The sequence below is a fragment of the Amycolatopsis coloradensis genome, from assembly GCF_001953865.1.
GTDB classification, from domain to species: domain Bacteria; phylum Actinomycetota; class Actinomycetes; order Mycobacteriales; family Pseudonocardiaceae; genus Amycolatopsis; species Amycolatopsis coloradensis.
Window position 1 is genome coordinate 737883 of the sequence record NZ_MQUQ01000005.1, and the last position, 106743, is coordinate 844625.

Sequence of the window (106743 nt, forward strand, 5' to 3'; positions counted from 1 at the left end):
CGAGAACAGGTGTGCTTCCTGTGGCACCACGCCCATTCGCGCGCGCAGCGCGGCCAGGTCGTACTCGCGGATGTCGGTTCCGTCGATCCGGACCACGCCGCCTGTCGCGTCGTAGAAGCGCGCGACGAGCTTCACCGCTGTCGACTTCCCGGCGCCCGTCGCGCCGACCAATGCGACGGTCTCCCCGGCCGGGACCTCCAGTGAAAGCTGGGTCAGGGCGGGCTCGTCCGTTGCGGTGTAAGCGAAATCGACATCCTTGAACGAGACCTCGCCTCGCAGCCGCTCCGGGACCGCGACCGGTTTCTCCGCCTCGGGAACGGAAGTCGGCGTGCGCAACAGTTCGCCGATGCGGACCAGGCCGACCCGCGCCTGCTGATAACCGTCGAAAACCGAAGACAGTTGCTGGATCGGCGAGAAGAACTGGCCAAGGTACAACAGGAACGCCACCAGCACGCCCGCCGACAAGGTGCCAGCCGCGACCCGGTTCGCGCCGACGATCAGCACGACCACCTCGGCCAGCCCCGAAAGCATCGCCGCGAAAGGGAAGTACGTGGCGACGAGCCGTTGCGCGCGCAAGCGTGAACGCCGGTACTCGTCGCTGCGGGAAGCGAACTTCTCCGCCGTCCGCTCTTCACGCGTGTACGCCTGCGCGACCCGCAGCCCGTTCACGTTCTCCTGCATGTCCGCGTTGACGACGCTGACCCGTTCCCGCGCTTCGGTGTACGCCTTGGACGAGGCGCGGCGGAAGATCACCGTCGCCACGACGAGGATCGGCAGTACCGCGAGCGCGTACGCCGCCAGCCCGATGTCGGTGATCATCAGCGCCGCCGCGATCCCGACCAGTGTCAGCGCGCTCACCACGGCCTGCGCGACACCGGTTTGCAGGAACGTCGAGAGCGCGTCGACGTCGGTCGTCATCCGGGTCATGATCTTCCCGGACAGTTCGCGTTCGTAGAAGTCGAGCCCGAGCCGTTGCAGATGCGCGTAACTGCGGACGCGCAGCGAATACAGCACCGTCTCGCCGACCCGCGCCGTCATCTTGGTCTGGAGATAGATCGCGAGCCAGTCCGCGACGATCACCAGCGCGCCGATCCCGGCGGCCAGCCAGATCACCGCTTCCAGCCCGGTGCGCACGCCGTTGTCGATGCCGTACTGATACAGCGCGGGCATCGCGATGGTGGCCATCGCGTCCGCCGCGACCAGGCCGATCACCACGGCGAGCGGGCCACGCACGGGTTTCAGCAGGCGGCCGAGGCGGAAGTTCGGTTCGGCCGCGGTGATGTCCGTGCCCGGGAGCTTCGGCGTGTCCGTGGCGGGCGGCAGTTTCCGGACGCCTTCGAGAAGTTCCCCGGTCGGCGGCAGATCGACGTCCCATTCGCCGCCGGAGCCCTTGCGCTCGCTCGCCAGCTCGTCGGCGTCGTCCTGCTCCGGCCAGAGGGCGGGGGTGATTCCGGCGGGCCCGCAGTCGAGGCCCTCGCAGCGGTGCGGTTCCTCGACGTCGTCACCCGGTCCCGCGACGAGTTCGCGGAACAGCGGGCAGCGTGCCAGCAGTTCCTCCTCGGTGCCGATGTCGACGACTCGCCCCTTGTCCAGCACGGCGATCCGGTCGGCGAGGGCGAGGGTGGAGCGGCGGTGCGCGATCAGCAGGGTCGTCCGGCTCGCGGTGACCGAGCGCAGCGTGTCGTGGATCGCGGCCTCGGTGACCGTGTCGATGGCGGACGTCGCGTCGTCGAGGACCAGCACCCGCGGGTCGGTCATCAGTGCCCTGGCCAGGCCGAGCCGTTGCCGCTGGCCGCCTGACAACGTGAGGCCTCGTTCGCCGACGAGCGTGTCGTAGCCGTCGGGAAGGCGCTGGATGAACTCGTCCGCTTCCGCCGCACTCGCCGCCGCGCGGATCTCCTCGTCGCTCGCGTCCGGCCTGCCGTAGGCGATGTTGTCGCGCACCGACGAGGAGAACAGGAACGCTTCCTCGAAGACGACGCCGATCGTGCTGCGCAGGTCGTGCTGCCGGACGTCGCGGACGTCGAGGTCGCCGACCTGGACCGAACCACTGTGGACGTCGTAGAACCGGGGCAGCAGCAAGGAGATCGTCGACTTGCCGGAGCCGGCGGTGCCGACCAGGGCGAGTGTTTCCCCTGGCCTGGCGTCGAGGGTGAGCCCGTCGAGGACCGGATCCGACCGCGTGTACCCGAAGGAGACGTCCTCCAGCCGGACGCCGAGCGGTCCTTCGGGCAGCGGCCGCGCGTCCGGGCTGTCGACGACGTCCGGCTGCGCGTCGATCAGCTCGTTGACCCGTTCCGCGCCCGCGCGGGTCAGCTGGGCCTGCACGACGAGGCTCGAGATCATCCTCGCCGGACCGATCAGGATGGACAGATAGGTGGCGAAGGCCAGGAAGGTGCCCAGGCTGATTTCGCCCTTCAGCGCGAGCACACCGCCGACCGCCAGCACCGCCACCTGACCGGCCGCGGGCAGCGCCGCCGTCGTGGCCGTGGGCAACGAGGACAAGCGGGCCGCGCGCATACGTTCGGCGAAGAGCTTCTTCGCCGTCTTCTCCAGCTTCGCGACTTCGCGCGCCTCCTGGCCGAAGCCCTTCACGACGCGTACGCCGGTGACGGTCTCCTCGACCTGCTGCGCGACGTCGGCCGCGCGCTGCTGCGCCGCCCAGGTCGCGGGGAAGAGCCGCTTCCGGCTCACGGCCATGATGATCGCGATCGCCGGGGCGACCACCATCGCGATCAGGGTCAGCGTCGGCGACATCCACAGCATCGCGCCGAGGGACAGCAGCGCGAAGATCACCGAGCCCGCCGATAGGGGCACCTGCATCAGGACCGACGTGACCAGCTGGAGATCCGAGATCGCGCGCGAGGCGACCTGCCCGGTGCGCAGCGCGTCCTGCTTGCCGCCGTCGAGCCGGGAGACCGCGTTGAACACCTGCCTGCGCAGGTCGTGCTGGACGTCGAGGGCCAGCCGCCCGCCGACGTACCGGCGGGCGAACGCGTTCCCGAAGGTCAGCACCTGGAGCACCGCCATCACGGCGGCGAGCACGCCGAGGCGGGAGGTGTCGCCGGCGACGGCGCCGTCGAGCGCCTCGCGGATCAGCAGCGGACCGGCGGCCTGGAGCCCGACGCCGATGATCGCCGCGCCCAGCGACAGCACGACCAGCCAGGGGTGTTTCCAGCACGAAGCGGCCAGACGGCGGATCCAGCCTCCGGTGGGTGCGGGGGTGGTCTCACGTGCCGGACTGGCTTGACGCGGACGAGGTGGAGCAGTAGTCACCCCGCCAGCCTATGCGGCCCCACCGACAGGACCGGCCGGTTCGCGGAGGGCCGAACGAGGTGAACGGGACTTTCATGGCGGAATTTGCCATGAAAGCCCCGTTCATCGCACGCTGGACGTGACTTACGTGATGTCCTTCTTCTGGTTCACGGCCCAGCCGGCGAGGAAGAAGATCATCGTCCAGCCGAAGAAGATGAGCGCGGAGGCCCACCACGAGAAGGCGCCGGGGGCACCGGCCGCGTACTGCAGCGCCCACGCCGTCTCGTCCTCCAGCGTCGGCACCTTCACACCGGCGGCGCCGAACGCCTCCGCGCCGATGGCGCCCACGATCCCGTTGACCGTGCCGTTCGGCAGGACGCCACCCAGCCAGGTGATGTCCGCCGCACCGAACATGACGAACACCAATACGTTCTCGACGACGAGCATCCAGATGGTCAGCGTGATGATGCTGCCGACCACACTGCGCCAGACCGCGCCGACACCGATGCCGAACAGGGTCGCCAGGATCGTCGCGAGCACACCAGCCCCGAGCACGCCCAGCCACTGGCCCGCCGTCGGCAGGCGCGCGCTGTCGACCGTGATCACGGTGCCGAGGCTCGCCGCGGCCACGATGATCACGCCGTAGATGGCGCCCCACGCGATGTAGGTGATCATCTTCGCGCTCAGCGCCGAAACCCGGTTCGGGGCGGTGAGGAACGTCGTGGTGATCGTCTTCTTCGTGTACTCGCCGGCGAGGGCGAAGACACCGAAGATGATCGGGATCATCGTGCCGATGTTGATGCCGTGCCCGAGGGCGAGCAGGCCGACGGGCAGCTCACCGGTCGAGATGCCGAGCGCTTCGGTCAGCTCACGGGTGTCCGAACGGCCGAGGAAGTCGCTGAAGTCGTTGGTGATCATGCCCCAGAACAGGGCGAACGCGAAAGCGAAGACCACCGCGGGGATCATCAGCGCCCACCACGCCTTGAGCGTGAGCGTTTTGCGGAACTCCGCCTTGATCAGGTTGCCCATCAGCCCTGGCCTCCCCAGCCCTCGTTCTGGCCCTGCTGCTGCGCCTGCTGCTGAGGCGGCGCCTGCTGGTACTGCTGTTGCTGCGGCGGCTGGTGCTGGAACTGCTGCTGCGGCGGCGCGAACCCGGGCGGCGGCGTGTTCTGCGGGGCATAGACGGGAGGCTGCCCCTGGTACCCGGGCGGCGGGCCCTGATAACCCGGGGGCGGACCCTGGTAGCCGGGCGGCGGACCCTGCTGGAAACCGGGCTGCGGCGCCGCGTACTGACCCTGGGTCAGCTGGAAGAACATCCGCTCCAGATCCGCGGTCTCCTCCTGCATGCCGTAGACCGCGATGCTCGCCTTGGCGGAGATGTCACCGATCTGCTGCACCGTCGCACCGGACACCGCGACCCGGCCGTCCGGCATCGGCGAGACCTGCGTGATACCCGCCTCCTGCAACGCGGAGACGAGACCGTTCGCGTCGGCGGACTGCACCAGCACCCGCGACTGGTTGCTCTTGCGCAACTGGTCCAGCGAGCCGTTGTAGCGCGTCATGCCCTGGCTGATGATGATGACCTGGTCGATCGTCTGCTCCACCTCGTTCAGGAGGTGGCTCGAGACCAGCACCGTGCGCCCCTCACGCGCGTACGCGCGCAGGAAGTTCCGAAGCCACAGGATGCCTTCGGGGTCGAGACCGTTCGTCGGCTCGTCCAGCACCAGCACCTGCGGATCCCCCAGCAACGCCGTCGCCAGCGCCAGCCGCTGCCGCATACCGAGCGAGAACCCGCCCGCCTTGCGGTCCGCCGCCGACGAAAGGCCGACCAGGCCGAGCACCTCGCCCACCCGCTGATCCGGCATCCCGATCGCCGCCGAGTACACGCGCAGGTGATTCCGCGCCGTACGTCCCGGGTGGAAGCCCTCGTTCTCCAGCACCGAACCGACGACCCTCGCCGGATTCCCCAGCTGGTCGTGCGGGCGCCCGTTGATGGTCGCCGTGCCGTTCGTGGGCGTCACCAGCCCGAGCAGCATCCGGAGCGTCGTGGTCTTCCCCGCCCCGTTGGGCCCGAGGAACCCGGTCACCGAACCCGGCTCCACCGTGAAACTCAGATTCTGGACCGCGTTGACCGCACCGAATTGCTTGCTCAGATTCTGCACCGCGATGCGGCCACTGCCGTCGTGCATACCGTCCCCTTTTGTTGACGAAGGCCGATCCTGCGACATCCTGCCTCACCGGGTGAGCCCGCACCCACGGAAGGGGTGAATCCGCCGAAAGCGACCTTCGTCACGTTCAGTGCGGTGACGGTTCCGTCCCCCAGCGCAGCCGTCACTGGGCCGAATGGCCGCTGACTACCGGATATGCGACGTAGAGCGCGGAAAATAACCGACCGCGAAGGAAGTCTGTGAAGAAATATTTCCGAAGACATGGCAACCCCATGCAGCGCGACGGCAACTTATTACCTACGATGTAGGAGGCGGCCCGCTCCCAGTGACCCCCAGGCTGGTCGAGCGGGCCGCCCTCAGCCCCTTTGCCCCACCCTGGTCGGTGCTTGCGCACCTTCCCAGTGGTGGGCTTCGTCGTATCACCCGGGGGCCGAGCCCCCGGAGCCCCGACGGTCCGTTCGGCGCCGGTTGGTCGTCGGGGTCCTACGCGCGGGCCTGGCGGCCCGGCGTGGACGGAGGCGAGTGGGTCCCGTCGTTCTTCGAAGTACGTGAAGGCCCCCTTCCGGTACCTAGGCGCAAGGAAGGGGGCCTTCACGTACTTCGGTGTAAAGGAGCGAGGGACCTTTGCACTGGGGTGACAAAGGTCCCTCGCGTGGGAGTGTGGCTTGGGGTCAGGCCAGGACTTCGGCCAGGTCCGTGGCGGGCAGGCCGTGCGCGGCCGCGACAGGGGCGTTCGTGAGAGCGCCGGCGTGCGTGTTGAGGCCCTTCGCGAGTGAAGCGTCCGCCTGCAGTGCCTTCTTCCAGCCGAACTCCGCGAGCTGGACGGCGTACGGCAGCGTCACGTTGGTCAGGCCGTAGGTCGAGGTACGCGGGACAGCGCCCGGCATGTTCGCGACGCAGTAGAACACCGACTCGTGGACCTTGTAGGTCGGCTCGTCGTGCGTGGTCGGCCGCGAGTCGGCGAAGCAACCGCCCTGGTCGATCGCGATGTCCACCAGCACGCTGCCCGGGCGCATCCGCGAAACGAGGTCGTTCGAGACCAGCTTCGGCGCCTTCGCGCCGGGCACGAGCACCGCGCCGATGACCATGTCGGCCTCCAGCACGGACTGCTCGACCGACAGCGCGTTCGAGGTCACCGTGCGGATGCGGCCACCGAAGTCGTTGTCGATCTGGCGGAGGCGGTCGACGTTGGTGTCGAGGATCTCGACGTCCGAGCCGAGGCCGAGCGCGACCCGCGCGGCGTTGAGACCGGCGACACCGCCACCGATCACGACCACGCGCGCCGGGTGGACACCGGGGATGCCGCCGGGCAGCACCCCGCGGCCACCGCTCGGCTTCATCAGGGAGTACGCGCCCACCTGCGGCGCCAGCCTGCCCGCGACCTCGGACATCGGCGCGAGCAGCGGCAGCGCGCGGTTCGGGGTCTGCACCGTCTCGTACGCGATCGCGGTGGTGCCCGCGGCCAGCAGCGCGTCGGTCAGCGGCCGGTCCGCGGCGATGTGCAGGTAGGTGAACAGCACCTGGTCGGCGCGCAGCCGCGGGTACTCCTCGGCGATCGGCTCCTTGACCTTGAGCACGAGTTCACCCTCGGACCAGGTCTCGTCCGCCGTCGCGAGGATCTTCGCGCCCGCGGCGAGGTACTCGTCGTCGGTGATGGACGAGCCGAGGCCGGCGCCGGTCTCGACGAAGACGTCGTGGCCGCGCCCGGTCAGTTCGTGCACGCCCGCCGGGGTGAGCGCCACCCGGTATTCGTGCCTCTTGATTTCACGGGGGACGGCGATACGCACGGAGTGCCTCCTGCGGCGGGTCTACGACAAAGGTGCTGCCACTCACGGTGAGCCACCCGGACGGCGGTGTCATCGTCCGCTCACGACAGGCTTAAGAGCCGATCATGGTCCCCACAGCACAACGGCTTGACCTCCAGTCAACTTGAGCTTGCACCTTGGGACACATGAGAGCCGTGTGGTTGAAAGAGTTCGGCGGGCCCGAAGTGCTCGTCGCGGGCGACGCCCCCGATCCGGTGCCCGCCGCCGGGCAGGCCCTGATCGAGGTGGCGTTCGCCAACATCACGTTCGTCGAGACCCAGTTCCGCGCGGGCGGCGGCGGGCCGTTCCGCGCCGAACTGCCGATGATCCCCGGCAACGGCGTCGGCGGCGTGATCAGCGCGGTCGGCGAAGGGGTCGACCTCGCCCTGGTCGGAAAGCGGGTCGTGACCTCCACCGGCGGGTCCGGGGGGTACGCGCAGCGGGTCGCGGTCGACGCCGGCTCCGTCTTCGAGGTGCCGGACGCGCTGGCCCTCGACGCCGCGGTGGCGATTCTCGCCGACGGCCGCACGGCGACGGCGCTGGTGACCGCCGCGCGCCTCCAGCCGGGAGAACGGGTGCTGGTCGAGGCCGCGGCGGGCGGTGTCGGTGGCCTGGTCGTCCAGCTCGCCAAGGCCGCGGGCGCGGAGGTCGTCGGCGCGGCGGGCGGCCCGGCGAAGGTCGAACACGTCCGGGTGCACGGCGCCGATCTGGCGGTCGACTACCGCGAACCGGACTGGGCGGCGAAGGCGGGCGAGGTCGACGTCGTCTTCGACGGGGTCGGCGGCGAGATCGGGACGACGTCGTTCGGGCTGCTGAAGCCCGGCGGCCGGATGCTGATCTACGGGCTGTCGAGTGGCTCGTGGACAGAGGTGTCCGAAGAGGACGCCGCCGCGCGCGGGGTCACGGTGATCCAGAACCTCGGCGGGCAGGCGGAGATGCGGGCGTTCACCGAGTCCGCCCTCGCCGAAGCCGCCGCCGGACGGCTGGAACCCGTGGTGGGCCAACGATTCCCCCTCGAACGCGCGGCGGACGCGCACGCGGTCATGCAGTCGCGTGGCGCGCTCGGCAAGACGCTGCTCGAGGTCTGATGTTCGACGTCGACGAGTTCCTCGCCGGTCCGCTCACGGCCAGGGTCGCCGCGGCCGGGCCGACCGTGCGCCCGACCTGGTACCTCTGGGAGCAGCGGGCCTTCTGGATCCTCACCGGACCTTGGGCGAGGCTGGCCGGTCTCGTCCGCGAATCGCCCTCGATCGCGGTGACCGTCGACGTCTGTGACGTCGGCACCGGCCTGGTGAGACAGGTGCTCGCGCGAGGTGAGGCGGAGATACTCCCGTTCGACGTCCCCCGTGGACGGCGGCTGCTGAGCCGGTATCTCGGGACGGCAGAGATGAAATGGGATGCGCGATTTCGTTCGTACCTGCACGATGATCCCGAGGTGAAAGGGACCGTCTGGGTCCGGATGGTGCCGAAGCGCTTCGTCGCCGAAGACCTCGGTTATCGGGTATGACGCACGGCCGCGTTCGCTGGGGGTGAGCGCGGCCGTGCAACCTGCGAATCGGTAAATGCAGCACGATCGAGTCAAGATGTTGATCTTACTGGCCGGTAAGCTGCCATTCTGTTCGGCATGACAAATCAGGACTGGCGGCGGGAGCGGCGTGTCCGCACCGTCGACACCGAGGGCAATCCGGCCGATGTCATCGTCGGCCTGGTCGAAACTCCGGGGCACGGCTACGAAGCCGCGCTGCGGGTCGATGGTGGTCCCGGTGTGCTTCTGCCGCTTTACCCCGGCGCCGATCTGCTCGCCGCGGTACGGCAGACCATTGAGGACGGATATCGCGCCAGCGCGCACTAGCCCGCTGGACGTCGTGAAAGGGTCTTTCAAGATGGAAACGTCTTGAAAGACCCTTTCATGACGTCTGTGTGCGGTTTTGTCGCACGACAAAGTGTTCGTTGTCGAACAGAATGAAGTGGAACCCCGGTCAGCTCCACCGCAGGGAAACGAGTTGGGTGATCAACGCCAGCCGGACATCCGGATCGTCGAGATCCAGCGGGACGAGATCGAGCAGCCGCCGCATGCGGTACCGCAGGGTGTTGGGATGAATCCGGAGTTCCTTCGCGGCGGCGCGCGGGTCTCCGGGATGTCGGAGCCATTGGTAGAGCGTGTCGACGTAGCCGCTCTCGTGGGCTTCGTCGTGCGCGCCCAGCAAACCGAGTGGGCCGAGTTCGGCCACCTTCGCGGTACTCGCGGCCGTTGCCCCGCGATGCAGTGAAAGCGCGGTCCACGCTTCGTCGAAGACCACGACACGGCCGGGGACGAGCTTGGCGCGAAGCAGGCCCAACGCCTCGTCGGCCTGGGCCCGTGACGTCGCGAGTTCCCCGATCTCGCGGGCCGAACCCGCGGCCGCCCGCGGCGTGCCGCCCCGCCTCGGCGTCGGCAGGGCTTCGAGCGCGGCCCGGAGTTCGTCCCAGCCGTCGCCGTCCGGGACGACCGCGTAGAGCAAGCCACCCAATTCGGTGGCCACCGGCCGTCTGCCGACGCCTTGCGAGATCCGTTCGAGGAGGGCGAGCCGCAGCCCCTCGTCATCACGGCCGTCACCGCCGGAGACCTCGATGACGACGACGCGATGCGGCTCCTGCGACAGGTCGAGTTCCGCGATCGCCTTGCGCGGGCTGGCCTTCCCTTCGAGCACGGCACGCAGGAGTTCGGCCGAGACACGGCGCTGGGAGTCGGTGTGCGCGCGGCGGCGCAGCAGGTGCAGCGCGACGACGGGTGCCGCGTCGGCGAACGCGGCCGCGCGTTCGTCGGAGACCGGGCCCGCGACGACCGCCCACATCGAACCGAGCAGTTCGCCGCCCATCCGGATCGGCACGATGAGCCGAGGCAGGGTGCCGTCGCGTTGCGCGGGCACGAAGATCGTTTGCCGCCCACGGGAAAGCTCACGGAACACGCCTCGCGAACGGAACCGCGCGAGCACGTCGTCGGGGATGCGACGGCCCATGATCGTGGACACGCGTGCCGAGTCGGTCAGGTCCTGCCGGGCCGAGTAGGCGAGCACCCGCGAGTTGGTGTCCTCGATGGTGACGGGCGCGTCGACGACCGAAGCGACCGCGTCGGCGAGCCGGAAGAGATCGCCGGAACCGGGCCCGCCGCCGTCCTCCAGCGCGTCGGACTCGTCGGCGAGCGCGTCGAGGACGGTCCTGAGCAGCCAGACGAGCTGTGCCCACGACGTCGCCGAGCGTACTTCGATCAACGCGATGCCCGCCGACTTCGCCGCCCGCTTCACCGACGGTTTGGCCGCGAGCGGCGGCTTCAGCAGGATGGCGGCCGCGCCTTGCGACGCGCCGGCCTTGACCAGTTCCGCGGCGTCCGACGTCTCGGTGATGGCCACGCCGAGCACGAGATCTCCCGCGGCGAGGGTGGTGCCGGGTTCGGCGATGACGACGTCGCCGACGGCCGAGGACTCTTCGGGCACCTGGAGGGCGTGCAACAGCGTCGGACCGACCCGGTCGACGACGCTGCGCACGGAAACCATGGTGCGATTGTCCAGCAGGTGGGAGCCCGGCACACGTCAGACCTCGGGTGGCGTCCTGGCGTCGATGTCTTCCGGGGTGAACCGCTCGCGTTTGGTCGTCAGCGCCCACCGGTGCCCGTCGGGGTCGACGATCCGGCCGTACCGCTCGCCGAAGAACATCTCCTCGACCGGCGCCTCCACCCGCGCGCCCGCGAACACCGCGCGCCGCGCGAGGTCGTCGGGGTCCTCGGTCTCCAGGGTCAGCAGCATCGGCGTGCCGCCGAGGGTCGCGGGCGCGAGCGCGTCCAGTCGCGGGATCTCCTCGCTCACCAGCAGCCGCGCGTCGCCGACGGCGAGTTCCACGAACAGCACGACCCCGTTCGGCAGCACGTTGCGGAACAGCTCCACCGCCCCGAACACCTTGCGGTAGAACGAAAGCGACGTGCTCACGTCCTTGACGAACAGATGCGGGACGAGCCCGAGCGCCCGGCTCACGCCGACTCCGACCGCTTCAGCAGCCCCGCCTGACCGGCCACGGCGACCAGCCTGCTCAGGAACTCCGCTTCGCGCGCGGCGACGTCCCGGCCGGCGCGGGTCAGCCGGTAGTAGCGGCGTCGCGAGTCGTGCGGCTGGTCTTCGCGCGCGTCGGGAGCCTCCTCGACCAGGCCGTCGGCGGCGAGCCTGGCCAGCGTCCGGTACAGCGTGCCCGGCCCGAGCCGGTCGGCCCCGCCGCTCACCTCGTCGACGAAACCCATGATCGCGTATCCGTGTGCGCGGCCACCCTTGCCGCTCGCGAGCGCCAGCAGGGTCTGGAACGCCGCGGGGGTGAGCTGGGGGTTGCCGTCGGCCATCCGGAAAGCATACGCTCCGGTTCAGTTATATCCATGATGGATACAAAGGAGCCGGACGTGGCGATTCAGGGAGTCAACAAGATCGTCGTCGGGGTGTGGGACCAGGAACGAGCGAAGCGGTTCTGGTCGGAGGTCGTCGGATTCGAGATCACCACCGACGCGCCCTACGACGACAAGGGGAATCGGTGGGTCGAGGTCACCACCGCCGACGGCGAGACGGCACTCGTCCTGAGCACTTCGCCGGAGGACCTCAAACGCTTCGAGGTACGAGACGAGATCCCGACGGCCAATTTCTTCTTCTACGCCGACGACATCGAAAAGACCTACGAGGAGCTCTCGGCGAAGGGTGTCGAGTTTCCGGCTCGTCCGGAAAAGCAGCCGTGGGGCTGGTGGGCGATGTTCGTCGACTCCGAGGGCAACAGGTTCGCTCTTCAAGAAAAGCATCCCACCTCCTGAGAGTGGTTGGGTGCTCCGTTCGGCGGAGCTAGCTTCGGTGGCAACAGGCCGAACCCCTTGAACCGCTAGGAGAATCGCGATGAGCGCGGACGGATGGTCGTTCGAGACCAAGCAGATCCACGCGGGTGCGGCGCCGGACACCGCCACCGGCGCGCGGGCCACCCCGATCTACCAGACCACCTCGTACGTGTTCCGTGACAGCCAGCACGGCGCCGACCTGTTCAGCCTCGCCGAGCCCGGCAACATCTACACGCGGATCAACAACCCCACGCAGGACGTCCTGGAGCAGCGTCTCGCCGCGCTCGAAGGCGGCGTCGCGGCGCTGGCGTTCGCCTCCGGGACCGCGGCCACGACGGCGGCCATCCTCAACCTGGCCAACGCGGGCGACCACTTCGTCTCCAGCCCGTCGCTCTACGGCGGCACTTACAACCTTTTCCACTACACGCTGCCGAAGCTGGGCATCGAGGTCTCGTTCGTCGAGAACCAGGACGACATCGAGCAGTGGAAGGCCGCTGTCCGGCCCAACACCAAGCTGTTCTTCGCCGAGACGCTGGCCAACCCGGGCAGCAACGTCCTCGACATCCGCGCGGTCGCCGACGCCGCGCACGAGTCCGGTGTCCCGCTGGTCGTGGACAACACCGTGCCGACCCCGTATCTCGTCCGCCCGATCGAGCACGGCGCCGACATCGTGGTCCATTCCGCGACCAAGTACCTCGGCGGCCACGGCACCACGGTCGCCGGGGTGCTGGTCGACGGCGGCACCTTCGACTTCGGCAAGGACCCGGCGCGTTTCCCCGGCTTCACCGAGGCGGACCCGAGCTACCACGGTCTCAAGTACTGGGAGGCCCTCGGCCCGGGCGCGTACGCCGCCAAGGCCCGCGTCCAGATCCTGCGCGACACCGGTGCGGCGATCGCGCCGCTGAACAGTTTCTTGATTCTGCAAGGGATCGAGACACTTTCGCTGCGTTTGGAGCGGCATGTGTCGAACGCGCAGGCGCTGGCCGAATGGCTGGAACAGCGCGACGAGGTCGAGAAGGTGTACTACGCCGGGCTGCCGTCGAGCCCGTACCACGAGGCCGCGAAGAAGTATCTGCCGAAGGGCGCGGGCGCGGTCCTTTCGTTCGACCTGCGTGGCGGTGTCGACGCCGGGCGGGCCTTTGTGGACGGTACGGAACTGCACAGCCAGCTGGTCAACATCGGCGACGTGCGCAGCCTGATCGTGCACCCCGCCTCGACCACGCACAGCCAGCTCGCGCCGGAGGAGCAGGTCTCCAGCGGTGTCACGCCGGGGCTCGTGCGGCTCGCCGTCGGGCTGGAAGGCCTCGAGGACCTCAAGGCCGACCTCGAGGCGGGATTCCGGGCGGCCAAGGCGACTCTGTGACCCAGGCTCCAGATCTCCCTCCCGGCACCGGTGCGTGGCGGGAGGGAGATCCGCCTGGGCGGCGCCGGTTCGTCACCGGCGCCCAGGTGCTCGAAACCGGGCAGGAGTTGCCTTTCAAGCTGGCTTACGAGACTTGGGGGACGCTGAATCCCAGCGCTTCCAACGCCGTCCTCGTCGAGCACGCGCTGACCGGCGACAGTCACGCCGTCGGCCCGGCCGAGGAAGGTCACGTCAGCCCTGGCTGGTGGGACGGCCTGATCGGCCCGGGCAAGGCGATCGACACGGACGCGTTCTTCGTCGTGGTCCCGAACGTACTCGGCGGCTGCCAGGGGTCGACCGGTCCGTCGTCCCCGCATCCGGACGGAAGCCCCTGGGGCAGCAGGTTTCCCGCTGTCACCGTACGGGACCAGGTGGCCGCCGAGGTCACGCTCGCCGACGTGTTGGGCGTCGACCGCTGGGCCGCGGTGCTCGGTGGGTCCATGGGCGGGATGCGTGCACTGGAATGGGCGGTGACCGAGCCGGACAGGGTCGCGGCGCTGCTCGTCCTCGCGTCGACGGCGCAGGCGTCGGCCGAACAGATCGCCTGGGCCGCACCGCAACTGCACGCCATCCGGTCCGATCCCGGCTGGCACGGCGGCGACTACCACGACGTCCCCGGCGGTGGCCCCCACGCCGGTCTCGGCATCGCGCGCCGGATCGCGCACGTCACCTATCGCAGCGAAGGTGAACTGTCACAACGGTTCGGCCGCCGGTATCAGGATGGCGAGGACCCGTTGCGCGGCGGCCGGTTCGCCATCGAGTCCTATTTGGACCATCACGCCGGGAAGCTGTCACGCCGGTTCGACGCCGGCAGTTACGTGGTGCTCACCGAATCGATGAACACCCACGACGTCGGCCGCGGCCGGGGCGGTGTCGCGAACGCGCTCGGCCGGATCACCGCCCGCACGGTCGCCGCCGGAGTGGACAGTGACCGGCTCTACCCGCTGTACCAGTCGCAGGCGATCGCGGACGGGGTTCCTGGCGCGGAATTCGCCGTCATCGGCTCGCCGTACGGGCACGACTCGTTCCTGATCGAGACTGAGCAGATCGCGAAACTCGCCCGGCTGCTGCTCGGCTAGCGCCGCGACACGCGAGTTCGCAGCCCGAGCACGCGAATCCCGCAACCATGATCCAGGGACGTTGAGTATCCCGGTTTCCACACAGTCTCTCCGGATCCGGTGGTCACCGGGACTCCTCGCGTGCGGACTGTGTGGATTTCCGGCCTCGCGAAAGACCTCTGGTCGTCGCGTAGCCACGCGTGCTTGGATGGCGATCACGTGTGCTTGAAGGCGAAACTCGCGTGCGTGGAAGCGGAACATCCGGCCACGGGCGAGTTCGATTGGGGCCCACCTGGCCATGAATTGGGGGCGGCTCGCTGAGGTCGTCGCGCTGATCAAGTGTCCATAAAGGACTCAAAGCTGGGCAAGATGTCCACTTGACCCGTGATGTCCGGTTTCTTAAGGTCGTGAAGGCCTCCTTCACTACCCTCAAGGTAGGGAAGGAGGCCTTCACGGCTTCTCGAAATCGACACGGTGAGGGCCGCGGTCTCTGGTCGAGGGCTAGTCCGCGACGGCGTCCGAGATCCAGGGCGCCACCGGCAGGTCCCGGTCGAGGCATTCCGCCGACAGCCGGATCGTCCAGCGCAGGGCCTGCAACACCAGACTGTCGACCTCGTCCGGCGCGGCGTTGGCGAGCGCGATCTCGACCTGCTCCTGCGCGGCCTCGCTGTTGCCGTGCACCTCGGCAAGCAGCGTGCGCACGGCTGTCCGCACGGGTGGATCCGCCTGGTCGATGGAGACCTCTTCACCGTCCTCGTCGAACACCTGGACCTTGACCGGCGCGCTGCCGCCGTCACCCAAAGTCGACACCATGGCGCTGCATTCGCCGAAGAGCATCATCACGAGTTCTTTGGTCTCTTCGGAGCGGGCCAGTGGCTCGGCGGCGGTCGGCGTGAGCTCGTCGAGCGCCTCGGCGTCCTCCCCGAGGCTGATCGCCACGAGCGCACGCTGCGCCTTTTCGACGAGCCTCCGCTCGTACTCGCTCCTGTCGGGCTCCACGTGCCTATCAAACACCAGAGGACGGAAAAGTGGCGATAGGCCGAAACCCGGACGTGGTCACTTCGCGGCGCGCAGTGCACCCAGCGCGAGGCGGCAGAGCATTTCGGCGAGTTCGCTGTCACCGAGATGGCGGTTGTACGGCGTCGAGTTGATCAACCCGAAGACCGCGTGCGCCGCCGACCGCGCCTGCCGCTCGCCGATCCCGGGGACGGCGTCGCTGATCGCGCGCACCCAGACCTCGACGTACTGCCGCTGCAGGGCCCGGACCTGCTTGCGGTCACTGTCGGTGAGATTGGCGAGGTTGCGTTCCTGGACGGTGATCAGCGCGGGATGCGCGAGCGCGAAGTCCACGTGAAAATCAACCAATGCTTCGAGAACCTCGCCCGGCTCGTCCCGCTGGCTCGCCCTCGCCGTCCCGCCGTCGAGGAGGTAGCGGCTGATCGAGTTCAACATCTCGCCGAGGATGGCGTCCTTGCTGCGGAAATGCCGGTACAGCGCCGGGCCGGAGATGCCGACGGCCGCGCCGATGTCGTCGATGCCGACGCCGTGGAAACCGTGGTGGGCGAAGAGTTCGGCGGCCGCGGACATGATCTGTTCGCGCCTGTTCGCCTTCTCGCCGTTCACGAGTGGGGTGGGGTTCGCCGGCATCTGGCCATATTAAGGCCGCGTGTTAGCGAGCGCTAACACGCGGCCGTACTTCCAGCCTGGGCCAAGCGGGTTACCTGCGGAAATGGCCCTTTTGTGTAGAGCTACCACCTGGTAATGCTGTGTCTCGTTAACTTGTCACGAAGGAGTGACCATGGCCGTCCCTGCTCGGATCAAAGCTCTTTCCTTCACTCGTTTAGGTGCGGCCCTGGGGGTCGCCGTCCTTGCCACGTTCGGGCTCGCCGGCACCGCTCAAGCGGCGACCGACTACGTGGCGCTCGGTGACTCGTACTCGTCCGGCGTCGGTGCCGGCAGCTACGGGAACTCGGGCGACTGCATGCGCAGCGCCAACGCCTATCCCCAGCTGTGGGCCAACGCCCACGCCGGGACCTCGTTCAAGTTCGTCGCGTGCTCGGGGGCGCGCACCGGCGACGTACTGAACCAAGCCGCGAACGTCACCTCCAGCACCACGCTGGTCACGGTGTCGGTCGGCGGCAACGACGCCGGATTCGCCGACGTCATGACCACCTGCACCACCGGCAGCGACCAGACCTGTGTCAACCGGGTCAACACCGCGAAGAACTACGTCAACAGCACGCTGCCCGGGTTGCTGAACAACGTCTACAGCACGATCAAGTCGAAGGCGCCGGGCGCGAAGCTGGTCGTCCTCGGCTACCCGCGCTTCTACACGGTGCCGGGTTCGTGCTCGGTCGGCCTGTCCGACACCAAGCGGTCCGCGATCAACTCGGGCTCCGACACGCTTGCCTCGGTGCTCTCGGCCCGCGCGTCCGCGCACGGCGCCAAGTTCGTCGACGTGCGCGGTGCCTTCACCGGGCACAACATCTGCTCGTCGGCCAACGACTACCTGCACAGCCTCACCTGGCCGATCGTGAACTCGTACCACCCGACGGTCGCCGGTCAGCGCGGTGGCTACTACCACCCGCTGGTCTCGGCCATCGGCTGACCTCTCGAGCCGAAGGGGACTTTCGCCGCATGTCACGCGGTGAAAGTCCCCTTCGCCGCGTCGGACGGCGCGGCAAGACGAGTCCGACTTCCTGTGTCGTCCGGCCAAGCACGGGTGTCGTCCGGTGGTGAGTGGGGAGCGGTGGACAAGTGAGGTTAGTGGCCGTTAACCTGAGAGGGTGAGTTAACGACGGCTAACTTGGCGACGAGGAGCCATGGACACACCCGTATTGAGTACTTCGGCCGACCCGGGCAGCGACGAGTACGCCCGCGGCGTCACCTCCCATGCCGAGCTGGTCGAGGATCTGCGCGAGCGGCTCGCCGCGGCCCGGCTCGGCGGGCCGGAGAAATCCCGGATCCGCCACGTCGAACGGGGCAAACTCCTGCCACGCGACCGGGTCGACACCCTCCTCGACCCGGGTTCGCCGTTCCTGGAGCTGTCCCCGCTGGCCGCCACCGGACTGTACGACGACGAAGCGCCGTCGGCCGGGATCATCACCGGAATCGGGCGGGTCTCCGGCCGCGAATGCGTGATCGTCGCCAACGACGCGACGGTCAAGGGCGGCACCTACTACCCGATGACCGTCAAGAAGCATCTGCGCGCGCAAGAGGTCGCGCTGCACAACAACCTGCCGTGCGTCTACCTGGTGGACTCCGGCGGCGCCTTCCTGCCGAGGCAGGACGAGGTCTTCCCGGATCGTGAGCACTTCGGCCGGATCTTCTTCAACCAGGCGACCATGTCCGCGCGCGGCATCCCGCAGATCGCCGCCGTGCTCGGTTCCTGCACCGCCGGTGGCGCGTACGTCCCGGCGATGAGCGACGAAGCCGTCATCGTGCGCGATCAGGGCACGATCTTCCTCGGCGGCCCGCCGTTGGTGAAGGCCGCGACCGGCGAGGTCGTCACGGCCGAGGAACTCGGCGGCGGGGACGTCCACTCGCGCCAGTCCGGCGTCACCGACCACCTGGCCGAAGACGACGCCGACGCGCTCCGCATCGTTCGCTCGATCGTGTCGACTTTGGGGCCGCGCACGCCACGCCCGTGGGACGTCCTCCCGACCGAGGCGCCCGTCGCCGACCCGGACGAGTTGTACGGCGTCGTCCCGACCGACCCGCGCGTGCCCTACGACGTCCGCGAGGTCATCGCCCGGATCGTCGACGGCAGCCGGTTCGGGGAGTTCAAGAAGGAGTACGGCTCGACGCTGGTCACCGGGTTCGCCCGGATCCACGGCCACCCGGTCGGGATCATCGCGAACAACGGCGTGCTGTTCGCCGAGTCCGCGATGAAGGGCGCGCATTTCATCGAACTGTGCGACAAACGCTCGATCCCGCTGCTGTTCCTGCAGAACATCACCGGTTTCATGGTCGGCAAGGCCTACGAGGCCGGTGGCATCGCCAAGCACGGCGCGAAGATGGTCACCGCGGTGGCCTGCGCGCGGGTGCCGAAGCTGACCGTCGTCATCGGCGGCTCGTTCGGCGCGGGCAACTATTCGATGTGCGGCCGCGCGTACTCGCCGAGGTTCCTGTGGATGTGGCCGAACGCGCGGATCTCGGTGATGGGCGGTGAGCAGGCGGCGTCGGTGCTCTCGACGGTCCGCCGCGACGCCATCGAGGCCCGCGGCGGCGAATGGTCCACTGAGGACGAAGAGACGTTCAAGGATCCGATCCGCGAGCAGTACGAGGCGCAGGGAAGCCCGTACTACTCGACGGCGCGGCTCTGGGACGACGGCGTGATCGACCCGGCGGACACCCGCACGGTGCTCGGCCTCGCGCTGTCCGCGGCGGCCAACGCGCCCCTTTCCGATGTCAACTACGGCGTTTTCCGGATGTGAGCGCGACGATGCAGAGGATCGCCCGACTCGGCCGAAGCCGGCGCGCTGTGTACGACTCGAACCCGCGCGCCGCCGGAAAACACAGGATGTGAGCATGTTCGACACGGTTCTGGTCGCCAATCGCGGGGAGATCGCCGTCCGCGTGATCCGTTCGCTGCACGGGCTCGGTATCCGTTCGGTCGCGGTGTACAGCGACGCGGACGCCGACGCCCGGCACGTCCGCGAGGCGCATACGGCGGTCCGCATCGGCCCGGCTGAGGCGGCGAAAAGCTATCTGTCCATCCCGGCGATCGTCCAGGCGGCGCTCGACACGGGTGCGCAGGCGGTGCACCCCGGCTACGGCTTCCTCGCGGAGAACGCGGAATTCGCCCGTGCCTGCGCCGAGGCGGGGCTGGTCTTCATCGGCCCGCCGGTCGAGGCCATCGACGCCATGGGCGACAAGATCCGCGCCAAGGCGACGGTGTCCAAGGCCGGTGTCCCCGTCGTGCCGGGTGCGTCCGATGTGGACATTCCCGAGGGTGGTTTCACCGCCGCCGCGGAAAAGGTCGGCTATCCGCTGCTGATCAAGCCGTCCGCCGGTGGGGGTGGCAAGGGTATGCGGCTGGTGACCGCGACGTCCGAATTGGCCGCCGCCGTGGAGTCCGCTCGCCGTGAGGCCAAGGGTTCCTTCGGCGACGACACGCTGCTGATCGAGCGGTTCGTCACCACGCCGCGGCATATCGAGATCCAGGTGCTCGCCGACACCCACGGCAACGTGATCCACCTCGGCGAACGCGAGTGCAGTCTGCAACGGCGGCATCAGAAGATCATCGAAGAGGCGCCGTCGGTCCTGCTCGATGAAGCCACGCGCGCGAAGATGGGGGCGTCCGCCGTCGAGGCCGCCCGGTCGGTCGGGTACGTCGGCGCGGGAACGGTCGAGTTCATCGTGTCGGCCACCGCGCCCGACGAGTTCTTCTTCATGGAGATGAACACGCGCCTCCAGGTCGAGCATCCGGTGACCGAACTGGTGACCGGACTCGATCTCGTGGAGTGGCAGGTCAAGATCGCCGCCGGCGACGTGCTCACCGTGTCACAGGACGACGTCCGGCTGGACGGTCACGCCGTCGAAGCCCGCGTCTACGCCGAAGATCCCGCGCGCGGGTTCATTCCCACGGGCGGGACCGTGCTCGCCGTCCACGAGCCGTCCGGCGAAGGCGTGCGCGTCGACTCGTGGATGAGCGAGGGCGCGGTCATCGGCTCGAACTACGACCCGATGCTGGCCAAGGTCATCGCCTGGGGGCCGGACCGCGCGGCCGCGCTGCACCGCCTCGACCTCGCGCTCGCCGACACGGTGTTGCTCGGCCTCGGCACGAACGTCGCGTTCCTGCGCGGGCTGCTGGCGGACACCGATGTCCGGAACGGCAAGCTCGACACCGGACTCGTCGACCGGCAACTGTCCACTTTGGTCTCGGAAGAGGTGCCGCCGGAGTTCTTCGTGGCGGCGGCGCTCGATCGGCTGCTTTCCTTGCAGCCTCAGGGATCGGTCGTCGATCCGTGGGACGTTCCCGACGGCTGGCGGCTCGGCGCTTCCGGCGGGATCGATTTCGCGCTGAAGTCCGGGAGTTCCGAAGCGGTCGTGCGAGTACAGGGCACCCCGGCGGACGCGCTCGTCAGTGTCGACGGCGGCGTCCTCGCACGGGTCTCCGCGCGGCGCGAGGGTGATCTGCTGGAAATCCGGCACCCCAGCGGATTCCATCGTTACCGGCATGCCGCCGGGAACGGGAAGACCGTATGGCTCGCGCGGGACGGCCACAGCTTCGCGATCGGTGAGCGCGAGCGGCTGCGGTCGGCCGCCGGTGCCGCGGGTGGCGCGGGACCGGTCACCAGCCCGATGCCCGGCACCGTGCTCGTGGTCAAGGTCGCCGCGGGCGACGTGGTGAGCGCCGGGACGCCCCTCGTGGTCGTCGAGGCGATGAAGATGGAGCACACGATCACCGCGCCGATCGACGGCGTGGTCAGCGAACTCCCCGTCCGGGCGGGCCAACAGGTCGCGCTGGACGAAACCGTAGCCGTTGTGACACCCCAAAAGGATGGCCAATGATCGACTTTCGGCTGGATGACGAATACGAGGCGCTGCGCAAGACGGTCGAGGAATTCGCGCGCTCCGAGGTCGCCCCGGTCATCGGCGACCTCTACGAGCGGGAAGAGTTCCCGTACGAGATCGTCGCGAAGATGGCCGAGATGGGCCTGTTCGGCCTGCCCTTCCCCGAGGAATACGGCGGCATGGGCGGCGACTACTTCGCGCTGTGCCTGACGCTGGAGGAACTCGCGCGGGTCGACTCGTCGGTCGCGATCACCGTCGAGGCCGGGGTTTCCCTCGGCGCCATGCCGATCCACCGGTTCGGCACCCAGGAGCAGAAGGAAAAGTGGCTCCCCGAGTTGTGCGCCGGGACCGCGCTCGGCGCTTTCGGGCTCACCGAACCGGGCGGCGGCTCGGACGCGGGCGCCACCCGCACGCGGGCGAAACTCGACGGCGACACCTGGGTGATCAACGGCAGCAAGTCGTTCATCACCAACTCCGGCACCGACATCACGAAACTGGTCACGGTCACCGCCGTCACCGACGTGAAGGAGAACGGTCGCAAGGAGATCTCGGCGATCATCGTCCCGTCCGGCACCCCGGGGTTCGCGGTGGCGCCGAAGTACTCCAAGGTCGGCTGGAACTGCTCGGACACCCACGAACTGTCGTTCGACGACGTCCGCGTCCCGGCCGAGAACCTCGTCGGCGAACGCGGCCGCGGGTACGCCCAGTTCCTGTCCATTTTGGACGAAGGCCGGGTCGCGATCGCCGCGCTCAGCGTCGGGCTCGCGCAGGGCTGTGTCGACGAATGCCTGAAGTACGTCAAGGAGCGCGAGGCGTTCGGGCACAAGATCGGCGAGTACCAGGCGATCCAGTTCAAGATCGCCGACATGGAGGTGCGCACGCACACCGCGCGGCTGGCGTACTACGCGGCGGCGTCGAAGATGCTGCGCGGCGAGCCGTTCAAGAAGGAGGCGTCGATCGCGAAGCTCGTCGCGTCGAACGCCGCGATGGACAACGCTCGCGAGGCGACGCAGATCTTCGGCGGGTACGGCTTCATGAACGAGTTCCCGGTGAGCAGGTTCTACCGGGACGCGAAGATCCTGGAGATCGGGGAAGGGACTTCGGAGGTGCAGCGGATGCTGATCGCGCGGCACCTCGGCGTCGCTTGACGCCTGCGATAACTATACCGGTATAGTTATCGTCATGGTCGAGTTGAAATCCGCCGCCGAGCTGGACGCCCTGCGTGAGTCCGGCCGTGTCGTGGCACAGACGTTGCAAGCGGTGAAAGAGGCGTCGGCGATCGGCGTCAGCTTGAAGGAGCTGGACGAGATCGCCGCGCAGGTGATCAGGGACGCCGGCGCCAAACCGTCGTTCCTGCACTACCAGCCCCCTTCCGCCCCGACGCCGTTTCCCGCCGTGATCTGCGCGAGCGTCAACGACGCCGTGGTCCACGGCATCCCGTCGGACTACCGGCTCCGTGACGGTGACCTGGTCAGCATCGACTCCGGCGCCCACATCGACGGCTGGCACGGCGACTCGGCGATCAGCTACGTCGTCGGCGAGGCCGATCCGGCCGACCTCGAACTCATCGCGGCCACCGAACGCGCACTGGCCGCCGGTATCGCGGCCGCGATACCGGGCAACAAGATGGGCGACATCTCCCATGCCGTCGGCACCGTCGGCCGCGAGGCCGGGTACGGCCTGCTCGACGGCCACGGCGGTCACGGCATCGGCCGGGCGATGCACGAGGACCCGCATCTGCCGAACGAGGGCAGGCCGGGCCGCGGCATGCGGCTCAAGCCGGGGCTGGTGCTCGCGATCGAGCCGATGCTCATCGCCGACGGCGCCGACGACTACCGGATCGGCGAGGACGGCTGGACGCTGCACAGCATCAGCGGCTGCCGGGCCGCACACGTCGAACACACGGTCGCGATCACGACAGAAGGACCGCGTGTCCTCACCATGTTGTAGAACGGAAGGATGAGCGATTTCGTCATCCGACCGGGTGGTTCTGGGGACTTTCAAGCGTTGCTGGACATGTTCGACGAGGCCGTCGCCTGGCTGGTCGGACGCGGCAGTGAAGGCCAGTGGGGGACCGAGCCGTGGTCCACGATCCCCCAGCGGATCGAGCGGGTGCGCGAGATGGCCGACGGGCCGGGGCTGTACCTCGGCGAGGTGGGCGGCGAGGCGGCCGGGGCGATCATCCTCGGCGACCGGTTCCCGCACGTTCCGCCGGTCGAGGAGCCCGAAATCTACCTCGGCCTGTTGCTGACCTCGCGCAGGTTCTCCGGGCACCGGGTCGGCTCGCGGCTGATCGAGTTCGCGCTGGCCGAGGCGCGTGAACGCGGTATCGGGCTGGTGCGGGTCGATTGCTGGGCGGGCGGCGACGGCGACCTGCAGCGTTACTACGAGAGCCAGGGCTTCAAGCCGACCGAGCGCTTCGACGTCAAAGGCTGGATCGGGCAGGTGTTCGAGCAGCGGCCCTGGATTTAGGCTGGGGAGCGCAGCTCCTCCGTTGAGGGTGGTGGCGGGGGCATGGATGGATGGCGTTCTCGCGGCTTCGGGTGCACCATAGTTGACACATCGCCAACAGTGCCCCAGGCAGCGAAGTCGCAGAGGAGCCCCATGGTCAAGCGTGAACGTTCCCTGGCAGGCAAGGTCGTCGTGATCACCGGAGCGGCCCAGGGCATCGGAGCCGCCACCGCGACGGCCTTGTCCCGGCTCGGCGCCAAGGTGGTCATCGGCGACCTGGACCAGGTCCTCGCGGAGAAGACCGCGGCCGGACTGGGCGCGGAGGCGTTGCCGCTCGACGTCACCGACACCCAGGGCTTCACCGATTTCCTCGACGAGGTCGAGCGGCGTGTCGGCCCGATCGACGTGCTGATCAACAACGCGGGCATCATGCCGCTCGCGCCGCTCGACGAAGAGGACGACGCCGCGACCCGGCGCCTGCTCGAGATCAACCTGCACGCGGTCATCCACGGCACCAGGGAAGCCGTGAAACGGATGCGCCCGCGAGGCACCGGGCACATCGTCAACATCGCGTCGATGGCCGGAAAGGCCGGATTCCCCGGTGCCGCCACCTACTGCGCCACGAAACACGCCGTCGTCGGGTTGTCGGAATCGGTGCATCTGGAACTGCACGGAACGGGCGTGCTGGTCTCGTGCGTGATGCCCGCCGTCGTGCGCACGGAGCTGGCCAGCGGGCTCGGCGAGGCGAAGTTCTTCAAGTCGGTGCAGCCGGAAGATGTGGCGCAGGCCATTGTCGATGCGTTACGCCGTCCCAAATTCGACGTCTTCGTACCCGCGTCGCTGGACGCCATGGGCAGGATCACACGGCTGCTCCCCCGGCGCCTCGGCGAAGGGCTCCTCCGGGCACTCGGCGGTGACAAGATCTTGTCCTCCGCAACGCGTTCCAGCGCTCGCGCGGAGTACGAATCGCGTGCCGCGCGAAGTGCTCCGGCGGCGGAGAAAAACGCCGATTCCTGACTCGGACGGCCTAGCCACTGTCCGAAGTGGACGGCCTGTGCCGGTGACGGTGTTGAGTCGTGCGCCCGCACGCGGCAAGATTACCTCTCACCGCGTCGATTCCTCTGGAGGCACCTCATGGCAACACCCCCGGCACGGCTCGCCGCCGCCGCGTCGAACGTCGTCGGGAAGGTGCTGCACGGTGGTGTCGCCGATCTCCGCCCGGTGCCGCGGGTCCTGATCGACCAGGGCCCCAACCGTTCGGTGTACCGGCTGACGAACGGCAAGGACCCGGTGCCCGGCCCGCCGGTGCTGCTGGTGCCGCCGCTGGCCGCGCCCACGCTGTGCTTCGACCTGCGCCGCGGCTGCAGTCTCGCCGAGCACCTGGTCGACGGCGGCCGCAACACCTACCTGGTCGACTACGGGAACGTCGCCTTCTCCGACCGGCGCCTCGGCATCGAGCACTGGATCGACGAGGTGCTCCCGCGCGCGATCCGCAAGGTCAGCGAGGACTCCGGCGGCCAGGGCGTGCACGTCATCGCCTGGTGCCTCGGTGGCATCTTCTCCCTGCTGACCGCCGCCGACCAGCCTGATCTGCCGATCGAGTCGATCGCGACCATCGCGTCGCCGTTCGATTTCACCGCCATCCCGCTGATCGCCCCGTTCCGCCCGCTCGTGGACCTCACCGGAGGCCACCTGCTGACCCCGATCTACCGGGTGCTCGGCGGCGCACCGTCCTATTTGGTCAGCCGGGTCTTTCGCGTGACCGGGATCAGCAAGGAGATCACCAAACCTCTCGCGATCCTGAAGAATCTCGACGACCGGGACTACCTCGCGCAGATCGAGGCCGTCGACCACTTCATGGACAACATGATCGCCTACCCCGGGCGCACGTTCGGCCAGATCTACCACCGGTTCTTCCGCGCCAACGACCTGGCCGAGGGCACGGTGGACCTCAACGGCCGCATCATCGCGCTGTCCGGGGTCAAGGTGCCGACCCTGGTCATCGCCGGGCAGAACGACACGATCGCCCCGCGCGCGGCCGTCGAACGGCTCACCGATCTGCTGGACAACTCGCCGTCGGTGACCTTCGAGACCGCGCCCGGCGGGCATCTGGGCGTCCTCACCGGCCGGAAGGCACGCGGGACCACGTGGCGCTACCTCGACCGTTTCCTCGACGAGCAGGTCGCCTGAGGTCCAGTCGGCGAGTCAGTCGTCCTTGCGCTGGGTCATGGCACTGCGCAACGACTGGCGTGGCGCGATCATGTCGACCATTTCGGTGATCTGGAGCCAGGCTTCGGTGATCTCGGCGGTCGCGCGGTCGCGTTGCAGGACGATCGTGGACAGCACCAGTGCCGTCATCCCGACAGTGACGTCGAAGCCCTGTACGTGCAGCATGCGGGGGACAAGCTCGTAGGAACCGTAGGGGCCGTGCCCGCGTACGGCGGCGAAGATCGTGAGAGTGCAGACGCACAAGGAACACAGCAGAGCCCCCGCCTGCCGGAAGCGCAGCGCCGCCCAGACGAGCACCGGGAAGACCACGAACAGCTTGGCGGGCGCGGTGGACGCGAGGAGCGCCGCGCCGGTGCCTGCGATCGCCAGCGCGATCGCTTCGGCCCAGCGTGCGGGGGAGACGCGAGTCGGCAGTCGGAACCTTGGCGTCAGGAGCAGCAAAGGGGCGACGGTCAGAACGCCTATCGCGTCGCCGGTCCACCACACGAGCGCCGTCGGCCAGAAGTCCCCGGCGCCCAGTGCGCCGTCGAGGACCAGCACGCCGGTGCCCAGTCCGGCGCTGACGGCCGTGCCCCCGATCGCCCCGATCGTCACCAGGAGGACGGCGTCGGGAAGCCGGTCGAACTGGTTGCGGAAACCCAGCCGCCGCATCACCGCGTAGGCCAGCATCGGTCCGATCACGTTGCCCGCGGAGAGCATCGAGACGGTGGCCAGCGAGGGGCCGATCGCGATATTCGTGAGGAGGGCGCCGAGGAAGATCCCCGGCCAGAACCGAGGACCGAGCAGCATCGGCGCCGCCAGCGCGACCCCGGCCGCCGGCCACAGTGGCGAGATCTGCTCCCGCACGAGCGCCCACTGGATTCCGATCTGGCCGGTCGCGAAATAGCAGACCGTCACGGCGAGGACGACCAGACACCAGCGTGCGACGGGGGAGAGCTGTCGAGCGGCGAGCCTCATCGCGACTCCGGGCTTCGCGGACAGGGGAAGGTTCGAGAGTACCGCTGCCCGGTCGTCGCGGTGGTTCACTTGATGGTGTTGTCGTGATGGCGGAGTTTGTTGGGAATAAACAAGAAAGGGGCCCGTGCAGCTGCACGGGCCCCTTCACGGCACTTCGGACGCTACTTCAGCTCCGCGCTCGTCTTGCCCAGGATCCGGCGAGCCACGATCAGCTGCTGGATCTGCTGTGTACCCTCGAAAATGTCCAGGATCTTCGCGTCCCGGCTCCACTTCTCCAGCAGCGATTCCTCGGTGTAGCCCAAGGTTCCGGCCAGCTCGACACACTTCAGCGTGATCTCGACGACCGAGCGGCCCGCTTTCGCCTTGGCCATCGAGGCCTGCAACGAGTTCGGCTTGCGGTTGTCGGCCATCCACGCCGATTCCATGGTCAGCAGGTACGCCGACTCGTAGTCGGCCTCGAGCTGAAGGAACGTCGCGGCCGCGGCGTGCTGGCTGTGGACGGGCTTGTCGTAATCGATGGTCACGCCGGCGTCGGCGAGGATCTTCCTGGTCTCCTCCAGCGCCGCGCGGGCGACACCGATGGCCATGGCGGCGACCAGCGGACGGGTGTTGTCGAAGGTCTGCATGACCCCGGCGAAACCCTTGGCGGTGTCGATCTCCGGAGTGCCGAGGAGGTTTTCCTTGGGCACACGGACGTTTTCGAAACGCAGCACGGCGGTGTCGGAGGCGCGGATGCCGAGTTTGTGCTCGACGCGCACCACCTCGAAGCCGGGCGTGCCCTTCTCGACGACGAACGACTTGATCGCCGCGCGGCCCTTCGTCTTGTCCAGAGTGGCCCAGACGACGACGGCGTCGGCACGCTCGCCCGCGGTCACGAAGATCTTCTCGCCGTTGATCACGTACTCGTCGCCGTCGAGGCGCGCGGTCGCGGTGATCGCGGCCGAATCCGAGCCGCAGTCCGGTTCGGTGATCGCCATCGCGGCCCACAGCCCGGAGAACTTCTTGAGCTGCTCGTCGGTCGCGACCGAGCCGATGGCGGCGTTGCCGAGGCCCTGACGCGGCATCGACAGCAGCAGCCCCACGTCGCCCCAGCACATCTCGATCGTGCCGAGCACGATGTTGAGGTTGGAACCGTTGCGGTTGCCCGGTTTCTCGTTCTTCTCGGACCGGCGGACCCCCGCCGCGCCCGCGCCGCCCTCGCCGGAGGAGTTCAGGCCGTCCAGGAGCGCGGCGAACATGTCCAGTTCGGCCGGATAGGTGTGCTCGGCGCGGTCGTACTTGCGCGAGATCGGCCGGAACACCTCGGCCGCGGCCTGGTACGCCTGGTTGATCAGGGTGCCGGCCTTCTTCGGAACCTCAAGGTTGATCATGATTGCCTTTCGAAAGTCCTAGAGGAGGACGGCGCCTTCCATCACGCCGATCGCGCGGAGATCGCGGTACCAGCGCTCGACCGGGTGTTCCTTGACGAAGCCGTGCCCGCCGAGCAGCTGCACCCCGGCGCTGCCGATCTGCATTCCCTTGTCGGCGGCCAGTTTCCGGGCCAGCGCGACCTCGCGGGCGTACGGCTTGCCCTGTTCGGCGCGGGCGGCGGCGCGCAACGCGACCAGCCGCAGTCCTTCCAGCTCGATGGCGATGTCGGCCACCGAGAACGCGACAGCCTGCCGGTGACTCACCGGTTCGCCGAACGCCTTGCGCTCATTGACATACGGCACCACGTAGTCGAGGACGGCCTTCGCGGTACCGGCGGCGAGTGCGGCCCAGCCGAGCCGCGAGAGCCGGACGACCTCGGTGAAGACCTCGGCCTTGCCACCGCCGAGCAGTGCTCCGGCGGGCAGGGCGACCTTCTCCAGGTGCAGTTTCCCGGTCGCCGCGCCGCGCAGGCCCATCGCCGGTTCGGTCTCGATGGTGACGCCCGCGTTGGACGATTCCACGAGGAACAGCGCGGGACCGCGGCCTTCGAGGTCGGCCGAGACGATGAACAGTTCCGCGTCCGCGGCGCGGGGGACCAGCGACTTGACGCCGTCGAGCTGGTAGCCCTTCGGCGTGCGGCGGGCCTTGGTGGCCGGCTTGAACGGGTCGAACAACGCCGTGCGCTCCTGAAGCGCCAGCGCCGCGGCCGGGACGTTCTCGCCGACGAACGCGGGCAGGTAGTCCGCCTGCTGCTGCTCGTCGCCGTAGGCCACCAGCGCCGTGCTGACCGCGGACGGCGCGAGCACCGCGACCGCCAGGCCGAGGTCGCCGTGTGCGAGGGCCTCGGCGACCAGCGCGTTCGTGACGACCGACCGTTCGGTGCCGACGCCGCCCAGCTCCTCGGGGATGCCGACGAGCGTGATGCCGAGTTCGGCGGCGCGGCTCAGCAGACCCTCGGGCGCCTTGAGCTTCGCGTCGGCGTCGGCCGCCGCGGGCCGCAGCTGTTCGGCCGCGAACTCCGTCACGGTTTCGACGATGAGCTGCTGATCCTCGCTCGGGGTGAGGTCGAACAGCCCCGTGTCCTCGGCGGGCGCGAGCCGCGCCGGCTTGCCGGGCTTCGTGGCGGATTTGAAGGTCCGTCCCGCCGCGCCCGCGACCCGGAAGCCGTTGCGCGTTCCGGCACTGACCAGGTTCTGCACGGGCTTCCGAAGTCCGGCCCGGTCAATGACCTTGCTCCCGGCCAGCCGGGTGAGCGCGGACAGGCCGAAGCCCATCGCGTCTCGTTTCCTAGGCGCACCCACGGTGAGTCTCCCTGCCTCGCTTACCTACTCGCGAGTAGGTTAACCCTCCTCGGGCGGATGCGCTACTACGGGGGCGGCGAACGTCACGCTCATGAGTGATTCGGATGGTCCAGCGACCCGGATTACTCACGAGCCACCAGCTTTTCGCCGCGACCGTGGGCAGGGCCGGTCGCTCCGCCGAGCCGAGCGTGTCGCGAAAGCCACTTTCGGGACATCTGATGTCCCGAAAGTGGCTTTCGCGACACCGTCGACACCCTGGACGCGCGGACGCCGGACGCCGGACGGCAGTCTGCCAGGGTTACGGCGTCCCGCTCATCTCCCGCAGCATCCGAGCCGCTCCCGCCCGCTCGAACAGGACCAGCCCCGCCGCCGCCATCGCCACGACACCGACGAGCACGATCGCCGGCACCAGTTCCAGCAACGGCGTCGCGGCCGGCAGGGCGACCGCGAGCACCAGCCGCCGCACGTTCCACGCACCGAGGTTCCGCCGCCGCAGCCCGCTCAACGCGATCAGGTACAGCGCGAGCCCGCCGGTGAGTGCCCAGATCGGCGTCCCGTGCAGGCCGTCGGCGAGGCTGTGGTGTTCGGTGTCGGACACATACAGCAGCGACTTCTTCAGCCCCAGCGCCACGAGCACGATCCCGGCGATCAGCGGAAGGTGCAGGAACGTGTAGGTGTCCGTTCCGATTTGGACGCGCTCCACGCCGTCCGCACGCTTCAGGTTGCGCTCGGAAACGTGCGCGACGACGGCGAAGTACATCCACCACATCGCCGAAGCCAGCGTGAGCCCGAAGACGGCGGCCACGGTGATCGGCCACGACATCGGATACGAGCTGATCCCGATGCCGATCGCCACGATCGACTCGCCGAGCGCGATGATCACGATCAGCCCGAACCGCTCGGCGAAGTGGCCCGGTTGGTGCAGGCGCCAGTCCGAGGAGCGCGTCCGGAAGACGTTGAGGTAGTCGGCCAGCATCGCGACGGCCCAGATGCCGAGTTGCGCCCAGCCGGAGAAGAAGGCCGCGACGGTCAGCAACGCGACACTCGGCAGCAGGCCGACGAACATCTTCTGGATGACCTTGCGCAGATCCGGATCCGCTCGCGCGGCGCCGAAGTAGGCGATCAGGTGCAGCAGCCGGACGAGGAAGTAGCAGCCGACGAACATCAGTGGCGCGTACAGGCCGCCGGGCAGGTCGGTGAACGCCTCCGGGATGGTCAGCGACACCAGGAACATCGTCCCCATCGCGGCGAACATCGCCAGCCGTGCGATGCCCCGGTCGACGTGCAGGGTGTTGGCCAGCCAGACATAGCCGCACCAGCACCACCACAGTACGGCGATGATCGCCATCCCCTGTCCGATGCCGAGCGGGCTGAGGTGATCGGCCATCAGCTGGGTGGTCTGGGTGATGGCGTAGACGAAGACGAGGTCGAAGAAGAGCTCCAGCGGGGAGACCTTGTGGTCTTCGTCCCGGGTCACCAGATGCATGGGCACGCGCACATCGTGCCCTTCACTCCTTTGTGGCACACGCGAGTTTGCTCAAAGCTGACTTTCAGACGCCGAGCACCGCGTGCATCAGCGCCGTCAGCTCGGCCTCGATGTCCGGTCGGCCGTTCACCCGCCGGGTGCGCGCGAGGTCGTTCGCGATGGTCAGTGCCGCGTGGACGGTGATCTTCACTTCGCGCAGGCTCAGCTCCGGGCGGACTTCCGAAGCCAGCGCGATCCAGCGCGCGACGTAGTCCCGCTGGACCCGGATCAGGTCCGCCTTGTCACGTTCCGGCAGTTCCATCGGACTGCCGGAGAACGACACCAGCAGTTCGGGCGTGTGCAGCAGGGTGTGCACATAGGACGCCGCCAGCCTGCGCAGCGCGTCCCGCTCGTCGTCGGTCCGCAACGCGCGTTCCGCGGCGAGGGCCAGCCTGTCCGCCGCGCGGTGCCCGATCGCCACCATCAGCGCGGCCTTGCTGGGAAAGTGCCGGTACACGCTGGGTCCGGCGATCCCGGCGGCGGCGCCGATCTCCTCCATGCTCACCGCGCGGAACCCGCGTTGTCCGAACAGCTCGGTCGCGGCCGCGAGGATCTGCTCTCGCCGGGACGGCTCGCCGAGCGCGATCGACGGCGTCTCGGGGGACGGCTCGACGGGCTCGGGCAGTGTGACATGCAGCACCGACTCCGCCAGCTGCACCAGGATCTGCGCGAAGCGTTTCTTCGCCACGGACGTGTGATGGACGGACACGCTGCCGAAGACGCTCAGGCCCGCCCAGCACAGCAGCTCGGCGTCGTCGGCGGTCAGTTCGGGACGCAGCGCGAGCAAGGCCTTGGACCACGCGGCGAGCACCGCGCCCGACCGGCGGCGGATCTCCCGGCGGCCCTCCCGTGGCAGGTGCCTGCCCTCCCAGCGCCACAGCGCGGCGACCTCGCGCCGCTCCACGGCCTGCGCGGCGAGCGTGCCCAACAGGGCGTTGACCTGGGCGGGGACCGGTGTGTCGAGGTCGGCGAGCGTTTCGAGGGTCGCCGTCTCCATGTCGTCGATGCCGGACAACACGACGTAGGACAGCACCGCCTGCTTGTCCGCGAAATGCCGGTACAGCGCGGGCCCGGTGATCCCGGCCGCGGCGGCGATGTCGTTGATGCCGACCCCGTGGAACCCGCGGGCACGGAACAGCTCCGCGGCGAGGCCTGCCAGCTGGGCCTTGCGGTCGCGCGGTCGGGCTGCACGCTCGGTCGGATGATCCATAGGTGAACACACGATAGCGCCGGTTGCGTGCATCGCAACCCATTGACACCATGGGGTTATCGCGGTTTATGTTAATCGGCATTAGCATGGCTACTGGCCGGTACTTTTCATCCTGATACAGCGCCGTACGCGGAGGAGTTTTTTCTGTGAGTAGCGAGGCCTACATCTACGAGGCGATCCGTACGCCTCGCGGCAAGAACAAGGGCGGTGCCCTCCACGGCACCAAGCCGGTCGATCTCGTGGTCGGCCTCATCGAGGAGCTGAAGGCCCGGCACCCGAACCTCGACGCGAGCGTCATCGACGACATCATCCTCGGCGTGGTGTCCCCGGTCGGTGAGCAGGGCGCCGTGATCGCGCGCACCGCCGCGCTGAACGCGGGCCTTCCCGAAACGGTCGCCGGCGTACAGCTGAACCGCTTCTGTGCCTCCGGCCTCGAAGCCACCAACACCGCCGCGCAGAAGGTGCGCTCCGGCTGGGACCAGCTGATCATCGCGGGCGGCGTCGAATCGATGTCGCGGGTGCCGATGGGCTCCGACGGCGGCGCGCTGTTCATGGACCCCGCCACCGCGTACGACAACTACATCGTCCCGCAGGGCACCGGCGCCGACCTGATCGCGACCATCGAGGGCTTCTCCCGCGAAGACGTCGACGCGTGGGCCGTGCGCTCGCAGGAGAAGGCCGAAGCGGCCTGGTCCGGCGGCTACTTCGCGAAGTCCGTCGTCCCGGTGAAGGACATCAACGGCGTCACGATCCTCGACCACGACGAGCACCGTCGTCCCGGCAGCACCGTCGAGGGCCTCGGCAAGCTCAAGCCCGCCTTCGCCGGCATCGGTGAGCTGGGCGGCTTCGACGCCGTCGCGCTGCAGAAGTACCACTCGGTCGAGCGCATCAACCACGTGCACACCGGCGGCAACTCGTCCGGCATCGTGGACGGCGCCGCCGTCGTCCTGGTCGGCAACGAGCAGATCGGCAAGGACTTCGGCCTGACCCCGCGCGCCCGCATCGTGGCGACCGCGACCGTCGGCTCCGAGCCCACGATCATGCTCACCGGCCCGACCCCGGCCACCGAGAAGGTCCTCAAGATCGCCGGTCTCACCCCGGACGACATCGACCTGTGGGAGCTGAACGAGGCCTTCGCCTCGGTCGTCCTCAAGTGGATCAAGGACCTGCGCCTCGACGAGGAGAAGGTCAACGTCAACGGCGGCGCCATCGCGATGGGGCACCCGCTGGGCGCCACCGGCGCGATGCTGGTCGGCACCGTCGTCGACGAGCTGGAGCGTCGTCAGGCGCGCCGCGCCCTGGTCACCCTGTGCATCGGCGGCGGCATGGGCGTCGCGACCATCATCGAGCGGGTCTGAGGAAGAGACAATGACTGAAGCGAAGACCATCCGCTGGGAGCAGGACGCCGACGGCATCGTCGTGCTCACCCTGGACGACCCGAAGCAGTCCGCCAACACGATGAACGCCGACTTCCGCGAGTCGCTCGGCGTGGTCGTGGACCGCCTGGAGGCGGAGAAGGACAGCATCACCGGTGTCGTCCTCACCTCGGCCAAGAAGACCTTCTTCGCCGGTGGTGACCTCAACGACCTGATCAAGGCCAAGCCGGAGAACGCGGCCGAGATCACCGAGAGCAGCGCCTTGATGAAGGGCCAGATGCGTCGGCTCGAGCAGCTGGGCAAGCCGGTCGTGGCCGCCATCAACGGCGCCGCGCTCGGCGGCGGCCTCGAAATCGCGCTCGCGACGCACCACCGCATCGCGGCCGACGTCAAGGGCAGCCAGATCGGCCTCCCCGAGGTCACCCTCGGCCTGCTCCCCGGCGGCGGTGGCGTGGTCCGCACCGTTCGCCTGCTCGGTATCCAGAGCGCGCTGCTGAACGTGCTGCTGCAAGGCCAGCGGCACCGCCCGGCCAAGGCGAAGGAACTCGGCCTCGTGCACGAGCTCGTCGGCACGGTCGAGGAACTGGTCCCGGCCGCGAAGGCGTGGATCAAGGCCAACCCCGAGGGCGGCGTGCAGCCGTGGGACGTCAAGGGCTACAAGATCCCGGGCGGCACCCCGTCGAACCCGAGCTTCGCGGCGAACCTGCCCGCGTTCCCGGCGAACCTGCGCAAGCAGATCAAGGGCGCGAACATGCCGGCCCCGCGGGCGATCCTGGCCGCGGCCATCGAGGGTTCGACGGTCGACTTCGACACCGCGATCACCGTCGAGACGCGTTACTTCATCAGCCTCGCCACCGGCCAGGTCTCGAAGAACATGACGAAGGCGTTCTTCTTCGACCTGCAGAGCATCAACTCCGGCGGCTCGCGGCCGGACGGCTTCGAGAAGTACACCGCCAAGAAGGTCGGCGTCGTCGGCGCGGGCATGATGGGCGCCGCGATCGCGTACGTCTCGGCGAAGGCCGGTATCGACGTCGTGCTCAAGGACGTCACGCTCGAAGGCGCCGAAAAGGGCAAGGGCTACGCGGTCAAGCTCGAAGAGAAGGCCCTCTCCCGCGGCAAGACCACGCAGGAGAAGTCCGACGCGCTGCTCGCCAAGATCAAGCCGACCGACAAGGCGGAGGACTTCGCCGGTGTCGACTTCGTGATCGAGGCCGTGTTCGAGAGCGTCGAGCTGAAGCACAAGGTGTTCCAGGAGATCGAGGGCTTCGTCAACCCGGACGCCGTGCTCGGCTCCAACACCTCGACCCTGCCGATCACCGCGCTCGCCGAGGGCGTGCAGCGGAGCGAGGACTTCATCGGGATCCACTTCTTCTCGCCGGTGGACAAGATGCCGCTGGTCGAGATCATCTGCGGTGAGAAGACCTCGCCCGCCACGCTGGCGAAGGTCTTCGACTACACGCTGCAGATCAAGAAGACCCCGATCGTCGTCAACGACAGCCGCGGCTTCTTCACCTCGCGTGTCATCGGCACGTTCCTCAACGAGGCCGTCGCCGCGCTGGGCGAGGGTGTCGAGCCCGCGTCGATCGAGCAGGCCGGTTCGCAGGCCGGCTACCCGGCCCCGCCGCTCCAGCTGATGGACGAGCTGACCCTGACGCTGCCGCGCAAGATCCGCAAGGAAACCCGCGAAGCGATCGAGGCCGCCGGCGGCACCTGGAACGCGCACGCGTCCGAGGGCGTCATCGACCGGATGGTGGAGGAATTCGACCGCAAGGGCCGTTCCACCGGCTCGGGCTTCTACGACTACGACGAGGCGGGCAAGCGGACCGGTCTCTGGCCGGGCCTGCGTGACGCTTTCACAGTGCCTGGCGGGACACCCGCACCCGGGCTTGGCAGCGCCGAGGTTCCCTTCGAGGACCTCAAGGAGCGCATGCTGTTCGCCGAGGCGCTCGAGACCGTGAAGTGCTTCGACGAAGGTGTGCTGACCACCGTCGCCGACGCCAACATCGGCTCGATCTTCGGCATCGGCTTCCCGGCGTGGACCGGTGGTGTCATCCAGTACATCAACCAGTACGAGGGTGGCCTGCAGGGCTTTGTCGACCGTTCGCGCCAGCTGGCCGAGCGCTACGGCGACCACTTCACCCCGCCCGCTTCGCTGGTCGAGAAGGCCGCGAAGGGCGAGATCTACGAATAAGCGCGTGACAGGAAAGGCCCCTTTTCGCAATGAAGGGGCCTTTCCTGTCGTCCAGGGTCAGCGGGACGAAGGTTCCAGCGCCACGTGCGGCAGCCGCCGATCCAGCCAGCGCGGCAGCCACCAGGCGCGTGCCCCGAGCAGCCGCATCACCGCGGGCACCACGAGACAGCGGATGACGAACGCGTCCACCAGGACCGCCACCGCGAGCCCGAGGCCGAACTGCGCCAGCATCCGATCCGGGTTGAGCAGGAAGGCCCCGAACACCAGGATCATGATCACCGCCGCGGCCGTGATCACCCCACCGGTGGAGGCGAGCCCCTCACGGACGGCGTGGCGCGCGTCGCCGGTGCGCCGCCATTCCTCGTGCATCCGGGACACCAGGAACACCTCGTAGTCCATGGAAAGCCCGAACACGATCGCGAAGATCAGCACCGGCACGAACGCCTCGATCGGTCCCGGCTGCGTTCCGAACAGGCCGTCGCCGAACACGGCCGTCATCACGCCGAGCGCGGCGCCGATGCTCAGCAGGTTCAGCACGGCCGCCTTGAGCGGGATCAGGATCGAGCGGAACACCACCATCAGCAGCAAGGCCGACAGTCCGACGACCACCAGGACGAACAGCGGCAACCGGTCGCCGACGGCGTCCGCGAAGTCCACGGCCGCCGCGACACTCCCGCCGACCAGGTACTCGCCGGGCAGACTCGGCAGCACCTCGGTCCGCAGCCGCTCGACCAGTTCACCGGTCACCTCGTCCTGTGGCGAAGACGCGGGGAACGCGAGCACCGTCGTGACGCCCTGCCCGATCGGCGGTGTCACTCCGGCGATGCCCGGCGTGTCTTCGAGTTTCCGTTGCAGCGCAACGCCGTCACCGTTCTCCGTGACCACGATCAACGGCTCGCTGAAGCCGGGGCCGAAGCCTTCCGACATCAGGTCGTAGGCCTTCCGGGTGGTCGACGTCCCCGGATCCGTGCCGGCGTCCGCGAAGCCGAGGCGCATGCCGAGGGCCGGGAGGGCGAGTCCGATGAGGACGATCAGGCCGATGGCGAGCGGGACCAGCGGCCGCCGCTGCACCGCGTCACCGAGGTTGCCCCAGACCTTGCCGTGTTCGCGCTTCTCGGCGTGTTCGCGGATGCCCTTCTCCAGGCGGCGGCCGAAAAGGGAGAGCAACGCGGGCAGCAGGGTGATCGACGCGAGCATCGTCACCAGAACGGTCAGCGCCACCGCGAGGGCGACGCCGCGCAGCGAGCCGAGACCGAGCGCGAGCAGGCCCAGCAGCGCGATGATCACCGTGCCACCGGCGAACAACACCGAACGCCCCGCGGTGTCGAGAGCGCGCCGCGCCGCCTGTTCACGGTCGAGCCCACCCAGGATCTCACCGCGATAGCGGGAAAAGATGAGCAGCGCGTAGTCAACGCCGACACCGAACCCGACCAGCATCATCAGCGGCGCGGTGTAGCTCGCGATGTCGACGAACCTGCTGACGAGCACGATCACGCCGAGCGTGCTGCCCACGGCGAAGATCGCCGCGATCACCGGGAGCCCCGCGGCGAGGACCGAGCGGAACAGGAACACGAGCACCACCAACGCGGCCAGCAACCCGATGCCCTCTGACGGCCCACCGCCTCCGCCGGTCCGCTTGATCGGCTCACCGCCGAGTTCGACCTGGAGCCCGGCTGCTTCCGCCTTCTTCGCGGTGTCGACGACACGCACGATGTCGTCGTACGGCAGGTCCTTCGACTCCTGGTCGAAAGCGATCGCGGCGTAACCGATCGTGCCTTCGCGCGAGACGGCCGACGGGTCGTCGAACGGACTCGTCACCGTCTTGACGTGCGGTTGGTTCCGGACTTCGGAGAGCATCGAGTCGATCGGCCCGCGTGCGGTCGTGAGCCCGTTTTCGGTCTTGAAGACGATCTCGGCGGTCGCCCCGGTCTGCGCGGGAGCCTGTGCCTTGAACAGGTCCATGATCTGCTGGGATTCGGTACCTGGCAGGGAATGATCGTCGTGGTAGGCGCTGCCCGCCAGCTGTGAACCGACGGTGACGCCGACAAGGGTGAGCAGCCAGAGCGAAACAGCGAGCCAGCGGTGGCGCTGCGACCAGCCTGCCAGCCGCGAAAGGCCGCCCCCAGGCCGCCTTTCGGAGCGCGTGATGGTGTCCATGGCGGAAAGCATCGGCTTTTCCCGCCCGCATGTCGTCGGGCTCCGGCTGGCACTCCGGCCACAACTTCTGGGTACCCCTAAGGCGCTTCCCGTACTACCGGGGTTGTGGTCACGGGGTCAACCAGCGAGGGGTGACCATGCCCGATTCATAGGCCAGCACGACGAGTTGCGCTCGGTCGCGGACGTCCACTTTGGTCATGATCCGGCTGACATGCGTCTTCGCCGTCGCCGGGCTGAGCACGAGTTCCTTCGCGATCTCGTTGTTGGACAGCCCGGCCGCGACCAGGCTCATCACCTCACGTTCCCGTTCGGTGAGCCGGTTCAGCACCGGCGAGGGGCCGGGACGGGCCACCCGGCCGGCGAATTCGGAGATCAGGCGGCGGGTGATCGACGGCGCGAGCAGCGCGTCGCCCCTCGCGACCACGCGGACGCCGTGGATCAGTTCCTCCGGTTCGGTGTCCTTGACCAGGAATCCGCTGGCGCCCGCGCGCAGCGCACCGTAGACCTCCTCGTCGAGGTCGAAAGTGGTGAGGATGACGACTTTGAGGCCGGTCAGCGCCGGGTCTTCGAGCAGATGCCGGGTCGCGGTGAGCCCGTCCATCCCCGGCATGCGGATGTCCATCAGGACCACGTCGGGCTGGTGTTCGTGCGCGGCTTCGAGGGACTCGTGCCCGTCGGCGGCCTCCGCGACGACCGTGATGTCGTCCTCACTGTCCAAAATGGATTTGAACCCGGCACGGACCAGCCGCTGGTCATCGACGAGCAGGACCCTGATCATTTCGCCGCCCGTGAAGGAAGCCGGGCGCGCACGCGGAATCCGCCGTCCTCGCGAGCGGACGCGGTCAGTTCGCCGCCGAGCGCCTCGGCGCGTTCGGTCATCCCGCGGATCCCGTTGCCGGGTTTCGCCGCGCCGCCCCGGCCGTCGTCGTCGATCTGCACGGACACATCATGGTCGGTGTAGCCGATCCGCACCACGACGGTGTTCGCGGCGGCGTGGCGGGCGACGTTGGTCAACGCCTCCTGGACGACGCGGAAGGCTGCGTGCTCCACGTCCGGTGGCAGATCCCTTGCCGTGCCGTCGATCTCGGTCCGGACGGTGAGCCCGTGCGCGCTCGCCGACCCGGTCAGTGCGGTGACCCCGGCCAGGCTCGGCGTATCGGCTTGCCGCAGCATGCCCAAGGTGGCGCGGAGTTCCCGCAACGCGTCCTTGCTCGTCTGCTTGATCGTGGTGAGCGCCTCTTCGGACTTGGCCGGATCCTTACCGTGCAGAGCGGCGCCCGCCTGGACGTTGATGAGCGCGAGATTGTGCCCGAGGACGTCGTGCAGCTCGCGGGCGATCCGAAGCCGTTCGTCGGCCGCCCGGCGCTGTGCTTCGGCTTCTTTGGTGTGCTCGGCTTCGCGGCGGTAGTACGTCACGGCTCCGACCGCGACCAGCGCGACGAACCAGCCCGCCATCAGCAGGAACGCGAAGTCGTCCACCTGTCGTGCGGCGCCCGTCCGCGTTTCACCGATCGCGACACCGCCCATCGACGCCGCCGCCACGGCCGTCGCGCTGCGGATCCGTCCCGTCGACGCGTTGTTGTACAGCGCGAAGGCGAACGCGAGCAGCACGAACCCATCGGGATCGGTTCGCGGGTAGTAGATCGCGCAGCAAGCCGCGGTGAAGATGGTGACGGGGAGCGGATAGCGGCGGCGCAGGAACAATGCGGCGCAGGCGAGCACCGCGCAGGCCCAGCCGACGACCGCGTTGCGCGGTGGCTCGTCGCTGCCGCCGAGGGAGACCACGGCGGACCCCGCGAGCACCGCCAGGGTGACCGCGAGTTCCGCTGTGTACCGCCGCAGGAACGCCACACGACGAGAGTAGCGCGATCCAGCCTGATTGACAAAATAGATTTTTACGTTCAAACTTGTTTTTGTGATCGAGGTGGCGCTGTGAAAGACGTGACGCGGTGAAGGACGTGGAGTACCTGGAGCGGCTCGAGCAGGCGGAGGCGTTGCTGAAGCCGCAGCGGGTGGACATCCTGCGGCAACTGGCGGAGCCGCGTTCCTGCACCGAGGTGGCGGCGGTGCTGGAACAGACTCCGCAACGGGTCTATTACCACGTGAAACGGCTGGTGGAGGCCGGTCTCGTCACCCAGGTGTCGGAACGCAGGGTGCGCGGCATCAGTGAGGGCGTGTATCAGGCGAGCGCGCGTTCGTATTGGTTGTCGCCGGGGCTGGTCGGCCGGATCGGCCCGCGGGTGGCGCGGGACGAACTGAGCCTCGGCTATTTGGTGGACCTCATGGAGGAGGTCCAGTCGGATGTCGCCGCGCTCGACCGGGCCGCGCCGGAACTGCCGTCGATCGGCGTCTCCGGCGAGATCCGGGTGGAGCCGGAGCGGCGCCAGGAGTTCCTCGATGAACTGAAGACGACTTTGCAGGATCTGTTCACCCGCTACGGCGGCGCGGAAGGCGATGCCTTCAAACTCGCCGTGGCTTGTTACCCGAAAGGAGATAGCCGTGGCTGAAGCGGCGAGCTTCCAGGTGCGCGTGCGCGCGCCGATCAACGAGGTCTGGCACGCGCTGATCGACCCCGGAGCACTGCGCACGTGGTTTTCCGAACACGCGGAAGTCGACCTGCCGTCCCGTTACGAATTCTGGGGCCGTTACACGCCGGACGGCGAAGTTCCGCGTCAGCGGCTGTTGCTGGCGGAGGACTACGTCCTGCGGTTCGCCTGGACCGTCGATGATACGGAGACCGTCGTCGAACTCAAGCTGGCGGAAGACGGAGACGGGACATCGCTGTCGTACAGCCAGACCGGCCTGCCGGACTTCGACGCGATGATGGAGGATTCGGATTCGCCGCTCGGCATGATGCACACGTTCTGGGCGCTGGCGGCCGCGAACCTGGTCGACCACGTGGAAGGACGTCCGATCACGGCCCGCTGCGATCTCACCTCCCCGGTGATGCGGGAAGAAGTGCGCATCGCCGCGGCGCGACCTGAGGTCTACCGTTCGATCGTCGATCCCGCCGAGTTCACGCGCTGGTTCGGCGCGCGGATCGAGGTCGAGATGCGCGTCGGCGGACGCTGGGCGATGGGCTCGTTGGAGAACGACCCGGCCCCGGCGAAGATCGTCGATTTGGTGCCCGACGGGAGGATGACGCTCGCGTACGAGGAAGGCATGGTGACGTCCTGGGAACTCGAGGACTCCGGCGGTGGCACCAGGCTGACGTTCGTCCAAAGCGGATTCTCCGGTGAGAAGCCACCGTATGGCTCCTGGATGGGCTGGCTCAGCGGCCTGGCCGAGCTGCGCCGGTTCCACGAGATCGACATGTGGCTCCCGATCTGGGTCGACGTCCACCTTGACGGAATGCCCGAAGGACTCATCGCGCTGGAGGGGAAGTAGGAGAATCCGATGCTGCCGCGAAGGCAGGAACGCGATCGTCTACGGCGCCGCGGGAGGGGGTGGCGGTGCGGTGGCCCACGGGTTCGCGAGGGTGGGCGCGACAGTCCATCTCGTCGGTCGCACACTCGAGAAGCTCGACGCGCTCAACGAAACGGCCATCGACGAGCATGCCGCTTCGGTGGTTTCTTCGGCGGGAAGCGTCGATATCTCGATGAACGTGGTCACGCACAACGACGTCCAGGGCACCCCGCTGGTCGAGATGCCGTTGGCGGACTTCGGAAGCCCGGTACGGACGAACTTCCTGACCGCGCGGCGGCCGCCCGGCGCATGATCGGGCCGGGGGTCCGGGGTGATCCTGATGTTCGGCGGCGACGGCGATCCGCTGCCGGGGTACCACCTCGGCGGGCTGCAAGTCGCGTTCAGCGCGATGGAGGCGTTGCGGCGTGGGCTGGCGTGCGAACTCGGACCGCACGGCATTCGGGTGGTGACCCTGCGTACCCGCGGGGATCCCGGCGGCGATCCTCGCGGGGGCCGGACTCGACGACGCCATCCGCGACATGGTCGGCCGGCCTCGCCATCGTCGCCGCGTACGTCGTCGCGGGCGAACTCGCCGCGGCGAACGGCGACCACGAGGTGGCCTTCCGGCGGTACGAGGAGAAGTTCCGCGGCTACGCGAAGATCGCCCGCAGCGCCAACGCGGGCTCCACGATGCTCAAGCGGACCGCCTCCCCGGCGGACGTCGACCGCGTCGCCGCCTTCGCCGCTTCGGACCACGCGCGCCGCATGACGGCGACGGCGCTGAACATCAGTCGCGGCACGATGGTCGACTAGGGCGTGTCTTCCACACTGAGGTCGGCAGGTCAGGCGAGGACACGTGCGTTTCTCCTTGTCGGCCGGAGACCTCGGCCTGAGAGACACAGCCTGACCCACGTCCGGCAGTAACACCGGCGAACGATCTCCCGACTACGCGGCACCACCACGTGCCGGGAGGCCGTTATGTCGCAGAGAACGACGAAGCTGGGCATGGCTCTGGCGATCGTGCTTCTGGTCGCCGGGGGCTGCGGTGTGGGGACCGTGCCCGCCGAGCGGGTCACGCCGCAAAGCGGTTCGGTGTCGACGTCGGCGCCGTCGACCAGCAGCTGGGCGGCGCCCACCACGACCACGGCCACGCCGCCGACCACGACGACTCCGACACCGACGCCTCAGCAGTTCGTGCCGACGACCACGGCCGCGGTCGAGATGTCGAAGCAGGCCGAGCCGCCGCCGTCGAAGGCACGTCCCAAGACGACGCCCACGGCGAAGGCGCCGAGTCTGGCGGAGTGCGGAAGCGACTACTACCGCAACACCGACGGTGTCTGTGTCCACCGGCCGGCGACCGGAGCCGGCGCCGCCGACGGCGCGACCGCCCTCTGCAAGGACGGTTCCTATAGCTACAGCCAGAATCGCCGCGGCACTTGTTCAGGTCACGGCGGGGTGCGCACCTGGTTGTGATCCTGTCGGTGAACCGTTCACCAGGAAGGGTGGTGCTGGGTAAGGTCGGATCATGGGGCGCACATGGTGAAACCGGTCGACCGGGCACCGTCGCCCCGGGTCTTCGTCGTCGTACTCGCCACCTGCGGTCTGGTGGCCTCGTTCATGCAGACGCTCGTCGTCCCGCTGATCCCGGCGTTTCCCCGGCTGCTCAGCACGAGCCCGTCCGACGCGTCGTGGGTGGTGACGGCGACGCTGATCGCCGGGGCCGTGGTGATGCCGGTGAGCGGCAGGCTCGGCGACCTCTACGGCAAGCGCCGGTTGCTGCTGATCAGCCTGGGCTTCCTGGTCGCCGGTTCGGTGGTGTCCGCGCTGACCAGTTCGCTCGCGCTGATGGTCGTCGGCCGCGGGTTGCAAGGCTGCGCGATGGGCGCGATCCCGTTGGGGATCAGCATCATGCGCGACGAACTCGCGCCTGAACGCGTCGGCTCGGCGATTTCGGTGATGAGTTCGACGCTGGGGGTCGGCGGTGCCATCGGGCTTCCCGTGTCGGCGCTGGTCGCGCAGAACGCCGACTGGCATGTCCTCTTCTGGGCGTCGGCGGGGCTCGGGCTCGTATGCGGATTGCTGATCCTGTTCGTGGTGCCGGAGTCGCCGGTGAAAACACCCGCGCCGTTCGACTACCTCGGCGCGGTGGGGCTGACGGTCGGCCTGGTCTGCCTGCTGCTCCCGATCGTCAAAGGCGGCGAATGGGGCTGGGGCAGCGGCCGCACCCTCGGCTTCGCCGGGACCGCGGTGGTAATCCTGCTGATCTGGGGCTTCTACCAGCTTCGGCGCCGCGATCCGCTCGTGGACCTGCGGGTCTCCGCGCGGCGTCCGGTGCTGTTCACCAACCTGGCGTCGATCATGATCGGGTTCGCGCTGTACTCGCTGGCGCTGTCGTTCCCGCAGTTGCTGCAAGCACCCGCCTCGACCGGCTACGGCCTCGGCCTGATGATGGTGCAGGCCGGACTCTGCCTGGCACCGAACGGGGTGGTCATGTTCATGCTGTCGCCGGTTTCGGCCCGGCTCATCGAGCGCTACGGACCGCGCACGACACTGATGGTCGGCGCCACCACCATCGCGGCAGGCTATGTCTTCGCGACCTTGTTGATGGACAACGCCTTCGAGCTGATCACGGCCTCGATCATCATCGGTGGGGGCGTCGGCATCGCCTACGCGGCGATGCCCGCGCTGATCATGGGCTCGGTCCCGGTCACCGAAACCGCGTCCGCGAACGGGCTGAACTCGCTGATGCGGTCCGTCGGCACGTCGACGTCCAGCGCGGTGATGGCGACCATGCTCGCGTCGCTGGCGATCACCGTCGGTGGGGTTTCGGTCCCCTCCGCCGAGGGCTTCCGGATGAGTTTCGCGGTCGCCGCCGGTGCGGCGCTCCTGGGGCTCGCCTTGACCGCCTTCGTCCCGAAGCAACGCCAGCCCGAACCTCTGGTCGCCTCGGCCCACTAGCCCGCGTGACAGGAAGGCCCCTTCATCGCGAAATTCGCGATGAAGGGGCCTTTCCCGTCACGCACTCAGAACAGCGTCGGCACGATCGCGTCGATCAGGTGTGGTCCCGGCTCGGCCAGCGCGCGCTGGAACTGCTCGGCGAGTTCCTCCGCGGTCGTCGCCCGCGTCGCGGGAACGCCCATGCCCTCGGCGATCTTGACGAAGTCCAGGTCCGGCCGCGAGAGGTCGAGCAGCTCGTTCGCCTTGGGGCCGTCCGCGTCCGCGCCGACACGCTGCAACTCCAGCCGCAGGATGGCGTACGCACGGTTGTTCAGCAGGACCGTGGTGACGTCGAGATTCTCCCGCGCCTGCGTCCACAGCGCCGAAATGGTGTACAGCGCGCTGCCGTCGGACTGAAGGTTGATCACCGGCCGGTCCGGGGCGGCGACGGCCGCGCCGGTCGCGACGGGCATGCCGTAGCCGATCGCGCCGCCGGTCAGGGTCAGCACGTCGTGCCGTGGCGCTCCCGCGGTCGCGGCGGGCAGCAGCAGACCGGAGGTGTTGGCCTCGTCCGCGATGATCGCGCGCTCGGGCAGCAGCGCGCCGATCACCTCGACCCAGTTCTGTGGCGTCAGCGGCCCGGACGGCAGCGCGGGCCGCGCGGCCTCCTGCAACACCGGCTCCGTCTCCGCGGCGACCAGATCCGCGACGTCGTTCAGGGCACGCGGCACGTCCTGCCCGACTTCGGCCAGCACATGGACCTGCGCGCCTTCGGGAACCAGGTTGCTCGCCTTGCCGGGGTAAGCGAAGAACGACACAGGCGCCTTCGTCCCGGCGACGATCACGTGCTTGATCCCGTCGAGCTGGTATGCGACCTGCTCGGCAAGGTAACCCAGCCGCTCGATCGTCGGCAGGCCCGCACCGCGCTCGAGCCGCGCGGGGAACGTCTCGACGAACGTCTTCACCCCGGTCGCGGCGCCGATCCGGCTGGTCGCGCGCAACCCGGCTTCGCGACAGCCGCTGCCGCCGACGAGCAGCGCGACAGGTTCGCCGCTTGCCAGCACCTCGGCGATGTTCTTCACCGTCGTCGCGTCGACGGCCTGCGGGATCCGCGGCGGAATGGGTGCGCAGGTCTCGCCGCCCTCGCCCCAGGACGCGTCGGCGGGAAGGATCAGGGTCGCGATCTGCCCGGGTGCGTCCTGCGACGCCGCGACCGCCGCGGCGGCGTCGGCACCGACGTCCTTCGTGTGCTCGGAGCGGCGGACCCAGCCTTCGAGGGAACCGGCGACGGCTTCGATGTCCGATTCGAGCGGGGCGTCGTACCGCTTGTGGTAGGTCGCGTGATCGCCGATCACGTTGACGATCGGGGTGTGCGCGCGGCGCGCGTTGTGCAGGTTCGCCAGCCCGTTCCCGAGACCGGGGCCGAGGTGCAGCAGCGTGGCCGCCGGCTTGTCGGCGATACGCGCGTACCCGTCCGCGGCGCCGGTGACGACGCCTTCGAACAAGCCGAGCACGCCGCGCATCTCGGGCACGGTGTCGAGCGCCGCCACGAAGTGCATCTCCGAGGTGCCCGGATTCGAGAAGCACACGTCGACGCCACTGTCGACCAGCGTGCGGATCAGGGACTGGGCGCCGTTCATCTCACTCACTTTTCAAGCCTCTCAGCGAAAAGAACGCCAGGGTTGAGGATCCCGGCGGGGTCGAAGCTCTCCTTGATCCGGCGCATCAGCGCGATCTTCGCCGGGTCCTCCAAGTCGAGGAAGTAGCCGGACTTGGCCTTCCCGAGGCCGTGCTCGCCGGAGATCGCGCCGCCGAGTTCCATGCCGAGCGCGAAGATGTCGGCCAGCAGCTTCTTCCGCTTCTCCTGGTCCTTGCAGAAGATGGCGAGGTGGACGTTGCCATCACCGGCGTGCCCGCAGCCGAGTGCGCCCGACTCGCGGGACAGCGCCATTTCCCTGGACCTGCGCAGGAATTCCGGCATCGCGGACCTGGGGACCACCACATCGATGATGTCGTCGGCCCCGACCGACTTGGCCGTCCAGAACGCCTTCTCGCGGGCCTCGATGAGCTTGCGCGCCGAACTGCCGTCGAGCACGTACACATCTATCGCGCCGACGTCGCCCAGTAGACCGCCGAGCTCTTCGATGTCGGCGTGCAGCCGGTTGTTGTCGCGGTTTTCCAGCGCCACCACCAGATACGCCTGCGCGGTGTCGCGGATCTTGTCCGGGACGCCGAGACTGAGCTTCTCGTTGTAGCTGATCGCCGCGAGCGTCAGGTTGTCGATGTATTCGAGGATATGCGGTGCCAGCCCGCTGGAGATGATCTTCGGGACGACGGTCATCACCTCGTCGAAGGTCTCGAACGGGGCGAGCACGGTGGCGCCGTGCGGCAGGCGCGGATACAGCTTCACGATGACTTCGGTCGCGATCGCGAGGGTGCCTTCGGAGCCGATGATCAGCTGGGTCAGGTCGTAGCCGGTCGACACCTTCGAGGTCTTGCCGCCGGTGCGGATGATCTCGCCGGTCGGCAGCACCGCCTGAAGGCCCACGACGTTGTGCCGCGTGACGCCGTACTTGACCGCGCGCATGCCGCCCGCGTTCGTCCCGACGTTGCCGCCGACACTCGCGCTCAGTTCACCGGGGTAGACCGTATAGCCGAGTCCGGCTTCGGCGGTCTTTTCGTCCAATTCGGACAGTGTGGCGCCGGGCTGGACGACGGCGACGTGGTTTACGGTGTCGATCTCCAGTACCGCGTTCATTCGCTCGAACGAGATCACCAGGCTGTCTTCGCGTGGTTGCGCACCGCCCGAGAGCCCGGTGCCCGATCCTCTCGCGGTCACCGGCACGCCGTGTTCGCCCGCTGCCTTGAGCAGCTCCGCGACCTCCTCGGCGCTTCCGGGTTTCGCCAGGTAGGCGGGCTGGTGCGGCGTGGCAGTCAATGCCTCGTCGTGTGCGTAGTCCTCGGGGATCGCCTCGCCTGAAAGCAGATTCGTTTCCCCGACGATCTCGGCGAACCGTGCCGCAACATCGCCCATCGACAGCCCTTCCTCGCGCGTCTTTGCCTGGTTACCGAAGCGTAGTACGTCATGGGCGGCGATGGCCATGAATCATTTTCATGTTTGCTGGTCACAACCTCGCGACAACCGCACTCGGTTACCCATGTCGCAGCGGGTCACGGCGGCCCGCCGGAAGGGGTGGACGCTCGATGGGACCAACGATGAGACGGATCGCGACGCTGGGGGCGGCGCTCGCGGTCACGTTCGGACTCACGGCACCGGTGGCCGAAGGCGGGGAAGCGGGCTGCACGGCGCCCGTGGTGAACGTCAGTGGCGTCAGCCAGGCCGAGGGAACCAGCACCGGGTACACCACCCTCCTCTTCACCGTTTCCGTCGCCGACGGCGGTTGCGCGCCGCAGGGCTCGGTCGAGTACCGGACGATCGAAGGCAACGGCTCGCCGATCGATCCGGCGTTCACCGCCAACGAAGGCGTCGACTACCTGCCGAGCGCCGGCACGCTGACCTGGTCCGGGAGTGCGGACGCGCGGACCGTCGCGGTCAAGGTCCGCGCCGACGCCCTCGTCGAGAACGACGAGATGTTCTCCCTCCGCCTTCACGGCGAGAAGGGCGTGCGGATCGGCCACAGCGTCGGAGTCGCTTGGGTGGCTGACGACGACTCGGCCAAGACCGCGCCGCTTGCCACCACCCAGGAAGGTGAGATCTGCTGGTCGATCCCGCCCCATTTCGCGCCGGGATCGACCTGCAAGGTGCCCATCGTGCTCTCCCGGCCGTGGACAGGACCGCTCACGATCCGCTATCGCACCGAGGGCTCCGGTCACGTGCCGGTGAAGGACGGTGTCGTCACCTTCCAGCGCGGTGAGACCAGGGGATACGCCGAATTCACGTACCTGCCCGGTCAAGCGGGAAAGGCGCGGGTCGAGTTCTTCGAGCCGTCGCAGGGCAGGCTCGTGTACGCGACCTCGACCGTGGTGATCAGCCCCGCCCGGTGACGAGGTCGGCGTCGGCCGTCGCGTTCGCCCGCCGGTACAGCTCGATCGCTCGAGCCCAGTGGGTGGCCGCGGCGGCCGTGTCGCCGCATCGCGCCTCCAAATCGCCGAGGTCACGGTGCAGGTGAGCCTCCTCGTACGGATCCGGGACGCCCGCCCGGACGGCGAGGCCGCGCTCAAGGTTTTCCCTCGCCGCCACGAGGTCGCCGAGCCCCAGGTGGGCGCGGCCGAGCCGGTCGAGCGCGGCGGCTTCGCTGTGCCGATTCCCGACGTCCCGGCTGATCGACAGCGCCTGGTCGAAGTCGTCCCGCGCGGCAAGGAAGTCGCGGCGGGAAAGGTGGACCTGACCGGCGTGCAGCAGTGATTCCCACTCCTGCCACCGGTCGCCGATCGCGCGGGACGCGGCCAGTGCCTTTCCGAGATGTTCCAGCGCGACGTCGTGATCGCCGAGTTCTTCGTAGGCCTCGCCGAGCGTGTCCAGGGTGGCGGCCTCCAGCCGGGCGTTGCCGAGTTCGCGGAACGTCTCCAGCGCGGCCGTCAGCGGGGTGAGCCCGTCCATCGGCTGACCGCGCCGGATGCAGGCGTGGCCGAGATTGCGCTGGGACAGCGCGCGCCCGAGCCGGTTGCCCGCCGCGGTGCACCGTTCCACCGCGAGCTGGTAGGCGGTGATCGCCTCGTCGAACCGGCGCAACGCGGCATAGGCGTTCGCGGTGTTGTTGTAGATATGCCCTTCGCCTTCGAGATCCCCCGCCGCGCGGGCGGCCTTCAACGCGCGGGCGTTGGTTTCGAGCGCGTCGGTCAGCCTGCGGGTCATGAAGTAGGCCGCGCCCAGCGCGCGCAGCATTTCCGCCTCCGCCAAGGGATCATCGAGTTCCGCGGCCGCCGCGGCGCCTTCGCGGCAGAGTCCGATCCGCTCGTTCCAGCCGCCCGTGGTGTCGTAGAAACTGGTGAGCAGATAGGTGAGCTGCCAGGCGGCGGTGTTGCGGCCGTGTTCGCGCGCGAACCGCACCACGGGCAGCAGATTCGCGCGTTCGGCACCCAGGAACGCCAGTGCCGCACGCCTTTCCGCCGGGAACGGCCGCTCGGGCGCCGGGTGGCGCAACGCCGGGGTGACCAGATCGCGGTTCGGATCGATGATCCGGTTCGCCTCGGCGGCGACGTGCAGGTACCAATCGATCAGCCGGTCCGCCGCCTCGGCGCGGCTCGACGGCGTTTCGTCGGCGCGAGCGCACGCGACGGCGAATTCGCGGATCAGATCGTGGAAGCGGTAGCGGTCCGGGCCCGCCGGGGTGACCAGATGCGCGGCGGACAGCTCGGCGACCGCGGCCCGGCCCGCTTCGGTGGGCACCCCGCACAACGCGCTTCCGAGAGCCGAGCTGAACGACGTCCCCGGAGTCGACCCGGCCAGCCGGAACAGGTGCGCCGGAGCGTGCTGCAACGGCAGATAGGCGCTCGCGAGAACGGTTTCGACGGTCCGGGAATCTCCTTGTACCGCAAGGGTTTCCAGCCGTCCGACGCCGGTGAGTTCGCGGGTCAGGTCCGCGATCGGACGGCCGGGTTCACCGGTCAGGCGCGCGGCGGCGATCCGCAACGCCAGCGGCATCCCGTCGCACAGCCTGGCCAGCCGCGCGGCCTGTTCGGGTTCGCGGGCGACCCGATCGGCGCCCAGCACCCGGGTGAGCAGGGTCATCGACTCCGGATCGGCCAGCGCGTCGAGGGCGAGCACGCGGACGGCGTGCCTGCTGCCGAGCGCGGCCAGGGTCTGCCTGCTGGTCACGATCAGCATCGCCTCCGCCGTCCCCGGGACGAGCGGCAGGATCTGGTCGACGCCGCCCGCGTTGTCGGCGACGATCACACAACGCCTGCCGTGCAGCAGCGAGCGGTAGAGCGCCGCGCGTTCGGGTGTCGCGTCGGGCAGCCGATCGTCGGGGAGGCCGAGCCCCCGCGACAGATGGGCGAGCGCGTCACCCGGCGAGACCGCTTCTTGCGGGTCGTGGCCGGCGAGGTCGAGGAAGAGCTGCCCGTCGGGGAAGCGGTCCGCGATGTGGTGCGCCCACTGCACGGCGAGCGCGGATTTCCCCATCCCGGCGGCGCCGGAGATGACCACGACCGGCGGTTCGGGTTCGTCGAGCAGCCGGTCCAGCGACGCGAGTTCCTGCTGCCGTCCGGTGAAATGCCCGACACGGGCGGGAAGCTGGGCGGGCGCCGTTCCCCGCGCGGGCGCGTCGAGTTCGGGCGCCCGGCGCAGGATCGCCGTATGCAGTTCCACCAGCTCCGGGCCGGGGTCGGCACCGAACTCCTCGGCGAGGCCCCGGCGCACGGACTGGAAGGTTTCGAGTGCTTCGGCGTGCCTGCCACAGCGATGCAGGGCGAGCATGTGCAGTGCGGCGAGCCGTTCGCGATGGGGATGGCTCGCCCGCAGACGTGGCAGTTCCCGGACGACCTCGTCGTGGCCACCGAGCCGGAGTTCGGCGTCCCACAGCTCTTCCCAGGCGGACAGCCACAGCTCCTGGAGGCGTTCGACCTCGCGTAGTCCCCAGCCGTCCAGTTCGGCGTCCGCGAAGGCTTCGCCGCGCCAGAGCCGCAACGCCTCGCGCAAGGCTGTCACCGCCTGGCCGGGATTGTTCCGTTTGGCGGCACGAAGTTCCTCTTCGAAACGGAGCGCGTCGACAGAGGACGGCGCGACCGTCAAGACGTACCCGGGTTTGCGCGTCAGCAGGACCGGCGGGAACCCGCAGTCCTCCAGCGCCTGCCGAATCCTGGCGACGTGGCTGTGCAGGGTCTTCACCGCGGTTCGGGGCGGGTCCTCGCCCCAGAGGACGTCGACCAGCCGGGGGATCGGCACGATCGTGCCCGCGTGCAGTGCCAATACGCCGAGCACGGCTCGCTGGCGGGCGCCGTGGAACTCCGCCCGCCCGGTGGGACCGATCGCTTCGACCGGGCCCAGCACCCGCAATTCCCCTGGCCCGGGCACCCTGCTCCCTCCGGCATGTGACCTCGGTGAGCGTATCCGGGCGAAGACGCACCGAAATCGGCCAATTAGGGCACAAGATCCCGACAACCGCGCCACAACCGGCCTGTCCGACGGTCAGCAGGTCGAATGTTTCGCCCAAGGAGGGAAACATGATCAGCAGGAACCCGCGGCGCCGTCGGACCTTGATCGCCTCGGCCGCACTGGCCGTCGCGACGTTGTTCGCAGGTGTCGCACCGGCGGCGCAGGCCGCACCGGAAGCCCGCAGCGACGTCTTCATCCGGGACAACGGAAACGATTACGGATACGAGGACTCGTCCGGCTCGCTCTACTCCAGCCCCGACGTCCGGGTGTGCTTCACGCAGATCCTGTGCGCCACCGACGACCCGATCGTCCAGGGCGGTGATGCCTTCATCCACGTCACGCTGAACCGCCCCGGCCCGTACGGGGACGGATACGAGAAGGGGAACCTGCAGGTCTGGTACACCAAACAGGGCACCGTGGCCCAGTGGCCGAACCAGTGGAACTACATCGGTTCGGCCGCCGACGTGGACGTGCCCTACGGCACCAAGACGGTCGTCATCCCGTGGAAGGTCCCGATCGGCTCGCACTTCTGCCTGCTGGCACGGTGGCTCTCGCCGACCGACCTGCCGACGGAAGGCCTGAGCACGTCCATCAACACCCGGAAGAACAACAACATCGCCTGGCACAACGTGAACGCGGTGCCCGCGAAGATCAAGATCCCGCAGTTCCGGCCGATCGTGTTCGGCTGGGACGGTCGTGAACCCACGGCGGTCGGCGACATCGTCTTCACCCAGCCGGGCAAACCGTTCACCGGTCCGGGACGAATCACCATCAACCTCGGTCCCGACCTCGCCGCACGCTGGCGGGCAGGCGGCGCGAAGGGTGAGGGCATCGAACGGGTCGGCGAGACCGAACTCGCCATCGTGAACCCGCAGAAGGCCCGGATCAGCGGGCTCACCTTCAAGTCGGGTGAGCAGGTGCCCGCCCAGTTGAGCTTCACCGCGGGCGCCGAGGCTCTCGGCGGGAAGTACACCGTCCACGTTACCCAGGTCGACCAGCGCGGCAACGAAGTCGGCGGCGTCGAATACCGGATCACCGGCGTCCAGTAAAGCCAGGGAGGGGTGCCGGCCTGTGGGCGGTGAGGGTGGGGAACCCTCACCGCCCACAGGTTTTCACGCGCGTGCGAACGAGAGCGTCTCGCCCTCGACACCTCGCAGCCAGAGGTCCTGCGCGGCCTCCGCCATTTCGGCCAGTCCCTCTTCGATCGTCGCGAACACGTTGCCGGGCACCCAGCCCGCGTCACCGTTGATCAGCAGGTTGTTGCGGCCGTAGAAGATCGCGAGATCCGTCGCGCCCTGGTCGCTGTGCGCCTCACTGTCGTCGTCGTAGCCATACGCCGGGTTGCCGATCTCCCACGCCTCGAACCCGAAGTACACGACATCGCCCGGAATCGGCGTCACCGTGGGGTTTTCCCGGCCCGGCTTCGGTTCGGCGAAGGGCGGCACGAGGGTGTAGACCTCGTTGCGCGCGTACTTCGCGTGATAGGCCGAACCGCTCTGCGGCAAGGCGTCCCACACCGCGCGACAGGTTCGCGGGGCTTCGGCGTCGAGCAGCCGGGCCCGGCACGAGACTCCGCGTTTGTCGAGGGTGATCGTGATGTAGCGGGCCATCACTCGACCCCTGCCACGACGTCACCCCAGATCCGCAGCGCTTCGTCGACCTGCTCGGCGTCGACGATCAGCGGCGGGACCATCCGGACGACGTTCATGTACGCCCCGCAGGTCAGCAGCAGCAGTCCGTTGGCGGACGCGGCTTTCTGGGCCGCCTGGGCCTTCGCCGTGTCCGGTTCGCCGTCCGGCGTGGTGAACTCGGAACCGACCAGCAGCCCCAGCCCACGGACGTCACCGATCGACGGCGACTTGTCCGCGATCACCCGCACACCTTCGAGCAGCTGGCGTCCGCGTTCGGCGGCGTTCTCGACCAGTCCCTCCCGCTGGATCACCTCGAGTGTCGCGATCGCCGCCGCGCAGGCCACCGCGTTGCCGCCGTAGGTACCGCCCTGCGAACCGGGGAGCGCCTTCGCCATCAGTTCCTCGGACGCGGCGATGCCCGAGATCGGGAACCCACTCGCGAGTCCCTTCGCGATGAGCACTATGTCCGGGCGCACCCCGAAGTGGTCGTGCCCCCAGAACTTGCCCGTCCGGCCGAAGCCGGTCTGGATCTCGTCCATCACCAGCAGGATTCCGTGCTTGTCCGCGCGTTCCCGGATCCCGGCCAGGAACTCGGGGTTCGCCGGGACGTACCCGCCCTCGCCGAGCACCGGCTCGATGAAGAACGCGGCCGTCTCGTTCGGCGCGCAGACCGTCGCGAACAGGTAGTCGAGCTCGCGCAGGGCGAACTTCGTCGCGGTCTCCTCGTCCCAGCCGTAGTGGAAGGCGTACGGGAAGGGCGCGACGTGCACACCGGACATCAGCGGCGAGATCCCGGCGCTGAATCGCGTGCCCGAGGTCGTCATGGTCGCCGCCGCGACGGTCCGGCCGTGGAAACCGCCCTGGAACACGATGACGTTGGGCCGCTTGGTCGCCTGACGTGACAGCCGGAGCGCCGCCTCGACCGCCTCGCTGCCCGAGTTCGCGTAGAAGAGGGAATTCAGGCCCTCCGGCAGGACGCCGCCCAGCTTCTCGGTCAGTTCCAGCATCGGCTTGTGCATGACCGTCGTGTACTGCCCGTGGATGAGTTTGCCGATCTGCTCCTGCGCGGCGCTCACCACGTGCGGATGGCAGTGGCCGGTGCTGGTCACGCCGATACCGGCGGTGAAATCCAGGTGACGTTTGCCATCGGTGTCGTAGAGGTACACCCCTTCACCGTGGTCGACCACGACCGGCGTTGCCTGCTTGAGCAGCGGTGATAGCTGAGCCATGGGCTGCGCTCCTAGGTCGGCTGAAGCTGTTGTCGATTGTTGACAATATCCATAGCATGGCGTTCGGGACAACATGGAGGAGCGTTGGGATGAGCTCGATCAGTGAGGCCGGCGTAGTCGCGGCGGTCGACAAGGAACTGTTCATCGGCGGCAAATGGGTGCCCGCCACGAGCGGGAAGACCTTCCCCGTTCTCGACCCCTCGACAGGTGAAGCCCTGTGCGAGGTGGCCGACGCGTCACCGGCGGACGGTGTCAGCGCACTCGACGCCGCCGTCGCCGCTCAGGCCGACTGGGCGAACGTCGCCCCGCGCGAACGCGGCGAGATCCTGCGCCGCGCCTACGAGCTGCTCGTAAAGCGTGCCGACGAACTCGCGCTGCTGATGACTCTCGAGATGGGCAAGCCGCTCGCGGAGTCGAAAGGCGAGATCACCTACGCGGCTGAATTCTTCCGCTGGTTCGCGGAAGAGGCCGTCCGGATCGGCGGTGGCTATGCCGTCGCGCCCAACGGCGCCGGCCGCTTCCTGGTGACGAAGCAGCCCGTCGGGCCGTGTCTGCTGATCACACCGTGGAACTTTCCCATGGCGATGGGCACCCGCAAGATCGGGCCCGCGGTCGCGGCAGGCTGCACGATGATCATCAAGCCCGCTGCTCAAACCCCCCTTTCGATGCTGGCCCTCGCGGCGATCCTCGCCGAAGCGGGACTGCCCGAAGGTGTGCTGAACGTGCTCACGACGTCGGACTCCGGCGGCGTGATGGAGCCGCTGATCCGCGACGGCCGCGCCCGGAAACTGTCCTTCACCGGCTCGACCGGCGTCGGGCGGAAGCTGTTGGAACAGTGTGCGGACAAGGTGCTCCGCACCTCGATGGAACTCGGTGGCAACGCTCCTTTCCTGGTCTTCGAAGACGCCGACCTCGACGCGGCGGTCGAAGGCGCGATGACCGCGAAGATGCGCAATATCGGCGAGGCCTGCACGGCCGCGAACCGCTTCTATGTCCAGCGTGGCATCGTCGGCGAGTTCTCCCGGCGCCTCACCGAGCGCATGGAGGCCCTGCCGATGGGGCGCGGCACCGAGGAAGGTGTCGTCGTCGGCCCGCTCATCGATGAGGCCGCGGTCGAGAAGGTGAGTGGCCTCGTCGCGGACGCCACCGAGCGAGGAGCACGCGTGCTCACCGGTGGGTCTACTGTGGACGGTCCGGGTAACTTCTATCAGGCCACGGTGCTCACCGATGTGCCCAAGGACGCCAGGCTCGCTTCAGAGGAGATCTTCGGCCCGGTCGCCCCGATCACCCCGTTCGACAGCGAGGACGAGGCCATCGCGGCGGCGAACGACACCGAATTCGGTCTCGTGTCCTACGTGTACACCTCCGATCTCAAACGGGCATTCCGGGTTTCGGAACGACTGGAGGCCGGCATGATCGGCCTCAACCAGGGGCTGGTCTCGAACCCGGCGGCTCCGTTCGGCGGGATCAAGCAGTCGGGACTCGGTCGTGAAGGCGGCACCGTCGGTATCGACGAGTTCCTCGAGACCAAGTACATCGCGGTGGCTCTGTGACTTCTGGAGCGGTGAGTTCTCAAGGGGCGGCTTCCTACCGCATCGCCAGCATTCCCGGCGACGGGATCGGTGTCGACGTCACGGTCGAGGCCCGCAAGGTCCTCGACCGCGCGGCGGTGTCACACGGTTTCTCCTTGTCTTGGAAAGAATTCGACTGGAGCTGTGAGCGGTACACCAAAATCGGCTCGATGATGCCGAACGACGGAATCGAGCAGCTTTCCCGGTTCGACGGGATCTTCCTCGGTGCCGTCGGCTTTCCCGGTGTTCCGGACCATGTCTCGTTGTGGGGCCTCCTCATTCCGGTGCGGCGCGCGTTCACCCAGTACGTCAATCTCCGGCCGGTCCGGCTGCTGCCGGGAACGACGTCGGCGCTGGCAGGCCGGAGCGCCGAAGAGCTGGAGATGGTGATCGTCCGCGAGAACTCCGAGGGTGAATATTCGGAGATCGGCGGCAGGCACAATCGTGGTCAAGGGAACGAGTTCGTCTTACAGGAATCCGTGTTCACGCGGGTCGGGGTGGAGCGGATCATCCGTTACGCCTTCGAGCTGGCGAAGACGCGGACAGGACGCGTTTGCTCGGCGACGAAGTCCAACGGGCTCATTCACTCGATGCCGTTCTGGGACGAGATCTTCCTCGAAATCGCTTCGGAATATCCGGACGTGCACGCCGAACAGTGCCATGTCGACGCGCTCGCCGCGCGGATGGTGCAGGCGCCGGACCGGCTCGACGTCGTGGTCGCTTCCAATCTGTTCGGCGACATCCTGAGCGACCTGGCGGCGGCCGTGACGGGAGGGCTCGGAATGGCGCCTTCGGGCAACATCAATCCATCTGGTGAGTTTCCTTCCATGTTCGAGGCGGTGCACGGCAGCGCTCCCGACATCGCCGGACAGGGCATCGCGAATCCGGTGGCGCAGATCCTGGCGGGTGCGATGCTGCTCGACCATCTCGGGGAAACCGCCGCGGCACAAGACGTTCGCGCCGCGGTGGAGAAGGTTCTCGAGGAGGGGACCGTGCAGACCCCTGACCTCGGCGGGAAGTCCACCACCGCCGAACTCGGGTCTGCGGTGGTCGCCGCTCTATCTTGAACCATCCGCATAGTGGCGTGTCAAGTCCTGGGGATGTCATGAACGGATCTTTCATGACATCCCGGGGTGACGTGGTTGGCTAGCGACGCGTGATCTTTCGGGTCTTACACGTGATTGGACGGCGATCGCTCGTGATTGGACGGCGATCATGCGTGATTGGGTGGCGATCACGCGTAACCGCCGTCCAATCACGCATGATCGCCGTCTGATCACGCGTAACCGCCGCCTGATCACGTGAGATCGCCTTCTGCGGAAAGAAGCCAAACGTCAAGCAGGCAGGATCACGCGACGCGAGCGACGCGCGTTAAGTACATGAAGGCCTCCTTCCTTGCGCTAGGCGCAGTGAAGGGGGCCTTCATGTACTTCTTGACGGTAAGGCAACGGTGTCGTGGTGGTAGCCCGGGCTCAGGCCGGCCGAAAGGTTGCACCACGCTGCGGGTTTAAGGCAGTGGCCGTGGGGCGCTTCTCTCGTCCTGAAGGCTTGCTCGTCGGCGGCAGCGGGTAGGTGCCGGTCGGCGACAGCCAGGTGAAGGTGTGCGCGTGGCCTCGGACGGTGTGTGTGGATATGGACTTTGAGTGTCTATCCACACACACCTTCTGGATCTGGTGGTCGCCGGGACTCCTCGTGCGGGACTGTGTGGATTTCTGGTCATCCAACGCCCCGAAATCCACACAGTGAGGGCTGCGGTCCCCCAGCGGACCGCGCTCGAAAACGACACTTTCCTTACCTGATAACAACATCGTGCTCCACGGTGCCCGGATTTCCCACGTCGGGTGGTCAGGGTCGTATGGCGCTTTGGGTCTGGTGGACCTGTCTGAGTCCTCTGTGGTCGTCAACCTCGGACGCGCTCGCGGCCCACCTGCCCTGCCGCGCGAATTCAAGTCGATAAATACGTCAAGATTCTTGCAATCACTTGCCCCGCAACAAGAAACCGCAGAAGCGAGTACTCCGAATCGCCCGAGCGCGCACCCGGGTCGCGAGTTTTTGTCGGTGCCCCGGTGCACAGTGTCGATCATCGAATTCGACGACTGGAGGAGTGCCGATGTGCTGGCATTGCGACAACCCCGGGAAGACCCGCGACGACTACCTCCTCGAGGAGGTCCGTCCGCTGATCCGGAAGTACGGCTGGATGGTGCAGACCGTCGAGCGTGGAGCCGCCCATCCTGGCTTCGCCTACACGGTCGGGCTCACCGACGCCGGGCTGCCGGAGCTCGTCGTCACCGGCCTGAGAGAGCGAAGATCCGGTCAGCTGCTGAACTATTTCGCTCAGGAGGTGGTCCGGTCGGGGCCGCCGGAATGTGGTGAGGTGCTGCCCGCGGCGGTGGGGTGGCCCGCGTTCGAGGTCGTTCCGCTCAGTTCTCCTTCGGCGCACATGCTGACCGCCGTTCTCTTGTACGGTGATGATTTCCGTGCCCTGCAACTGGTTTACGAGGACGAGCACGGATACTGGCCGTGGGACAAGGAGTTTCGCGGCGGAACCGGCGGGCAGCCGGTGCTGGGGGCGCGGGGCCGTGGCTGAATTCCTAAGGCACGGCGGGAGCTTCGCCCTCTCGCAGGCTGGTTCCCGGGGCCAGCCGCTGGACCGCGTCCTCCATATGGGCTTCCAGCAACGACAGCGCGGTCTCTTCGTCGCCCGCACGCAGTGCCTCGATGATGCGGGTGTGCTCGGTGACCCGTTCTTCAACCCGCTGGTAGGTCCCCTGCAGTGCGGTGAGGCACATCCGGGTCTCGATCAGCAGGGTGCGGGCCATGCGCACGAGCCGCTTGCTGCCGGAAGCGGCGATCAATGCCTCGTGGAAACGGAGGTCCGCCCACGACAGGGCGGTCGGATCGTCGTCGTCGGCGGCGGCGGCCATGGCACCCACGGCTTGTTCGAGTTCGGTGGCGACCTTCTCCCGGTCACCGCGCAGGGCTCGCAGCATCGCGGCGCGCTCGATGGCCGAGCGGGCCGAGTAGATGTCGTAGACGTCGCCGGGTTCAAGGTCGATCACGAACAGGCCGCGGTGACGCTCGCTGCGCAGGAGTCCCTCGGAGACGAGGTGCTGCATCGCCTCTCGCAGCGGCCCCCGCGAAACTTGGAACCGGGAGGCCAGGTCGGTTTCCCCGAGCTGGGTGCCGGGCGGAAGAGCGCCGGTCATGATCGCGTCACGCAACTGGCGCGCGATGATCCCGGCGGTCGATTCCCGGCTGACCGGCTCGATATCCGGCAAGGACATGGTTCAGTTGCCTCTCTTGCCGAACAGGGCGCCCAGTGTCCGGACGAGCGGGGACTTCCCGGCGAGCCGCAGGCCCTCCCAGACGGTGACCTGATTGGCGGTCAGCACCGGTTTGCCGAGCCGGGTCTCCAGCGTGTTGATCTCACCGAGCGTCCGCATGGCGGTGTCGGGCACGAGCAGCGCGTCGGCGGACGGGTGGTCGCGGCTCACCGCGAGTTCGATGACGGCTTCCGGGCTGAGTTCGCCGACCTCGGCGGCGGTGTCGATGTCCGCACTGCCCATCGAGACCACTTCGATCCCGCCCGCGCCGAGGAACTCGACGAACAATCCGGCGATGTCGTCCGGGTAGCTGGCGGCGACCGCGACCCGCCGGACACCGAGTGCCTGAGCGGCGTGGACGAAGGCGAAGGAGGTGCTCGACGCCGGGACGCCTGAGACAGCGGCCAGCCGGTCGGCCTGATCGCGGGCGCCTTCCCAGCCGTAGACGAAGCTGCCGCTGGTGCATGCCCACACCACCGCGTCCGGTTCGTGTTTGGCCAGCAGTGCGGCGCCGTCGGCGAGACGGCCTTCGCTACCGAGGTCCAGTAGCTCGGGTACGGCGTGCAGATCGGTCCCGTAGATGTGCTCGACCGGCAGCTTGATCCCGGCCATGTCCCCGCCGAGGAGCTGCTCCGCGAGCGGGTAGTCGTCTTCGGCCGCGTGATCGGGGTAGATGAACCCGATCGTGGTCGTCTCGGACGGCGGCTCGGGCGGGGTGAGCGGCGTGATGGGCACGGAACCTCCGGGGGCAGATTGTCGACAATCGTAGGGGAAGAGGTCAGTCGACCTCGCGGAGCCACTTGCCGGGCCCGACGATCGGCAGGTGCATCCGCCGGAGGCAGGCCCACATCGTGAGCTGGTTCGCGGTGAGGACGGGTTTGCCGAGCGCGCTTTCGAGCGGCTCGATCAGATCGTAGGTGGGGAGGTTGGTGCAGCTGACGAAGATGGCGTCCGCGTCGGCGTGGTCGGCGGCGAGGATGCGCTCGGCGATGGTCCGGTAGCTGACCTTCCAGATGCCGCCACCCAGGCCGAGGTGGTCGCTCGAGACGGTGTGCACGTCGAGTTCGGCCAGGAAGTCGTGCAGCTTCCCGGTCAGGTCGCCGTCGTAGGGCGTCAGTATCGAGACCCGCTGGAGGTCGAGCTGGTGCAGGACCTCGGCCAGCGCCCCGGAAGTGGTGACGGCGTCCGGTGCGCCGGCGTCGCAGATCGCCTTGGTCAAGGAGCGTTCGTAGTCCACACCGTTGACGAAACTGCCGGAGGTGCACAGGTAGGCGACGACTTCGGGCTCCACGTGGAGCACGTCTCTCGTGGCGGCGGCGAGATGCCTGCTGTCACTGACGAGCTGGGCCATCTCCATGCTGACGGGCACGGGTTCGTACGGCGTCCGCGCCAGATGAAGGGAGACTTCCATGGGCACCCAGCGCCACAGCTCGCGTTCCAGGGCGAGGTCGAACGGAGCGATCACGCCGATGCCGCGTTGCGCCAAGGGCCCTTCGAACTCCAATAAGTCGAAATCCAAGTTTCAGCCTCCGGAGAACTTCTGCTGTCACAGGTCCGGTGCTCCGGGGGTCGTTCCTCGGATTGTTGACAATCATACGAGCCACTTTTACGGTGTCAATGTGATCGCCTCGGAGACCCCTGTTCTGGCGGTGCTCTGCGGAGACGCACGCCCACCGGATATGCGCGCTATCGAAGCCGAAGCGGTGGTTCGTTACACCGACGAGGCCGGGTTGGCCGATGCGTTGTCCGGAGCTGACGCGCTCTTCGTCTACGACTTCCTGTCGACCGCCGTTCCGGGTGCCTGGCCCGCGGCCGACCGGCTTCGCTGGCTGCACATCGCCAGCGCGGGGGTCGATTCCGTGCTGTTTCCCGGGTTGCAGGCCAGCGATGTCGTGCTCACCAACTCGCGCGGGGTGTTCGACGGGGCGATCGCCGAGTACGTCCTCGGTGTCGTCCTCACGTTCGCCAAGGACTTCGTACGTTCGTGGGACCTGCAACGGCAAGGGCAGTGGAAGCATCGGGAGAGTGAACGTGTCTCCGGCCGCCGGGTCCTCGTGGTCGGCACCGGGCCGATCGGCCGGTCGATCGCGCGGCTGCTGCGAGCCGCCGGGATGTCGGTGGCCGGTGTCGGGCGACGTGCCCGCACGGGCGATCCCGACTTCGGGGACGTGTACGCGTCCTCGGAGCTGGTACGCCATCTGCCCGAGGTGGACTACGTCGTCGCGGTCGCGCCACTGACGGAGCAGACGAAGGGCATGTTCGACGCCGAGACCTTCGCCGCGATGAAACCCGGCGCGCGGTTCGTCAACGTCGGCCGCGGTGAACTGGTCGTCACCTCCGATCTGGTCGGCGCGCTGCGGGAAGGGCGGCTCGGTGGTGCGGCGCTCGACGTCTTCGACACCGAGCCGCTGCCGTCGGAGAGTCCTTTGTGGACTATGGAGAACGTACTGATCTCGCCGCATATGTCGGGTGACTTCGTCGGCTGGCGGAATACTCTGGTAGAGGTGTTCGCGGACAACTTCCGTCGCTGGCGCGCGGGGGAGCCACTGCGCAACGTCGTGGACAAGCAGCTCGGGTACGTGCCGTCGGAGACGCTTCGCCAAGGTTAGGGGCCGGATGAACGACACCAAGTTGACCGCGAGTGAGCTGGTCGCCGCGTATGCCACCGGAGAGCTGTCACCGGTCGAGGCCACTCAGAACGCTTTGCGCGCCATCGAAGAACGGGACGGCGAGATCAACGCCTACTGCCTGGTCGACGCCGACAAAGCACTCGAACAGGCGAAAGCGTCCGAGATCCGCTGGCGGGACGGTAATCCGATCGGCTGGCTGGACGGTGTTCCCGCTTCAATCAAGGACATGTTCCTGACGCAGGGCTGGCCGACGCTGCGCGGTTCGCGGTGCATCGACCCCGGCCAGCAGTGGGACGTCGACAGTCCCGTCACCGCCCGCCTGCGCGAAAACGGCTTGGTGCTGCTGGGTAAGACCACGACGCCGGAACTCGCGTGGAAGGGCGTCACGGACAACACGCTGACCGGGATCACCCGTAACCCGCACGACCCGTCGACGACGGCGGGCGGGTCCAGCGGTGGCAGCGCCGCGGCCGTCGCGGCCGGGATGGGTGAGCTTTCCGTCGGCACCGACGGTGGTGGCTCGATCCGGATTCCGGCTTCGTTCTGCGGAATCGTCGGCCTCAAGCCGACACACGGCCGGATCCCGCTGTTCCCGGCGAGCCCGTTCGGCCCGCTGTCGCACGCCGGCCCGATGGCGCGTTCGGTGGACGACACCGCGCTGCTCCTCGACGTTCTCTCGATGCCCGACTACCGCGACCCGGCCGCGCTCGCTCCGCCCGTCTCGACCTTCCGCGAAGCCGTCCGCAGGGATGTGCGCGGGCTGATCGCCGCCTACTCGCCGACACTCGGCTTCGTCGACGTCGACCCGGAGGTCGCGGAGATCGTCAAGTCGGCGGTCCAGTCGCTGGGCAACGCGGGCCTGCACATCGAAGAGACCGATCCCGGTTTCACCGATCCCAAGCCCGCCTTCGACATCCTGTGGTCGACGGGTGCGGCCAAGTGGCTGGACACCTTCCCCGCCGGATCGGCGGAAAGGGTCGACCCCGGGCTGCGGAAGGTGTGGGAATTCGGCAAGACGTTCTCGGCGAGCGACTACCTCGGCGCCAACGCCGAGCGGGCCGCGCTGGGCATCCTGATGGGCGAGTTCCACACGCGCTACGACGTGCTGATCACGCCGACCGTCCCGATCCCCGCTTTCGAAGCCGGGCACGAGGTGCCGCCGGGCAGCGGGATAAGCGGCTGGCCGGACTGGACGCCGTTCACCTACCCGTTCAACATGACCCAGCAACCCGCCATCAGTGTCCCGGCGGGCCGCACCTCCAGCGGCCTCCCTGTCGGCTTGCAGATCGTCGGCCCCCGGCACTCCGACGACCTGGTGCTCGCGGTCGCGAAACTCCTCGAAGAGGTCCGTCCCTGGCCGTGACCTGCGGAAAGAGAGCAAGGGACCTTTGCTGTCGCCCGGCGGGGTCGCGGTCGGTGAGGTCAGGATCGGGCGGCGTGGGTTTTCCGGACCAGGCCGCGCACCTGCCCGCTGCACAGGGCGAGGCAGGTGGCGACCACGACCAGCCCGGCGCACGCGAGCAAGGTCGTGTCGGCGCCGAAGTGCTGCGCGGCGGGCCCCGCCGCCATCTGGCCGAGCGGCAGGGCGATGAAGGAACCGAGCATGTCGTAGGAGTAGACGCGCGCGAGTTTCTCCTCGGGCACGTTCTCCTGTAGCGAGACGTCCCACGCCACCACGAACTGCTCGATCGCCATGCCGGACACGAACATGGCCGCCAGCAGCAGAGGCAGCCAGGGTGCCTGGCCGAGGAGGATCAACGGCGGCGCTTCGAGAAAGATCACCGCGACTCCGACGAACAGCGCGCGCCGCGGCTGCCATCGGGCCACGAGGATCCCGCCGACGAGTGAGCCGATCGTCTGCGCCGCGAGGGCGAAGCCCCAGCCGGAGCGGCCGAAGGTGCTGTCGGCGACGATGGGGCCCAGCACCGCGATCCCGCCGGCGATGACGGCGTTCACCACCATGAACTGCACGACCACGACCCATACCCAGGTCCGTGACCGGAACTCGCGCCAGCCTTCGGCGAGTTCCGCCAGCGGACGGCTGCCGGGGATCCGTTCCCGGCGACTGAGGCGGATGCGCCCGTAGGAGAGGGCGGAGCCCAGGAACAGCAGCGCGTTCCCGCCGAGCGCCCAGCCAGGGCCGACCGCGGTGACCAGGACGCCGCCGAGCCCGGCACCGGCGATCCGGCCGGAGTTCGAGAGCAGCCTGCCCAGCGCGTTGGCCGGTGCCAGCAGGGCGGCGGGCACCGTCAACGGCGTGAGCGACGCCGAAGCGGGGGCGGAGATCGCGGCCACCGCGCCGTTGACCACGCTCAGCCCGACGAGCAGCGGGATCGATGCGAATCCACAAAGGACACTCGCCGCGATGGTCGCCTGGGTCAGCGTCGCGGCGACTTCGGTGCCCTGCAAGATCACCGAGCGCGGAAGCCGGTCCGCCAGTACTCCGCCGAACAGCAGCAACACCACGCTCGCCACCGACCGCGCGCCCACGACGATGCCGATGTCGACGGCCGAGCCGGTCAGGTCGATCACCGCGAACGCCAGCGCGAGCGGAGCGACGGCGTTGCCGAACTCCCCGAACGTGCGGCCGCCGATCAGCCAGCGGAAGTTGTGGTGGCGCAGGGGTTCGCGCAGTGAAGTCACGATCGCGTCATTTCGAACAGCGACACCGTCGCGCTGACCGGGATCGTGCCCCGGGTGCGGGGTGGTCGCGCGGCGGTGTGCAGAAGCCTGCTCAGTTCGCGAGCGTGTTCGAGCGCCTTTTTCCAGGTTTCGCTGTCGACCCACATCTCCGCGTCGGTCATCGACCCCTGTTCGCCGCGGACGCGGAATTCGCTGCGGCGCTTGAGTTCTTCCGTCATCGCCGCGAGGAGAAGCTGTTCCTCCCGCGGATTCGCCGACGCGAACCGCGCGCCGGACTCCGGGTCGTGCCGGTAACGCTTCGCCAGCCCGCCCCGGATCCGGACCTCCTCGGCGACGTCGAGCATTCCGGCTTCGTGCAGCCGCCGCAGGTGATAGCTGACATTCGCTTGTGTCTCACCGAGTTCGCGCGCGGCTTCGGCCGCACTCATCGCGACTCCGGTCAAAAGCGACAGAATGCGCAGCCGCACGGGATGGGCGAGGACGCGTAGCTCGTCAAGGCTGGGGGATTCGGGCACGGGACGAGTGTCGACTGCCGGGACACCAACCGTCAAACAGTTATTTGGGGGTTTCGTTGGCCAGGAGATCCGGTGCACTGATCCCATGTCTGTGTACTGCTGGCGGTATGCGTACGACGACATTGGGCAAGAGCGGTCTCGAGGTGTCGAGGATCGCCTTCGGCACCTGGAAGCTCGGCGGGAATTGGGGCTCGTTCGACGAGGACGCGGTTTCGGGAAGTCCGAAGCGATACTCGGGAAGATCCGGCACATCGGCGTTTCGAACTACGACGCCGCGGGGCTGGCCGACTTCGACAAGACCCGCCCGGTGGAAACCCTTCAGCCGCCATATCACCTGCTCCGCCGCGACATCGAGGACGATCCACTGCCGTACGCTCGGGAGAACGACATCGGCGTGCTTGTGTACAGCCCGCTGGGTAGCGGGCTGTTGACCGCCTCCTTCACGCTGGAGACGACGTTCGAGAGACCGACTGGCCCTCGCGCTCGTCGGCGTTCACCGGCGAGACCCCCCGGCGCAACCTCGCCATCGTCGACAAACTCAAGGATTTCGTCGCGGACAAGGGAATCTCGGTCAGTCAACTCGCGATCGCGTGGACAGTCGCCCAGCCGGGCGTGCACGTCGCGATCGTCGGTGCGCGCAAGGCGGCCAACATCGAAGCCATCTCGCCGCGGCCGACGTCGACCTGACCACGGAGGATCTCGCGGAGATCGGCCACCTCGCCACCGACGCCGTTCCCGTGTCGGGCGCGAGCCCCGAAGGTATCGCCTAAAGCTTGAATTCAGTGCCGTCCAAGGGAAGGGAGGCGCCGCCGTTCAGGACGGCAGCGTGCTCTGGCGAGGACGGGTCGACGACGGGGTTCGTGTTGTTCAAATGCGTGTACGCCCAGCGTGGGCCAGGACGGAGCTTCGCGAGACTGCCGGTGATCGGCAGATGCCCCATCGCCTGCTGGGCGCCGTCGCCGACCTCGGCCGCGGTGGCGCCCGACATCTCGTCCGGCGCGTAGAATGTTCCGTCCAGCAACACCAGATCCGCGCCTTCGGTGAAGGAATCGAACTCGTCTGGCCAGCTCTTCAGGCAGGGCGCGTACACGAAGACACCGCCGGTCTGGACGTCTTCGATCCGGTACGCCACCACCCACGGGCCGTCCTCAGCGGACGAACGCGCGTACTTCGGGCGTTTGTCGCTCACGGGAAGCGCGCTCACCCGGAGCCCGTCGATGGCGATCGCCGACGCCGGAAGCCAATTCCAGCCACCGTAGCCGTCGATGATCGACCGCGCGGGGAACTGATCGGACAGCGCGTGCAGCACCGCGTCCGGTGCCCACACCGGGAGCCCGCCGGCTTCCCGCAACAACAGCAGGCCGAGCGAATGATCGAGTTCGGCGTCGGTGAGCAGTATCCCGCGCAGCGGGATCTCCCTCGGCCCCGGCCCGGCCCGCAGCGGCGATGTGGCGAGGATCTGCCCCCGGATGTCCGGTGAAGCGTTGAGCAGGTACCAGCCCTCGCCATCGGCGCTCACCGCGACGCAGTCCTGCGTCCGTGGCGGAGTGTCCGAAGTGCACAGTGCGCAGGCGCAGTTCCATTGCGGGAAGCCGCCGCCCGCCGCGGTACCGAGCAGGATCACCCTCATCGCGGCGCCCGCATCACGAGTTCTTCCGTTTTCGGGGGCGTGGCGAGGATGAGGTCGACGACGTCGCGCCGCGGCGAGCGCGAGCACACCGGATCGGTCGCCGCGGCGTCACCGGTGAGCTGGAACGCCTGGCAGCGGCAACCGCCGAAATCGAGCGAGCGCCGGTCGCAGGTGCGGCAGGTGTCCGGCATCCAGTCTTCACCGCGGTACGCGTTGAAGGAACCGGATTCGTACCAGATCCAGGCCAGCGGCTTGTCCCGCACGTTGTCGAACTCCAGCGTCCCGATCGCGGTCGACGCGGGGCACGGCAGCACGTTCCCGTCGGGTGCCACGGTCAATTGCCGTGCGCCCCAGCCGTACATGCACGGCTTCGGGTACTGCTCGTAGTAGTCGGCGACGACGTAGATGACCTCCATGGTACCGCGCAGCCGTTCGGTGGCCGCGCGCGCGATCGGCTCGGCCTCGTCGAGTTGCCGCCTGGTCGGCATCAGGGCGTCGCGGTTCCGGAGGGCCCAGCCGTAGTATTGCGTGTTGGCCAGTTCGAGCCGGTCCGCGCCCATTTCCTCGGCGAGGTCGATGATACCGGCGAGCTGATCGTGGTTCTGCCGGTGCAGGACGACGTTCACCGAAAGCGGCAGTCCGGCCTTCTTGATCAGTTCGGCGACGACCAGCTTCCGGTCGTGGGCCCGCGCACCCGCGAGCCGGTCCGCGCGCTCGGCGGTCGCGCCTTGGACGGACAGCTGGATGTGCGCGATGCCGCGTTCGACGAGATCGTCCAATCTGGACTCCGTCAGCCCGAGACCGGACGTCACCAGGTTGACGTAGCAACCCAGTTTCGTGGCGTGTTCGACCAAGACGGGAAGATCCGGCCTGGCGAGCGGTTCGCCGCCGGACATGTGCACCTGGAGCACACCCAGCTCCCGCGCCTGCGAGAGAACGGACAACCATTCCTCTGTGGACAGTTCGCTGTCGCGGGTGATCAGTTCCAGCGGGTTCGAGCAGTACGGGCAGTGCAGCGGGCAGCGATGGGTCAGTTCCGCCAGCATTCCCAGCGGCGGTGCCGCGGTGGAGGTGTTCAGGTCCATTCGACGATCCGCCGATCTCCCAGCCGGGACAGGACGTCCAGGATTTCTTCCTCTCGCACACCGGAATAGCGCTCGCGCAAGGCCGAAGCGATCGCCGCGACGTCTCCCACCCCGTCGCAGAGTGTGAGAACAGCCGCCGCGGTCGGATTCGGGACGAGTACGCCTTCGGGGAACAGGAGGACGTGCGTTTCCCTGGTCTGGTCGTAACTCAGCCGGACTCCGCGCCGCAGCCGCGGCACCGAGTCCATTTCGAGGGTGGTCATCGCTACTCCTTGGCCGCGGCGCGCTCGATGGCGTCGAGCATGGACCAGAGCACGTCGGTCTTGAACGACAGCGCGGCGATCGCCTTTTCCTGCTGCTCACGCGTGACGGCATACCGCACGACGATGTCGAGCGTCCCCTTGCCCTCGCCGGAGACCTTGTCGATGCGATTGGTGAAGTAGGCGAGGTCTTCCGGCGCGATCCACGAGTAGTTGGCCAGCATGTCGGCGACTCGCCGTTGCATGAGGTGGCCGGCGAACATTTCGGTCAGCCCCGAGGCGACCGCTTCGAGCCAGGGCTTCGAGCGGGCGAAATTCAGGTAGGCGTCGACGGCGAATCGCACGCCGGGGGCGACGTGCCGCTGATCGAGAACCTCTTCGCGGTCGAGCCCGACAGCGGCGCACAAACGGAGCCATCGCTCGGTTCCGCCGTCCCCGGCTTTCGCTCCGTCGTGATAGACGACGCGGTCGAGCCATTCCCGGCGGATTTCCGGCACCGGGCAGTTGCTGATGATCGCCGCGTCCTTCTGCGGCAGCACGCACTGGTAGTACCAGCGGTTCGCGGCCCAGATCTTCAGTTCGTACTCCGACAGATCCCCGCCGTGCATCCGGTGGTGGAACGGGTGCGTGCCCCAGTAGCGGTGGGAAAGCCCGCGCAAGGCCGCGATGAATTCCGGCGGCGACATCGGCGCGACGGAAAGGGAAAGAGACACGGCACTGCCTCCAGCGGCTCGCTGATCGGGACGGCGGCGCGGTGGTGGGGGGCGGCCCCCACCACCGGGTGAGAAATCAGTCCTCCATGCGGGCCGCGTATGCGGTGACCTCCATGGGAGTTTCGTATTCGACGAAGTCGGGCGTGGTCCAAACCTCGATGGGTTCGATCATATTAGTACTCCTCGGATCGCTGACGTTCATCCCCGGAACGTCCACATGGGAACGAACCGGGCCGAGCACCGTCACCCTAGAAGCGGGGCGCCGATTCTGACCAGACGTAAGGTCCAAGTTCAGGACGCGTTTTGTAAAGTTTCCTACCTATGGCGGATCGACTCGCCCCGACGGTCACGCTCGGCGCACACAACGGTTAACGGCAAGCGCTTTCCTTACCCCGTCCAGTGGTGTCCGTTTCATCCTACGGTGTGTTTGTATCCAACCCGACGGGTGAACCCCGGCCACCCGTCTTCCGCCGCCATCCGAGCTCCAGGGTGTAGCTGAAGGAGGCGTCCCATGTCCTTACGTCGTACTCTCGCCGCCACGTTCGCCGCCGCGACGGCCGTGTCGATCGCGGCCGTCCCGGCGGCCGCCGCCGAAGCGCCGTCCATCCAGGCGATCAGGCAGCTCGCCAGTGGCCTCAACCAGGCCTGGTCGATCGATTTCCTGCCCGACGGCACCGGTCTCTTCACCCAGAAGGATGCCAAGACGATCAGCAGGATCGACAAGGCGGGCAAGGTCACCACGGTTCAGACCATCCCCGGGGTGAGTGTCACCGTGGAGGCCGGCCTGCTCGGCATCGCCGTCTCGCCGAAATACACCACCGACGAGACGGTCTTCATCTACTACACGACCAGTTCCGACAACCGCATCGCCAAGTTGAAGCTGGGCCAGACGCCGACGCCGATCGTCACCGGCATCCCGCGTGGTTCGCAGTACCACCACGGCGGCCGGATCAGGTTCGGCCCCGACGGCTACCTCTACGCGGGGACCGGCGACGGCCAGAACGGTGCCAACGCGCAGAACAAGAACTCCCTCGGCGGCAAGGTCCTGCGGGTCACCACCGACGGCGCGCCCGCGCCGGGCAACCCGTTCAACAGCCGCGTCTACTCCTACGGCCACCGCAACGTCCAGGGCCTGACCTGGGCGAACGGCCAGCTGTACGTCTCCGACATCGGCGCCAACAGGCTCGACGAGCTGAACAAGATCGACCCTGGCAAGAACTACGGCTGGCCGACCTGCGAGGGCCCGTGCAACACGGCGGGGATGACCAACCCGGTCAAGGCCTGGCCGACGTCTTCGGCGACGCCGAGCGGGCTGGCTGCCTACAAGGGCTCGCTGTACATGGCTTCCCTCAAGGGCGGCACCTACAAGCTCGACCTGAACGGTAACGGCGGCAAGCTCTGGACCAACCTCGGCCGCACCCGTGACGCCACCGCCGGTCCCGACGGTCAGCTGTACACGATCACGCCGGGCGCCCTCTACGTCTCCGACGGGAGCTGACTCCCACCGCGATTCGTCCTCTACTTGCGGTTTAACGCCGCAAGTAGAGGACGGGTTGCGGTAGTTGCGTGTGCAAGGACCGCAACTAGAGGACTAATTGCGGGAGATGACGGAGACCGCGTGTTCGAGTTCGTCGAGCGCGGTGTCCAGGTGGGTCAGGATGCGCTGGAGATGCGGGACGCTCCGGCGGCAGCCGGTGATGCCGAAATCCAGGTTGTCCCCGTTGCTGGTCAGCGTGATGTTCAGTGCCTGCCCGTCGAGCAGCACCGACGCCGGGTAGATGCCGTCGAGCGACGCGCCGTTCCAGTACATCTGCTTGCGCGGCCCCGGCACGTTGGAGATCACCAGGTTGAACGGCGGTTTCGTGTTGTTCACGAAGCCGGGGATCGGCGACACGCCGAGCTGGGCGACGTTGATCCCCGACAGCAGCAGCGTCTGGAGCGGAGTCAGCTCCGAGAAGAGCTTCTTCCCGTTGCGCATGGAAGCGTTGATCGCCGCGAGCCGCGCCGCCGGGTCGGTCAGATGGGTGGCGAGATTGCACAGCAGCGCGCCGATGTTGTTACCCGACGCGTCGCCGCTGTCCTTGCGCCGCAACGAAACCGGGACCATCGCGGTCAGCGGCGCGTCGGGAAGGGCGTTCTGCTCGATCAGGTAGTCCCGCAGCGCGCCCGAGCACATCGCGAGGACGACGTCGTTGCGCGACACCCCGGCGGCGGTCGCCACCTTGCGCACCCGGTCCAGCGACCACGACTGCGCGGCGAACCGCCGGGCCCCGCCGATCGGCACGTTCAGCATTGTCTTCGGCGCCTGCGCCGGCAGCGTGAGCGTGTGCTCCTGGAACGCCTCCCGCGCCACCTTCAGCGCGGCGGGCGCGATACCGGCGAGCTGGTTGACCGTCTTGCCCATGCGCTGGAACATCGACGGGGACACCTTGCCGTTGTGCCCGCCGTCCGGTTTGGGCCGGCGGCCCCACGGCGGCGGGCAGTCGAGGTCGGCCGGGTCGTCCGACAGCGTGCCCTGGAGATGCCGCAGCGCCGAGACGCCGTCCATCAGCGCGTGGTGGATCTTGCTGTAGATCGCGAACCGGCCGTCTTGCAGGCCCTCGACCAGGTGGATCTCCCACAGCGGACGGTGCCGGTCGAGCAGGGTGCCGTGCCAGCGCCCGGTGAGTTCCAGCAGCTCGCGGATCCGGCCGGGCTGGGGCAGGGCGGAATGCCGGAAGTGATAGTCGAGTTCGAGATCGTTGTCGGTCGCCCAGGCGATATGCCCGGCGGTGTTGACCGGCCGGGCGGGACGGCGCCGGAACACCGACCGCATGTTGTCGGACTCGAGCATGTTCTTGCGGACGTCACGCAGGTAGTCGGGGCCGGCGCCCTCGGGTTTCTTGAACAGTTGCAGTCCACCGACGTGCATCGGATGTTCGCGCGTTTCCACGAGAAGGAACATCGAGTCGGTCACGGGCATCAACGGCATCGTGGGACCACCTTCCGCGCGGCGGCGTGCGAGCACGCCGGGTGCGAGAGTCTACGCACACCGAAACCACCTTCTCACGCTTTAGGGTGACTGACATGACGATCACGACCGATCCGAAGACTGGCAGGTTCGAGGCAAGTTTTCCCGCCGAGAACCCATCAGGAGAGTTCCGTCGGTCCGCCAACCATTTCGACGCGCGCGTCACCGCCGACGGCAGTGAAGGCTGGCCGGTGGAGGCGGGAAGATACCGGCTGGTGGTGAGCCGTGCCTGCCCCTGGGCGAGCCGGGGACTGATCGTCCGGCGGCTCCTCGGTCTCGAGCCCGCGCTGAGCGTCGCCGTCGCCGACCCGATCCAGGACGACAAGAGCTGGCGGTTCACCCTCGATCCCGGTGACCGGGACCCGGTACTGGGCATCAAGTACCTGGCCGAGGCCTATCACGCCGCGGATCCGCACTACATGGGCGGGATCAGCGTTCCGGCCATTGTGGACATTCCGAGCAAGCGGCTCGTGAGCAACGACTATCCGCGGATCACGCTCGATTTCTCCACCGAATGGACCAGCCTGCACCGGCCCGGCGCGCCCGATCTCTATCCCGAACGGCTGCGCGACGAGATCGACGCCGTCAACGTCGGCGTCTTCGCCGATGTCAACGCCGCCGTCTACCAGGCCGGTTTCGCGACCAAGCAGGCCGCGTACGAGGACGCGTACACCCGGCTCTTCGCCATGCTGGACGTGCTCTCCGAGCGGCTGGAAAACCAGCGTTACCTCGTCGGCGACACGATCACCGAGGCGGACATCCGGTTGTTCACCACGCTCGTCCGCTTCGATCCGGTGTATCACGGGCATTTCAAGTGCAACCGGAACAAACTGGCCGAAATGCCGGTGCTGTGGGCTTACGCCCGCGACCTCTTCCAAACACCGGGCTTCGGTGACACCGTCGATTTCGACCACATCAAGCGGCACTACCACGCGGTGCACGAGCAGGTGAACCCGACGCGGATCGTCCCACTGGGACCGGACCTGTCCGGCTGGGCGACGCCGCATCACCGGGAGCAGCTGGGCGGGCGCCCGTTCGGCGACGGCACGCCGCCGGGACCGCCGCCCGAGGAGGAACGGATCGGGGAAACGGATGGAGCCACTTCCTGAACACGCCGACGTCGTCGTGATCGGCGGCGGGATCATCGGGGTCAGCTGCGCGTACCGGCTCGCCGCCGCCGGTGTCCCGGTGCTGCTGCTCGAACGTGACAGCCTGGGCGCGGGCTCGACGGGGAAGGCGGCGGGCGGGATCCGGTCGTCGTTCACCACGCACGTCAACATCGAGATCGGGCTGCGCGGGCTGGCCGAGTATGCCTCCTTCGCCGAGACGTACGGGGCCGAGATCGACTTCCGCCGCGACGGCTACCTGTACCTGGTCACCGATCCCGCGGAGCTGCCGGAGTTCGAGCGCTGTGCCGAGTTGCAGAACTCCTATGGCGTCCGCAGCCTGCTCGTCGAACCGGCCGAAGCGCGGCGGTTCTCCCCGTTGATCGACACCGAAGGCGTGGTCGCGGCGCTGTGGTCGCCGGACGACGCCAAGGCCACTCCGGACTCCGCGGTCCAGGGCTACGCGCGGGCGGCCCGCACGCACGGCGCGGTGCTGAAGACCGGCGTCGAGGTCGTGGGGATCGAACGCGACGGCGACGAGATCACCGGCGTCCGGACCGGCGACGGTTTCGTGCGGACGAACGCGGTGGTCTGCGCGGCCGGTGCGTGGTCGGGTCGGATCGGCGAGTTCGCCGGCGTCGACCTGCCGGTGCGGCCGTTCCGCCGTCAGGTCGTGTTCACCGGCCCGGTCGGCGGCCTGCCCGGATCCGTGCCGCTGACCATCGAGATGCCGTCGGCGTTCTACTTCCACCGCGAGGGCTTGGGCCTGGCGATGTCCTTCTGCGACGGTGACGGCGACCCCGGATTCGACATCCGGTACCAGCCGGGCGATTGGCTGCCGAAACTCGCCGAGATCGCCGGGCGTCGGGTGCCCGCGGTGCTCGACGCGGGGATCCGCGGCGGCTGGGCGGGGCTGTACGAGGTCACCCCCGACCGCAACCAGATCGTGGGGGAAAGCGTCCAGGTGTCGCGGTTCTTCTACGCGACGGGATTTTCGGGACACGGGTTCCAGATGGGCCCGGCCGTGGGGGAGGTCGTGCGGGACCTCTACCTGGGGCGGGTCCCGGCCATCGACATCACCGGGCTCGACGTCCGCCGGTTCGACGGCGACCGGGCCGTGACGAGGGAGCACAACATCGTCTGACGGGTTCATCGAGGTCGCCACCGAGGCGGAGCCGCGCGAGATCCTGCCGCCGCCGCTGGAACGCACGGCGAACAAGGCGCGGCCCGATGGACCGGCAGTGACTGGCGGAGTCGCCATTCGTGCTGGTCGCGACGTCGGCGGCGGACGGGACCTGCGACGTCTCGCCGAAGGGGACCCTGGAGGCGCCGTTCTTCGACGACATGATCGTGAAGGGGAGCAGGCCGAAGCTCTGGCCGCCCGAGAGCTGGACGCCCGGCGCGATGGCGTCCAGGGCGGTCATCGCAAGACCTTCGAACGCCGAGGGAAAGCATGGCCGTACGAGCCGAGCAGGTACTCGGCCGACTTGTACTGACCCACGCGGACCGCTCGGCCGCGCCATTCGTGAGGCAGGAGGTGACGGTTGCTGGATCGTTGAACGATCTGGCATCATCGGCGAAGTGCCTTCACCCACCGGAGCCCAGCATCTGGCCGACGCGCTGACCGCTCTGGGGACCGAAGTCGTCTTCGGTCTCCCCGGGGTGCACAACCTGCCGTTATGGGAGGCGCTGGCCGATACGGACATCCGGCTCGTCGGGGTCCGGCACGAGCAGACGGCCGGGTACGCGGCCGACGGTTACGCCCGCGCGACCGGGAAACTCGGCATCGCCATGGTGACCACGGGGCCCGGTGCCGCGAACACGCTCGCCGCCGTCGGCGAGGCGATGGCCTCGGCCGCGCCGATGCTGGTCATCGCGACCGACATCCCGTCCACGTTGCGGCGGCCGGGCGTGGTCCGCGGCGTTCTGCACGAGACGTCGGATCAGCAGGCCATGTTCGCGCCGGTGACCAAGGCCGGGTTCACCGTCCAGAGCGCCGACCAGGTCGCCGCGACCCTCCATCGCGCGGCCCGGCTCGCGCTCCAGCCGCAGAGCGGGCCGGTCTACCTCGGCATCCCCACCGACTTCCTGTCCGAGCGGACACCGGCCCGTCGTCCGCCGAGGTCGCACGCCCGGCCGTCCGAGATCCCTGACCTCTCCGAGGCCGAGGCGCTGCTGGCCACCGCCGAGCGGCCGGTGATCTGGGCGGGCGGCGGCGCGCTGCGCGCCGGGGCGGGTGAGGCGATCGGGAAACTCGCCGAACGGCTGGCCGCCCCGGTGCTCACCACGTTCGGCGCTCGCGGGCTCCTGCCGGTCGACCATCCCTGTCTCGCCCCGAACCCGGTGCACGCGCCCGAGGTCGGCGCGCTGTGGGACGAGGCCGACGTCGTCCTCGCCATCGGCACCGACTTCGACGGGCTGATGACGCAGAACTGGCTGATGCCGCAGCCGAAGAAGCTCATCGCGATCAACGTCGACCCGGACGACGCGGCCAAGAACTACCAGCCGGACATCACGCTGGTCGGTGACGCCCGGGTGCTCGCCGAGGCGTTGAAAGTCGAGGAGCGGCCCGGGATCGCGGCGCTCGTCGGCAGGCTCGCCAAGGTCTCCGCGCGGGTCCGGCAGCGGATCAAGGAAGAGGAACCACAGGCCGCGGATCTGTTGTCCACTTTGGACGAAGTGCTGCCGCGGGACGCCGTCGTGGTCGCGGACATGTGCGTGGCCGGATACTGGATCGGCGGGTTCCACCGCGTCCGCGCCCCGCGCAAACTCGCGTACCCGATGGGCTGGGGCACGCTCGGTTACGGCTTCCCGGCCGCGCTCGGCGCCGCCGCGGCGGGTGTCGGGCGTGCGATCTGCGTCAGCGGGGACGGCGGTTTCCTGTTCGGCTGCGGGGATCTCGCCACGCTGGCGCAGGAACAGCTGCCGGTCACGGTGATCATCGTCGACGACGGTGGCTACGGGATGCTCCGGTACGACCAGGACCGCGCCGGGCTGCCACGCCGCGGCGTCGACTGGGACAGCCCCGATTTCGTCGGCCTCGCGAGGTCTTTCGGGGTGCACGCGGACCGTGTCTCCGGATTCGGGCGCGCGTTCCGGCGGTTGCTCGGTGAGTTCGTCGATTCCGACGAGCCGAACGTGCTGGTCGTCCGCGCGAAGATGGCGCCGCCGCTCAACACCTCGCCGCGCTGGTACCGCAAGGGTTCTTCGTGACCGGGCTTCGCGTCGGCGTGGACATCGGCGGCACGTTCACCGATCTCTGCGTGCTCGACGAGACCGGTGTCGTCGCCGTCGGCAAGGTGCTGACGACGCACGACGAGCCCGCCCGCGCGGTCGAGGAAGGTCTCAAAACGACACTCGCCGACGCCGGGCTGGACGCGGCCGACGTCGAGCAGTTGGTGCACGGCACCACACTGGTCACGAACGCGCTGATCGAACGCAAGGGATCACGCACCGCGATGCTGGCGACCGCCGGCTTCCGTGACGTGCTGGAGATGCGGCGCGAGCACCGGTACGAGCTGTACGACCTCCTCATCGAGCTGCCGAAGCCGCTGGTCCCGCGCCATCTGCGGTTCGACGTCCCCGAACGGATCCTCGCCGACGGGACTGTCCACACCGGACTTGATGAGGATTACGTCGCGCGTCTCGGCCGTGAACTCGACGCCCGCGGGATCGACGCGGTGGCGATTTGTTTCCTGCACGCCTTCACGAATCCCGCGCACGAACGCCGGGCCGCCGACGTGCTCAAGGAGGTCGCGCCGCGACTGAGGGTCGCGTTGTCCAGCGAGGTCGTCCCGGAGATCCGCGAGTTCGAACGCGCGTCGACCACGGTCGCGAACGTCTACGTCCAAGACCTCGCCGAACGCTATCTGCGCGATCTGGAACGGCGTCTGCACGAGGCCGGAATCCGGCCGTCACCGCACATCATGCTCTCCAACGGCGGGATCGCGACGGTCGACACGGCCGCGCGCCACCCGATCCGCATCCTCGAATCCGGCCCGGCGGGCGGGGCGCTGGCCGCCTCCGCGATCGGGGCGGGCGCCGGTGTCGAGGATCTGCTCGCCTTCGACATGGGCGGCACGACGGCGAAACTGTGCATGATCTCCGGCGGTGCGCCGCTGGTGACGCACGAGTTCGAAGTGGACCGGAAATACCGGCTGCTGCCGGGATCCGGGCTGCCGGTCAAGGTCCCGGTCACCGACATGATCGAGATCGGCGTCGGCGGCGGCTCGATCGCCCGCATCGACGCGCTCGGCCTGCTCACCGTCGGCCCGGATTCGGCGGGTTCCGAGCCCGGCCCGGTGTGCTACGGGCGGGGCGGCACCGAACCCACCGTGACCGACGCGGACCTCGTGCTCGGCTACCTGGATCCCGGATATTTCCTCGGCGGCGGAATGACTTTGGACGCCGAGGGCGCACGCGAGGCGATCCGTTCGAAGATCGCCGGACCATTCGGCATCAGCGTCGAAGAGGCCGCCTGGGGCCTCCACACCAGCGTCAACGAGGACATGGCCAACGCCGCCCGCGTCCACGCCGTCGAGCGGGGCAAGGATCCGGCGAAGCTGCCGATGTTCACTTTCGGCGGTGCCGGAGGAGTGCACGGCGTCGGCGTGGCACGGGCGCTCGGCGTGCCCGAAGTGGTCGCCCCGCCGGCGGCCGGAGTGCTGAGCGCGGCCGGATTCCTCACCGCGCCGCTGGCCTTCGACTTCGTGCGCTCGGCACGTTCGGCGGTGCTCGATCTCTCCGGGGACCAGGTCGACGCGCTGTTCGCCGAGATGGAGACCGAGGGCAGGGAACTGCTGGAGAAGTCCGGTGTGGACGGTGCGCTGGTGACGCATCGCCGGATCGCGGAGATGCGGTACTCCGGTCAGGGCTACGAGATCCGCGTGCCGGTCGAGCCGGGGAAGTGGCCGGAGTCGCTGGTCGACGCGTTCACCGAGACCTATCGGACGCTGTATCGGCGGACCGGGCCGGACGTGGCCGTCGAGGTGCTCAACTGGCGGGTCGTGTCGAGCGGCCCGGTACCGGCGGTCACGCTGAGACTCGCGGCCGCCACGGCCGAAGGTGACGCGCGCAAGGGGAGCCGTCCGGCGTATTTTCCCGCCGAAGGTGGATTTGTCGACACGGCGGTGTTCGACCGGTACCGGCTGGTGCCCGGTGATCGCGTCGAGGGTCCGGCCATCGTCGAGGAGCGTGAGTCCACCGTGGTCATTCCCCCGGGCGCCCGGTGCGTGGTCGGCGAGGACGCCGGTCTGGTCGTGACGGTATGAGCGTCGACCCGATCCTCGTAGGAGTGCTGGGAAACCGGCTGCACTCGATCCTGGCCGAGCAGCAGAACGCGCTCGTCAACACGGCTTCTCCTCGGTGGTGCGGGAGTCGCTCGACCTCGCCTGCGCGGTGTTCGACTCGTGTGGCGAGATGATCGGCCAGTCCATCGGCGGGACTCCCGGCCACATCAACGCGATGGCGACCGGGATGCGCCACTTCGTCGCCGCGTTCCCGGAGGAAACCCTTATGCCCGGCGACGTCCTGCTCACCAACGACCCGTGGCAGACGGCCGGGCAGATCAACGACATCACCGTCGCCACACCGGTTTTCCTGCGTGGGCGGCTGGTCGCGTGGTTCGCTTCCTGTTGTCACGCACCGGATATCGGCGGCCGGCTGGTTTCGGCCGAGGCAGACGAGGTCTTCGAAGAGGGTTTGCGCCTGCCGATCATGAAGTTCCTCCGCGCGGGCGAGGTCAACGCGGATCTCGAACTGCTGATCCGCGCGAACGTCCGCACGCCGGAAGAGACCATCGGCGATCTGTACGCCCAGGTCACCGGGAACGAAGTCGGTGCCGCGAGCCTGGTTCGATTACTGGAGGAATTCGCTCTCGACTCGTTGGACGACATCGCCGCGGAAATCATGAACCGCTCCGAGTGGGCACTGCGCGACGCGCTGGCGAAACTGCCGGACGGCACGTACACCAGCGAACTGGTGACCGACGGGTTCGACGACGAAGAGGTCGTCCTCAAGGTCGCCGTGACCATCGACGGCGACGAAATCCACCTCGACTTCGGCGGATCGTCGCCGCAGAGCCGTCGCGGGATCAACGTCGTCCTCAACTACACGCGGGCGTACGCCTCGTTCGCGGTCAAGGCGGCCATTTCCCCGGAGGTGCCGCACAACGCGGGTTCGTTCCGGCCGGTGCACGTCACCGCGCCGGAAGGATCGGTGCTCAACTGCACGCCACCGGCGCCGGTCGCGTCCCGGCATCTGATCGGGCACTTCCTGCCGTCGTTGCTGATCACCGCGCTCCACGAAGCGTTACCCGGCAACGCGTTGGCGCACAGCGCGGACGCGTTGTGGATGACGATCTGGCGTGGCGCCGACGCGGCGGGCGACGAGTTCATGCTCACTGTCTTCCAGACCGGCGGCATCGGCGCACGGGCCACAAAGGACGGTCTGAGTACCACCGGATTCCCGAGTGGACTGCGCTCCACCCCGACGGAGGTCATCGAGACGATGGCGCCGCTGGTTCAGCGCGAACGCGTACTGCGAGCGGATTCCGGCGGCGCCGGACGGCGACGCGGCGGCCTCGGCCGGCGCACGTCGATGGCGGCGCGGGGCGAAATTTCGTGGAGTGTCAACGGGAATGTCGATCGGGTGCTTCGACCGGCGTCCGGTGTGGACTCGGGACACGATGGTGCCCCGGGCCGGTTCGGGCTCTCCGGCGGAGCCGACCTGCCGTCGAAAAGCCGGGTGAATTTGCGGCCGGACGACGTCGTGGACGTGATCCTGCCCGGCGGCGGCGGATACGGCGATCCGATCGACCGGGAGCTGGAAGCCGTGCTCGCGGACGTCGTCGATGGTTACGTCTCGGTGGAAGCGGCACGCGAACTGTACGGCGTCGAGGTCACCTATCACGGAGAACCGGGGGCGCTGGTGCGGCTTCCGGAAGACTACAGAGGGAAGAGATGAGCATGGGTCGGCTGGCAGGCAAGGTCGCGGTGGTCTTCGGCGGTGCGAGGGGCATCGGTCTCGCCACCGTGAAGGAGTTCGTCGCCGAGGGCGCGACCGTGTTCTCCAGCGACATCCGTGAACCCGCGGAATCCGTCGAAGGCGCCCGACACTCCCTTGTGGACGCCACCGACGAAGGACAGGTCGACGAGTTCGTGCGTGGTGTGGTCGCCGAAACAAGCCGGATCGACGTGCTGTTCAACAACGTCGGCATCCACCTCGGCAAACCGCTGGTGGACACCACGCTGGCGGAGTTCGACAACATCTTCGCGCTGAACGTGCGGGCCGCCTTCCTCGGCACGCGGGCCGTGCTGCCGCACATGATCGCGAACAAGGCGGGCAGCATCATCACGACGTCGTCCAACGGCGGTGTGATGGGCCGCCCCGGCGACCCGGTGTACAACGCCACCAAACACGCGCTGGTCGGCCTGACGAAGTCGATCGCCGTCGCGCACGCGCACCAGGGGATCCGGGCGAACACGGTCAACCCCGGCGCGATCGACACCGACATGCTGCGCGGCACACTCGCCTCGCCGGAGGACTTCGAGGCCAAGCAACACCAACTGACCGCGAGCACACCGGCCGGACGGGTCGGCGAGGCGTGGGAGGTCGCGAAGGCCGTCGTCTTCCTGGCGAGTGACGAATCGCGGTTCGTCAACGGGGTCGCGCTCCCGGTCGACGGCGCCAAGGCCGCCGGTGCCATGCCCGGCAACCGGTACAGTCTCGACTTCGAACTCGGCGTCAGGTAGCGCCATGTCCACTCCTGCCGCCGAAGAGACACTGGCCCGTGACCGGCCCCTGCTCGAACGGAGCGGGACGGCGGAACGGGTCGCCGAGATCCTGCGCCAGCGCATCACCGAAGGCGTTTTCCCGCCGGGGTCGAGGCTTTCCGAACCGTCGATCAGTGCCGCGCTCGGCGTTTCGCGCAACACCCTGCGCGAGTCGTTCCAGCTGCTGGCGCACGAGCGGCTCGCCGTGCACGAACTCAACCGCGGTGTGTTCGTCCGTGAGCTGACCGTGCAGGACATCTCGGATCTCTACGTGATGCGGCGGGTCACCGAATGCGGTGCGCTTCGGCGTGCGGCCGAACTGTCCACTGTGGATCTTTCGGGCATCGCCAACGCGGTGGCGCAAGGCCGTGCAGCGGCGGACGAAGGCGACTGGCAGACTGTCGGGACCGCGAGCATCGCGTTCCATCAGGCGCTCGGTGACCTGGCGGGCAGTGAGCGGGTCAGCACGACGATGCGCCAGGTGCTGGCGGAGACGCGGCTCTTCTTCGTGCTGGCGGAGAACACGCGCACGTTCTTCGAGCCGTTCCTGGAGCGGCACGAACGGATCCTGCGGGATCTGGAACGCGGACGGTTCGGGCCCGCGGAGGCGGCGTTGGAGAAGTACTTGCGGGATGCGGAGAAACAGCTTCTGGCCGCTTACGACCGCCGGGGTTGAGCCTCGGCGGGTGTGGTGGTGCTCAACCCGAGAGTCCGTGAACCCTCGCGCTCCGCGGTCGTCGGCCCGTTGGACCTTGACTGTGTGGCTTTCGGGACAACTGACGTCGCCTGCCCGACGGCAGCGAGCGGGGAAGTGCCGACCTTGGGTGTCGTGAAAGCCACTTTCGAGACATCAGATGTCTCGAAAGTGGCTTTCGCGACACCTGCCCGGGCGCGCGGAGGCGTCAGCAAGTGAGGGGAAGCCGACGATCGCGATCGCCGCGTAGGCCAGCCCGACGACGAGCGTCGGCAGCACGAGCGTCTCGTAATCGGCCGAGCCGAGGGGCAGCGTCACGTACGCGACGAGGCACGGCCAGGGCCCGGTTCACAGACCCACAATAATTGCAATTCGTCCTCTGGTTGCGGTAGTTGGCGGTACGAACTACCGCAACTAGAGGACGAAACGCGGGGTCAGGCGAAAGTGGCACCAGCCCAGCCCGCGTGCTCGGAATAGACCCCGTCACCGCCGGCTGTTCGTCGCGGACTGGGGGATCGCGGTCTCGCCGCCGCTGGTCGCCGGAAAGGCCGAACTGGACCTGCTCGCCTCGGCCTTGCCGCGTGCGCTGGACCGGCTGGCCTGACGGGTCATCCGGCGACAGCGGTCACCTGAGGCTGCCGAGGGAAGGCGTTCCGGTACGCCCCTGGCGAGACACCGACCTGCTTGAGGAAGTGGTGGCGCAGGTTGTTCGCGGTGCCGAGACCGCTGAGTTCCGCGATCCTCTCCACCGGGAGGTCAGTCGATTCCAACAGGCTCTGAGCCTGGGAAAGACGCTGGGTGAGCAGCCATTGCAGCGGCGTCGTGCCGGTGGCCTGCTGGAGACGCCGGTAGAAGGTCCGGCGGCTCATCATGGCGCGCCGCGCGAGATCTTCGATCGTCAGCGGCCGGTCGAGATGCGCTCTCGCCCAGTCGAGCACCGGCGCCAGCCCCTGGTCGTCGGTGGCCGGGACGGACAGGTCGATGAACTGGGCCTGTCCGCCCGGCCGGTGCGCGGGCACGACCATCCGGCGGGCCAGCTGGTTGGCCACATGCGCCCCGAGGTCACGGCGGACCAAGTGCAGGCACAGGTCCAGGCCCGCGGTCATCCCGGCGCTGGTGAGCACGTCGCCGTCGTCCACGTAGAGCACCGAGTCGTCGACCTCGACCTCGGGAAAACGCTCGGCCAGCAGTGCGGTGTGCATCCAGTGCGAGGTGGCGCGGCGGCCGTCGAGCAGCCCGGCCTCGGCGAGCGCGAAGGCTCCGGAGCACAGGGAAACCATTCGGGCGCCCGCGTCGTGGGCGCGGCGCAAGGCGCTGATCAGCTCGGGTGAGACCGGCGCGCCTTCGCTGAGGACCTCGTCCGGTACCGACGACACGATGACCGTGTCGGCGCCGACGATGTCCTCGAGCCGGTACGGGGTGCGCAGCGCGAATCCCGGGGCGGCCTCGGAGGCCCGGTCGCCGGTTCCGCACATCCGCAGGTCGTACCAGGGGTCGGCGAGATCGGGCTGCGGCATCCCGAAAACGGTGGCGGGAATGCTCACCTCGTACAGGTCCCAGAAGGCGACCCCGATCTCCTCGGGGACGACCAGTGCGACCGAACCAGCGCTCATGGCCACATCCTATGGCACTAATTTGGTGGTTCCGGTCATCAGTGTCACTGGCAGTGAAAAGTCCGGGTCGCGAGGCTGGACCCATGAGCACAACACCTGAGCGCGTCACCGTCATCGGCCTCGGCAACCTGGGCCGCGCGCTGGCCGAGACCTTCCTTCACCACGGCCACCCCACGACGGTCTGGAACCGCGACGCGGCCAAAGCGGAGGCTCTCGTCGCGGCCGGCGCGACGGCGGAGGCCACCGCCGCGGAGGCGATCTCGGCGGGTGACCTCGTGATCGTCGCACTGCTGGACTCCACCGTCTCCCGGCAGGTACTGGCCGGTGCGGCCGACGCGGTCGCCGGGCGCGCGCTGGTCAACGTCACCTCCGGCGGACCGGAGGACGCGCGGGAACTGGCCGCGTGGGCGGCCGAGCAAGGGGCGGACTACCTCCACGGCGCCGTCTACGCGGTGCCGCAAACGATCGGCACCACCGAGTCTTCGATCAGCTACAGCGGTTCCGAGAGCGTCCACCAGCGTTGGCAGACGCGGCTGGACCTGCTGGGGAAGGGCACTTTCCTCGGCACCGACGCCGGTCTCGCCTCGGGGTACGACGTCGCCATCCTGGCCGGGATGTACGGCATGATCGGCGGTTTCCTGCACGCCACGGCGATGGCGGCGGCGGCCGGGGTCCGCGCCACCGAACTGACGCCGATGCTGCTGTCCTGGCTCGCGGATTCGTTCCCGGCACTGTCCACTTTCGCCGAGGAGATCGACAGCGGCGGATACACCGGCGGGGAGTCCAGCCTGGCCATGAACCAGGCGGGCTTGGCCACGATCATCCGGGCCAGCCAGGAACTGGACGTCCCGGCGGGCACCCTGCTCCCGCTCAAGGACCTGATCGACCGGCAGATCGCCGCCGGACACGCCGCGGCCAGCCTCTCTCGAGCCGTCGAGTCCTTCCGGAGCGCGGCATGAGCACGACGACCGGCGACTTCGGCGAACTGGAAACCGAGTTCGACACCTACGTCGGAGCCATCAACTACGCCACGATGGTGACGGTCGACGCCGAGAACCGGCCGCGGACCCGCGTCCTCATCCCGGTGTGGGAGAAGGTCGACGGCAAGCCGCTCGGCTGGCTGGCCACCTACCGGACCCCGGTCAAGGCGGCGCACCTCGCAGGCAACCCGCACACCAACTTCTCCTACTGGGCGCCGGGGAACAACTCGGTGGCCGTCGACGCGGTCGCCGTCTGGGACAATGAGCCCTCGGTCAAGGAACACGTGTGGGACCTGTACCGCAAGACGAGTCCGCGCGGCGCCGGGTATCCGCTCGGCAACTTCTGGAAGTCCCCGGCCGATCCGCGGTTGCACGTGCTGCGGCTGACGCCGTGGCGGATCCAGGTGATCCGCGGGGCCGACCTGCGGAGCCGGATCTGGCGAGCGGACCGGACCTAGGGCTGTGGTGTCTGCTGGCTCGAAGTACACGAAGGACCCCTTCCTGTACCTAGGCGCAAGGTCCCGGCAAAGTCGCAGAGCTGCTGGTCAGCGCTGCTCTGGGTAACCGGATGTGACATCGCTGGTGCCCGTAAGGGTCGAGCGGGGAGGATTTCGGACGGTGTCTCCGTGACCTGCAAGACCTCGACCACGACCTCTCGAGCCCGAACCCCAGCGATCACCGCGCCCGGACGCAATGAAGGGGCCTTTCCCAGCGAAATTTCGCTGGGAAAGGCCCCTTCATGTCATCACCTCCGCGATCAGGGACGCGGAGTGTGACGCGCACGAGGGCCTCGCGCTCGGTCATGAAAGGCGCAGCCGACGGGACCAGGTCCCTTCATGACACCCCAGTGCGGCGGGCCCGCGTGGGCCCGCCTCAGCAGAGGCGGAGTTCGGTGCCCTCGGGGTCCGCGGTGGTGAACCACGCGGACGGCCTCGGTCTTACCTGGAAGTCATACGCCATACCGGCACATTAACCACCCGCCCCGACAATTCCGGGAGCTCATGCCCGCTGACCACGGTGAACCGCCACTTGTCGACCCCGCCGCCGATGATCTCGGCGTAGCGCCGGGCGCCGTCCGCGTTGGCGAAGCGCACTTGCTGGCCATTGGTGAGATGGGTGATCTTGACCGCCATCCGTGTCTCCTCTGCTCTGGTGCCGGCCCGCGGAGCTTCCCCCTCCGGGGCCGGCGCGGACAGTAGAACACACGTTCGATAGACGTGGCCAACCGAACCCCCCGCACGGGTCATCGCCGCATGGTCACCCTCGGCCAAGCGTCCAGCCCACAGGCGATTTCGTGGCTCCGGATGGCTCGCAGTCCCTCGGTGAGGTCGTCTTCGCCGAGCGTCACGAAGCCGAGCCGGGCGTAGTACGGCGCGTTCCACGGCACCTCGGTGTACGTCGTCAGCGTCAGCCCCGCGAGACCTTCGCGCGCGGCCCACTTCCCGGCGTGCTCGATCAGCTGCCGCCCGAGACCCCGCCGAGCGTGGTCCGGATGGACCGACACCTGCTCGATGTGGCCGTAGCCGTCGACGACCTCGGCGAGCAGGTACGCCAGCGGGCCGTCGCCGTCGTCGAGGACCCAGGCGCGGCCCGCGCTCCGGTAGGCCGCGAGGTCCTCGATCGAGGGCGGGTCGTCGTCGGCGATCGCGGCCATGCCGAGCGCGCGGAACGGTTCGCCGGCGGCCCGTTCGATGTCCTGGAGCACGGGCAGGTCTTCGAATGCGGCGAGTCGGATCACGCATCGAGTTCTACCCCGCCGTCGACGGCGGCCGCCCGCGAATTACCGCCCCGTCAGAGGGAAAACGACGAAACGGCCCGGTGGATCCTGCCCGCGTACGACTGAAGTGTGACGATGACGTTTCGTTTCGCGTCGTCGCTGATCCGAGTCGCGGGGGCGGCCAGGCTCAGCACCGCCGGCCGGTGCCCGGTGCTCGGGATCGGCACCGAACACGACCAGACCCCGTCGTCCAGTTCGCCCCAGCTGACCGAATACCGGTTGAGACCGGCACGTTTGACCTCTTCGCGCACGCTCGGCCCGCGCCGCTGGACGATCGACGAAAGCCGCCGTTCGCGTTCGCTTTCCGGCAGCATGGCGAGCAGCATCTTGCCCGACGCGCCCGCGCCGAGCGGGACGGAATGGCCTGGCTGGAAGGTGAAGCGCATCGCGCGTTCGCATTCGACCCGGTCCGCGCAGACCGCCGCGTCGCCGAAATGCTGGAACAGCAGGACGGTCTCGCCGAGATCGCGCGCGGCCTCCTCCATCGCCGGGCGGGCCAGCCTGGCGAGGTCGTTGGCCAGTTGAGCGGCCCGCGCGAGTGGCATCACCTGGCTCGTCACGTGGTAGCGCCCGGTCTTGCCCTCCTCCAGAAGCTGGAGTTCCTTCAGCAGTGCGACATAGCGGTACGTCGTGGCGACCGGGGTGCCGATCCTCGCGGCCAGTTCGGCGACGCTGGCGTCCCAGCGCCGTTCGGAAAAGGAGAGCAGCAGTTGCAGCACCTTTCGCGAACTGCTGGCGCCGGGAGTGCGTTTCGGGGGAGCGGTGGAGTCCAGGGATCGTGCGGCAGGCGTCATCTCGACCTCTCGCCGGGGCAACCACAAAGAGTCAAGAAAGTAGCACATTGTGTGAATTGCCGACCAGGGTCTTTGGTCCACGAACAAGCGGACTTCTTGCTAGGTTTGGATCATGGAAAAGCCATTGGCCGGCAAGATCGCCTTGGTCGCCGGAGCGACTCGCGGGGCCGGGCGGGGAATAGCGGTGCAGCTGGGGGCGGCGGGCGCGACCGTTTACGTGACCGGCCGGAGCACCGGTTCCCGGAGATCGGAAATGAACCGCCCGGAGACGATCGAGGAGACCGCGGCACTCGTCGACGAGGCAGGCGGGCGCGGGATCGCGATCGGTGTGGATCACCTGGTGGCCGACGAGGTTCGTGAGCTGGTCGCCAGGATCGACGCCGAGCAGGGCGCGCTGGACATCCTGGTCAACGACATCTACGGCGCGCCCATCGAATGGAACAAAACCGTCTGGGAGTCCACTTTGGACATCGGGTTGCGGACGCTGCGGCTGGCCGTCGACACCCATGCCATCACCAGCCATTTCGCCATCCCGCTCATGATCAGGAATCCGGGCGCGCTGGTCGTCGAGGTCAACGACGGGACCACCGAGTACAACTCGGGGAACTACCGGGTTTCGTTCTTCTACGACCTCGCCAAGACCGCGGTGAACCGGATGGCGTTCGCGCTCGCCCACGAATTGGAACCGCATGGCGGTACCGCGGTGGCGGTCACGCCGGGCTGGTTGCGTTCCGAAGCGATGCTCGACGCTTATCAGGTGACCGAAGACAATTGGCGGGACGCGACGAAGGTCCAGCCGCATTTCGCGATTTCTGAAAGCCCGGCCTTCGTCGGCAGGGCGGTCGCGGCGCTGGCCGGTGACGCGGAGGTGGCCCGCTGGAACGGGAAATCGGTGTCCAGCGGCGCATTGGCGAAGGATTACGGATTCACCGACCTCGACGGCAGCCGGCCCGACTGCTGGCGTTATCTCGTCGAGGTCCAGGATCCCGGCAAGCCCGCGGACGTCACCGGCTACCGCTGAGGAGTTCGCCGCAGGAAGGGCGTGAGCAGGCCGGGAGCGGCCTGCTCCGCCAGCGCCAGCCCGGCCGATTCGCCGACGTCGACCACCTGATAGCCGCCCCGGCCCGCCGCGATCGGGGCGGTCACGGTGATCAACCCGCCGCGGCGCTGGAAGAACGAGCGGCTGACGACCATCCCGGTGACCCCCTCGCGCCGGATCGCCACCGTCGCCCGCGCCAGTGAACCGGATCGGCTCACCAGGTACCGCCCGACGATCGCGTGGCCGAGGTTGCGGTAGCGATCCCAGCCCACGAGTGCGGCGAACGGCACCAGCCCGAGCGCGACCTGCCACATCCAGCCCGGCAGGAAATCGATCCACGCCAGGCCGGACAGCGCCGCCGCCAGGAGCAGCACGCCACCGACCGCCCGGGTGAGCCGCCGGGTCAGCGCCCGCCGCGGATGCCGGTCCAGCGGTACGGTCGCCGGGTCGAAGTTCTCTCGCAGCACCTCGGCCGCGACCTCGTGGACCCGGCCGACGGGCGCGGGCGGCAGCAGGAGACCGCCACCCTTGTCCCCGCCTTTGCCCTCGCGCAACCCGCCCGCGATCGCGGTGAGCCGCGCCCCGCCCGCGATCCGCAGCGGCAGCGGTTCCTTCACCTCGACGCCGCGAAGCCGGTCTTCTTCGATGGACACCGAACGCGTCGTGATCAGCCCGCGCCGAACGTGCAGGGTGCCTTCCGTTTCCCGGGTGAGCTTGAAGTTCCAGAACGAAAGCACGTAGCCGCCGACGGACAGCAGCGAGACGACCACCAGCAGCGCGACGGCCGCGATCACGACGATCAGCCACACGGCGGTGTTCGCCAGATCGTCCAGGAGATCCCGCAGCGGCCCGACGTTCTCCGGGGCGATGTTCAACTGGTGCGCGAAATGCCAGACCGCGGCGAACACCGCGCCCACCACGGCGAGCCCGGACAGCGTGAACGGCGCGTACCGGACCCACTTCCGGTCGACCTCCGCCACGACCTGCTCCGGCCGTGGCGCGGACTCGGTTTCGGCGGCGACTTCCTTGCGGTGCAGGAGAACAGTGCGCAGCCGATGTGCTTCGGTCGCACTGACGGCGTCGAGGACCAGCTGGTCGCCGCCCGCGCCCTGGACGGCCGAATTCCGTCCGGTGCCGATACGCACGGCGCTGAGGGAGAACAGGCGGTGCTTCGGTTCCGAGGTGACGTCGACCGTGCGGACGCGGTCGAGCGGGATGGCGCGATGCTTGCGCAGCAACAGTCCGGTGGTCCATTCCACCTGGCCGTCGGCGATGCGATAACGCGACGTGAGCACATGCGAGATGCCGACGAGCACGGTCAGCGCGGTGATGCCCAGCCCGACCCACTCCCAGCCGTTGCCCCGGCCGAGGATCACCGTCCCGATCAGCACCGGCAGTGATTTGACGACGTCGAGCACCGGCCGGATCAGCAACATCCGGCGGTCGAGGCGGTGCCACTGGTCGACGGCGGCCTCCGTCGGCGCTTCGGTGCTCATGTCGCGTCACCGGGGGTGGCCTGCGTGGTCTTCGTGAGCTCCGCGGCCAGCGCCAGCGCGTCGGCGTGGTCGAGCCCGGCGATCTTCACCGGTCCCGCGGCCGACGCCGTCGTCACGGTGATCTTCGCCAGCCGGAACAGCTGCTCGACCGGGTCCCGCTCGATGTCGACGGTCTGGATCCGCGAGATCGGCGCGATCCGCCAGTCCTGTTTGAGCCAGCCTTCCTGGGTGTACACGGCCTCGCCGGTGACCTCCCAGCGGTGGATCCGGTAGCGCCACTGCGGCATGACCAGCAGATGCAGCGGCGCGAGCACGCACGAGACCGTCAGCGTCACCGTGAGCCACGTCGGCGGGTCGTCGCTCGTGAACACGAACACCGCCTGCGCGCCGACGAGTATCACCCAGCCGACCGCGGCCCACACCGTCCAATACCCGATGGCGCGGCGGCTGACCCGGTTGGCGGGCGGGCGCAGACTGAGCCGTTCCGCCGGAGCTGTCTCGTCTGTCACCCCTTCAGCCTGCACCACCCCGGTACCGACCGCCCACGACAACCGTCACGCTTGGATAGGATCGCGGCCACCATCGGCGGAATGGATGCCCCCCATCGGGGCGTTGCCACCTGTAGACGGTTGTACGCACGAAACCTGGAGGATCTGGTGGCGCTGGACCCGGAAGACCTGTACGAGGTGGACTCGGACGTCCCTGACCTCGGCGGGGCCGTGCTCCTGCACTACTTCGACGGGTTCATGGACGCGGGTTCGGCGGGCAAACTCGTCGCCGAGCAGCTCCTGAACTCCGCCGAGCACCGCGTGATCGCGCGCTTCGACGTCGACCGCCTCATCGACTACCGCTCGCGCCGCCCCACGATGACCTACTCCGTCGACCACTGGGAGGCCTACGACGCCCCCGAACTGGTCGTCCACCTGCTGCACGACGCCGACGGCGTGCCGTTCCTGCTGCTCACCGGCCCGGAGCCGGACCACGACTGGGAGCGGTTCTGCGCGGCCGTGCGAGCGCTCGTCGAACGCTGGGACGTCCGGCTCACCACCGGTTTCCACGGCATCCCGATGGGCGCGCCGCACACCCGCCCGCTCGGTGTGACCGCGCACGCGACGCGGAACGAACTGGTCGGCGAGCACCGCCCGCTGCCCAACCGGATGCAGGTGCCGGGCAGCGTCGCCGGACTGCTGGAGTTCCGGTTCGGCGAGTGGGGCCACGACGCGTCCGGTTTCGCCGCGCACGTGCCGTCCTACCTGGCGGACTCGACGTACCCGAGCGCGGCACTGCACCTGCTCGGGGCCGTCGCCGAGGCGACCGGGCTGAACCTGCCGGACGGGAACCTGCGGGAAGCCTCGCACGAGGCGGAAGCCGAGATCGCCCGCCAGGTCGCCGGATCGGAGAAGGTCGCCGACGTCGTGCGCGCGCTGGAGCAGCAGTACGACACGTTCATGGAGGCGTCCGACAAGGAGAGCCTGCTCGCGGAGTCGGTCGAGCACATGCCGACCGCGGAGGAACTGGGGACGCAGTTCGAGCGGTTCCTCGCCGAGCAGCAGAACGGTGGCGACACCCCGGAACGCTGATCGCTGGCCGCCTGCGGCGCCTCCGGTCGCTTGCAGTACATGAAGGCCCCCTTCCTTGCGTCTAGCGCAATGAAGGGGGCCTTCATGTACTGGGGGAAGGGGCCTTCACGTGCAAGCGTTGTGACTGGCGGGGCTGGTGGGTCTGTGCCGGGCCGGACAGGCCGAGGACTTGACCGGACACGGTCAGCGCGGATCGTGTTGCTACGCCTCGAACCACCCGCCAGGAAGGTTGCCCCGGTCAGTGGTCGATGGCCACCAGTTCCCTCGAATGCTTCGGCCGTTCGATTTCGTCGACCAGCGCTACCGCGAGATCCGCGTAGGAGAACGGCTTGGCGTCCTCCGCGCGCGGCAGCACCCGGTGGTCCCCGCTGCGATATCGGCCCGTGCGTTCGGCGTGTTCGTCGAGCATCGTGGGCGGCGGCGCGACGATCACCCAGTCCAGTCCACCGCCGGACGCACGGAAGACTTCCAGTTCCGCCGTGTGCCCGAGGGAGAACTCGCGGTGCGCCGACGGCCAGCCCGGCTGGTCGTGGAAGGCGACACCCGGCGCGATCTCCAGCGCGGATCCGACGCCGACGACGACCAGCCGCGTGACCTCTTCCCGGCCGAGGCCGTCGATCAGCGCGTGCGCGGCGGCGGGGTAGTACTCCTGTGACGGCAGATCCGCGCGGTAGATCGAACTGATCGCGGCGTCGTGCCCGGCGGCTGCCTTCGCGACGTCGTCGGCGGACGTGACGTCGGCGGCGATCAAGGTGACCTTGTCCGCGGCGAGATCCTCGTGACGGCGGGGATCCCGGACGGCGGCGGTCACCAGGTGGCCGCGGCTCACGGCTTCGGCGACGGCCCGGCGTCCGCCGCGTCCGCCTGCCCCGAAGATGACGATCCTGCTCATCGTGCTCCCTTTTTCCGTGCCGGCACTCGGTCACCGGCGGCGAACGCGATGCTAGGAGCGGACCCCTCGGTTACCGCAACGAAACCGGCCCCTCGGGTGTTCTGGACCCGTTCACTCGAATGGTGCTGGTGTATCGGCCCGGAATTCGTCACCTGGCACCCCATTCAGCGCTGAAAACCTTGGGCCGATCGGCCCGCGGTACCTTCGGTGGGGGCGATTCCATGACCTTTATATGGAGGAAGTGAACCGGGTCGCCGGGGAACTGCGCGCGGAGATCGCCCGGCAAGGGGATCGCAGCTTCGACCGGGTCATCGAGTTCGAATACCTACGCCGACAATCAGGTCACCGCGCGGATCACCGGCTGGCGTCGCGTGATCCTGGCTGCTGAATCCGGCTGCGGGTGTGTCGTCCCTCCCATCACGGGAGATCGCCGTCCAGCCACGCGTAAGACCTCCTAGCGCATTTCGCGGACTTCGATCGTCCCGATCGCCGCCCAGGGGTGACTTTTCGCCGCCTCGACGGCTTGTTCGCGGCTCTCGCATTCGAGGATGGTGATACCGCCGACCTGCTCCTTCGTTTCGGCGAACGGGCCGTCGGTGAGCAGTGCCTTGCCGCCGCGGACGCGGACGGTCGTCGCCGACTCCGGTGCGTGCAGGCCCATTCCGTTGACGCGCATACCGCGCCGCGTCATCTCTTCGCCCCAAGCCAGACAGGGTTCGGTGATGTCGGTGTCACGCGTTTCGTCGTCGACGTTCCCGCAGAGCATGAGCAGGTATCGCACAGTTTCTCCTGGTGTCGCGCTGCTGGAGTTCGTGCCGCTCGCGGTCCCGTCAGGCACCGAATCCGTCGACAGCGCCCGGCCTCATGTGTCGCGAAAGCCACTTTCGCGACATCTGACGTCCCGAAAGTGGCTTTCGCGACACATGATGGGCGGTCGGACGCGAGCGGTATCAACGAATCGCCACCCTAGTCCGTGAGCCCGTCTTCGTAGGCACGCAGCGTATCGATGAACGTCCGGCGCTCGGCCGGGGTCAGCGGCGCGAGTGCCTTCTGCCAGGCGCGGGCGCCCTGCGCGAGCCAGCCGTCGATCGCGGGCCGCATCCGGTCGGTGATGCCGACGATCCGGCGCCGCCGGTCGGCCTCGTCCTCGCGCCGGTCGAGAACGTCCTTTTTGGTCAGTTCGCCCACCATCAGGCTCACCGTGGTCGGGGCGACCTCGAGCCGTTCGGCCAGTTCGTTCACCGTCATCGGCCCGTCGAAGAGCAGGTACGACAGCAGCGACAGATGACGCGGGGCCAGTGACAGGGATTGGAGTTCATCGGGGATCTTGATCCGTTTCGCGCGTCCGACCATGCGCGGCATGAGCAGCAGCAAGGCCCGCACGGCGTCGTCGACTTCCAGGTCTTCGGTTGACACCGGGCACCCTCCTGGATAGCTTTACAAGCAAAGAAGCTTTGCTTGTAAAGCAAAATGGCTTTCAGGACGATGTTACCTGGGGAGAGCTGTGGAAACGTTGCTGATGACCACCGCGGATGCCGAGACGGGGCGTCCGCGCACGACCCGCCTGCCTTACCGGCGGGCGGGGGACCGCTACCTGGTGGACGTGCCGGACACCGGGGCCCCGTGGGTTCGCGATCTCGGCAAGAGTCCACAAGCGACACTCGAGATCGGCGAGGTGCCGCACGCCGCCCGCGCCGTGCCGTTCGAAGGCGGTATCGCGTTGCATCCGCTCGAGATCGACGCCGCCCGGGGCCGGGCGATCGCCGATCAGCTGCTCGTCCACCACGGCGAACTCCGCAAGGCGCTGGCGGCCGCCCGTGCCGAACTCGACGGCGCGCCGCCGTGGGAAAGGCCGGTGTTGCACCGCGAACTGCTCGGAAACTGCGTGACCTTCTGCAACGGCCTGCGCATGCACCACCTTCGCGAGGACGGGGCGTTCACCGCGATCGAAAGGGCTCATCCCGGACTCGCGCCGGCGCTGAACCGGTTGCGTGCGGAGCATGAAACCGTGTCCCGCGCACTGCTCGCCCTCGATGATTTGCTGCAAGGCAGGGGAGAGTTCGAAAGCGCCGCGCTACGCGAGGAGTTCGAGCGAGTCGCCAAGGGGCTGGAAGAACACTTCGCCTACGAAGAAGCGAATCTGCTCCCGGCGCTTCGTGGCGGCGGTGCGCTGGACCTGGGAACACACGGCGAGGTTACTCCGAGCGGGTGAGAACCGCGGTGCGCCTGGCGGGCGACGGCGGTAACGAATGTCCGTTCCTGGGCGACTGATCGTTGTCCGCACCGATCGGCGCGACGCCCCCGACCGGAACAGTGAGAACCGATGAAGCTTCGAAGAGCCTCACTTCTGTCTCTCGTGGCCGCCGTGGCCGCGATCATGCTCGTTGCGCCGTCCTCCGCCCTCGCCGCCCCGCCGACCAGCGCGGTGGAGGTTTCGCCGACCACTGTCCAACGTGGACAGACGTTCACCGTCAAGCAAACCGTCTACAACGCCGACGCGACGTCGACCATCGAAGGTGGCAAGGCGACGCTCTACGGCAAGGAATCCTCCCTGCCGGGGATCGTCGACCTGGTGTCGTGTCCCGGCGCGTTCGCCTGCGACATGCTCGGTGGCAGCATCCGCGGCGGGGTCGGCACCGTGACGCCCGGCCAGAGCAAGACCGTGTTGTTCACCTTCCGGGTCAAGGACGACGCCCCACTGGGGAACGTCACCCTGCAGCACCAGTTCGTCGGTGACAACTACAGCTTCGAGATCCTCGACGGTCCCGTGCTGACCGTCACCGGCGCGCAGAGCGCCGCGGACCTCGGTGTCACACTGACCGCTTCCCCGCGCGGGATCCTGACGTCGGCGGTCGAGTACACGGTCAAGGTCACCAACTCCGGTCCGGGCACGGCGTCCGGGATCCGGGTCGCGTCGACCCTCGGCAACGGGCTGCGGTTCACCGGCTCGTCCACCTGCTCGAACCCGAGCGGGACGAAGGTCGTCAACTGCGACATCTCGTCGCTCGCGTCGGGAACCAGTGCCACGGCCAAGTTCTCGGTGGCCGCCGGACTGCTGGCCCTCGGACCGGTCAAGACGACCGCGAAGTTCACGCAGAGTTCCGTCGCCGACCCGAACGCCGCCAACAACACCGCGTCGTCGACCTGCACCGCGATCACCGGGCTCCTGCTCACCTGCTAGCCCCCCGCCATTCGGCGCCTGATTGCCGAGTTTCCGCAATCGGGTGCCGAATGGCGTCAGCGCAGCCGGGCGGCCCGTGAGTGGAGATAACGCTGGTGCGGCAGGCTTGCCGCGCGCCGCGCGGCCTCCACATAGGACTCGACGGCCTCGCCGGTGTCCCCGGCCATTTCGAGCAGATGCGCGCGAGCGGCGTGGAACCGATGATCGCCGGGGAGCCGGTCGCCGAGTCTTCCCAGTGCCGTCAGGCCTTCTCGTGGCCCTCGGACCATCCCGACGGCGACGGCGTGGTTCAGCGCGACCACGGGATTGTCGGAGAGTCGCAGCAGTAATTCGTACAGGGCTTCGATCTGTGGCCAATCGGTCTCTTCGGCGCTCGGCGCCTCGTCGTGCAGTGCGGCGATCGCCGCCTGGATCTGGAACTGCCCGGTCGGCCCGTTGGGCAGCGCTTCGGACAGCAGCGCGATCCCTTCGGCGACATACTCGGTGTTCCAGCGGCTTCGGTCCTGTTCGGACATCGGGACCGGCGTGCCGTCCGGTCCGACCCTCGCCGGACGGCGGGCGTCGGTGAGCAGCATCAGCGCGAGCAGTCCGGCGACCTCGCTGTCGTCCGGCAAGAGCCGATGGACGACCCGGGCCAGCCGGATGGCTTCGGCGGAAAGTTCGCTCCGCACCAGGTCAGGGCCGGACGTGCTGGCGTATCCCTCGGTGAAGACCAGGTACAGCACGTGGAGCACCGCGTCGAGCCGCGCCATTCGGTCGGCCGCCGGCGGCATGCCGAACGGGACGCCGCTGGTCTTGATACCGGTCTTCGCACGGCTGATCCGCCGGGTCATCGTCGCTTCGGGGACCAGGAACGCGCGCGCGATCTCCGCCGTGGTGAGGCCGCCCACCGCCCGCAGCGTCAGCGCGATCTGCGACGACGGCGACAGGGACGGGTGGCAGCACAGGAAAAGCAGGACGAGCGTGTCGTCGGAGTCGGTGGCCCGCCGATCCGCCGCGGGGGCGAGGTGCTCCTCCGGCAAGGTCCACTGGACGACGGTGTCCTCGCGACGGCGCCGCGCCTGCTCGCCGCGGAGCAGATCGGTCAGCCGTCGCGAGGCGACGGTGATGAGCCACGCCCGCGGATTGTCCGGCAGCCCGTCGGAGGGCCACTGCGTCGCGGCCGCGAGCAACGCTTCCTGCGTCGCGTCCTCCGCCAGGTCGAAGTGGCCGTACCGGCGGACGACGGCGCCGAGGACCTGCGGCGACAGCTCGCGTAGCAGGCCCTCGAAGCCGCTGTCCGGCATCTAGAGCTCCAGTTCTTCGAAGCTGTCGGCGCACGGCCGGATGTCGACGTACCAGTCGCGGCCGAGGTCGGTGCCTTCCGGATACGGGGTGGCCGCCAGCTTGGCCGCGATCTCGGTCGCGCGGTCGTAGCTCGCGCAGTCGACGGTCGTGTACCCGACCAGGACTTCTTGCGTCTCGGCGTAGGGCCCGTCGGTCACCACGGGAGCGCCGTCGCGCAGGGAGATGCGGCGGGCGTGCGCCGGCTGGGAGAGCCCCTGCGCGGTGACGAACTCGCCGGACTCGACCAGGTCGTTGTTCCATGCGGCCATGAACTCGTGCAGGGCCGTGATGTCGTCTGCGCTCCACTTGCCGCCGATGCTGTCGAGATCCTGCTGCGACCCGAACATCATGATCATGTATTTCATGGTTTCTCCTCTCGGCAGGCACCTCGTCGGTGCCTTTCTACCGGAGACGTCGGAGCCGCCGGACCAGACCGGACACGGTCGCCGGAGATTCTCCCCCCATCGCGATCGGCGGTGGTGTTCATCGCGTCGGCCGGTGATCTTCGCGTAGAGATGCTCGCCGCCGAGGACCGGCGGTCGCTGTCGTCCCAGGTGCTCGGGTCGATCGTCGGTACGAGACCCCACCCCCATGCGATTCGTCCTCTGGTTGCGGTCCTTGCGCACGCAACTACCGCAACCAGAGGACGAATCGCGGGGAGGGGGTGTGGGCTTGACCGGTCCAGACCATTCGTCCCCTAACGCAGCGTGCCGATCCACGTTCGCGTGATCACTCCACGAGAAAGGTCGGGACACCGGGAACCGAGGACGACTTCCCGACGACTTGTGGGGCTGAATCGTGCGGCCTGGCGAGCGGAGAGAAATGCACTGGTACGAGGACGACGACCTGTGGGTCGGCTTCGCGGACGTGATGTTCCCGCCCAGCCGGGCCGAAGAGGCCGAACGCCTGACGGCCACGTCGCCGCTGCTCGCGGTCACGGAAGACACGAAGGTGCTGGACCTGGCGTGCGGCCCGGCGATCCACGTCGTGCCGCTGGCGAGGAAGGGCGCCGACGTGACCGGCGTCGACCTCAGTCCCGCCATGCTCGAACGTGCGCGTGAGGCCTGCGAAAACGCGGGAGTCGCCGCGAAGCTGGTCGAGGCCGACATGCTCGAGTACGTCGAGCCCGGCGCGTACGACCTGATCATCAACATGTACACGTCGTTCGGTTACTTCACCGAGCCCGGCGACAACCTCACCGTGCTGCGAAACGCCTACGCGAGCCTCGCGCCCGGCGGCAGGCTGCTGGTCGACGTGCTCGGCAAGGAGGTGCTCGCCGGCTGGGTCGGCCGCCCGAAAGCGGTCGACGTCGACGGTGGGACGGTCTTCATGCGCGACACGATCCTCGACGACTGGACCCGGCTCAAGACCGACTGGACCCTGGTCCGTGACGGTGCGGCGAAGCAGGCGTCGATCCTGTCCTTCCTTTACAGCGCGGCGGAACTGAAGGCGCTGTTCGAGACGGCAGGTTTCACGGGCGTCGAGTGCTTCGGCGACTTCGACGGCTCGCCTTACGACAACCACGCGCGCCGCCTGATCGTGCGTGGTGAACGTGCCGGCTGAAACGCTCCGCCTGTTCGCCGAGCCCGACGACGAGACCGCCCGCCCGCTCCGGCTCACCGGTCCGGTGGTCCTGCTGTCGGCGGCGCTCCTGATCTCGCTGATCGCCGGTATCGCGCTCGGCCCGACCACCGTCGCCCTCCCGGATGTCCTGCGCTACCTGGGAAAGGCGATCGTCGGCGGAACCATCACCGGCGACGAGGTCACCGGGTACTCGATCGTGTGGCAAGTCCGGACCCCGCGGGTGCTGCTCGCCGCCGTGGTCGGCGCGGGTCTCGCGGTGGTCGGGGTCGCCGTGCAGGCCCTGGTCCGCAACGCCCTCGCCGACCCGTTCGTGCTCGGCATCTCCTCGGGAGCCTCGGTCGGTGCCGCCGCGGTCGTGGTGTTCGGCCTCTTCGCCGGGCTCGGTGTGCTGGCGCTGTCGACGGCCGCGTTCCTCGGGGCACTGGGCGCGACCGCGCTGGTCTACCTGGCAGCCCGCAGCAAATTCGGCCTCACGCCGTTGCGTCTCGTGCTCACCGGGGTCGCGCTCACCTACGCCTTCCAGGCCGTGATGAGTGTGCTCGTCTACCTCTCCCCGAACGGCCAGGCCGCGCAGACCGTGCTGTTCTGGCTGCTCGGCAGCCTGGGGTCGGCGACCTGGGCGTCCTTGCCCCTGGCCGCGCTCGGGGTGGCCGTCGCGATCGTGGTCCTGCTGCGGTACGGCACCGCGCTCGACGTCCTGTCCATGGGCGACGAGACCGCGATGAGCCTCGGCACCGACGCGGCCGCGTTACGCCGCTGGCTCTTCCTGCTCACCGCCGTCGTCACCGGTCTGCTGGTGGCGGTGAGCGGCTCGATCGGGTTCGTCGGGCTGGTCCTGCCGCATGTGGTGCGGATGGTCGCCGGTTCGGGGCACCGCCGCGTGCTGGCCCTCGCGCCGCTGGTGGGCGCGGTCTTCCTGGTCTGGGTCGACCTGCTCTCCCGCACGCTCGTCGCGCCGGAGGAACTGCCGCTCGGCGTGATCACCGCGCTGATCGGTGTGCCGGTGTTCCTCGTGGTGATGCGGCGCCACGGCTATGCGTTCGGGGGTCGCTGATGCTGTCCCTGACCGAACTTTCCGTCGAGGTGGCCGGGTCGGTGCTGATCCGCGAACTGTGCCTGGACGTCGGCGCGGGCGAGGTCGTCGGCCTCCTCGGCCCCAACGGAAGCGGCAAATCGACGGCGTTGCGCTGCGTCTACCGGGCACTGACGCCGTCCGGCGGCGCTGTCCTGCTCGACGGCACCGACCTCGCCGAGCAGGGCCTGCGTGACACCGCCCGCCGGATCGCCGCGCTCACCCAGGACAGCCGCGCGGATCTGGACTTCACCGTCGAGGAGGTCGTCGCGCTCGGCCGGTCGCCGCATCAGCGCGGCAATCTCCGGCTGTCCGCGCGCGAACGCGAGCTGTGCCGGGAAGCGTTGCGGCGACTGGACATCACGCATCTCGCGCAGCGCAGTGTGCTGACGCTTTCGGGCGGCGAACGCCAGCGGGTACTGGTGGCGCGGGCACTCGTCCAGGAACCCGAGGTGCTGGTCCTCGACGAGCCGACCAACCACCTCGACGTCCGGCATCAGGTGGAACTGCTGAAGTTCCTGCGCGACTGCGGCCTCACCGTCCTGGTCGCGCTGCACGACCTGAACCTCGCCGCCGCCGTCTGTCACCGGATCGCCCTGCTGCGCGGCGGTTCCCTGGCCGCGTGCGGGACACCGGCCGAAGTGCTCACGCCCGAAACGGTCCGCGCGGTGTTCGGCGTCGAGGTCACCCAGGTGACCCATCCCGTGACCGGAGCGCTCCAACTGCTTTACGACCTTCCCGCCGAAGAAACCGAGGGGATCACACGATGAAGCCGTCCAGGGTGGCCGCGCTTTTCACCGCGGCACTGCTCCTGAGTGCCTGCGGTGCCCAGGTCGAGGCCGGGCCGGCCGCGCCGGCACAGGCCACGGTGACCAACTGTGGCGCGCAAGTCACCTTCCCGGCGCCGCAGCGTCCGGTGGCCTACGACGTTTCCGGTGCGGAGAAGATGTTCGCGCTCGGGCTCGCCGGCCGGATGCGCGGCTACGTCATGAATTCGCTCGGCGACCCGTCGATCGCCGGATCGCCGTGGAAGGACGACTACGCGAAGGTCGAACGCCTCGGCACTTCGCGGGTCACGCGCGAGATCCTGGTCAACGCCAAGGCGGACTGGGTGATCGCCGGGTGGAACTCCGGGTTCAGCGAGGAGCGCGGGATCACCCCGAAGCTGCTGGACCAGGTCGGCATCCGCAGCTACCTGCACACCGAGACCTGCTGGGAGTATCCCACCGCGAAGGCCGAGGTGAAGCCGTTGGAGGCGCTCTACACCGACCTGCGCAACCTCGGCGACATCTTCGGCGTCCGCCAGCGGGCCGACGAACTGGTCGCGGAACTCAAGGGACGCTTCGACAAGGTCCGCTCCGGAGCGCCGAAGACGCCGCCCGCCAAGGTGTTCGTCTACGACTCCGGCACCGACCAGCCCTTCACCTCCGGGAAACACGCCGCTCCCAACGACATCATCGACGCCGCGGGCGGCACCAACGTCTTCCGCGACCTCCAGGACGGCTGGGGCAGCGTCGGCTGGGAAGCGGTGGTGAAGGCCGAACCCGAGGTGATCGTGGTGGTGGACTACGCCGATCGGCCCGCCCAGGACAAGATCGCGTTCATCAAAGCATCGCCACAGCTGAAGAACACGCCCGCCGTGCGCGACAACCGGTTCCACGTCGTTTCCTACGGGGACTTCGTGAGCGGCCCGCGCAACGCCGCGGGTGCCGAGTCGCTGGCCGCCTACCTGCGGTCGATCGGCCGGTGACCGCGATGCCCGTCGAGACGGAATCCCTGGTGCACGAGCACGTCACGGACGCGATCAAGACACCGGCGCTGATCCGGCTCGCGCCGAACGTCGTGCTGATCCGGTTCGAAACCCTCAAGGTCTACGCGGCACTCGGCGCGATCCGGTCACTGCTCGCCGAGGGTGTCGTCCGAAAAGGACAGACGCTGATCGACAGCTCCAGCGGGATTTACGCGCTCGCGCTCGCGATGGCCTGCCACCGCTACGGCCTGCGCTGCCACATCGTCGCGTCCACCACCGTCGATCTCACCATGCGTTCACAACTGGAGATCCTGGGCGCGACCGTGGACCAGATGCCGCCGTCGGAGGATCTCCGTCTCGACCAGCGGCGCCGGGTCGCGCGTGTGCACGAACTCCTGGACTGTCATCCGGACATGCACTGGATGCGCCAGTACCACGATCCCGTGCACTACCTGGGTTATCGCGAGGTCGCCGACCTTGTTGCCCGCGCGCTGCCCGCCGGGCCGCTGACCGTCGTCGGCAGTGTGGGCACCGGCGCGTCGACCGGCGGGATCGCGCGGTCGCTGCGCGAACGTGATCCGGACGTCCGCCTGACCGGGGTCCAGCCGTTCGGCAGCGTCACCTTCGGCAGCGAACGGTTCACCGATCCGGACGCGATCATCGCGGGCATCGGCAGCGCCATCCCGTTCGACAACGTCGATCACGAACTGTACGACCGGATCCACTGGCTGGACTTCGTGCACGCCATGGCCGCGACCATCGGCCTGATGCGTGACCACGCCGTCTTCGCCGGGCTTTCCACCGGTGCCGCATACCTCGCCGCGGGCTGGGAGGCGGCGCGGAATCCGGATCGGACGCACGTCGTGATCGGCGCCGACACCGGACATCGTTACACCGCGAGGGTCTTCGCCCGGCACCGCGAGGCTGTCGACCCGGCGGGCCTGGCGCCACGCGAGATCGCCTCACTGGACGACCTCGCCCTGCCCTGGGCGGTGATGGACTGGCGGCGCCGCAGATTCGGGATACCCGCGCAGCCGCTGTACCGGGAGGAGCGGGCGTCATGACCGTCGTCCTGCTGGAAGCACTCACCTTCGGCCTCGGCAGACTGGCCGACGCGGCGTCGGAAGCCGGGCGGAAACTGGTGCTGTTCACCGGAAACCGCGACATCTACCGTTATGAACTCGGCACGCTCGGGCCGGACAGGGTCGAGGTCGTCGACATCGACACCACCGACATCGCGGCCTGCGAAGCCGCGTTGCGCGCCATCCCGGACCTCGCCGGGATCATCAACTCGACCGACACCTGGGCACTGCCGGGCGCGGAACTCACCGCCAGGCTCGGCCTGCCCGGTCCGGCCGCGGCGGCCGTGCGCGTGCTGCGGGACAAGGGCGCGGTGCGCGATCTGCTGTACGAACACGGGCTCACCCGCGGCCGCCCGGTGCCCGTCATGGTCGCCGAACAACTCGGTTTTCCCCTGGTGGTCAAGGATTCGTCGGGAACTTCGTCACGAGGGGTGTGGCTGGTCCGCGACGCCGCCGAACTCGAACGAGCCCGGCTGGAGGCGAAGGACACGCCGCTCAAGGGACACCTGATCGCCGAACCGTACTTCGCCGGTCCGCTCTACAGCGCGGAAACCGTGACTTGGCAAGGAAAGACCCGGTTGCTCGGCGTACTCTCCCGTCAGCTGTCACCCGAGCCCGTGGTGCGCGAGGAAGCCGCCGCGTTCCCGGTCGCCTTTCCCGAGGCCGAACACTCCGAACTGGCCGACTGGATCGGCCGGGTGCTCAAGGCGGCCGGACACGAGCAGGGCTTCGCGCACACCGAATTCGTCCTCACCGTCGACGGACCGGAGATCGTCGAGATCAACATCCGGATCGGCGGGGCGATGCTCGGCGAGGCGTTGTGCCGGTCTTTGGGCACCAATGTCTACGCCGCGATGATTTCGATGGCGCTGGGCGAGGAGCCCGCCTTGCTCACCCAAAAGTTCAGCGAAGGACCGGGCATCGGCTTCGTCCTGGCGTATCCGGCCGCGGAAGGCGTGCTGAAGGGCTGGTCCGGGCTCGATCGGCTGCCCGGCCTGCCCGGTGCGCCGGAGTGGTATCCGACGGCGAGCCCCGGTGACGAGATCCGGCACCTCGCGGATCAGCGGTCCTGTACCGGGATCGTGCTGGCTGAGGGACCGACAGCGGAACTCGCCCTGCATCGCGCGTTCGCCGCGGCGGGCGGGATCACGCCGGAGATCGATTCTTGAGAGCTCTCTCAGATGGATAGCCCTACTTTCTGTTCCGGGAAGTGAAGCCATCCACCTGGAGGAACTGTGGGCGAAGCAGTGGGCAGGCGCGCGGTGCTCGGGGGCGCGGCGGCGGCCGGTGTGGCGATGCTGGCCGCGAACACCGCCACGGCGCAGGAAGATCGGCGGGGCACGGGCCGGTTCGCGGGCAGGGTCGTGCTCGTCACGGGGGCGACGTCGGGGATCGGCAGGGCGGCGGCCATCGCCTTCGCCGCGGCCGGTGCCAAGGTCGGCTTCTGTGGCAGGCGGGAAGAACTCGGCCGCGAGGTCGAACGAGAGATCCGGCGCGCGGGTGGGGAAGCGACCTATCTCCGGGCGGATGTGCGAGTGCCCGAACAGGTACAGGCGTTCGTGGACGGCGTCGTCCGCAAGTACGGCAGACTCGACATCGCGTTCAACAACGCCGGAATCCACCTCGGCAAGCCGTTGCACGAGATCTCGCTCGACGAGTGGGAGGACGTGCAGCGCACCAACGCGCGCGGCGTGTTCCTCTCGATCAAGTACGAGGTGCCGCATCTGCTGAAGGCGGGCGGCGGGGTGATCGTCTGCACCGCGTCGGCGCAGGCCGACCAGACCAGGCCGGGGCATGCCGCCTACACCTCGAGCAAACGCGCCGTGCAGGGGCTGGTGCGCGCGGCCGCGCTGGACTACGGCGCCAAGGGGATCCGGGTGCTGTCGATCGACCCGGGCACGATCGACACGAGGCTGGTGCGCCCGCCGGGTATCCCGGACGACCTGTGGGCGCGGTTCAAGCGGGCGTGGGGGCCGCTGAACGTCCATGGCCTGCCGAGGATGGGCGAGGCGGCGGACATCGCTTCGGCCGTCCTCGCCTTGGCGTCACCGGATTTCGGCTATCTGACCGGGACTTCCGTCCTCGTCGACGGCGGCCTGAACACCGGACGGCCGATGACCATGCCGCCCGGGTTCACCCCGCCGGGCTGAATCGTGGGCTGGGTTCGTGCTCATGTCGCGAAAGCCACTTTCGGGACATCAGACGTCGCGAAAGTGGCTTTCGCGACATGTCACCGTTGCTTTACCGGGCCGATTCGGCGCCACCACTGGCCCTGACTCAAGGGCTGGGCACGCAGTTTTTGGCGGCGGCGACGGCGGTCAGCAGCTCCGGCGTCTCCATTTTGACCGACGCGAACGGATCGGTGGTCTCCATTAGCGGCTTCTGCGCTGCCTCAAGTGCCTTGAGGCCACCGTCCAGTGCGGCCTGGCTCGTGGAGGCGTCCAGCTTCCGCTTCCCTTCCGCCGCCGCGTCCCGCGCCGTCGCATAACTGTCCACAAGGGACTTCTTCACCGTGTCGCCGCCGGGAATCGGCGACGCGGGCAGCGCGTTCAGCTCCTCGACGACCTTTCCGGCCAGCTCGGCGCGGACCCCGAGATTCTCGCTCAGCCAGGGTCGGGTCACCTCGATCCCGGAACTCTGCCGGTTCGCGTGGTCGTTGCTGGCCTTCACGAATCCGTAGATCGCGCCGCACATCCCGTCGAGCCAGGCGACGGTCTTGGTATCCGGCCCCGGTGGTGGGGCGGGAAGCGTGGATGGCGGCGTGGCGGTGACCGTCGTGGGCGGCGGTGGTGGCTCCCCGGAACAGGCAGTCACCGCGAACAGGGCCCCCGCCAGGGAAACGAGCAGAAGTTGCGTCTTCATCGGATCTCCCCTCCGGCGTGAACACGTTCCGGAAGGGAGATGGGTTGCCTGAGTCGCCTCAGCCGCAGCCGCCCATGAGCCGCGCCAGCTCGTCGGGCAGCAGCGGCGGTTCCGGCAGCGGGCTCGCGGCCGTGGCGCGCATCCCGTCGAACAGCAGGGCGAGATGACGGCGCCAGACCTCCGGCCGGACGCCGGCGGTCGCCTCCACGGTGCGCGCGATTCCCCAGGTCACGAAGGCCATGTCCTCGAGGGTGAAGTCGGCGCGCAGTGCCCCGCTCTCCTTGGCGCGCTCGACGACACGGGTCATGAGGTCGTACCCGCGTTCGAGGTCCTCGGTCTGCGGTGGCCGCGTCGAGGCCAGCTCGTTGTAGCCGCGATCGGCGGCTTGCAGTTCGCAGATCCGTTCCACGAACGACGTCAACCCGGCCCAGGCGTCGTCGAGGCTCAGCGCGTGTTCGGCGATGGCCGCGACGGTCTCGGTCCGGTCGGCGAACACGGCGTTCACCAGATCCACGCGCCGGGGGAAGTGGTTGTACAGCGTGCCGATGCTGACGCCGGCGGTTTTGGCGATCTCTTCGAGCGCGACGTCGAGGCCTCGCACCGCGTAGAGCCCCCGGGCGGCCTCGACCAGCAGGTCGCGGTTTCTCTGGGCGTCCTTCCGCAGGGGTTTGGTCATGACCGCAGCGTAGCCAAGTTGAAGGTGGCCTCAAGTTGTGTGTACCTTCGAAGAAGTTGAGGGCATCCTCAACTTAAGCCTCCGGGGAGAACACATGACCAGAACACTCGCGATCTTCGGCGCTGGACCGGTGCTCGGACTGTCACTGGCCCGTCGCTTCGGCCGCGAAGGCTTCCGCGTCGCCCTCGTCGCGCGCACCACCGAGAACCTCGACGCCCTCGTCGCCACCCTCGACGGCGACGGCATCGAAGCGAGCGGGTTCATCGCCGACGTCTACGAACCCGCCCAGATCTCGGCCGCCGTCACCGCCATCGGCCGGATCGACGCGGTCGCGTTCAATCCCGGCGGCGGGAACCTGGGCGAGGGCATCGCGCCGGTGCTCGACGTCGACCCGGAGAACCTGCTGCTGATCCTGGACCGGTTCCTGGTGTCCGCGGTGGCGCTGGTGCGGGCCGTGCTGCCCGGCATGATCGAGCGCGGCGACGGCGCCATCCTGTTCACCGCGGGCCAATCCGGCCTGCACCCGGCGCCGTTCCTCGGCAACGTGGGGATGGCACAGGCGGCGCTGCGGAACTACTTCCACAACCTGAACTCCGTGCTCGCCGAGAAAGGCGTCTACGCCGGAGCGGTCAATGTCGGCGCGTTGATCGAGGGCAGCGTGCCGCACCGGGAGATCACCTCGGTCCCGCTGGACTTCGAACCCGAGGTGATCCACCCGGACGTCTTCGCCGATGCCTTCTGGAAGCTCTATGCGAAGCGCGAGGCTCCCGAAGTGCTGGTCGGTTCGTTCGGGAGATAGCTACTTGCGACTCACCGGGCCCCGCTGTCTCCGACTGACATGGGAACGCTGGGCCGCAGGTCAGTTACCGCTCGATGGCGTACGCCTCGATCTCGACCTTCATCTTCGGGTCGAGCAACGCCGAGACCTCGACCATCGTGGCCGCGGGCAGCACGTCACCGAAGGCCTCGCGGTGGGCTCGCGCCACCAGTTGGGCGTCCTTGATGTCGGTCACGTAAGTGACGGTCCGCACCACCGCGGCGAGGCTCGAATCGGCCTCCCGCAGCGCGGTCTCGATGATCGAAAGCACGGCCGCCGCCTGCTCGTACGCGTCACCCGACCGGAACGGCTCGCGCGCCGTCGTCCCGGACACGTGGATGTGCTCGCCGACCCGCACCGCCCGGCTGTAGCCGAAAATCTGCTCGAAGTCCCCGCCGGAGGAGATGTTCACCCGCTCAGTCATGATCCGAACGAAAGCACACTCGACGGAACTTGGTCCAGTGGGTATCGCGGCGGGCGGCGCGCGGGTCGGGATCCAGATGAGGAAACCCGGTGCGGGCGTCGTGGGGACACCCGCACCGGGTGCAACGCCTATTCCTTTTTATCGTCTCCGGAAGCGTTCTTTCCTCGCCATTCGTCGGGGAAGGCCTCTCCGGCCGCCACGCCGGGCAGCACCGCGCCCCGGATCATGTCGATCGTGCTCTTCGTTAAGAGCGCCGTACCGCTGTGGTTCGGATCGGTGAACGTCTTGATGATGTTCGTCATTTTGTCGACGCCCGCTTCATCGAAGCCCATCGCTTTAAGCCCGGCAGGAGTTCCGTCCGTGTACTTGATGAACTTGGCCAGCTTGTCCTCGAACTGCTGAAGTTCGCCCGGCTTTATCGCACCGGGGTGCTCGAGGTCGTACTTCTTGGCGGCTTCAAGGAACTGTTCTTGGATTTTTTCCTTGCTGCCGAACAGCCAGCCCTTGTCCTTTTCGGGACTGCCGGTGCCAGGCCCGCCATTGCCGTCGGCGTTGTTGGTGCCGCCGGTGCCGCTGGTGCCGCTGGTGCCCCCGGAGTCGGTGCCGCTGGTGCCGCTGGTGCCGCCGTTGTCGGTGCCGCCGGTGCCGCCGGAGTCGGTGCCGGTTCCGCTGCTTCCGCCGTTGTCGGCACTGCCGCTGCCGCTGCCTGCGCCGTTGTCAGCCTTGGGGTCTGTCC

General features: G+C 68.4%; 100 protein-coding genes and 3 pseudogenes (1 of these 103 cut by a window edge). 53 read left to right on the plus strand and 50 right to left on the minus strand.

Features of this window, described 5'->3' with window-relative positions; all coding sequences use genetic code 11:
* From BS329_RS13055 to ald, 4 genes are all read right to left on the minus strand, one after another.
* Window positions 1-3276 carry the 5' portion of an ABC transporter ATP-binding protein gene (locus BS329_RS13055; RefSeq protein WP_425266359.1) on the minus strand. Its footprint begins 447 nt before the window's first position, so 3276 of the gene's 3723 nt are visible here — the first part of the coding sequence; the start codon lies at window positions 3274-3276; its stop codon lies beyond the left edge, outside the window.
* A 123-nt stretch (window positions 3277-3399) separates the two neighbouring features.
* Window positions 3400-4284: an ABC-2 transporter permease gene (locus BS329_RS13060; protein WP_076159873.1), complete on the minus strand. Its 885-nt coding sequence runs from the start codon at window positions 4282-4284 to the stop codon at window positions 3400-3402.
* Window positions 4284-5444: an ABC transporter ATP-binding protein gene (locus BS329_RS13065; protein WP_076159876.1), complete on the minus strand. Its 1161-nt coding sequence runs from the start codon at window positions 5442-5444 to the stop codon at window positions 4284-4286. Before BS329_RS13065 ends, BS329_RS13060 begins: the two co-directional genes overlap by 1 nt.
* A 650-nt stretch (window positions 5445-6094) precedes the next feature.
* Entirely contained in the window at window positions 6095-7210 is a 1116-nt protein-coding gene (ald, locus tag BS329_RS13070) for an alanine dehydrogenase (protein ID WP_076159879.1), read from the minus strand.
* Window positions 7211-7374: 164 nt separating this feature from the next.
* Here ald and BS329_RS13075 point away from each other — a divergent pair, with 164 nt between their 5' ends.
* The 3 genes from BS329_RS13075 to BS329_RS13085 all read left to right on the plus strand — a co-directional run bounded on the left by BS329_RS13075 (window position 7375) and on the right by BS329_RS13085 (window position 9080).
* Window positions 7375-8316, plus strand: a complete 942-nt coding sequence (locus BS329_RS13075) for a zinc-binding dehydrogenase (protein ID WP_076159882.1) — start codon at window positions 7375-7377, stop codon at window positions 8314-8316.
* The gene (locus BS329_RS13080) at window positions 8316-8735 is read left to right on the plus strand and encodes a pyridoxamine 5'-phosphate oxidase family protein (RefSeq protein ID WP_076159885.1); all 420 of its coding nucleotides are present in this window, start codon (window positions 8316-8318) and stop codon (window positions 8733-8735) included. Before BS329_RS13075 ends, BS329_RS13080 begins: the two co-directional genes overlap by 1 nt.
* 117 nt (window positions 8736-8852) lie before the next feature.
* A complete protein-coding gene (locus tag BS329_RS13085; RefSeq protein WP_007033850.1) occupies window positions 8853-9080 on the plus strand; it encodes a hypothetical protein in 228 nt (75 codons plus the stop codon).
* Between the two features lie 127 nt (window positions 9081-9207).
* Here BS329_RS13085 and BS329_RS13090 read toward each other — a convergent pair whose 3' ends face one another.
* From BS329_RS13090 to BS329_RS13100, 3 genes are read right to left on the minus strand one after another with little or no spacing between them, the layout of a single operon-like run.
* A complete protein-coding gene (locus tag BS329_RS13090) occupies window positions 9208-10761 on the minus strand; it encodes a PucR family transcriptional regulator (protein WP_076160275.1) in 1554 nt (517 codons plus the stop codon).
* A 36-nt stretch (window positions 10762-10797) separates the two neighbouring features.
* Window positions 10798-11235, minus strand: coding sequence for a VOC family protein (locus tag BS329_RS13095; protein ID WP_076159888.1), 438 nt, complete (start codon window positions 11233-11235; stop codon window positions 10798-10800).
* A complete protein-coding gene (locus BS329_RS13100) occupies window positions 11232-11591 on the minus strand; it encodes a PadR family transcriptional regulator (RefSeq protein ID WP_076159891.1) in 360 nt (119 codons plus the stop codon). The genes BS329_RS13095 and BS329_RS13100 overlap by 4 nt, the downstream gene beginning before the upstream one ends.
* Window positions 11592-11648: 57 nt before the next feature.
* Here BS329_RS13100 and BS329_RS13105 point away from each other — a divergent pair, with 57 nt between their 5' ends.
* The 3 genes from BS329_RS13105 to metX all read left to right on the plus strand — a co-directional run bounded on the left by BS329_RS13105 (window position 11649) and on the right by metX (window position 14546).
* On the plus strand, window positions 11649-12047 hold the full coding sequence (locus BS329_RS13105) for a glyoxalase superfamily protein (RefSeq protein ID WP_076160278.1): 399 nt from the start codon (window positions 11649-11651) through the stop codon (window positions 12045-12047).
* A 79-nt stretch (window positions 12048-12126) separates the two neighbouring features.
* Window positions 12127-13428, plus strand: a complete 1302-nt coding sequence (locus tag BS329_RS13110; protein WP_076159894.1) for a bifunctional o-acetylhomoserine/o-acetylserine sulfhydrylase — start codon at window positions 12127-12129, stop codon at window positions 13426-13428.
* Window positions 13425-14546 (plus strand): homoserine O-acetyltransferase MetX, encoded by a 1122-nt coding sequence (metX, locus tag BS329_RS13115; protein WP_076159896.1) that lies wholly within the window; start codon window positions 13425-13427, stop codon window positions 14544-14546. The genes BS329_RS13110 and metX overlap by 4 nt, the downstream gene beginning before the upstream one ends.
* 480 nt (window positions 14547-15026) lie before the next feature.
* Here metX and BS329_RS13120 read toward each other — a convergent pair whose 3' ends face one another.
* Entirely contained in the window at window positions 15027-15524 is a 498-nt protein-coding gene (locus BS329_RS13120) for a hypothetical protein (RefSeq protein WP_076159899.1), read from the minus strand.
* A 57-nt stretch (window positions 15525-15581) separates the two neighbouring features.
* The gene (locus tag BS329_RS13125; protein ID WP_076159901.1) at window positions 15582-16172 is read right to left on the minus strand and encodes an SACE_7040 family transcriptional regulator; all 591 of its coding nucleotides are present in this window, start codon (window positions 16170-16172) and stop codon (window positions 15582-15584) included.
* A gap of 151 nt (window positions 16173-16323) precedes the next feature.
* On the opposite strand from BS329_RS13125, the gene BS329_RS13130 reads away from it, so the two are divergent.
* From BS329_RS13130 to BS329_RS13165, 8 genes are all read left to right on the plus strand, one after another.
* On the plus strand, window positions 16324-17133 hold the full coding sequence (locus BS329_RS13130) for an SGNH/GDSL hydrolase family protein (RefSeq protein ID WP_076159904.1): 810 nt from the start codon (window positions 16324-16326) through the stop codon (window positions 17131-17133).
* Between the two features lie 214 nt (window positions 17134-17347).
* Window positions 17348-18961, plus strand: coding sequence for a carboxyl transferase domain-containing protein (locus BS329_RS13135; protein ID WP_076159907.1), 1614 nt, complete (start codon window positions 17348-17350; stop codon window positions 18959-18961).
* Window positions 18962-19055: 94 nt separating this feature from the next.
* Window positions 19056-21041, plus strand: coding sequence for an acetyl/propionyl/methylcrotonyl-CoA carboxylase subunit alpha (locus BS329_RS13140; protein ID WP_076160281.1), 1986 nt, complete (start codon window positions 19056-19058; stop codon window positions 21039-21041).
* The gene (locus tag BS329_RS13145; protein WP_076159909.1) at window positions 21038-22192 is read left to right on the plus strand and encodes an acyl-CoA dehydrogenase family protein; all 1155 of its coding nucleotides are present in this window, start codon (window positions 21038-21040) and stop codon (window positions 22190-22192) included. Before BS329_RS13140 ends, BS329_RS13145 begins: the two co-directional genes overlap by 4 nt.
* 34 nt (window positions 22193-22226) lie before the next feature.
* Window positions 22227-22994, plus strand: coding sequence for a type I methionyl aminopeptidase (gene map / locus BS329_RS13150; protein WP_076159912.1), 768 nt, complete (start codon window positions 22227-22229; stop codon window positions 22992-22994).
* A gap of 9 nt (window positions 22995-23003) precedes the next feature.
* Entirely contained in the window at window positions 23004-23516 is a 513-nt protein-coding gene (locus BS329_RS13155; RefSeq protein WP_076159914.1) for a GNAT family N-acetyltransferase, read from the plus strand.
* Window positions 23517-23648: 132 nt separating this feature from the next.
* The gene (locus BS329_RS13160) at window positions 23649-24512 is read left to right on the plus strand and encodes an SDR family oxidoreductase (RefSeq protein ID WP_076159917.1); all 864 of its coding nucleotides are present in this window, start codon (window positions 23649-23651) and stop codon (window positions 24510-24512) included.
* Between the two features lie 117 nt (window positions 24513-24629).
* Complete coding sequence (locus tag BS329_RS13165) at window positions 24630-25685, plus strand: alpha/beta fold hydrolase (protein ID WP_076159920.1); 1056 nt, start codon at window positions 24630-24632, stop codon at window positions 25683-25685.
* 15 nt (window positions 25686-25700) lie between these two features.
* Here the strand turns inward: BS329_RS13165 and BS329_RS13170 are convergent, their stop codons facing one another.
* The 5 genes from BS329_RS13170 to BS329_RS13190 form a co-directional block, all read right to left on the minus strand.
* Window positions 25701-26681, minus strand: a complete 981-nt coding sequence (locus BS329_RS13170) for an MASE1 domain-containing protein (RefSeq protein WP_076160284.1) — start codon at window positions 26679-26681, stop codon at window positions 25701-25703.
* Between the two features lie 161 nt (window positions 26682-26842).
* Window positions 26843-28051, minus strand: coding sequence for an acyl-CoA dehydrogenase family protein (locus BS329_RS13175; RefSeq protein ID WP_076159922.1), 1209 nt, complete (start codon window positions 28049-28051; stop codon window positions 26843-26845).
* Window positions 28052-28069: 18 nt separating this feature from the next.
* Entirely contained in the window at window positions 28070-29365 is a 1296-nt protein-coding gene (locus BS329_RS13180; protein WP_076159925.1) for an acyl-CoA dehydrogenase family protein, read from the minus strand.
* Between the two features lie 325 nt (window positions 29366-29690).
* Window positions 29691-30878: a low temperature requirement protein A gene (locus tag BS329_RS13185; protein WP_167480010.1), complete on the minus strand. Its 1188-nt coding sequence runs from the start codon at window positions 30876-30878 to the stop codon at window positions 29691-29693.
* 64 nt (window positions 30879-30942) lie between these two features.
* A complete protein-coding gene (locus tag BS329_RS13190; protein ID WP_076159928.1) occupies window positions 30943-32127 on the minus strand; it encodes a TetR/AcrR family transcriptional regulator in 1185 nt (394 codons plus the stop codon).
* A 146-nt stretch (window positions 32128-32273) separates the two neighbouring features.
* Here BS329_RS13190 and BS329_RS13195 point away from each other — a divergent pair, with 146 nt between their 5' ends.
* Together BS329_RS13195 and BS329_RS13200 are read left to right on the plus strand one after the other, a co-directional pair.
* Window positions 32274-33485 (plus strand): acetyl-CoA C-acetyltransferase, encoded by a 1212-nt coding sequence (locus BS329_RS13195; RefSeq protein ID WP_076159931.1) that lies wholly within the window; start codon window positions 32274-32276, stop codon window positions 33483-33485.
* A gap of 10 nt (window positions 33486-33495) precedes the next feature.
* Window positions 33496-35694, plus strand: a complete 2199-nt coding sequence (locus BS329_RS13200; RefSeq protein ID WP_076159934.1) for a 3-hydroxyacyl-CoA dehydrogenase NAD-binding domain-containing protein — start codon at window positions 33496-33498, stop codon at window positions 35692-35694.
* Between the two features lie 57 nt (window positions 35695-35751).
* Here the strand turns inward: BS329_RS13200 and BS329_RS13205 are convergent, their stop codons facing one another.
* The 3 genes from BS329_RS13205 to BS329_RS13215 all read right to left on the minus strand — a co-directional run bounded on the left by BS329_RS13205 (window position 35752) and on the right by BS329_RS13215 (window position 39702).
* On the minus strand, window positions 35752-37851 hold the full coding sequence (locus BS329_RS13205; RefSeq protein ID WP_076160289.1) for an MMPL family transporter: 2100 nt from the start codon (window positions 37849-37851) through the stop codon (window positions 35752-35754).
* 109 nt (window positions 37852-37960) lie between these two features.
* The gene (locus BS329_RS13210) at window positions 37961-38629 is read right to left on the minus strand and encodes a response regulator (protein ID WP_076159937.1); all 669 of its coding nucleotides are present in this window, start codon (window positions 38627-38629) and stop codon (window positions 37961-37963) included.
* Window positions 38626-39702, minus strand: coding sequence for a sensor histidine kinase (locus BS329_RS13215; RefSeq protein WP_076159939.1), 1077 nt, complete (start codon window positions 39700-39702; stop codon window positions 38626-38628). The genes BS329_RS13210 and BS329_RS13215 overlap by 4 nt, the downstream gene beginning before the upstream one ends.
* Window positions 39703-39800: 98 nt before the next feature.
* On the opposite strand from BS329_RS13215, the gene BS329_RS13220 reads away from it, so the two are divergent.
* The 6 genes from BS329_RS13220 (at window position 39801) to BS329_RS13245 (ending at window position 44214) form a co-directional block, all read left to right on the plus strand.
* Window positions 39801-40358 (plus strand): helix-turn-helix domain-containing protein, encoded by a 558-nt coding sequence (locus BS329_RS13220; protein ID WP_076159942.1) that lies wholly within the window; start codon window positions 39801-39803, stop codon window positions 40356-40358.
* Window positions 40351-41238: an SRPBCC family protein gene (locus BS329_RS13225; RefSeq protein ID WP_076159945.1), complete on the plus strand. Its 888-nt coding sequence runs from the start codon at window positions 40351-40353 to the stop codon at window positions 41236-41238. The genes BS329_RS13220 and BS329_RS13225 overlap by 8 nt, the downstream gene beginning before the upstream one ends.
* A 91-nt stretch (window positions 41239-41329) precedes the next feature.
* Window positions 41330-41569: a hypothetical protein gene (locus tag BS329_RS44505; RefSeq protein ID WP_244197124.1), complete on the plus strand. Its 240-nt coding sequence runs from the start codon at window positions 41330-41332 to the stop codon at window positions 41567-41569.
* Between the two features lie 122 nt (window positions 41570-41691).
* Window positions 41692-42069, plus strand: coding sequence for a hypothetical protein (locus BS329_RS45500; RefSeq protein WP_425266360.1), 378 nt, complete (start codon window positions 41692-41694; stop codon window positions 42067-42069).
* Between the two features lie 165 nt (window positions 42070-42234).
* Window positions 42235-42729 carry a DUF3761 domain-containing protein gene (locus BS329_RS13240; RefSeq protein ID WP_244197125.1) on the plus strand — a complete coding sequence of 165 codons (495 nt, stop codon included), beginning with the start codon at window positions 42235-42237 and terminating at the stop codon, window positions 42727-42729.
* Window positions 42730-42792: 63 nt separating this feature from the next.
* Window positions 42793-44214, plus strand: a complete 1422-nt coding sequence (locus BS329_RS13245) for an MFS transporter (protein ID WP_076159950.1) — start codon at window positions 42793-42795, stop codon at window positions 44212-44214.
* A 65-nt stretch (window positions 44215-44279) separates the two neighbouring features.
* Here BS329_RS13245 and BS329_RS13250 read toward each other — a convergent pair whose 3' ends face one another.
* Window positions 44280-45833, minus strand: a complete 1554-nt coding sequence (locus tag BS329_RS13250; protein WP_076159953.1) for an acetolactate synthase large subunit — start codon at window positions 45831-45833, stop codon at window positions 44280-44282.
* A 5-nt stretch (window positions 45834-45838) separates the two neighbouring features.
* A complete protein-coding gene (locus BS329_RS13255) occupies window positions 45839-47227 on the minus strand; it encodes an FAD-binding oxidoreductase (RefSeq protein WP_076160294.1) in 1389 nt (462 codons plus the stop codon).
* Window positions 47228-47409: 182 nt separating this feature from the next.
* On the opposite strand from BS329_RS13255, the gene BS329_RS13260 reads away from it, so the two are divergent.
* On the plus strand, window positions 47410-48198 hold the full coding sequence (locus BS329_RS13260; protein ID WP_076159955.1) for a Calx-beta domain-containing protein: 789 nt from the start codon (window positions 47410-47412) through the stop codon (window positions 48196-48198).
* Here the strand turns inward: BS329_RS13260 and BS329_RS13265 are convergent.
* Window positions 48182-51169 carry an AfsR/SARP family transcriptional regulator gene (locus BS329_RS13265; RefSeq protein ID WP_244197126.1) on the minus strand — a complete coding sequence of 996 codons (2988 nt, stop codon included), beginning with the start codon at window positions 51167-51169 and terminating at the stop codon, window positions 48182-48184. The two genes, BS329_RS13260 and BS329_RS13265, sit on opposite strands and share 17 nt — an antisense overlap.
* A 149-nt stretch (window positions 51170-51318) precedes the next feature.
* Here BS329_RS13265 and BS329_RS13270 point away from each other — a divergent pair, with 149 nt between their 5' ends.
* Window positions 51319-52299, plus strand: a complete 981-nt coding sequence (locus BS329_RS13270) for a hypothetical protein (RefSeq protein WP_076159960.1) — start codon at window positions 51319-51321, stop codon at window positions 52297-52299.
* Between the two features lie 63 nt (window positions 52300-52362).
* On the opposite strand, the gene BS329_RS13275 is transcribed toward BS329_RS13270, so the two are convergent.
* Window positions 52363-52860, minus strand: a complete 498-nt coding sequence (locus BS329_RS13275; protein WP_076159963.1) for a DUF3830 family protein — start codon at window positions 52858-52860, stop codon at window positions 52363-52365.
* Entirely contained in the window at window positions 52860-54110 is a 1251-nt protein-coding gene (locus tag BS329_RS13280; RefSeq protein WP_076159965.1) for an aspartate aminotransferase family protein, read from the minus strand. Before BS329_RS13280 ends, BS329_RS13275 begins: the two co-directional genes overlap by 1 nt.
* An 89-nt stretch (window positions 54111-54199) precedes the next feature.
* Between BS329_RS13280 and BS329_RS13285 the strand changes: the two genes are divergently transcribed.
* The 3 genes from BS329_RS13285 (at window position 54200) to BS329_RS13295 (ending at window position 58268) form a co-directional block, all read left to right on the plus strand.
* Complete coding sequence (locus BS329_RS13285; protein WP_076159967.1) at window positions 54200-55663, plus strand: NAD-dependent succinate-semialdehyde dehydrogenase; 1464 nt, start codon at window positions 54200-54202, stop codon at window positions 55661-55663.
* Between the two features lie 11 nt (window positions 55664-55674).
* On the plus strand, window positions 55675-56748 hold the full coding sequence (locus BS329_RS13290) for a tartrate dehydrogenase (RefSeq protein WP_076159970.1): 1074 nt from the start codon (window positions 55675-55677) through the stop codon (window positions 56746-56748).
* Window positions 56749-57791: 1043 nt separating this feature from the next.
* Window positions 57792-58268: a DUF4262 domain-containing protein gene (locus BS329_RS13295; protein ID WP_076159973.1), complete on the plus strand. Its 477-nt coding sequence runs from the start codon at window positions 57792-57794 to the stop codon at window positions 58266-58268.
* Between the two features lie 4 nt (window positions 58269-58272).
* On the opposite strand, the gene BS329_RS13300 is transcribed toward BS329_RS13295, so the two are convergent.
* The 3 genes from BS329_RS13300 to BS329_RS13310 are packed head-to-tail and all read right to left on the minus strand — an operon-like array spanning window position 58273 to window position 60523.
* Window positions 58273-58965, minus strand: coding sequence for a GntR family transcriptional regulator (locus BS329_RS13300; RefSeq protein WP_076159975.1), 693 nt, complete (start codon window positions 58963-58965; stop codon window positions 58273-58275).
* Between the two features lie 3 nt (window positions 58966-58968).
* A complete protein-coding gene (locus tag BS329_RS13305) occupies window positions 58969-59739 on the minus strand; it encodes a maleate cis-trans isomerase family protein (protein ID WP_076159978.1) in 771 nt (256 codons plus the stop codon).
* 43 nt (window positions 59740-59782) lie between these two features.
* Window positions 59783-60523 carry a maleate cis-trans isomerase family protein gene (locus BS329_RS13310; protein ID WP_076159980.1) on the minus strand — a complete coding sequence of 247 codons (741 nt, stop codon included), beginning with the start codon at window positions 60521-60523 and terminating at the stop codon, window positions 59783-59785.
* Window positions 60524-60623: 100 nt separating this feature from the next.
* Here BS329_RS13310 and BS329_RS13315 point away from each other — a divergent pair, with 100 nt between their 5' ends.
* Window positions 60624-61613 carry a D-2-hydroxyacid dehydrogenase gene (locus BS329_RS13315; protein WP_084749609.1) on the plus strand — a complete coding sequence of 330 codons (990 nt, stop codon included), beginning with the start codon at window positions 60624-60626 and terminating at the stop codon, window positions 61611-61613.
* A 7-nt stretch (window positions 61614-61620) separates the two neighbouring features.
* The gene (locus tag BS329_RS13320) at window positions 61621-62997 is read left to right on the plus strand and encodes an amidase (protein ID WP_076159985.1); all 1377 of its coding nucleotides are present in this window, start codon (window positions 61621-61623) and stop codon (window positions 62995-62997) included.
* Between the two features lie 59 nt (window positions 62998-63056).
* On the opposite strand, the gene BS329_RS13325 is transcribed toward BS329_RS13320, so the two are convergent.
* Together BS329_RS13325 and BS329_RS13330 are read right to left on the minus strand one after the other, a co-directional pair.
* Window positions 63057-64277 carry an MFS transporter gene (locus BS329_RS13325; RefSeq protein WP_143252987.1) on the minus strand — a complete coding sequence of 407 codons (1221 nt, stop codon included), beginning with the start codon at window positions 64275-64277 and terminating at the stop codon, window positions 63057-63059.
* On the minus strand, window positions 64274-64792 hold the full coding sequence (locus tag BS329_RS13330; RefSeq protein ID WP_076159988.1) for an ArsR/SmtB family transcription factor: 519 nt from the start codon (window positions 64790-64792) through the stop codon (window positions 64274-64276). Before BS329_RS13330 ends, BS329_RS13325 begins: the two co-directional genes overlap by 4 nt.
* Window positions 64793-64877: 85 nt before the next feature.
* Between BS329_RS13330 and BS329_RS13335 the strand changes: the two are divergent.
* Window positions 64878-65479, plus strand: a pseudogene (locus BS329_RS13335) (aldo/keto reductase).
* A gap of 79 nt (window positions 65480-65558) precedes the next feature.
* On the opposite strand, the gene pqqB reads toward BS329_RS13335, so the two are convergent.
* The 5 genes from pqqB to pqqA all read right to left on the minus strand — a co-directional run bounded on the left by pqqB (window position 65559) and on the right by pqqA (window position 68652).
* On the minus strand, window positions 65559-66422 hold the full coding sequence (gene pqqB / locus BS329_RS13340; RefSeq protein WP_076159991.1) for a pyrroloquinoline quinone biosynthesis protein PqqB: 864 nt from the start codon (window positions 66420-66422) through the stop codon (window positions 65559-65561).
* Complete coding sequence (pqqE, locus tag BS329_RS13345) at window positions 66419-67507, minus strand: pyrroloquinoline quinone biosynthesis protein PqqE (RefSeq protein ID WP_076159994.1); 1089 nt, start codon at window positions 67505-67507, stop codon at window positions 66419-66421. Before pqqE ends, pqqB begins: the two co-directional genes overlap by 4 nt.
* On the minus strand, window positions 67498-67770 hold the full coding sequence (gene pqqD, locus BS329_RS13350; protein WP_076159996.1) for a pyrroloquinoline quinone biosynthesis peptide chaperone PqqD: 273 nt from the start codon (window positions 67768-67770) through the stop codon (window positions 67498-67500). The genes pqqE and pqqD overlap by 10 nt, the downstream gene beginning before the upstream one ends.
* Window positions 67771-67772: 2 nt before the next feature.
* Entirely contained in the window at window positions 67773-68453 is a 681-nt protein-coding gene (gene pqqC, locus BS329_RS13355; RefSeq protein WP_076159999.1) for a pyrroloquinoline-quinone synthase PqqC, read from the minus strand.
* A 103-nt stretch (window positions 68454-68556) separates the two neighbouring features.
* Window positions 68557-68652: a pyrroloquinoline quinone precursor peptide PqqA gene (gene pqqA, locus BS329_RS13360; RefSeq protein ID WP_076160001.1), complete on the minus strand. Its 96-nt coding sequence runs from the start codon at window positions 68650-68652 to the stop codon at window positions 68557-68559.
* Window positions 68653-68991: 339 nt separating this feature from the next.
* Between pqqA and BS329_RS13365 the strand changes: the two genes are divergently transcribed.
* On the plus strand, window positions 68992-69978 hold the full coding sequence (locus tag BS329_RS13365) for a PQQ-dependent sugar dehydrogenase (RefSeq protein WP_076160004.1): 987 nt from the start codon (window positions 68992-68994) through the stop codon (window positions 69976-69978).
* 93 nt (window positions 69979-70071) lie between these two features.
* Here BS329_RS13365 and BS329_RS13370 read toward each other — a convergent pair whose 3' ends face one another.
* Window positions 70072-71451, minus strand: a complete 1380-nt coding sequence (locus BS329_RS13370; RefSeq protein ID WP_076160007.1) for a WS/DGAT/MGAT family O-acyltransferase — start codon at window positions 71449-71451, stop codon at window positions 70072-70074.
* Between the two features lie 95 nt (window positions 71452-71546).
* Between BS329_RS13370 and BS329_RS13375 the strand changes: the two genes are divergently transcribed.
* From BS329_RS13375 to BS329_RS13410, 7 genes and pseudogenes are all read left to right on the plus strand, one after another.
* The gene (locus tag BS329_RS13375) at window positions 71547-72599 is read left to right on the plus strand and encodes a glutathione S-transferase family protein (RefSeq protein ID WP_076160009.1); all 1053 of its coding nucleotides are present in this window, start codon (window positions 71547-71549) and stop codon (window positions 72597-72599) included.
* Window positions 72583-73740, plus strand: a complete 1158-nt coding sequence (locus BS329_RS13380) for an NAD(P)/FAD-dependent oxidoreductase (RefSeq protein WP_076160012.1) — start codon at window positions 72583-72585, stop codon at window positions 73738-73740. Before BS329_RS13375 ends, BS329_RS13380 begins: the two co-directional genes overlap by 17 nt.
* A gap of 437 nt (window positions 73741-74177) precedes the next feature.
* Complete coding sequence (locus BS329_RS13390; protein ID WP_076160014.1) at window positions 74178-75809, plus strand: thiamine pyrophosphate-binding protein; 1632 nt, start codon at window positions 74178-74180, stop codon at window positions 75807-75809.
* Entirely contained in the window at window positions 75806-77866 is a 2061-nt protein-coding gene (locus BS329_RS13395; protein WP_076160017.1) for a hydantoinase/oxoprolinase family protein, read from the plus strand. The genes BS329_RS13390 and BS329_RS13395 overlap by 4 nt, the downstream gene beginning before the upstream one ends.
* Window positions 77863-79559 (plus strand): annotated as a pseudogene (locus tag BS329_RS13400) (hydantoinase B/oxoprolinase family protein). The gene BS329_RS13395 and the pseudogene BS329_RS13400 overlap by 4 nt, the downstream one beginning before the upstream one ends.
* 2 nt (window positions 79560-79561) lie before the next feature.
* Window positions 79562-80347, plus strand: coding sequence for an SDR family NAD(P)-dependent oxidoreductase (locus BS329_RS13405; protein ID WP_076160020.1), 786 nt, complete (start codon window positions 79562-79564; stop codon window positions 80345-80347).
* A 4-nt stretch (window positions 80348-80351) separates the two neighbouring features.
* Entirely contained in the window at window positions 80352-81044 is a 693-nt protein-coding gene (locus BS329_RS13410) for a GntR family transcriptional regulator (RefSeq protein ID WP_076160022.1), read from the plus strand.
* Between the two features lie 174 nt (window positions 81045-81218).
* On the opposite strand, the gene BS329_RS44510 is transcribed toward BS329_RS13410, so the two are convergent.
* From BS329_RS44510 to BS329_RS13415, 3 genes are all read right to left on the minus strand, one after another.
* Complete coding sequence (locus tag BS329_RS44510) at window positions 81219-81380, minus strand: hypothetical protein (RefSeq protein ID WP_244197128.1); 162 nt, start codon at window positions 81378-81380, stop codon at window positions 81219-81221.
* A gap of 165 nt (window positions 81381-81545) precedes the next feature.
* Window positions 81546-81674 carry a hypothetical protein gene (locus BS329_RS45160; protein ID WP_279628148.1) on the minus strand — a complete coding sequence of 43 codons (129 nt, stop codon included), beginning with the start codon at window positions 81672-81674 and terminating at the stop codon, window positions 81546-81548.
* The gene (locus BS329_RS13415) at window positions 81671-82675 is read right to left on the minus strand and encodes a GlxA family transcriptional regulator (protein WP_076160025.1); all 1005 of its coding nucleotides are present in this window, start codon (window positions 82673-82675) and stop codon (window positions 81671-81673) included. Before BS329_RS13415 ends, BS329_RS45160 begins: the two co-directional genes overlap by 4 nt.
* Window positions 82676-82758: 83 nt before the next feature.
* On the opposite strand from BS329_RS13415, the gene BS329_RS13420 reads away from it, so the two are divergent.
* The gene (locus BS329_RS13420; RefSeq protein WP_076160028.1) at window positions 82759-83634 is read left to right on the plus strand and encodes an imine reductase family protein; all 876 of its coding nucleotides are present in this window, start codon (window positions 82759-82761) and stop codon (window positions 83632-83634) included.
* Window positions 83631-84113, plus strand: a complete 483-nt coding sequence (locus tag BS329_RS13425) for a pyridoxamine 5'-phosphate oxidase family protein (RefSeq protein WP_076160031.1) — start codon at window positions 83631-83633, stop codon at window positions 84111-84113. Before BS329_RS13420 ends, BS329_RS13425 begins: the two co-directional genes overlap by 4 nt.
* 480 nt (window positions 84114-84593) lie before the next feature.
* Here BS329_RS13425 and BS329_RS13430 read toward each other — a convergent pair whose 3' ends face one another.
* The 3 genes from BS329_RS13430 to BS329_RS13440 form a co-directional block, all read right to left on the minus strand.
* Window positions 84594-84788, minus strand: coding sequence for a hypothetical protein (locus BS329_RS13430; RefSeq protein ID WP_076160033.1), 195 nt, complete (start codon window positions 84786-84788; stop codon window positions 84594-84596).
* Between the two features lie 110 nt (window positions 84789-84898).
* On the minus strand, window positions 84899-85393 hold the full coding sequence (locus BS329_RS13435; protein ID WP_076160036.1) for a GNAT family N-acetyltransferase: 495 nt from the start codon (window positions 85391-85393) through the stop codon (window positions 84899-84901).
* Between the two features lie 53 nt (window positions 85394-85446).
* The gene (locus tag BS329_RS13440; protein ID WP_076160038.1) at window positions 85447-86226 is read right to left on the minus strand and encodes an IclR family transcriptional regulator; all 780 of its coding nucleotides are present in this window, start codon (window positions 86224-86226) and stop codon (window positions 85447-85449) included.
* A 112-nt stretch (window positions 86227-86338) separates the two neighbouring features.
* Between BS329_RS13440 and BS329_RS13445 the strand changes: the two genes are divergently transcribed.
* Window positions 86339-87247, plus strand: a complete 909-nt coding sequence (locus BS329_RS13445) for an SDR family oxidoreductase (protein ID WP_076160041.1) — start codon at window positions 86339-86341, stop codon at window positions 87245-87247.
* Here the strand turns inward: BS329_RS13445 and BS329_RS13450 are convergent.
* Together BS329_RS13450 and BS329_RS13455 are read right to left on the minus strand one after the other, a co-directional pair.
* Window positions 87238-88761, minus strand: coding sequence for a PH domain-containing protein (locus BS329_RS13450; RefSeq protein WP_076160044.1), 1524 nt, complete (start codon window positions 88759-88761; stop codon window positions 87238-87240). The genes BS329_RS13445 and BS329_RS13450 overlap by 10 nt on opposite strands.
* The gene (locus tag BS329_RS13455) at window positions 88758-89312 is read right to left on the minus strand and encodes a PH domain-containing protein (RefSeq protein WP_076160046.1); all 555 of its coding nucleotides are present in this window, start codon (window positions 89310-89312) and stop codon (window positions 88758-88760) included. Before BS329_RS13455 ends, BS329_RS13450 begins: the two co-directional genes overlap by 4 nt.
* Before the next feature lie 105 nt (window positions 89313-89417).
* Between BS329_RS13455 and BS329_RS13460 the strand changes: the two genes are divergently transcribed.
* Window positions 89418-90341: a proteasome assembly chaperone family protein gene (locus BS329_RS13460; RefSeq protein WP_076160049.1), complete on the plus strand. Its 924-nt coding sequence runs from the start codon at window positions 89418-89420 to the stop codon at window positions 90339-90341.
* A 238-nt stretch (window positions 90342-90579) separates the two neighbouring features.
* On the opposite strand, the gene BS329_RS13465 is transcribed toward BS329_RS13460, so the two are convergent.
* Window positions 90580-91233 (minus strand): NAD(P)-dependent oxidoreductase, encoded by a 654-nt coding sequence (locus BS329_RS13465; RefSeq protein WP_084749611.1) that lies wholly within the window; start codon window positions 91231-91233, stop codon window positions 90580-90582.
* A 232-nt stretch (window positions 91234-91465) separates the two neighbouring features.
* On the opposite strand from BS329_RS13465, the gene BS329_RS44515 reads away from it, so the two are divergent.
* On the plus strand, window positions 91466-91621 hold the full coding sequence (locus BS329_RS44515) for a hypothetical protein (RefSeq protein WP_244197130.1): 156 nt from the start codon (window positions 91466-91468) through the stop codon (window positions 91619-91621).
* A gap of 66 nt (window positions 91622-91687) precedes the next feature.
* Here the strand turns inward: BS329_RS44515 and BS329_RS13470 are convergent, their stop codons facing one another.
* The gene (locus BS329_RS13470) at window positions 91688-92014 is read right to left on the minus strand and encodes a YciI family protein (protein WP_076160051.1); all 327 of its coding nucleotides are present in this window, start codon (window positions 92012-92014) and stop codon (window positions 91688-91690) included.
* 185 nt (window positions 92015-92199) lie between these two features.
* Window positions 92200-92649: a MarR family winged helix-turn-helix transcriptional regulator gene (locus tag BS329_RS13475; protein WP_076160054.1), complete on the minus strand. Its 450-nt coding sequence runs from the start codon at window positions 92647-92649 to the stop codon at window positions 92200-92202.
* An 88-nt stretch (window positions 92650-92737) separates the two neighbouring features.
* On the opposite strand from BS329_RS13475, the gene BS329_RS13480 reads away from it, so the two are divergent.
* Window positions 92738-93445: a nitroreductase/quinone reductase family protein gene (locus tag BS329_RS13480; RefSeq protein WP_279628149.1), complete on the plus strand. Its 708-nt coding sequence runs from the start codon at window positions 92738-92740 to the stop codon at window positions 93443-93445.
* Window positions 93446-93556: 111 nt separating this feature from the next.
* Complete coding sequence (locus tag BS329_RS13485) at window positions 93557-94414, plus strand: DUF11 domain-containing protein (RefSeq protein WP_084749613.1); 858 nt, start codon at window positions 93557-93559, stop codon at window positions 94412-94414.
* Between the two features lie 56 nt (window positions 94415-94470).
* Here BS329_RS13485 and BS329_RS13490 read toward each other — a convergent pair whose 3' ends face one another.
* Both BS329_RS13490 and BS329_RS13495 read right to left on the minus strand, forming a co-directional pair.
* Complete coding sequence (locus BS329_RS13490) at window positions 94471-95700, minus strand: RNA polymerase sigma factor (protein WP_076160059.1); 1230 nt, start codon at window positions 95698-95700, stop codon at window positions 94471-94473.
* A complete protein-coding gene (locus tag BS329_RS13495) occupies window positions 95701-96105 on the minus strand; it encodes a YciI family protein (RefSeq protein ID WP_076160061.1) in 405 nt (134 codons plus the stop codon). It abuts the gene before it with no gap.
* Between the two features lie 457 nt (window positions 96106-96562).
* Between BS329_RS13495 and BS329_RS13500 the strand changes: the two genes are divergently transcribed.
* The 7 genes from BS329_RS13500 to BS329_RS13530 all read left to right on the plus strand — a co-directional run bounded on the left by BS329_RS13500 (window position 96563) and on the right by BS329_RS13530 (window position 103378).
* On the plus strand, window positions 96563-97303 hold the full coding sequence (locus BS329_RS13500) for a class I SAM-dependent methyltransferase (protein ID WP_076160064.1): 741 nt from the start codon (window positions 96563-96565) through the stop codon (window positions 97301-97303).
* Window positions 97284-98378 (plus strand): FecCD family ABC transporter permease, encoded by a 1095-nt coding sequence (locus tag BS329_RS13505; protein ID WP_084749615.1) that lies wholly within the window; start codon window positions 97284-97286, stop codon window positions 98376-98378. Before BS329_RS13500 ends, BS329_RS13505 begins: the two co-directional genes overlap by 20 nt.
* Complete coding sequence (locus tag BS329_RS13510) at window positions 98378-99166, plus strand: ABC transporter ATP-binding protein (protein WP_076160066.1); 789 nt, start codon at window positions 98378-98380, stop codon at window positions 99164-99166. Before BS329_RS13505 ends, BS329_RS13510 begins: the two co-directional genes overlap by 1 nt.
* Entirely contained in the window at window positions 99163-100146 is a 984-nt protein-coding gene (locus BS329_RS13515) for an ABC transporter substrate-binding protein (protein WP_076160069.1), read from the plus strand. The genes BS329_RS13510 and BS329_RS13515 overlap by 4 nt, the downstream gene beginning before the upstream one ends.
* A 5-nt stretch (window positions 100147-100151) precedes the next feature.
* Complete coding sequence (locus BS329_RS13520) at window positions 100152-101210, plus strand: cysteine synthase family protein (protein WP_143252990.1); 1059 nt, start codon at window positions 100152-100154, stop codon at window positions 101208-101210.
* On the plus strand, window positions 101207-102397 hold the full coding sequence (locus BS329_RS13525; protein WP_076160074.1) for an ATP-grasp domain-containing protein: 1191 nt from the start codon (window positions 101207-101209) through the stop codon (window positions 102395-102397). The genes BS329_RS13520 and BS329_RS13525 overlap by 4 nt, the downstream gene beginning before the upstream one ends.
* A 66-nt stretch (window positions 102398-102463) precedes the next feature.
* The gene (locus BS329_RS13530; protein ID WP_076160077.1) at window positions 102464-103378 is read left to right on the plus strand and encodes an SDR family NAD(P)-dependent oxidoreductase; all 915 of its coding nucleotides are present in this window, start codon (window positions 102464-102466) and stop codon (window positions 103376-103378) included.
* A gap of 127 nt (window positions 103379-103505) precedes the next feature.
* On the opposite strand, the gene BS329_RS13535 is transcribed toward BS329_RS13530, so the two are convergent.
* Both BS329_RS13535 and BS329_RS13540 read right to left on the minus strand, forming a co-directional pair.
* The gene (locus BS329_RS13535) at window positions 103506-104090 is read right to left on the minus strand and encodes a hypothetical protein (RefSeq protein ID WP_076160080.1); all 585 of its coding nucleotides are present in this window, start codon (window positions 104088-104090) and stop codon (window positions 103506-103508) included.
* 58 nt (window positions 104091-104148) lie between these two features.
* Complete coding sequence (locus BS329_RS13540; RefSeq protein ID WP_076160083.1) at window positions 104149-104766, minus strand: TetR/AcrR family transcriptional regulator; 618 nt, start codon at window positions 104764-104766, stop codon at window positions 104149-104151.
* A gap of 94 nt (window positions 104767-104860) precedes the next feature.
* Here BS329_RS13540 and BS329_RS13545 point away from each other — a divergent pair, with 94 nt between their 5' ends.
* Window positions 104861-105565 carry an SDR family NAD(P)-dependent oxidoreductase gene (locus BS329_RS13545; RefSeq protein ID WP_076160085.1) on the plus strand — a complete coding sequence of 235 codons (705 nt, stop codon included), beginning with the start codon at window positions 104861-104863 and terminating at the stop codon, window positions 105563-105565.
* Between the two features lie 64 nt (window positions 105566-105629).
* Here the strand turns inward: BS329_RS13545 and BS329_RS13550 are convergent, their stop codons facing one another.
* Window positions 105630-106007 carry a RidA family protein gene (locus BS329_RS13550; protein WP_244197131.1) on the minus strand — a complete coding sequence of 126 codons (378 nt, stop codon included), beginning with the start codon at window positions 106005-106007 and terminating at the stop codon, window positions 105630-105632.
* Between the two features lie 128 nt (window positions 106008-106135).
* A pseudogene (locus BS329_RS43330) lies at window positions 106136-106743 on the minus strand (hypothetical protein); the annotation flags it as partial.

What these genes read in the sequence shown, in the direction of transcription:
- BS329_RS13060 (WP_076159873.1), bottom strand. Translation starts at nt 4,284, where the DNA reads ATGGGCAACCTGATCAAGGCGGAGTTCCGCAAAACGCTCACGCTCAAG.
- BS329_RS13065 (WP_076159876.1), bottom strand. Translation starts at nt 5,444, where the DNA reads ATGCACGACGGCAGTGGCCGCATCGCGGTGCAGAATCTGAGCAAGCAA.
- BS329_RS13075 (WP_076159882.1), top strand. Translation starts at nt 7,375, where the DNA reads ATGAGAGCCGTGTGGTTGAAAGAGTTCGGCGGGCCCGAAGTGCTCGTC.
- BS329_RS13080 (WP_076159885.1), top strand. Translation starts at nt 8,316, where the DNA reads ATGTTCGACGTCGACGAGTTCCTCGCCGGTCCGCTCACGGCCAGGGTC.
- BS329_RS13085 (WP_007033850.1), top strand. Translation starts at nt 8,853, where the DNA reads ATGACAAATCAGGACTGGCGGCGGGAGCGGCGTGTCCGCACCGTCGAC.
- BS329_RS13090 (WP_076160275.1), bottom strand. Translation starts at nt 10,761, where the DNA reads ATGGTTTCCGTGCGCAGCGTCGTCGACCGGGTCGGTCCGACGCTGTTG.
- BS329_RS13100 (WP_076159891.1), bottom strand. Translation starts at nt 11,591, where the DNA reads ATGGCCGACGGCAACCCCCAGCTCACCCCCGCGGCGTTCCAGACCCTG.
- BS329_RS13110 (WP_076159894.1), top strand. Translation starts at nt 12,127, where the DNA reads ATGAGCGCGGACGGATGGTCGTTCGAGACCAAGCAGATCCACGCGGGT.
- BS329_RS13125 (WP_076159901.1), bottom strand. Translation starts at nt 16,172, where the DNA reads ATGCCGGCGAACCCCACCCCACTCGTGAACGGCGAGAAGGCGAACAGG.
- BS329_RS13130 (WP_076159904.1), top strand. Translation starts at nt 16,324, where the DNA reads ATGGCCGTCCCTGCTCGGATCAAAGCTCTTTCCTTCACTCGTTTAGGT.
- BS329_RS13135 (WP_076159907.1), top strand. Translation starts at nt 17,348, where the DNA reads ATGGACACACCCGTATTGAGTACTTCGGCCGACCCGGGCAGCGACGAG.
- BS329_RS13140 (WP_076160281.1), top strand. Translation starts at nt 19,056, where the DNA reads ATGTTCGACACGGTTCTGGTCGCCAATCGCGGGGAGATCGCCGTCCGC.
- BS329_RS13145 (WP_076159909.1), top strand. Translation starts at nt 21,038, where the DNA reads ATGATCGACTTTCGGCTGGATGACGAATACGAGGCGCTGCGCAAGACG.
- map (WP_076159912.1), top strand. Translation starts at nt 22,227, where the DNA reads ATGGTCGAGTTGAAATCCGCCGCCGAGCTGGACGCCCTGCGTGAGTCC.
- BS329_RS13155 (WP_076159914.1), top strand. Translation starts at nt 23,004, where the DNA reads ATGAGCGATTTCGTCATCCGACCGGGTGGTTCTGGGGACTTTCAAGCG.
- BS329_RS13160 (WP_076159917.1), top strand. Translation starts at nt 23,649, where the DNA reads ATGGTCAAGCGTGAACGTTCCCTGGCAGGCAAGGTCGTCGTGATCACC.
- BS329_RS13165 (WP_076159920.1), top strand. Translation starts at nt 24,630, where the DNA reads ATGGCAACACCCCCGGCACGGCTCGCCGCCGCCGCGTCGAACGTCGTC.
- BS329_RS13170 (WP_076160284.1), bottom strand. Translation starts at nt 26,681, where the DNA reads ATGAGGCTCGCCGCTCGACAGCTCTCCCCCGTCGCACGCTGGTGTCTG.
- BS329_RS13175 (WP_076159922.1), bottom strand. Translation starts at nt 28,051, where the DNA reads ATGATCAACCTTGAGGTTCCGAAGAAGGCCGGCACCCTGATCAACCAG.
- BS329_RS13180 (WP_076159925.1), bottom strand. Translation starts at nt 29,365, where the DNA reads ATGGGCTTCGGCCTGTCCGCGCTCACCCGGCTGGCCGGGAGCAAGGTC.
- BS329_RS13185 (WP_167480010.1), bottom strand. Translation starts at nt 30,878, where the DNA reads ATGCATCTGGTGACCCGGGACGAAGACCACAAGGTCTCCCCGCTGGAG.
- BS329_RS13190 (WP_076159928.1), bottom strand. Translation starts at nt 32,127, where the DNA reads ATGGATCATCCGACCGAGCGTGCAGCCCGACCGCGCGACCGCAAGGCC.
- BS329_RS13200 (WP_076159934.1), top strand. Translation starts at nt 33,496, where the DNA reads ATGACTGAAGCGAAGACCATCCGCTGGGAGCAGGACGCCGACGGCATC.
- BS329_RS13205 (WP_076160289.1), bottom strand. Translation starts at nt 37,851, where the DNA reads ATGGACACCATCACGCGCTCCGAAAGGCGGCCTGGGGGCGGCCTTTCG.
- BS329_RS13210 (WP_076159937.1), bottom strand. Translation starts at nt 38,629, where the DNA reads ATGATCAGGGTCCTGCTCGTCGATGACCAGCGGCTGGTCCGTGCCGGG.
- BS329_RS13240 (WP_244197125.1), top strand. Translation starts at nt 42,235, where the DNA reads ATGTCGCAGAGAACGACGAAGCTGGGCATGGCTCTGGCGATCGTGCTT.
- BS329_RS13245 (WP_076159950.1), top strand. Translation starts at nt 42,793, where the DNA reads ATGGTGAAACCGGTCGACCGGGCACCGTCGCCCCGGGTCTTCGTCGTC.
- BS329_RS13250 (WP_076159953.1), bottom strand. Translation starts at nt 45,833, where the DNA reads ATGAACGGCGCCCAGTCCCTGATCCGCACGCTGGTCGACAGTGGCGTC.
- BS329_RS13255 (WP_076160294.1), bottom strand. Translation starts at nt 47,227, where the DNA reads ATGGGCGATGTTGCGGCACGGTTCGCCGAGATCGTCGGGGAAACGAAT.
- BS329_RS13260 (WP_076159955.1), top strand. Translation starts at nt 47,410, where the DNA reads ATGAGACGGATCGCGACGCTGGGGGCGGCGCTCGCGGTCACGTTCGGA.
- BS329_RS13270 (WP_076159960.1), top strand. Translation starts at nt 51,319, where the DNA reads ATGATCAGCAGGAACCCGCGGCGCCGTCGGACCTTGATCGCCTCGGCC.
- BS329_RS13275 (WP_076159963.1), bottom strand. Translation starts at nt 52,860, where the DNA reads ATGGCCCGCTACATCACGATCACCCTCGACAAACGCGGAGTCTCGTGC.
- BS329_RS13280 (WP_076159965.1), bottom strand. Translation starts at nt 54,110, where the DNA reads ATGGCTCAGCTATCACCGCTGCTCAAGCAGGCAACGCCGGTCGTGGTC.
- BS329_RS13285 (WP_076159967.1), top strand. Translation starts at nt 54,200, where the DNA reads ATGAGCTCGATCAGTGAGGCCGGCGTAGTCGCGGCGGTCGACAAGGAA.
- BS329_RS13295 (WP_076159973.1), top strand. Translation starts at nt 57,792, where the DNA reads ATGTGCTGGCATTGCGACAACCCCGGGAAGACCCGCGACGACTACCTC.
- BS329_RS13300 (WP_076159975.1), bottom strand. Translation starts at nt 58,965, where the DNA reads ATGTCCTTGCCGGATATCGAGCCGGTCAGCCGGGAATCGACCGCCGGG.
- BS329_RS13320 (WP_076159985.1), top strand. Translation starts at nt 61,621, where the DNA reads ATGAACGACACCAAGTTGACCGCGAGTGAGCTGGTCGCCGCGTATGCC.
- pqqB (WP_076159991.1), bottom strand. Translation starts at nt 66,422, where the DNA reads ATGAGGGTGATCCTGCTCGGTACCGCGGCGGGCGGCGGCTTCCCGCAA.
- pqqE (WP_076159994.1), bottom strand. Translation starts at nt 67,507, where the DNA reads ATGGACCTGAACACCTCCACCGCGGCACCGCCGCTGGGAATGCTGGCG.
- pqqD (WP_076159996.1), bottom strand. Translation starts at nt 67,770, where the DNA reads ATGACCACCCTCGAAATGGACTCGGTGCCGCGGCTGCGGCGCGGAGTC.
- pqqC (WP_076159999.1), bottom strand. Translation starts at nt 68,453, where the DNA reads ATGTCGCCGCCGGAATTCATCGCGGCCTTGCGCGGGCTTTCCCACCGC.
- pqqA (WP_076160001.1), bottom strand. Translation starts at nt 68,652, where the DNA reads ATGATCGAACCCATCGAGGTTTGGACCACGCCCGACTTCGTCGAATAC.
- BS329_RS13365 (WP_076160004.1), top strand. Translation starts at nt 68,992, where the DNA reads ATGTCCTTACGTCGTACTCTCGCCGCCACGTTCGCCGCCGCGACGGCC.
- BS329_RS13370 (WP_076160007.1), bottom strand. Translation starts at nt 71,451, where the DNA reads ATGCCGTTGATGCCCGTGACCGACTCGATGTTCCTTCTCGTGGAAACG.
- BS329_RS13375 (WP_076160009.1), top strand. Translation starts at nt 71,547, where the DNA reads ATGACGATCACGACCGATCCGAAGACTGGCAGGTTCGAGGCAAGTTTT.
- BS329_RS13380 (WP_076160012.1), top strand. Translation starts at nt 72,583, where the DNA reads ATGGAGCCACTTCCTGAACACGCCGACGTCGTCGTGATCGGCGGCGGG.
- BS329_RS13405 (WP_076160020.1), top strand. Translation starts at nt 79,562, where the DNA reads ATGGGTCGGCTGGCAGGCAAGGTCGCGGTGGTCTTCGGCGGTGCGAGG.
- BS329_RS13410 (WP_076160022.1), top strand. Translation starts at nt 80,352, where the DNA reads ATGTCCACTCCTGCCGCCGAAGAGACACTGGCCCGTGACCGGCCCCTG.
- BS329_RS45160 (WP_279628148.1), bottom strand. Translation starts at nt 81,674, where the DNA reads ATGACCCGTCAGGCCAGCCGGTCCAGCGCACGCGGCAAGGCCGAGGCG.
- BS329_RS13415 (WP_076160025.1), bottom strand. Translation starts at nt 82,675, where the DNA reads ATGAGCGCTGGTTCGGTCGCACTGGTCGTCCCCGAGGAGATCGGGGTC.
- BS329_RS13420 (WP_076160028.1), top strand. Translation starts at nt 82,759, where the DNA reads ATGAGCACAACACCTGAGCGCGTCACCGTCATCGGCCTCGGCAACCTG.
- BS329_RS13425 (WP_076160031.1), top strand. Translation starts at nt 83,631, where the DNA reads ATGAGCACGACGACCGGCGACTTCGGCGAACTGGAAACCGAGTTCGAC.
- BS329_RS13430 (WP_076160033.1), bottom strand. Translation starts at nt 84,788, where the DNA reads ATGGCGGTCAAGATCACCCATCTCACCAATGGCCAGCAAGTGCGCTTC.
- BS329_RS13440 (WP_076160038.1), bottom strand. Translation starts at nt 86,226, where the DNA reads ATGACGCCTGCCGCACGATCCCTGGACTCCACCGCTCCCCCGAAACGC.
- BS329_RS13445 (WP_076160041.1), top strand. Translation starts at nt 86,339, where the DNA reads ATGGAAAAGCCATTGGCCGGCAAGATCGCCTTGGTCGCCGGAGCGACT.
- BS329_RS13450 (WP_076160044.1), bottom strand. Translation starts at nt 88,761, where the DNA reads ATGAGCACCGAAGCGCCGACGGAGGCCGCCGTCGACCAGTGGCACCGC.
- BS329_RS13465 (WP_084749611.1), bottom strand. Translation starts at nt 91,233, where the DNA reads ATGAGCAGGATCGTCATCTTCGGGGCAGGCGGACGCGGCGGACGCCGG.
- BS329_RS44515 (WP_244197130.1), top strand. Translation starts at nt 91,466, where the DNA reads ATGGAGGAAGTGAACCGGGTCGCCGGGGAACTGCGCGCGGAGATCGCC.
- BS329_RS13485 (WP_084749613.1), top strand. Translation starts at nt 93,557, where the DNA reads ATGAAGCTTCGAAGAGCCTCACTTCTGTCTCTCGTGGCCGCCGTGGCC.
- BS329_RS13490 (WP_076160059.1), bottom strand. Translation starts at nt 95,700, where the DNA reads ATGCCGGACAGCGGCTTCGAGGGCCTGCTACGCGAGCTGTCGCCGCAG.
- BS329_RS13495 (WP_076160061.1), bottom strand. Translation starts at nt 96,105, where the DNA reads ATGAAATACATGATCATGATGTTCGGGTCGCAGCAGGATCTCGACAGC.
- BS329_RS13500 (WP_076160064.1), top strand. Translation starts at nt 96,563, where the DNA reads ATGCACTGGTACGAGGACGACGACCTGTGGGTCGGCTTCGCGGACGTG.
- BS329_RS13510 (WP_076160066.1), top strand. Translation starts at nt 98,378, where the DNA reads ATGCTGTCCCTGACCGAACTTTCCGTCGAGGTGGCCGGGTCGGTGCTG.
- BS329_RS13515 (WP_076160069.1), top strand. Translation starts at nt 99,163, where the DNA reads ATGAAGCCGTCCAGGGTGGCCGCGCTTTTCACCGCGGCACTGCTCCTG.
- BS329_RS13520 (WP_143252990.1), top strand. Translation starts at nt 100,152, where the DNA reads ATGCCCGTCGAGACGGAATCCCTGGTGCACGAGCACGTCACGGACGCG.
- BS329_RS13525 (WP_076160074.1), top strand. Translation starts at nt 101,207, where the DNA reads ATGACCGTCGTCCTGCTGGAAGCACTCACCTTCGGCCTCGGCAGACTG.
- BS329_RS13535 (WP_076160080.1), bottom strand. Translation starts at nt 104,090, where the DNA reads ATGAAGACGCAACTTCTGCTCGTTTCCCTGGCGGGGGCCCTGTTCGCG.
- BS329_RS13540 (WP_076160083.1), bottom strand. Translation starts at nt 104,766, where the DNA reads ATGACCAAACCCCTGCGGAAGGACGCCCAGAGAAACCGCGACCTGCTG.
- BS329_RS13545 (WP_076160085.1), top strand. Translation starts at nt 104,861, where the DNA reads ATGACCAGAACACTCGCGATCTTCGGCGCTGGACCGGTGCTCGGACTG.
- BS329_RS13550 (WP_244197131.1), bottom strand. Translation starts at nt 106,007, where the DNA reads ATGACTGAGCGGGTGAACATCTCCTCCGGCGGGGACTTCGAGCAGATT.